Source organism: Mesorhizobium sp. WSM4829 (genome assembly GCF_055811475.1).
Genome location: NZ_JBVVQJ010000029.1, coordinates 1 through 85,307 on the forward strand (window position 1 = coordinate 1; position 85,307 = coordinate 85,307).

The following is an 85,307-nucleotide window of genomic DNA, read 5'->3' on the forward strand; positions in this document are numbered from 1 at the left end:
CTCGATTGGATCGACAACGGCAGTCTGGCCGCTGCTGTACCAGGTGTCGCCGAGGTCAAATTCTATGTTGAACCCAAGACGCCGATCGTCAGGAAAGGCGATTACCGAGATTCTATGGGATATGTAATCGCCGTGTCGCCCGACCGTGCTCAGACCAAGGCGATACTTCAACAAGCCGTCGAATTAATCAGTTGGTCGATCTCACCATTTCCGACCCTAGGCGAACACGGACAATCAGCAGCCTCTCACCTCTCCGCCCCAGCAGAGGTACCCCCCAGTAAAGGGTGATCGCCGCCGAAGCTTGGTGCAATTGAGAGCACGCGTGAGACGCACGTCGGTGATTATACTTTTGCCCTCCGCGGAGAATCCCGATCGGGCTGATTTTGGCTGAGCCGGAAATCCTGTTGATTGCCGTCTGCGGCACAAGGCGCGGCCGGCGACGATTTCGAGAACGTCGTCGACTGGGGCGAGGAGAATCCGGATTTTCCTACCACCACGGCATTATAACGCGCGCCGGCTGCGCATCCTTATGAACCGTCTTGATGCGGCCTTGTTCTCGGCTTGCTTCCGGTTTTGGGTGAGGGCGAGGCACCTCGATGCCCCGGCGCGTTGCCACCGAGGGCAAAACCTCGCGCGGCAGTCACGACCGCAGCCGTCGGCGCTAGCCTGGCAACAGTAGAAATCATGTTGTTTCAGCGCACTCAGAGGCATCGACATGCAGAGCAACGACGTGACGAGCCTGGGGGTCTCGCAGTATATCTGTTCAGTAGGCGAGCTGTACGCAACTCCGGTCTGGCCTGGTACCGGCGCACGCAATGCAGGATAACTGACTTGTTAACCTGGCGTCTCTGGAACATCACAACCCTCCGAAATTCGTCGAGACGCTCCCTACCACACCGCCGGTAATTAAACGATGCAACAGATCCTGCAAGTACATTTCACAGAATCTTTGCAACCGCAAATCGCTGACAATGGTACGTTAATCCCAAGGTCTGAGGGCGGGCGCGAATAAAGCGATCCCTGTAACGCTCAGCCGCCGCATAATACGAACGGAGAATCAACGTTAATGGCAAAAAGAGCGCTCATCATGATTGAAGGCCATGCGCGTACTGGTCTGCTATTCATCCAAGCGGCCCAGCGTCTTGATCTTCACCCAATTACCCTGTCGACTGATCCAGCTCGGTACGACTATCTTGCGGCGGAAAGCATTGAGACAATTCGTGTCGACACAGACAATGTCGATGCGCTGATCCACGAATGTTCCCGCCTGCGTGCGACCTATGACATTGCTGGCATTACGGCCGCCGAGGAGGAGGTCTATGCGACAGTTGGCAAGCTTTGCCGATTTTTCAATCTACCGGGACCGAACCCCGAATCGGTTGAACAATGTCTCGACAAATTCACTCAACGTGAGCTCCTCGCGAAGGCCGGCGTTCCAATGCCTGCTTATCGCTTGGCAGCGAATGCGGCGGATATAGAAAGCTCGGCCGCTGAGATCGGCCTGCCGGTGATTGTTAAGCCAGCCGTAGGCACCGGCAGCAGCGGTGTCAGATTGTGCCGTAACGCCGATGAGGTGGCCGAACACACGGCTGTTCTGTTGGGGGGGAAGCATATATGGCGGTCTTCGCCGAGGATACTGGTTGAAGAATTCGCACAAGGTCCATTCTATGGCGCTGATATAATGGGAACTGAGGTCATTGCGATTGCCGCCGCTGACTTCGGCGCCCCACCGCATTTTGTCTTTCGTGAGTGCATCCATCCGGCCCCGCTGACTGATGACGAGCATAAGCGTATCGCCGATATTTCACTGAACTGTTTGCGAGCTCTCGGCCTTCAATGGGGTCCAAAAATTATTCAATTCCGGTGGACGAAGTTTGGCCCAGTTGTCATTGAAGTCAATCCGCGTCTTCCGGGTGGGACCGATCCTCAACTGGTTCAGCTAGCTCACGGTGTCGATCTCATCACCGAACACATCAAGGTTGTCATCGGCGGCGAATGGGATTTGCGCAAAAGGCATTCGCACGCCGCGGCCGTGCGGTACCTAATTCCTGATCGCGATGGCATCCTCGATTGGATTGACGGCGGCGGTCGGGCGGCTGCTATATCAGGTGTTTCCGAGGTGAAGTTTTATGTTGACCCCAAGACGCTGATCGAGAGGAAGGGCGATCACCGAGACCGCATTGGACATGTCATCGCCGCTTCGCCGAACAGTGCCCACACCAAGGCAATACTTCAGCGTGCCGTCGACTTAATCGCTTGGTCGATCTCATCGTTTCCAACCCTTGGCGAACAAGGGCAATCAGCGCGCCCTCACCTCCCCGCACCAGCGGAGGTCGCGTGAATGACGCCGGCAGGAAAGCCGGCCGATCGCGGAGGCACTTGAGGAATGGATGCGGCCCGAGCGGGCCAAATTGTCTCGAAGCTCTCCGGTTGCTGAGCCATCGACTACATGCTGAAGCGCCGGGAGGTTCACGATCTTCCTGGTGGTAGCCGGATCTGTATGGTCGGGGCAACGATCCGCCCGAACTCGGCACGAGCGGCGCGTGCTCGGGCTTGCCACTTAGCAGATTTGCGGCGCGGCACGCCGTATCTTTAGAAATGGAGGTCAAAGTGACGACAGGATCCTCGAAAATTGCGCTCGTGACCGGCGGAAGCACGGGCATCGGCGCCGCCACCTGCCGGCTTCTCGGCCAACAGGGGTGGGCTCTAGGCGTCAACTATCGACGCGATCGAACACCGGCAAACCGTGTCGTAGCGGATATCGAGCGGGGCGGCGGCAGGGCCGTCGTCGTACATGGCGATGTCGCGAACGAGTCCGAGGTTGCGCGAATGTTCGGTACCCTGGACCGTGAGTTCGGGACACTGACCGCTCTCGTGAATTGCGCCGGCATCGTCGGCAAGCGGGGGCGCTTCATAGATTTAGACCCTGCCGGTGTTCGTCAAGTGATTGAAGTCAATCTCCTCGGGACGATGTACTGCTCGCTCGAGGCGATCCGACGCATGTCGACGCGGTGCGGCGGCCAGGGCGGTGCGATCGTCAACATCTCCTCTGGGCTGTCGAAGACCGGCGGTGCCCTATCGCCCGATCCGGTTTTCCTGCCTGATCCGGAGGGTAAAGCCTCGGGGGGGCGGGTGCCTTATTCGACTTCGAAGGGCGCCATCAACTCCTTCACCGTGGCACTCGCCCAGGAGGTCGCGCGCGAAGGTGTAAGAGTCAACACGGTAAGCCCAGGGGCGACACGAACCGAGCTTCCCGATCCCGTTCAGATTGCCGAGGCTGAAGCCACGATCCCGATCGGCCGGGCCGCCGACCCGCGGGAGATCGCCGAGGCGATCTCTTGGCTTCTGTCCGATAAGGCGAGCTACGTTGCTGGCGCCTATCTACGCGTTGGAGGTGGACGAATTGGATAGGATAGGATAGCGAGCCGCAGAGTAGGCTATTGACGAATGCGCTCGCCCCGTCGCCCCGGTGCGACACGGCATCGGCTGCGTCGACGGGGGTGGCAGCGCCATATAGAATCCAAGCGCTTCGTTTTCCTGGACGAGACCGGGGGCAGGACCGCCATGACCCGCAGATATGGCTGGAGTGTTCGTGGCCGGGCATGGTCGATGTAGCCCCATTGTCCGAAGACTTCTGCAAAATGCCGCGGTACACTCGGCGCCCCAGACCGCCGAGCCTTCTTCGCTGCGCCAGCGTCAGGTGCTGAGTCCGCCACAAGGACGTATTTGATCTCGACGAATTCGTCGATGCCGTGGAGGGACCCCTCGCGGCCCAGGCCGGATTCTTTGACGCCCCCGAAGGGCGCGACCTCGGTTCCGAGAATGGCGGAGTTGATGCCAACCGTGCCGCATTCCAGTTCCTCAGCGACACGAAAGGCGCGGCCGAGATCCTTCGTGTAGAAATAGCCGGCCAGCCCGAAGGGCGTGTCGTTGGCGAGCGCGACGACCTCCTCCTCGGACCGGAAGGAGTAGACTGGGCGACTGGGCCGAAGGTCTCCTCGTGCGAAACCAGCATCGTCGTGGTGACGCCCGACAGAACAGTCGGCTCATAGAAGCTGCGGGCCAGAGCATGGCGCATGCCACCGATAATTATCCTGGCGCCGTTGGCGACGGCGTCGGCGACGTGACGCTCGACCTAGACCTAGACCGCACGCTGATTGATGAGCGGCCCCTGCAAGCCGCCGACCTCGACGCCGTTGCCGACCTTGAGTTCGGCAACCCTGCCGGCGAACCTCTCGACGAAGGCGTCATGGATTCCTTCCTGCACGAAAAGCCGATTGGTGCAGACACATGTCTGGCCCATATTGCGGAATTTGGCCGTGATCGCGCCGGCTACCGCCGCCTCGAGATCAGCATCGTCGAAGACGATGAAAGGGGCATTACCGCCGAGTTCGAGCCCAACCTTCTTCACCGTCGAGGCCGCCTGCTACATCAGGAGCTTGCCGATCGGCGTCGAGCCGGTGAAGCTGATGAACCGCACCGCCGGATGCGAAGTCATTACCATGCCAATCGCGACCGCATCGCCTGTCACGACGTTGAGCGCGCCTCTGGGAAAGCCCGCCCGCTCGGCGAGCGCGACCAGCGCCAGTGCGGTCAGCGGCGTGTAAGGCGCGGGCTTGATCACAAAAGTGCAGCCCGCCGCCAGGCCTGGCGAGCATTTGCGCGTGATCATCGCAGCCGGGAAATTCCAGGGCGTGATCGCGGCGCAGACGCCGACCGGCTGCTTCTGCACGATGATGCGCGAGCCCGGGAACGGCAACGGAATGGTCTCGCTATAGATGCGCTTGGCCTCCTCGGCATAGGACTCGACGAAGGAGGCGGCATAGGCGACCTCTCCGCGCGCTCGTCCAGCGGCTTGCCCTGCTCGGCGGTCATGATCTGCGCTAGGTCTTCCTGGTTCGCCATGATCAGGTCGAACCATGTGCGCAGGATCTGCGAACGCTCCTTGGCGCCCCTCCGCGCCCATGGCTTGAACGCCCGGCTCGCGGCCTTGACCGCAGCCATCGTCTCGGCCTCGCCGAAGCGCGGCACCTTGGCCAGAACTTCCCCCGTCGCCAGTTGTCGACCGCGTCGATACCGTCCCCGACCCAGGCGCCGTCCACATAGCACTGGGCCTTCAGCAGCGAGGAATCGGACAGATTTATGGTCTTCTCGATCACGCTCATTGTAATTTTCTCCTATCGGTCGAGGCTGGTAGACGGAGGAAGTCATGGGGCGGATCATTGTCCTGGCTGCACATCACGCGGTCGCGAGTTCCTTCCCAACGAAATTCCGGGGACTGCTAGGGCCGGACTCGCCCAAACAGGCGTGCCGCGAAGTTCGGCTCAGGAACTTCGTCCTCCGGGAAGATCGGCCTGCGCTTCTGGAACGGCAGCAGGCCGGGCTGGAAATTCGAAATGCCGGGCGTGTCGACGACGATGCAGGGGCCGACCGAGGCGAAAGAAATCTTGAAATGATAGCCGGATTTGGTGACTACAATGTCATAGGCGGCCGGATCGACGCCTTGACTGCGGAAAGCGGCCGGATCTTGCGTGAAGCCTGGCAGGCTCGTCACGAGGACCGTCACATTGTCCCGGTGCAGCACGGCTGTCGCGCCGAGCACGCCGGGCTCGTTCGCGAGAAAAGGGCCGTCGTGAACAAAATCTCCGTCGCCCAGATGCTCGACGCGCCATTCGCCGTCTACGGGAGAGATACCCTTCGACAGCCTGCCACCGATCGGTCCTCGATAGACAGAACCGACACCGAGCCTGCCCGCCGCTGCGACCACTTCTGGATCTGTTAGCGGAATGAGAGCCCGGATAGTGTGCCAGCGCGAGAGCAGTTCACTGATGATGACGGTTCCATCTCCCACGGTACCTGCGAGCACGCGATCGCCCTGATCGCCCACGATGACCGGGCCCTGCAGACGTCCCGCCGCCACATCCGCGAGTACGTCCTCGAGAGGCACGAAATCCGGCTTGAAGGCGAACCGTCTCAGCCAAAGCTCATGTGCCAACCGGGCCGCGATCTCCGCGGCCACATCCGCCGCTCCATCAGTCGTCACCGTGATGCACTGGCCTCCGTCGGCAACGTCGACGAGCGTCGTCGTATTGTAAATCGAGATGTCCAGGACGGCCGGCTCCTGCGCCGAAACCTGGCGACGCAACCGGTGTACCTCACAGAGCGGCCCGCGCGCGGTTTCCATCTGGACGCCTACGATCATAGGTAGGCGCACAGCGGCCGTAATCGGTACAATCCTGCCTTCGAGCATCGCGAGCATGAGTTCAACGGCCTGTTCGCCCGCGAGAGGGTAGTCTGTGTGCGGGTTCTCCTTGCAGGCAACGATGATGTCGGCGTTCGCAAGCATTGCGTCGGTGACGTGGGCGTGCAGGTCGAGGCTGACGGCGATGACGACCCGCGGCCCGACGGCTTTCCGGATCGCGGCGATGAGATCGCCCTCAGGATCGTCCAGCGTTTCGGTCACCATGGCCCCGTGAAGGTCGAGATAGACACCCTCTGGCTCCGCCTCTCCAACTGCTGCGACAATGTCGTCACGCAGGCGCTCATAGACGGCATCGACGATCGGCCCGCCCGGCGGAGCCACCGCCGAGAGGCCGGGAAGGATGTCCGCTCCAGCTCGCCCGAGACGCCTGCAGGCACCGCCAAGCGAGGCGTTTGAGACCTGTGCCTTGGCCGTGAGCGCAGCTCCGCGAACAACGCAGAAGCTGGAAAGGGTCGTTTGGATCGCGCTGAAGCTATTGCCCTCGTGGAACAGGCTCGACACGAACACCCGGACCATTTCTTCTCCACTTGATGCACCAAACTGGCTCCATTATCGAACATTGAGGACTTACGTCAATAGATGTAACATCAAATTGCAAATCTGCCGTGTATCAACATAGAGGGGAGTCATGAGCAACAGGCCACGATCCGAACGCCGATGGTCCATTCGAGCACGCGTAGTCGGTGCGATTCTGCCGTTTGTTCTCCTCGCTCCGGCCATGGCACAGGGCAAAGGCAAGCTCGTCCTGGCGGGACCGGTGGCCAGTGCAGCAGATCCTGCCCACACCCGCCGCATCTGCGGCCGACCATTCGTGGAACGGCCTTCAACTACAACTTCTGCCTCTGCGAAACGGAACCGGGAGCGCGCAACGTTTCGACGCAGACGGGGGACGGCGAGGCCGACATGGTCTACTACAACGGCTATTCCGGCGAGATTGTACGTCGTCGCTGGTTACGAGTTCGCCGTAGTCGCCCGGCGACTACAACCTCCTTCTCACCGGCATAGGCGGCCGCCTTTATTAGGCGTACGGCCGCATCGGCCTGAGCATTCTGTAAGACCGAGGGAAGCAACGGAAGGACGCGCCTGCCCCCGGCGAAATGGCGACGTAGTCATGATGGCTTCCCTCTCTTTCTTGGTAGCCGCCACCTGTGGTCGCGACGACGACTTCCTGCGCGGCCGCGCTTCCCGCGATGAGCGGGAGAGCTAAGAGCGCGACCCTCGCCCAGAGGTTCCATGAGCCGGTTGCGCTGACGACGTCTTCATGGATGATCCCCTCGCTATGATTGTTTTCGTCGACTGCTCCGGCCGCGGTCAGGCCTTCCCCCGCGCCTGCAGGAGTTGGACGCCCCCATCAACGCGAGCGAGACAACGACGAGAACCGTCGAGACGGCGGCGATGACGGGCGTGAGATTGAAGTCGATGTCCTCGAACATCTTGCGCGTGATGGTCTTGCCCTCGACGCTAGAGATGAAGAAGGCGACGGTCGCCTCGTCGAAGGAGGAGAGGAAGGCGAAGACGCCGCCGGCCGCCACGCCGGGCAGGATGTTGGGCAGAACGGCCGAGAAGAACGCCCGTGCTGCACGGCTCGCCCCGCAATTGAGCGCCGCGAGTTCGAGCGCCGGGTCGAAGCGCTGCAGTGCCGCCGTCACCGTGATGACGACGTAGGGGAACGGCTAGCATGGTGTGGGCGATGAGGAAGCCGAAGAAGTTGCCGGTAAGGCGCAGCGGCGCAAAAATGAGATAGACGGCGATCGCAACGACGAGGTGCGGCACCACTATTGGGCCCAGGGTGAGCGCTTGGATCGCGGCCTTGTCGGGCAGCGCGCCGCGCACGAGCGCGATGCGGCGAGCGTGCCGACGAGGGTAAGCCACGGGATAGCCGAGCGGGAAGGTCGCGAGCGTGACGACGAACGCGACCTCGAGCGTGCGCCACAAGACATGCAAGTAGAGCGGTTCGGCGATGATGCGCTCGTAGTTGGCGAGGGTGAACGAGGGGCTCGCGAAGCTCGTCCAGAGAAGCCGGCCCGCTGGATAGAGAAAGGCAAGCACGAGCAGCAGGAGGAGGCGCAACGAGGAGAAGTGAGAGCACCGTCGAATAGGTCCGGCCAGAGTCTGATGCGAGTTAGCGGATCTCGCGCCGTCCGGTGGTCTAAGGAAAGGCGCCGCCCATGGCTCAGGCCTCCGCGGGAAAGAGGCGCACCGCCTTGCGCTCGGCGAGGAGGTCCTCGCCTTCCGGGCGGGGGCACCGGTTGCCGGCAGTTGCACGTAGAGCAGCTCCTCGGCACCTGGGATGCGGACAACCACGACGTGGAAGGAGCCGACGAAAATGGCGGCCTCCACCGTCGCCGGAATGGCGAAGGGGCTCCCCGCACGGCGCGAGTCTCAGGCGCTCCGGCCGTACGGCAATCTTGACCGGCTTGCCGGGGTCGAAGAGACCGGCCGAGCCATAGACGCTCTTGGCTGCGATGCGGACCTCGCCAGGGAGGCGCACCATGGCTCCTGCCGAATCCGAGCCGAGATACTCGCCGCGCAAAAAATTCATCTTGCCGATGAAGTCGGCGACGAAGGGCGCCTTCGGATCCTCGTACAGGTCAAAAGGGCTTCCGATTTGGGCCAGGCCGCCGCCGCTCATCACAGCCACGCGTGAGCGCCCCTCCTGTCGTGCATCACGTAGATGACGGTGACCCTGAGGCGCCTGCTACAGGGTCTTGATCTCGATCCGCATCTCGCCGCGCAGCTTCTTGTCGAGCGCGCCGTTCGAGGCGAACGAGGGCGAGGCCGAGCGGCTCGTCCATACGCAGCACCGGCGGCTCGAAAACAAGCGCTCGGGCTACTGCGACGCGTTGCTGCTGGCCGTCCGACAGTTCGCTCGGCAGGCGGGCGTCGCCTCCACACGCCGCTCGATCTCGCTGCGCTCCACCTTTCGCATCTTGAGCGGAAAGGCGATGTTCTGGGCGACCGTCATGTGCGGGAGAGCGCGTATTTCTGGAAGACCATGCCGATATCGCGCTTGTTGGCGGCACGTGCGTGGCGTCCCTCGCGCCTACCCGGATGAGTCCTGCGCTTGGAATTCGAAACCCGCGATCATCATGAGGAGCGTTGTCTTGCCGGAGCCGGAAGGCCCCAGGCGATACGAACTCGCCCTCGCGCGTGACGAGCGACACCCCGTCCACCGCGAGCAACTGCCCGTACGCCTTCGACACGCCCTCGATCGATACGGGACTGCCGGTCATGTTGCTTGCCTTTGCGTCCACTCTCGCCCCTCGGTTTGTTGGGCCGGCGGCCTGCCGGGCCACTGATCCGGCGTCGAGCATTCCACTCGCGATCCACCACTTTTTGAAATTTGATGTAACATTCGGATTGACCCAGAGCCCTTGTCAATCGGGCTTGCGAGGTTCATGGTCCAAGCCCGCGATTAGCACTTTGGTCTTTCATGCATCGGAACATCGTCCAAGCACCACTCGCGCCCCTCGACCGCCAGAGCAGCCTCGGCGAGCTCGCCTATGAGAGTCTGAAGGACACCATCATCCGCGGGCAGTGCGAACCGGGCACTAAGCTCACGGTGCGCTCAGTCGCGCAAGCGCTCCACGTCTCGACGACGCCGGCGCGCGATGCCATCAACCGGCTGATCGGCGAAGGTGCGCTCGTCAATCTCGGGCCGAAGACGGTCGTGGTGCCCGTGCTAACAATGGCCGTGCTTGACGAGGTCACCAAGATCCGCCTGGCCCTTGAAAGCCTCGCCGCTCAAGAGGCGACGCCACACGTTAGCGAGGACGACATCGCTTTTCTCGAGGACACGCAGGAGAAGCTCAACACGGCTCTCGACGAAAGGCGTTACATGGAGGTGCTGCGGCTCAACAAGGACTTCCACTTCCGCATCTACGACCGCTCGCAGATGCCGCGCCTCGTCGCGATGATCGAATCGCAGTGGCTCAGGATCGGTCCGTCTTTCAACGGTCTCTATCCCGAATTCGCCATCAAGCGACAAGGCGTGGCGAATCATCAGTGGGCCCTGCGCGGCCTCAAGGATCGTGATCCCGCGACGGTTCGCGCGGCCATCGAAAATGACCTACGCGACGGATACCGTCGGCTGAGCAATCTCGTGCACGCTCGCGGCGACTGAGCCGGCAATATTCCTCTCAATATTTTGTTGCATCAAATTACATTTTCTTCTATCGTGCCGACCTCCATAGCAAGAGGAGAGCCGTGTGTTCGAGCAAGCAGCATTGTCCCCCCATCCTCCCGTCGGGCCGCGTTCGGCCGAGGCCTTCGGCCGGGCGCGTGGTGTTTTCCCGGACGGCACGGCGCGGGTCACGATCGAGCGCGATCCCATTCCCCGCTACATGCATCACGGAGAGGGTGCATTTCTCGTCGACGTCGACGGGCGCCGCTTCCTCGACCTTAACGGCAACTTCACGACCCTCATCCACGGCCACGCCTTCCCGCCCGTGATCGAGGCTGTGACGCAACAGCTCAGGAGCGGAAGCTGCTTCGCAAACCCGACCGAGATCGAAATTGCACTCGCCGAGCTTCTCTGCGCCCGCATTCCACACCTTGACCGCATCCGCTTCGTCAATTCCGGTACCGAGGCGGTCATGTTCGCGATCAAGGCGGCGCGGGCGTTCACCGGGCGTCCCGCGATTGCCAAGATCGAGGGGGCCTATCACGGCGCCTATGACTGGGTAGAAGTCAGCCAGGCCGCGACGCCTCAGACGTGGGGCGATCCCGAACATCCCGCGTCCACTCTTTATTACCGCGGCATGCCGCAAGCCGTGCTCGATGACGTCGTGATCTTGCGCTTCAACGACGCTGAGGGTGCGCGCCGGCAGATCGCGGAACATGCAGCGCGCCTCGCAGCCGTCCTCGTCGATCCCATGCCTAGCCGCGGTGGACTCGCTTCGCCCTCGCCGGATTTCGTATCTACCATCCAAGAGTCGGCCCGTCGTCACGGTATCCTTGTTATTAGCGACGAGGTCCTCAATCTCCGACAGGGCTACGAAGGCGCCTCTGCGCGCTACGGACTCGCACCCGATCTCTTCGCACTCGGCAAGATCATCGGTGGCGGGCTCCCTATCGGGGCGATCGGCGGCCGCAGCGAGGTGATGGCAGTCTTCGATGCCGGATCAGGCCGTCCTGTTCTGCCACAGGGCGGTACCTTCTCGGCCAATCCGCTCTCGATGGCGGCCGGGCTCGCCGCGATGGAAGCCCTCGACAGCGCCGCTTTCGACCACCTCGAGCGGCTGGGCGATAGGCTGCGGGATGGGCTCAAACGCATCATCGCGCGGCACGGCGCCCCTCTGAGCGTCACAGGCGCCTCCTCCCTTTTCCGTATCCACCCGCGGCGCAGGCCGCCCCACGAGTTCCGCGAAGCCTTCCTCGGCCCGCGAGAGGACGCCGTGATGAAGGAGCTCACCCGCTTCTTCTCCGCGAACGGCATTGTCCTCCCCAACGCGGCCGCCGCCTGTCTCTCGACACCCATGGGCGATGACGACATCGCGCTCGTCGCAAACGTCTTCGATCGTTTCCTCGACGAGCGCACGGCGCTCCTCGATACGCTAAAGGGCGAGTGATCATGGGAGAGACTGTCGCAGAGGCGATTGCGCGTGCGTTGAAGCGCCACGGCATCGAGGTGATCTTTGGCCAAAGCCTGCCTTCCGCCGTCATCCTCGCTTGCGAGGCGATCGGCATCCGCCAGCTCGCCTACCGGCAGGAGAACATGGGCGGCGCCATGGCGGACGGGTTTGCCCGCGTCTCCGGCAGGATAGCCGTGGTCGCCGCCCAAAACGGACCTGCCGCTACGCTCCTTGTGCCGCCGCTCGCCGAGGCCCTCAAGGCGAGTGTGCCCATCGTTGCTCTCGTGCAGGAGGTCGAGCGGCCGCAGGTCGACCGCAACGCCTTCCAGGAGCTCGACCATTTCGGCCTCTTCTCGTCTTGCGCCAAATGGGTGCGCCGCATCATTACCGCTGACCGGGCAGATGATTATGTTGACCAGGCCTTCATCGCGGCCGGCAGCGGCCGGCCGGGGCCTGCGGTGCTCCTGCTTCCGGCCGACCTCCTGCGTGAGCCGGCCGTTGCGCCAAGACATATCCGACGCGCGAGCTTCGGCCATTGGCCGATCGACCGCACACGGCCGGAGGACGACGTTCTGTGCGAGGTGGCCGCGCTCATCGCCGGAGCCCGTGCGCCGGTCGTGGTCGCCGGCGGCGGCGCAACCTCGCCCATGGCCTCGGTGGCGCTAGCCCGCCTCCAGGAGACGGCACATCTGGCCGTCTTCACGACCAACATGGGCAAGGGTGCAGTCGACGAACTCCATCCCCTCTCGTGCGGGGTGCTCGGTTCGCTCACAGGTCCGCGCTCGCTCGGCCGGCGGACGAAGGCGATCCTCGACGAGGCCGACGTCGTCCTCCTCGTCGGCACGCGCACCAACCAAAACGGAACGGACAGTTGGCGCCAGATTATGGCGGGCGCACGCGTCATCCATATCGACGTCGACCCGACCGAGATCGGCCGCAACTACGAGGCGCTGCGCCTCGTGGGCGATGCGGCGGCGACGCTCGGCGCGCTATGCGAGGCCATCGAGCGCCTCGACCAGTCGCACCGCCGCACCGCGCGAGCGCACGCCGAAATGCGCATCGCGGCCGCCTGGGCCGCCTTTGAGGAGGACCGTGCGCCGCTCGCGGGTAGCACCAGGAGTCCCATCCGGCCCGAGCGCGTGATGCGGGAGCTGCAGATGCGCCTCGCTCCCGAAATGATCGTCGTGGCGGACGCGAGCTATTCGTCCATGTGGATCGTCGGTCAGTTGCGCTCGCAGCGCGCCGGCCAGCGCTTTGTCACGCCGCGTGGCCTCGCCGGCCTCGGCTGGGGCCTACCCCTTGCGATCGGGGCGAAGATCGCGCGGCCGGAGGCGCCGGTTGTGGCGGTCACGGGCGATGGCGGCTTCGCTCACAGCTGGGCGGAACTAGAGACGATGGTGCGCAGCCGCGTGCCCGTCGTCGTGATCGTCCTCAACAACGGCGTGCTCGGCTTCCAGAAGGATGCCGAGACCGTGAAGTTCGGGGCCTATACGAGCGCCTGCCATTTCGCTTCGGTTGACCACGCGGCGATCGCGCGGGCGTGCGGCTGCGGGGCGACAATAGTCAAGGCGCCGGGCGACATCGGGCCTGCTCTCGACGAGGCGCTCGCCTCAGGGCGACCTTGGCTTGTCGAGGTCATTGCCGATCCGGACGCCCACCCAGCGCTCTCTCTCTTCGACGGCACGCTTGACCGCGATGCCGCTCGCGACATGGAGTCCGTAGTGTGACGGAAGACAGCGAACCTGCGGGCATTGCGGGCGTCACCGGCGGAGCGACCGGGATCGGCTTTGCGACCGTCGCGCAGCTTATCGAGGCGGGCTGGCGCGTCGCCCTATTCAGCCAGACGAGAGAGCGGGTGGAGGCTGCCGCGGTCAAGCTCCGCGCCCGTTTCCCAGTTTGCAAGATCCATGCCGACACGGTCGATCTACGCGACCAAGATGGCCTCGGCCGCTTCTTCGCCAATGTCCGCGAGCGCTGGGGAGCAGTGTCCGCGCTCGTTTGCAATGCGGGCTACTCGCCGAAAGGTCCCGACGGTCAGCGACTTGCACTCAGCAACATTCCGCTTGCGCAATGGGATCACGTTATCCGGGTGAACCTCACGGGCGCCTTCCTCTGTTGCCGCGAGGTGCTGTCCGGCATGGCGGAAGCCCGGCAGGGCCGTATCGTCCTGATCGGCTCGCTCGCGACGCGTACGCAGCCGAAGATCGCTGGTGCGAGCTACGTCGCCTCGAAGAGCGCGCTCGCAGGGCTCGGCATCACCGCGAACACGATCTGCCCTGGTCGCATCCCAACCGAGATGACGGGACCGCCCGAGACGGCCGGCAACCGCGCTGCACTCGCGCGGATCCCGATCGAACGGCTCGGCAGGCCCGAAGACATCGCCCGCGTCGTCGAGTTCCTCGTCCGTCCGGACTCCGACTTCATCAATGGCGCCATCATCGACGTCAACGGCGGCGAGTTCATCCCCACCTGACAGGTCGGCCGGCGAGCACAGCTGTCCATGAGGAGAACGCGCATAGCAGCCCGTTCAAAGCAGCCGACGAGCGACCGACGTTCAGTCCGTATGTGCTCTGGTTCCGCCGCTCTGGCGGGCGACGCCGTACTGGGTTGCGCGCACCTCATAGAAGCCCTTCACGTGGTCGCCGTATTCTCTGTCTTCCACGTGCTTGAATCCGATCTTTCCCAGCGCGCGAATAGAGCGTTTGTTCTCTGGCCGAACTACCGCGACGACTCGCTCCAGATTGAGCTCTTTGAACGAAAAGCGCAGGATCACTCGGCCGACTTCCGGGCCGATCCCACGGCCGGCAACATGCCCGAACAGGCAAAGGCCGTACTCGACGTGCGTCGTATCCTCGAAATACCGTAGCCCCGCGCGGCCCGCGAACTCGCCCGGTTCCTTCGAATCCTTCAGGAAAACGCCGAAAAAGCCAAAGCCGTTCTGCCGCCAGTCCCGCATATACTGCTTCATCTTTTCTTGTGTGTTCTCGCACGATGGAGGCTCGCCGGAGAACAGCGATTCCACGACAAGATGATCGGTGTGAAGTCGATGAACGTCTTCGAAGTCCGAAATGGCTAAGGGACGAATTAAAAGACGCGATGTCTCAAGAACAAGCACGATCGTTCTCTAAAAGAAGAGTCATAATTAGTTGATCATCAATATTGCTATCTATGACAACGTTTCGACGTTTTTGGAATCATCGGTATGACCTGATTGAATAGTATTGTTTTACGCATAAAATGCTGTGACGGTCCCAATACTTGGCCTCTTGGCCAGTAATGATGCAAGTCATCACCTAGGCTGGCCCACACAAGCTTATTAACCGGTAGCAGACGACGTAGACCACTGCTGTGGATATGACACCAAGGAACAGGAGAGCGCTAAGAGCCTGAATAGTCGGGATGATCGTCCAAGGCTTCTCGAAGGCGAGGCTCACCGGCAGCGGCATGGGAGTGGCGCAGATTATGACCGCCGTTCCGTTCACGAGGCATTTCCTTCCCGCAGCCGGGTCCATAGCATGACTGGACAGAGCATAGCTTCGCAGACGCTCCCAGAGGGGTTAGGAGCGACGCCACGTTTCCGCTCGGCTGAAACGTGGATACTGCGGAATGGCCAAGAAGGCGGCCAGGCCAAAGAAGCCTACCAACAGACCGAAGATAGTCGCTTTTGATGACCACTCGCACCGGGAAATATAGCGAAGAGCACCGCGAAGGGAGGGGTTGTGGCGACCAGAACCGACATTTCGCTTACCGGCACGGTCATGGATGTCCAAGCCATCAGAAAGAGAGAGAACCTGGTCAAATAGCGCGATCTGAGTATAGCGGGTCCAAAAGCTGAGATTCAACCGGAAACTCGGAACTTCATGTGAAATCAGCAGAATTCCGTGGCGGGCTGCAAACTCCCACAAGAAACTTAGGTACGAGGAATCGACAGGTACGAGCCCCGCGTGGGACGCAAAGGAATCGATGACGACGCTCGCCAGCGTCTGCTTGTGCTGCGCCAGCACCCGCTCCATCGCAACGATGTCGTTGAACGGAATGACAACCACCTCGGCCAGGACTGACCCCGGGGTTCCAGTATTGTAGCCCTTCGTCTCCGTTTGCCCGTCGGCGGGAAGGAGATCGAAGCTAGCTTCCACATAGTCATAATTGCTGTGATGGGCGCCTTCGCACTTCGCCATCTTCTGGCGTCTGGTGATGGCGCACGCGGCTGTGATGGCCATCATCACTACCTCCGACCTGTATTGGTGACGCGTACCTGCTCGAAGAGGGGCACCCTTTCGCAAACGATCTCGGCGAGCGCAATCTCGCTCTCGGTGGGATTGGCGAAACTGAGCTTCCAGCCGATTTGCTCCATGAGCGCGGCATTCACATCGGGGTGGCCATAAGCTCGGATCAGGGCGATGAAATTGTTCTGGAAATCCAGATAGGAGTTCTCGTCGACGTCTGTTACTTACGCTCTCTTCCCCGGATGCCAGAAAGAAGTGCGCCTCATGGACACTGCTGCGCGGTTTGCCCCCGGGCGTTACCTTTTTTGAGCGCTCGTGCGCAAGGCGGGAGATGCTAAGTTGATCATAGCTGATCATGATCCGAACTCCGAAAATCCTTCGTGTCCGGGTGAGACTCCTTCGGCGGAACGCTCCGCCCGATAAGTCGTCCCGGGGAGCCGACCCGGGCGTAGCGTCAGCATCGGCGTCATTCTGGGCTTAGGCTGTGGTAAACACGGGTTGGTAGCTCTGAATCTTGCTGCAGAGCCGCTCCAGATCCGACAGGTTGTGGCTTGCGGTCAGGCAGATGCGTATGCCTGCGTGGCCGCGAGCGACCGTCGGAAAGAACGTGACGGATGTATAGAAGCCGTCATCCAGCAGGCGCTCTGCGAAATCGATGGCTGCGAATTCGTCGCCCACCTTGATCATACGAATTGGCAGAGAGGCGCCTCCCTGATCTGTCTTGATGAGCTCGTCGAAAAAGGCGATGCGCTCGACCAATTGACCTTGGCGAACCTTGAGCTCGCTCGTCCGGTGAATTTCCGCCGAGGCTATAGCGGCACCGACAGCTGCGACGTTGGGCGCAGCCGAGAAGGCATGCGGAATGGAGTAGCAACGAAATAGCTCTTCCTGATACGCCGTTCCAAGCATGAGCATGCCACCCGACGCGCCGAAGCCCTTGGCGAGGGACGCCGAGACGATCGTGCGCTCACCGAGCTCACGGGGCAATTGCGAGCGCGCAAAGCCTTCACCATTTTCGCCAAAGAGGGAAATTCCGTGCGCGTCGTCGATGTAAAGAAAAAGACCATACTTCTCCTGCAACTGGAGAAGCCCTTCGATCGGCGCGAAGCCGCCCATCGAATAGACGCCATCGCACACATACGCGACGATTGGATGCTTGCGGCAAATCTGCTCCAAAGCATCGAGGTCATTGTGAGGAATTGTCTTAACTAGGGTCTCCTCGGCCACGACTGGCTTATGAAAGGCGAGGGAGGCATGGGCCCGATGGTCGAACACCATGACAGGTCTTTGACCTTCCGTTAGATGTCCGGAGGCGATGATTGGCAATGCGCCCATATTGGCAATCATGACTGTCGAATAAGCAATAACGTGCGCCCCAAAGAGTTGGGAAAGTATCTCCTCAAGATTACCAATGAGCCCGAAATTCAGCCGCGTGCGTGCACATGACCAGTGGAGTGATCCGTATTCCTCTATTGCGGCAACCGCGCCGGCAATGATAGCCGGGTGATTGTCCAGGCCGAGGTAGCAACAGCGTACATAGTCGGCAACGGTATCGCCTTGTCGCTCGCCTCTCGTGAGCCTGACCGTCCTCCCCTCCATCGAGCGTCCGTAAACGGCCATGAGACCACGTTGGTGAGCCCGTTCGAAATGCATTCGCGTCCGATCAATGACCGAAGCGGTGTTGCGGAAACGACTGGCGCTCACAACGCTTGCTGCGGGTTCTACTGCAGACATCAGGACGTCCTTTCACAAGTAGACTTGTCTCTCAAAGGTCTCGTTGCGTTATAAAGAGTGTCATCACCACGTTCCACAGTAATACCACCAAACATGGCAATTATTATGTGAATTATTGTTAATATTTCTCAATTGATAATTTAATACTCATGGCTGCATGGTAATAATATCTCTTAAAAAAAGAGGCAGCCGGCCACGCAGCTCCGTCTCCGGAGGCCGACGGGACCCGGAGCGGAGCATCTCGCCGTCTGCGGTGATGATCGAACAGGCCCGCCGTTCCTAACCACGGCGACCCGTAGATTCGCCCAGCTTCGCGCTTAGCGAAAGGCGCGATCCCGGAGCGGATCTCCTGCGCGGGAGTCACACGCGTCCGGTAGACGATCCTCAGTCGCAGGAGTGGTGTCCCGGGATACCTGCTTGCACGGCGTCAAGGCGGCAAGGATCGCCACCTGGTGATCGCGTCGCAATCGCTGGGATCCTGCGAGCCCTTTTGGGCGCCTGCTCGACCGCCGTGCTGCCTCTCTCCGGTCGCTACGATGCCATTCAACGAAGTCGTTGGCGCGGCATTTGGCAGTGCCTCCTGGCGCGCAAAGGGGTTATGGCGCGCGGGCAAGAAGATCGATGGCCGCAAGCGCCAGATCGCGGCCCATATCGACGTGCGGCTTTCGATGTTCAACCTGACGCCGGCCGACATCGCGGGCGCACGGGCCAACTCGCCTGCGTCCGCAAGCGCTGGCCTGGGTCAAGCATCTTCGCCGACGCGGCGATCGGATCAAGCTCATGGCAAGGCCGCCTATCTCGACTTCGTCACCCAGATCAAAGACCCATCCGACTAACTAACAGCGCTTCCAATTCCTGCCGCGCCGCTGGGTGGTCGAACGCACCTTTGACTGGGTGCCAGATGGTGACGCCTCGTGCGCGACTACGAGCAGCGCATCGACGTCTCTCAGGCCATGATCCTCGCCGCCATTGGCGGAAACTGCTACAAAGAACCGCTCATCCGTCAGTTTCGAGACCGACTCTGAGAGCTAATTAATCAACGCGATTATTTTTGACACGCCGATGAAACGCCGTGTGGTTTCGAGTTTTCCCCGTTAAATTGTCTTTCGCGGTCAAACACATTCAAATATCGTACTAAATTCACGCGACGAAAAATATCATAATATGTACTCCGCATTGCCTATGTTGCGCTCGCATAACGGTGACGAAATACACGTTTAAGCTAAAATAACTTCGCCAATTGCAATCAGATGTTAGAGCTGTATCGATTCAGAGCTGCCTAGGGAGCCGCGCAGAGCCGTAGCCTTACACCCCGGCAGTTTCGTGCCCAGTGACAACATCCTGCAAACGACTGCGGAGGAGAGACTGTGGAAGGCCGGCGGATCAGAGATTTCGAGGAGACACCCACCCTTTCTCCAAGAGAAAAGGAGTGTATCATGTGGACAGCGAAAGGGAAAACATCCTGGGAAATCGGACAAATTTTAGGCATATCCGTAAACACTGTTAATTTCCACATAAAGAACGTGATGAGAAAACTGGATACTGGCAGCAGAACTACAGCATCTATAAAGGCGATAACACTTGGAATTATTGAGTTGTAATATCGGCACTGAACTGCCTGCGCGAGTGCCATGCCGAATCACGACCATGATGTTCACGGATAAGGCCCTCTTACTGATCGGCCACTTTAACATTGCGATAGGAGTTTTCTTGAACCTGCATCTGTCCGACCGGCGGGTGCACTAATTGGGCCGAGTTCGGAAAAGTCGAAGGCCGGCAGCGGTGCACTGCGCACCGACGCAGGTAGACGCAATATATCTGCTAAAAGGGGACGTTTGCCTCTCACGTCTGGGTTGCTTGTTCCTTTGCTCACCGACACCTCGCGCTGTGTTCGGCTGCGCTCCGTGAACAGTGGACCGCTGCGAGCTCGCAACTTTCAGGAAGATCCGGCATCAACAGCCTGTGGCTCGGTGTCGTGCCTATCTGGTCTGCGATCAAGCACTAAGAGCGACCCCTTCCAGATCACCCGCGCACAGGCAGTGACGCAACAGATAATTGGTAATTGCGTCGGCGACCGGCAGCATCTGAAGCGCCAAGCGCGTTTTATGACACTGTCGGTCGTTGGAAACCCGACGGCTGTGCCTGAAGGGACCTCCGCGTTGCGAACGGATGTGATACGTGTCAGCGGATGTCATCGTCCAACGTCAGGTCCACCAGACAACAAGATCTGGTCGCGCAAACCCAAAAAAGCTGTTCAGCACCAGCCGACGCTTTCCGTTACCTGATTGACCGGTGACCCCGTGAACGAAACCGCCATCGATCAGGGCGATATCCCCCGCCTTGAGCTGAAATTCGCGACAAGGAACGCGCTCGAGATAGGCTTCCGAATAAGGATAGCCAGTAGTCTCCACACCCTGCGCTATTCGGTTCGCAACTGTCGGCTTATGGCTCCAGAGCCTCAGATTGCCGCCTTCCTCGGGCATGCTGGGATAGAAGTTGAGTGCTGCGACAGTGTTGTGGGCCACCGAAGAAAGCTCATAGCCGTTCCCAGCACACAACACTTGAGCGACATCGTCATGGGGGTCCAATGAAAATGTGCCGCTGCCAGACCAGCTGATAGCACGACAAACATTGGCATGACCGTGTTCTGAACGGGCCAGTCGCAATTCAATGCCCTGCTTGTGAAGCTCGCGCTCCAACGCACTGAATATTGCTCGGACCGGGTCAACCAAATCCTTAAACAGGGCCTCCACGTACGGTCGCGCATTTTCGGCCTCTGCGAAATACGTGGCTGCGTCCTTCCTGTAGTGCGATGCGCCGACATATTGTCCGGGCACTCCATCTTTTCGCTTCTTGAGACCGGTGCTGCCACTGAAGTTGGCGGTGATCTCCTCGGCGACCTCAGTGCTGAAAGCTTGCTTCATGTGCAGAGCGGTGGTCTCACCTTTCATGACTGAGATGATGTCAGCAGTGCTGATGGAGCCGGTGCGTTCTCTGATAGAAACTGGAGAGATGGCCGGCGCCTGAGGTATCTGACTAGACATTGTCTTGCTCCTGTAGTGCGTGATCAAGAATGGCGATGCCACGATCGAGCTCGGCATCGGTGATGGTTATGGGCGGGAGAACTTTGATAACGTCGCGATCTGGCCCTGAGGATTCGATAAGCAGACCGTTTGCGAACGCGACATCGCGCACACGGCTCACAGCGGCCGATGAACGGCACTTGAGGCCGGCCATCAGACCGCGGCCGCGCTTCTGTTCAATGCACTTAGGAAACTTGGCGATTAGGCGGTCAAGGTGCGCTTGCAGCTTGACCGCTGTCCGCTCCACGCCAGCAGTAAACCGGACGTCCGTCCACAATTTGCACATCGCCCCTGCCGTCACGAAGGCGAAATTGTTGCCTCTGAAGGTCCCGCTATGTTCTCCGGGTTTCCATATGTCCAGGTCGGGTCTAATCAGAACGATGGACAACGGACTACCTGAACCGCTTAGGGACTTGGAAAGAGTCACTATATCAGGTTCGATTTTTGCGAACTCGAACGAGAAGAAATCACCGGTCCGACCCGATCCTGCCTGAATGTCGTCAACGATGAAAACAACGCCGTGCTTGCGGCAGATGCGCTGAATTTCTGTGAGCCAAGCTGCGGATGCGGTGTTCATGCCGCCTTCTGCCTGGATAGGCTCCAAAATGATTGCGGCAGGTTTTTCTATGCCGCTTCCCGGATCGCCCAAAACGCGGTCGATGTAACTGGCAGAATCGAAAGCCTGGTTTGCATAGCCGTCATAAGGCACACGGATCACATCGTGGCGTGCGACGCCTCCCAGCTCTCTCGTAGACGCCGAGCCCGACACCGCCAGAGAGCCAAGCGACATGCCGTGGTATGAGTTTGTGAAGGCCATGACACTCGAGCGACCGGTATATTTTCGCGCCAGGGCCAGTGCCGCTTCATTGGCGTTTGTGCCGGTCGGCCCAGGAAACTGTATCTTGTACGAAAGGCCTCTGGGCTTCAGGATCGATTCGACAAACGCTTCAATGAAGTCACGCTTTGCCGCCGTATACATGTCAAGCGACAGAAGAATGTTCTCACCGATCATATATTCTATTGCTGGGGCAATGATAGTGGGGTTGTTATGTCCGTAGTTAAGTGCGCCAGACCCCACAATGAAGTCGATATGAGGCTTACCGGACTCGTCCCAGATTGTCGCCCCGAGAGCTTTCGTAAATACTGTCGGAAACGACCGGCAATAACGACGAACGTTAGATTCATACGTGGCGAAAGCGTCGGTATTCATGATGAGTCCCTGATCTAGGCGAGCGTCAATGAGAGAGTGGGTTGACGCGATCTTGTCTAAGGTTTTCGGCTGAACGCCGAAACTACGGCATCTGGTAGTTGACGGATTTGCCGTGCAAGAACTCCCTCAAGTCGGCTCTGGTATCGATGCAGACCTCCACATGGGCTGGCCATCCCGGTTGACGCCGACGCCAATAAATCAGGGAATTCACTGGCCCAAAACGCCTGGGAACGAACCTGCTGGTCTTACGTCGTGGCGATGGTCTTGCAGCATCAAGCCGGTGGCTTACGGAAGATGCGCTTTGCTATCCCGGAAGGGGCAGGCATAGGGGTTTGCGGGCCGTTGACCTCATGCTGTCACAGGAGTGGCGACCATGATCTGTGCCCACGCAAACGCCCCCACGGCAGAGCGGATGCCCGAACAGAAGCGGTGGCTAGGACGACCAAAAAGGCCCGGGCCGACTGCTTCGGCACGGAACTGATCGAGAGTCTGCGCCAGGCAGTTGCGTGGAAATCCTAGCTGCCGCTGCACGCCATCCAAATCGACCCGACGTCGCCGGCGTCAAGTCGGTCCGCAAGATGGTAGATCAACTGGAGTTCAAGCGCCGGTTCCGCATTCCGGCTTCGACAATGGGGGTTCGAAACAGGGCCGGCGAACGCCGGACTTTGCGGCAGCTGCTTACCGTGTTCGAGCGGGAGCCGAGAGCTGTCTAGTGCGCGCGCCATCAGGCATCGCTGCTCGCACACCCGACGGCGCTTCCTGAACGCTGCCACGTTAGCTTATGGGAATTCCAGTTGGTTCATATCGCCCACAGGGCAGCATGGCGTAGCGCATCTGTCGCGCGTCATCCATTGCGGAAGGCGAAACCGTACCCGTTGATCGCAGGCGCGCCGCCGAGATGAGCGTAGAGGATCTTAGACCCCTCTGGAAAGAAGCCTCTCTGCACAAGGTCGATCATTCCGTGCATTGATTTGCCCTCATAGACGGGATCGGTAATTAGGCCCTCGAGCCGCGCGCACAGACGGATCGCCTCCTTGGTTTCCTCGGATGGAATGCCATAGCGCGGGTACGCGTAGTCCTCGATTAACATCACGTCAGCCTCGATGAGTTCCGTTCCGAGCTCGACGAGCAGCGCTGTACGTTGGGCTATGCCAAGCACCTGCGCCTTTGTCTTGGCGGGAGTCGCAGAGGCATCGACACCGATCACCTTGCGCTGTCGACCGTCCGCGGCGAACCCGACGATCATGCCGGCTTGCGTTGAACCGGTGACGGTGCAAACGACAATGTAGTCGAAGGCAAACCCAAGCTGTTTCTCTTGCGCACGCACCTCCTCGGCGAACCCCACATAACCAAGGCCGCCGTATTTGTGGACAGAAGCCCCGGCTGGTATCGCATAAGGTCTGCCGCCCCTTGCCTTGACATCATAGAGCGCTTTTTCCCAACTCTGGCGGATGCCGATGTCAAAGCCCTCGTCGACAAGGCGCACCTCTGCACCCATGATGCGGCTCAAGAGAATATTGCCGACCCGGTCGTAGACGGCATTGTCATGTGGAACCCAGCTCCCCTGAACCAGGAGGCATTTCATGCCGACCTTGGCGGCCACCGCTGCCACCATCCGGGTGTGGTTGGACTGCACGCCGCCGATGGTGACGAGCGTGTCGGCATCTGACGCGATCGCATCGGGGATGATGTATTCAAGCTTGCGCAGCTTGTTTCCGCCGAATGCGAGACCAGAGTTGCAGTCCTCGCGCTTGGCGTAGATTTCCACCTTGCCGCCCAGATGCTTGCCGAGCCGGTCGAGCTTCTCGACGGGGGTGGGTCCGAAGGTGAGCGGGTAGCGTGCGAACCGTTTCAGCATATTTTCTCCAGTGGTACGTGATTGCCCGGAAACTAGCGGTGCACGAGCGCTCCTAAGAGACGCGTTTGACTGTGATCCGGCACGTTCGGATGTTTCCAAAAGAGGCCGCTGTTAATGCTATCCGGCGCCTCGTTCGTGGTCGAGACGAAGCACCCGGGCGCTGTTGTGCTCCGAACGATAGCTATGGAGCGAAACCTGCTTCGATGCCGGTCATCACCAGAACGCGGTCGCATCCGATTGTCGCACGCGATGATCACCTCATACTGGTTGCCCCGAAGTTATAGGAACCTGTGCTTTAACTTGTCACGGCGCCTCAAGGGAGGAGCATTGCCATGCCGAGCATTAGATTGCGCTGGCGCACATCTGAAGATTCATTCCTCACCTCATCACTGTCTGATGACCGGAATTGAACTTTCTGGGAGCTAACGAAGAGCTCAGCTCTTTGCTCGCCGCGAACGCCGCTGGACCGCCAGATTAGAAATAGAAGGTTTGCAAAATAGGCCACCTGGAGAACCAGCCAAAAGGCCAGCGTCGTGAAGACGGCCAGACGGATGGAATCCGACGCAAAGTAAACCGTCACAGCGTTGCCGCACAGGACCATCCCGAGGAGCCGACAAAAGATGATTAAACGCAATGGCGTTCTCCTGATTTCTCTCGTCAATCATGCAGCTCAGGCCGAGATCTGGTCGCCCGCGACATGAGTCTGGCAGTTCTTTGGGCAGACACGGCCGCAGGCTCCGCAGCCAATGCATCGGCCAGCATAGTCCACCACCATGATCATCCGATTGAGCTCACCATCGAAGTCGTCGTCACCGTCGTCGCAGGCGCCGAGGATCTCACCCGCGTCATCTACGCCGTAAAGGTGCATAACCTCCCGCGAGCAGACCTTGAAACAGCGCCCGCAGCCGATGCAGATCTTGCCATCTATAGTCATCAGATATTCCGGCACCCATCTGGAGCCGTCGCGGGTGATGAATTCGCCCTTCATTGTAAATTCTTCATTTTCGCGAGCTCTCTCCTGGCACCATGCAACTCCGCATAAACGGCGTGCGCTTTCTCGGCCACTTCCTCTATCTCAGTCCATTTCACTGGAAGACCCTCGGCAAGGTCGCGCAAGTTCGTCTTAGCAATTGCTGCGCGCAGTTGAAGCTTTCGGACCTTTTTCACAATCTCATCCAAGTTTGACATAATCCTTCCTTGAAATCGGTCTTTTCACACTCGCACGACATGGCAATAGGCATAGCTGCAGTCGCGTCATCGACCAGTTTGGTTCCGGAATCCGCAGTTCCGGAAAGTCTCGAAGCCCAACCGGCGGACGCCCGACAGAACGAGCAACTGCCTGCCCGCGAAAATCACGCGCCCGAAGCCCAGAAACATTCACCTTGCGGGCACTTCATCAGGCCTGAGCAAACCATGCTGCGGTGAAAACGTAGAGCCTCCGTCACGTCCCGATCCGGATCGCACATGATTGGATCTTCCGCCGCAGTTCCTTGGTAACGGTAAAGCCGCCAAAAGCTCGGTCCCCGATTTAGCATCGGATAAGCCGTAGGAGGCATTGGTCAAACAGGGGCAAGACGCTCGCCGTCCTTGTTGACGGCGGGCCAGGCGCTCCGTGAGAGATTTCGTTTCCTCAATTCCAGTCCTCGTCCGCAACCGAGGATTTCTGCTTTCGGGTACGCCGGGTTCGGGCACACCTGCGCAACCGGCGGCTGGCGTGGGAGGCCCCATTCCACGCAATTGACGTCTTCGTGGCCGATCTCGAACACGTCCTGGACTGTGATGCCTTCCAAGACATGCCAAATTCGGCTCGAACTTCTCTTCCGCGCCGTATCCGCTTGTTGGTCACTAATGTCTGAGCCTTTACTTGCAGCAAACGATCCCCTGTCTGCTGCCTGGGCATACTTCCTGCGGGCGCGCCGCCGCAGAAAACTCGGGGATTGACCAGGGTTCAATTCCACGTGTTGTTCCTTTGTGATCTTTGCTCATGAGGCGGCTGCGCTTTGACTTTCCGGAGCCTTATTTTGCGGAACCACGCAAAGATCCGCGGAACAGGCGTTCTCACCCGTGTAGTTGGCCAAGGCTTGGAGCAAGGGGGTAAGGTAGTACTGTTTGATGTGGTCCGGCATTGGCTCCGGAAAATCGAGCGATTTCAGCGCGACGTCGATCAGCTCGATCGCGCGGACCTTGTTGCCACACTCGTAGTGGTACTGAGCGACCGGAACGTACCAAACGAATTTAAGGGGGCCGTCGCTTTGTGGGGAACTCAGTGCCAAGATCTGTTCAGACAGCTCCTTGCCCATTGCGAAGCGCTCAGCATGGGGAAGATGGGAGTTGTTCGTCGAGGGATCGAAGAGTTGTTTCAGGGCCATTACCATCCAGGACACGGCCTCAAACTTCTTGTCGATAGCGTCCTCGACCAATTGGCGCATAACTTGCAAGCCGGTCTCGATGTCGCGCAGCTTGTGAAGCAGAAGATCCGCCTGAGTATGCCGGAACCCGTAATTGTCTGGCACTAAGGCGAGGCCTCCTTCGACGGCAGAGAGAGCCGCCTTCCAATTCTCCGCCTGCAGCGCCGGCTGGAGCTTGGCGTAAGTCGGTTCGGTCAGCGCCAGCTCGCGCGCAGTGCGTTGGTTCCTATCGATCCGCCCCTTATCGGCCGCTTTCGCTTCATCGCTGCTGCGCCAGCTGCCGTCCATAACTTTGGGTAAAACGTCATCGAGTTCCGCCGGGTGTCCGATGAATGCGATGCGGCCGTCGCGATCCACCAGGAACGAGGCAGGACTTCCGAGAGAAGAACTCGCCCTCATCCAAAGCCTGTTCATTTCGCCTGTGTAATCGAACGCGATCCGATAATTTAGATTGGGGAACCTCTGAATCAGCCAAGCATCCAAGCTCGTCCGCGTCTCCTCCGCGGTCGGGCCCTCTTCGCTAGCTGCGACTCCGACGACCTCAAATCCGCTGGTTTGAAATTTTTCCTGTAGCTGCATCAGATGGGGCATCGCCGCCACACAAGGTCCGCATGCAGTCGCCCAAAACTCAACAAGGTACACCTTGCCGGGTTGAAAGTTCGTGAGGGGCTTGCCACGCAGCCAGCCGTCGACTTTGATCGGAGGAGCGGGGGATTCAATCCGCAACACCATGTTATTCTCCAAAGCTTTTCCCACACCCTTGTTGGCGTCTATGAGCAATCTGGCTCTACCCTCAGGAACGGAACACACCTGAGCCCATCACTCGTGTTGCTTATTCTCATGCGGGTCAGCTCACCCACCATCGCCGCACCTCAACTAGCAAAGGCCGTGCCAGCACGCCTGGCGCGCAGCAAATGCTTTATTGGCTTCAAAAGTCCAACAGGACCAACACGGCGATTGTTTCGAACCCGACATGTTTTCAGCCGGCTGTAAGCTTTTGGACACGCATCACTCATGCGTCAGTCGCTTTAGGACAGCGAAGACGTTAGCTGTATTGCCGACGGTAAGATTGGCCTCGCCTAGTGGAGCAGCAGCACTCGGCGCCCGGCTCGAAGAGCTGGTAACCCCACGACTGGCTCGCGCGTGCGACTGCCTGCCGGCCGGCTCATGGCTGACCTCTTCTCCTAGAGCCGGGTCATGAGGGGCCAAGCCATCGAATTCGAGCTGCCGCGGGTGCTGCGTAAGCTGTTTGCCAGACGTCACGCCGCATGCACGTCCCATATTTTTCGTGAGCGAGCTTGGGAAGGTTTCTGGTAGGTGGTACGCAGTTCAGGCATTCGCCTCTGCTCCCGCAGGAACGGTCAGCGCCCCGAGCCGGGTTCCGGGTTTCCTTGAACTAGTCACAATCACTTGCCTCACCCGATCCAAACACGACACGCATCGCGACGGGCGGGAGCCCGTCGCTTCACCGACCCATCCATGGGCGTCAAGACCACTGCGCAATTCGGAGTGAGCAACGTAACACGGCCTTTACCGCCGTAGCGCAGATGCACCCTCGCAGAATTATGCAGTGCGCCGGTTCAGTCACGAGACTTGGGAGAAGGCTTGGCCTTCGCTGCAGCGAAGCCAGAATCATTCCTTGGATGCCACCGCCAATGATCCGCGGTCGGCCGGTCATATCCCGCTGCCCATTTCTTCTGCTCCGGTGTCGGACCAGCTCTTTACAGAGTTAGGGCTGATGAAACTGGGATGCTCGGGGTTGGCGCGCGGCGCGCGCCCCAGAAGGCTGTCGAGGATGCGACGCGCTCGCCAGGCCAGCAGGCTTAGATTCGGATCAGCCAGCCCACGCTGTCCTAGGCTCGCGTTTTGTACGAAGATGCGTCTGTCACGCGGTCCGTCCCAGCACACCGAAAAATCTTCGCGAATAGCCAATTCGTTGTCGCTCTTTTCCAGCCGGTTCGCCATCGGTTCCAAGAAGCCTGGCACCGCGCTCTCGTAACCGGTGGCCAGGATGACGATCTCGGCCGTGACTTCTTCGACCTCCTCCATGCCGTGCTGCAGGGTGAGTCTGTGGCCCGCGCCGGCGTTGATGCAGTGCGAGACAGTGCAGCCCGGCCGCAGTGTGAGATCGCATCGGTTTGGCTCTAGAAACGCGTGGCGGTATAGCGCCTGATAGATCGCGCGCAACATGCTTTCCGAAATGCCGTCCGAAGCAAGCACGAAGCGCCGCAGGAACAGCTTGCGCTGCGGCTCTCTCATTGCCGAGAAACGATCCGAAAAGCAGGGCATGAACAACTCGTTTGTGAACGGGCTGTTGTCGATGGGCAGGTAGTTTTCGCGCTGCGAGACCCAGGTTATCGAGACAGGCCGCCGTTCTTTTGGCAGACCAACAAGGTGCAACAGCACCTCGGCTCCGGACTGTCCCCCGCCGACCACGCAGACATGCTTTTTGTGCACCTCAGGATGAATGTGCAGCAATTCAGATGAGTGGAACAGATTGCGTCCAGTCCAGCCCTGAAACTGCGGCGGAATATGCGCCTGCTTGCCAATGCCGACCACGACGTTTCTGGCGCCGAGAATCGCCTTATCGGTGCGCACCCGAAACTCGCCGTCAAAGCGGATTTCGCGCACCGTCTCGCCGCCGCGGACAAGCGGGTTCCTGTAGAAGGCCCAGTTCAGGTATTGCTCGAACTCAGCTCTGAGCACGGCTTCGAACTGTGCATTCAGGAAGTGGTACAGACGCCCGTTCTCATGCAGGTAGTTCACGAAAGTGTAGGCTGATCGCGGGTTTACCAGCGTGACCAAATCCTTGAAGTGGCTGACCTGGAGCTCCGAGAAATCGAATGCGCTGCCTGGGTGCCAGCGGAAGTCGACTTGCCGATCCAAGAACAGTGCCCCTTGCCCAATTTGCTCGTGCATCTGGCACGCAAGGCTCAAATTAGACGGCCCAGCCCCCACTCCAACGCAAGAGAGTTCCACTTGCCTTGCTCCTATAGGTGTTTCCCAATTAGGCGATGTTCACGGCGAATATCGGCCATGGCCATTGGGCTTACTGTCCATGCGGGCATTCTCGACCTCGGTGCTGCTGGATTTGCTAGAGTTTGATCGCGCTTTCGTATTGTCGGGTATGAAGCACCATGGATCCCGGCCAAGTGATGAGATCGACACTCATGTCCACGACTTGTGAGCGTGGACGGGATCGACGTATCTCCGCCCGCCTTGGATGATCGCGTCTCAGTCAGCGAGATGCTTTCCGACGTTATTCCGTGTTTTAATCGGGCGAAGTCGCCCGCCTCCACCATGATGCGCCGACCTTTGACCGACTTGGCTATCAGCGAGGGCGCGGTCTCGAATGCGGCGACAGCATTTTTCCCTGAGCCTGCTCATAGGAGGGCATCCGCTGATGTGTTCGGAAGATCCTCTGCATCAAACGTGCCAGAAGGAAACTTTCATGAAACAACGGTTAGCGGGTTTGTGATCCTGTCGGGTATCCGACAATGAGGGGGAAACCTTGCGCCGGTGGCCGATTTGCCGCGTCGCCGTCCTCTTGCCAGGAGCCGGTAGCTAATAGGGCAGCTCCGCATCGGAATTTTCTCTTAGGACGGCCAGCAACCCAGGTTCATAGACTGTGGCGCGGAAAAAGGCTCTTGCCACTCCTCGCGGCGGAAATCTGAAAAGACGCCTTCGGAAGCCGGGGGCCGCAGGAGGTCTCTCCCGTCTTGCGGAAGATGGAGACGAGATCCGGATTTTGAGACGCAGAATCCAGCTAAAGACGGTCACACAGCTATGTCGAGGCCGTGCCCCATCCTGCAGCACCACGAGCCTGACGGTGTTCGCGACTAGCGAGACGCATTCGGTCCGCAGCTTTGTCGAGGCTGCCTCCAGGCGGGTCGGGAAGGAGATATTCTGGGAAGGCGCGCAGGTGTTGACGAGTTGGGCCGCGAACGCAGGAATAACCAGGCGCTGATCCAAAATAGACAAACGTTGTTTCGGGCCAATCGAGGTTGACTGCTGATCGGTGATGCCTCCAAGGCGGCCATCAAGCTCGATTGGAGGCCGACGACTACTTTCGATGAGCTCGCCTCGTAAATGATCGAGGCCGACTCCCGCGCGTACGGGATCACGCTCGCGTGACGCGAAAAACGCAATGATTTCGCCGGGCAAGCAGCATTCGCCGGCCCGCCTCTCTCAGGCGGTCGGCCGGCACCCAGTCAGCACCCGGTCGTTTGGATCGGCAAATTCACACATCCTACAGAGCAGAAAACCATCCGCCCCGTTCATGCGATCGACGATTTCGCAAAAAACTGGGCTTTTAAAGAGATCGCCGTATTCGTCGCATAGAAGGTTGCCTAGTACGTGACGCCGCTCAAAATCCATGGAGCAGAGAGTAACCTCGCCGTTTGGAAGGAGAACATTCCGATACTGTCGTTCGTCCACGCATATCAGCGCTCCGACGACTGGCTGCCGTGGTTCTACAATCTTGGGATTTACGCTCCCACCCCTGCTGCTCACCGGTCGCGCGCGAACTAGGGCTTCGGCAGGGATAATGTCGGCGATATCGGGATGGGGCTCGCCCAAAACTACGAATCGAATTGATGGGATGTCGGCGTGGACGAGTTGACCAACCAAATCGCGATACTTGTCTCCGACAAGGCGGCTATTCATGTGGCCGCCATCATCAAAAACATGAACCACGAATACCCCCAACCGCAGCGCCTGCAAGCGTTGTAGATCCCGCCCCTTCATTCCCACAAGCGTCGTGAAAATCCTGATGCCGTGGCCTTTGGCGGAAGCGTGCTCGACCATTTCGGTGCAATCCGGATTGAGCCATGGCTCAGAATACCCGGCAAAACTAATGTCGACGGAGGTTGGTACGCGCGCCAGACAGCGCTTGAAATCTCCAAGACTAAGATGCTTCGTATCAGATACTTTTCTTTGCCGGTCAGCGAACTTGTCCTGCGGACAATATGAACATCCCACGATGCATCCTGTGGTCGTCGTTATCTCCAAAACTCTGCCGGCTGGGATAGCAGAGCGCAGTTCCGGTAAAATCATTTGCTACTGACTCCCACTCGTCTGGTCATGCATAACGTCCAGCATGGTGTCTTTGGCTTCATGACACCGACGGTCAATACGTTCCGAATGAACCCAGCCATCTCCGACTGGGCAGCAGTCAACGGCCGGCTTCCTCAATCTGCCGAGCGAACTATCAACGAACTTTGGGCACATCGGCGCGGCAGCGCGGCGCAACCGCAATGTCGCGCGTCAGCCATTGCCAAGGGTGTAGCAGTGACCGTTGAGCGGGCGCGCCGCCGAGATGGCGTAGCAGACCATCAATCGTCTCGCGCGTTCTCATGCGGTCAGCCCCCACTCAATGGTGCCGCATCTCCAGCAAAGGCCGTGCCAGCGCGGTTAGCCGCAGCAACTGCATGAGTAGGCTTCGAGAAACCTCTCGCCCAAGGCGGCCGGTTTTTTTGGACCAGACATGTTTTTTTGTCGCTGTCAGCTTTTGGACATGCCCTGCCGTTGGTTCCAGGATGCGCGCCTCAAACTTTCCACGACTGACCTCTCCGACCGCTGAAGATTGCGCGCTGATAGCGCACACCTGGCGCGTCGGCGCCTTGGTCGCACTGACCTATCGCGCGGCGGTGGACGACCGGATGCGCTTTGGAAAATCCAATACGGTCGGAGCCTACTTCGGGCTTACGCCCAAAATATCAATCCGGTGAAACCGATCGGGACGGTGGTGTAGCAAGGTCGGCGATACCATGGTGCGAACCGGGCGCTTTGAAGCGGCGCACATCATGCTCAAAGCGGGCAACCCGCTTCTCGAGCCTGAAAGACTGGGCGCTCTCCGTGGCGAAACGTCGGGCGCATGGAGCGCGCCAAGGTGGCCCTTGCCCGCTAGTTGGGCATCGTGCTCCATCGCATGTCGGTGGAAGCTACCGAATTCCGTTCAGCAAGGCTGCCAGTGATGGCATAGGAGATGAGGATTTGTGCGAGCCGAACGGCTCTCCTGAGGGTCCGCGTCGCCGGGACGAGAGCCTGGCAAAGTCGCGTGTAGTGCTGTGAATGCTTCGGCAAACCACGTGCTGTATTGCCCAGATAGATTGTGCTGCCGACCCAACGCGTCGATATTGTCGCGGCGAGCCTATCCTCGCTACGCAGCGCAAGTGTTAGACGCACACGCTCGTCGAGCGGGGACGATCTGCTCGCGCGTCCCCCTGATTACAGCCATGAAGGCGAGCGAACAATTGCAAGAGGCACAAGCTACCGGCGCCATCGATCGTAACGATTTGTCTTATTCGAGCTCGACTGGTGTGGCGTTCCAGTCGGGTGGGGTCTGCCTGAGAATGTTGCGAACGAAGAAGTCCAGGAGTTTGCGCTTAGTATAGATGCCTGGCGCGCCGTGATCGGCACCAGGCACATAGACCATGTCGAAATCTTTGCCCGCCTTGATGAGCCGGTCGGCAACCTGGAACGTGGAGGACGGGTCGACATTGTGGTCCATTTCGCCGACGACGAGCATCAGCCTACCCTGCAGCCTGTAAGCATTGTCGATGGCGGAGGATTGGGAATATTCAATGCCGACTGGCCACCCCATCCACTGTTCGTTCCACCAGATCTTGTCTATCCGGTTGTCGTAGCAGCCGCTGTTGGCGACCGCGACCTTATAGAATTCGGGATGGAAGAGCAGCGCGCCCACCGCGCTCTGGCCGCCTGCGGACCCGCCGAAAATGCCGACATTGGAGATATCGTACCACGGATACCTCGCGGCGGCCGCCTTGTGCCATAGGATGCGATCGGGAAAGCCTGCGTCATTCAGATTTTTCCAGGCAACGTCATGAAAGGCGCGCGAGCGGTTGTTGGTACCCATGCCATCGATCTGCACAACGACGAAGCCCAGCTGCGTGAGCGGCTCTGTCCGCCTTGAGAAGGATTTTGGGACAAAGGAGCCCTGGGGCCCGGCATAGATATTCTCCACCACCGGGTACTTCTTCTTCGGATCGAAATTGGCGGGCAGGTGGATGACGCCCCAGATGTCAGTCTTGCCGTCGCGCCCCTTGGCTTGGAAGCTGAGTGGAGGCTGCCAGCCGGCGGCGACGAGCTCGGAGATGTCGGCGGTCTCCACCTGCATGAGTTTGGCATTGTCGCCGGCGCGGTAGAGCATCATGCGCGGCGGTAGATCGATGCGTGACCAGAGATCGACGTAATAGCGGCCGTCAGGAGAGAACTCGATATGGTGATTGGCCGGCTCGGGCGTGAGCTCAGTCAGCCCCTTCCCGTCGAAGCCGATGCGGTAGCCATGGACGAAGTAGGGATCCTCCCCCGGGTTCATCCCGCTCGCCTCGAACCAGATCTGGCGCTTGACCGGATCGACATGGTTGACCCCCCGGACCACCCATTCACCGAAGGTGATCTGGTTCTTGAGCGCGCCCGTCTGGCCGTCGAACAGATACAGGTGCTCATGCCCATTGCGCTCGGACGCCCAGATGATCTCCTTCCCGTCGTCGACATCGTAACGAAAGACTTTCCCGGTACGGCGCTGGTTCATCACCAGCGGCCGGTAATCAACGAAGGTCGTGCTGGTCTCTTCGATCAGCGAGCGTGCGCGCCCTGTGCGGGCGTCTACCTCGACCAGCCGATAGAGCTGATGGCCGCGCTGGTTATATTCGAAAGTGAAGCCGCGACCGTCTGCCCACCATTGGAGAGCGGAAAGTTTGAAGGGGTTGGAGAACAGGGCGTTGTCGATCACGATCTGGCGGCGGGCGGCAATGTCGAACAGGACCGGCTGGGGCAGCGGAAGGACATCGCCCGGCTTGGGATAGACCATTGCCGAATATTCGCGCTGCAACTGGTCCGTCGACGAATCGAGGTAGTGGAGCTCCCGGTTGAAGCCGGGGCGAACGCGGTAAGCCGCGAGGTGGCGCGAGTCCGGCGACCAGCTCAGTGTCGAAAAGACGTAGTAATTGCCCTCGGATCCATCCCGGCTCAGCGCAACATCCTGCAATCCGTCCTTGCTGCGCAGGAAAACATTGTGGTTCTTGATATAGGCGATCCATTTGCCGTCGGGCGACGCGCTGCAGTTGTCGGGGTCGTTCTGCGCCGGCGGCGTGTATAGGTGGCCGAGCGGCCAAAGTTCCGGGTCGTCCAAATCCAATGTGGTGCTGGTACAGTCATAGCTTACAAGGTCGCAGCTCCACCAGGTGTCTTCAATCTGGAAGTCGAGCCTGCGACCATCCTCGGTCAGGTCGAAACGCTCGAAGGGAAGATCGTCGGCCTGATACCGCTTATGGCTCGCCCCGTTTAGCGCCGCCGCCAGACGGGCCTGATCGAAGGGCGGCCGCTTCACGCCCGTGGCGACATCGACCAGCATGAACTGGCGCTTGCCGTGGCTAGTCAGGCGGTAGACGAAGGCTTCACCCCCCGTCAGCCAGAAAGGCATTTCTGGGAGATTGACAGTGAGTCCGCTATAGCGGTCGTTTATGTTAAGTGCCCGCTCAAAATCGGCCGGCGCTGGCGGGGAATGTGCACCGTTCGAACCGTTGGGCAGCGTCTGAGTGGTTGCCGATCCCGATGCCCGCTGAACCAGTAGCCCGAGGGTCAAAGCGCCAATCTCGTCCATGTCTCTTACTTCTTTCGGTTTTCGGAATACGCATTTTGGATTTGGCTTCTCACGCCGGTCCGCAGCACCGCCGAGAGTCGCCTTGGAGGAGAGCCTCCAGGCGGGTGCAGCAGGGCCGCAGTCATCATCACAGGGAGTTCCTTGAGAACATCCAGGAACTGGTCGGGTGACCGATTCCAGAGTCGGCGTCCGCGCCAATAAGGGATCTTCGATGCCTACAATCAGGGAATTCTCAACGCCCGATCACACGTGACGATCACGGCCTCTTTCTTCTTCTGCATCTGGAAAGTCATGCTGTAGGACGCCGGATGTCGCGGCGGCAGAAATCATTGTGCACATGTCGACGCTCTCCGCATGAAGTCGGTCGACTTCCTGACGGGCAACATGCGTGCTCTAGGGAGTACCTGCCCTAAGGGGCTCCTTCATAACCGGAGCCCTTCTCGCGGAGAAGTCCTGATCGCTAACGTGCTCGAATGGGAGCCCCCAGCCAGCCAATCCTCGTCGACGAAAGACCCCTCCGTAATCCCGCCCGCACCGAGGAGGCCCTTGAGGAAAATGCCAGTCGGATTGTGGATGGCATTGAAGAATACTTCCTCCGAGTGCGCATCGAGATGGTCATAGGTGAGTCACGAGAGCAGCGACATGCCGCTGGAATCGTAAAGGTTCTTCGATGCTTCGCCGGTACTGTACCAGTAGCGTGAGTCCACCCTCGAACGAAAAGACTCAGGCCGCCCCGGCTACCGACGCAGACTCGGCGATCACCGGCACCTCGGCAGCGGTGGCGCCCGCCGTCAGGCCAAAAAGCGCCACCTATGTCAAAAACAGTCGCCGCATCTTACCGGCACATCGCATGCCGACGACCTACCTCGAGTCCGCGGCCGGTGGTATCGCGCCCCGGAATCGCACGTACTCCCGCGTATCAGGATGTCTCGGCACCATGCTGTCTCTCCTCTACTCATGCGTCTGCAGCTATTTGCGCATGTTCCGTGCCAAATCTGAAATTATTCGGTTTCAATAGGATAGCTGCAAACCGCCGTGGCCATACCCGACATTGTTAGACTGCAGAAAAGCGGAATGCGGGGGCGTGCCTTGCTGAGTGGCGTAAGTCGGCGGTGACGAAGCCGCTCGCGAGCGCGCCTCAACAGCGCTGAAGCGAGCGAGCGGCGTGTTGGTGGTCATCGATGCTCCCCGGCAGGGTCGGGTTGCTGATCTTCAACCTGAGTCGAAGGAGCCACCGATGAGACCACATGATGGACCAACGCTCCTCGTGGAGAAGACCCCTACGCTAAATTCGAGCTTTCTGAACGGCACTGCACGGCGGCTCTTCGTTCAGCTCAAGCGGCTCCGGCCAATTGCCGAATACGGGGTGGGCGGTCATGCATCTGTTCGAGCGGGAATGCTCGATGCAGCACCGTTCCACTGCGAGTCGCCTGGCGGCCATCTCCCTTCCCGGCCAACCGAACCGCTCCTGACTCCTCTGCTCGTAGCGATCCTGGCCTGCCGATCGAGGAAGCCCACCTCGCCGATCACCATCGTCTCCAGGCCTTCACCAGCTCGCACTCAAATTCCAACGCTCTCAGGTGCTCGCGGCCAGTTCGAGGCACATCCTATCCCATTTGCGCGGCAGTAGCGCTCAATCCTCTTCCGCACGAGCAACATATCGTCTCACCGCGAGGGCTTTGCGTTCGGTCCTGTCCAATGTCCGACAATATCGGATACGCAACGTAGCTGAGGCGAATTCATCACCTTGCGTTTGAACGGTTTTCACACTTGGCACGGTACATGCGCCGTGAGCAGACACGTCGCGGACCAAGGAGAAATCGTTCCATGATCACCTCGCCGAAAGCTGCCGCCGCGGGTCTCCCGGATCCAGCCAACGATGACGCTCAACTGAGGCCCGGCAACATGAAAACGGTTGCTCATCCGGCTCGGCGCCGCCCGCCCATCCACCTTCTCCCACCATGGGGTAGACTGAGACGCAGCGCCTTCAAAGTGAGGAACAATCACTTTGCCGCGAACCTTTCCTCCCGTTCTGCCACCACCGCCACCGTCGATGAAACTTCGGCCTGGCTGGCTGCGCAGGATAGTTGCGGCGGCCGCGCTCCATGATCCAAAACCGAAGCTTTGGGAATTCAGTTCCTGCCCCGCTTAGTTCCTATTTGTGTGTGCTATTCTGCCATGCGCCTAATGAGATTGTCCCACCTGCTGACCGCTCCTAACGTGGTTGTGATCAAAGCCAAGAGCTAGCAGTCAACAGGAGTGACCATCAAGAACATTATGAGCTTATCCATCCCTATGACCCAGAGGCTGTGGCGGCCTCCACGGAAAAGGCATTTCGCATGTCGCCAGAGGAACGGAAAGACCGTTGGAGCGCAATGAAGAACAGTCTCCACGGCCACGATATCCTATCGATGGTGCCACGGCTTCTCGCAAAGCTCTAGGCGGCGGACTTGCCAGCATGAGGCTGATCGCGACCAAGTGAATCAGGGCAGCATTCCGGCCTCGCCGAGGCGTGGTTAATGTGCTGTGGTAACCCCGATGGCGAAGACCGCAGACCAACTACCCAGGTCGGTTGTAGCCGATTGTGCTGGCACGGGAGCGACGAACTTGCGGCTGCGGCCCCTCGTCAAACTAGTTGAGCCGATCCGCAATAAGGGCTCTCGTCGCCGGGTCCGTCGGTGTCGAGCATTCGACTGTCATCGCTTCGCTGATCGAGACCCCGTGTATTGAATATGTCGACCCACCCGGTTGGCGACATCGCTGATGTGCTAAGCAGCATCGACCTACACCGCACGCCAGATCTCAAGACGTTAGCTTGAGCACATTCCATATTAAAACAAGAGGAAAAAGACATGGGTGAGCTCTCTTGCAGTCGGCAGGTTCCTTCAAACGAGCGGCCACGACTGATTGTCGAGGGCGCTCACGCCGCACGGCAACATCAAATGCTGGCATCCATTGACCTGAATTTACTGTTGTCTCTTGAGGCGCTGCTGGAGCACCGCAACGTCACGCATGCGGCTCGGCACGTGCGCTTGAGCCAACCGTCGATGAGCCGAGCATTGACAAGGCTGCGTGGCATTTTCAATGACGATCTTTTGGTTCGCGGCTCGAGCGGCATGGTCCCGACGCCGCAGGCCGAACGGTTGGCCCGAATGCTGCCGCCGGTGTTGGATGCGCTCCGCGGGATGGTGAACCGCCAGGGGGAATGGCGATCAAAGACGATAATGGCGATACCCGACCATCAAGCCCTGATCTTGCTGCCGCCTCTCCTACCCATGCTGCGCGAGCACGCGCCCAATCTCGACATCGTCACCGGCTCGTTTCTACGAATATTTAATACAATGAAGGCATGAACTGCATGGGCAAATGATCGATCAGATCGGGGTCAGGAAAACCAGAGTCAAGTTGAGAGCCCACGCAAGCTCGCTTTGCTGATTTGGACCTGATCCGCGCATCACCATACCGGCCCGCGGCACATGGAACGGCCGCAAATCAAGGCCTGACACATGCCCGCACTCGATCACATGTCCAATGCTTCAGGTTCCTCCTTGCAAAATGGCTGGCATCCACACAAGAACTTGACGCTCACAACTGCAGTTCGCGGCGGCGCTGTGGATCAACTACGCCCTTCAATTGTGTCGGCGGGCGCGTGGTCACGATGCAGTTCGCAACCGGGATGGCACATCGAAATTCGCCGCGTTTGGTGCGATGTAGGCTGCGGCCATCGCGACCAGTTCCTCTGCAGCCTTAAGATCAGCGCGATATTTTCAAGCGGTAGAGCAACTCGCCGACTTCGAAGCGCGTAGTGTCATAGACGTCGTGCCCGTCTCGTTCACGCCGAGATAGACACTTCCCGTCGTGTGGATGTCGAGCGCATGTCCGTCTACCCAACTGCCTCTAATCTGTCTCAAGCGTCCCGCATCGTTCTCCAACAGGTTGGCGATCAGATCGCGGCTGATCTCACGGCCAAAAGAAGCTCGACAGCTCACTGCGGGTGATCGGCTGGAAATAGGCGATCGTCATCAGCACCAGCGCCTCCGATTGCGACAGATCGCTGCTCTGTTCGCTCTCGCCTGACGCGACATGAATGGCATCGGCGTAGGCCGGCTACGGTGCTGCCAGCCGCCGGCGATCGCGACCAGATCGTAGGGCAGGCCGCGCAGCTCCTCGCGAATGTCGTCAATGAGCAGCTCGATGCCCCAATTCTTGCCGACGATGCGGGCGAGCGTCTCGCGGCCGACCGGCTCGCTCGCAGCAAAAATCATCGCTTCCACCCGGTGCATCCATTCGCGCCAGCGCGCCTCTGCCGGCAAGTGTTCCAGCTCGCGATCGAACAACTCTTCCTCCGCCGTCCGCCCTCTTCGTTTCGGGGGACGCGTCGCCTATCGCATGGCGCTTGGCCATCCTGACCGTATCAACCGGCTCGCCGTGCTCGACGTCCTGCCGACGGAGACAACGTGGGAGAGGCCGACGCGAGGCTCGTATTGGCATTCTGGCCATGGTCGCTGCTGGCGCAGCCCGAGCCGTTGCCCGAGCGCATCGTGTCCGCAGCCGCCGATGCCATCATTGATAATGCGCTCGGAGAATGGGGCTCGTCGCCCGACGCATTTTCCGCTGAAGTCCAAGCAGCCTATGTCGACGCCTTCGCGATCCCTACCACGTCCATGCAATCTGCGAGAAACATCGAGCGGCAGCGACAATCGACCGCGAGCACGACAGGGCGGATTGGGCCGGCGGCCGCCGGATTCCCCTGCTCGCCGTTTGGAGCGCCAACGGACCAATCGATACCTGGTATGCCGCAGAAGGCGGACCGATCGCGCTCTGGCGGGCCTGGGCGGATGACGTTCAAGGCAAGAAGCTTGAAGGCGGCCACTTTTTCCCGGAAGGGATTCCCGAACAGACGGCCGACGCTCTCGGCCGCTTCTTTAGCAATTAAAGCCGATAGGCAGAGGTGTCGAATTTGCTCATTGACACCATGCCTTTCCCGCAATTAGTCTCCGCGCCCATGAAGATGACACTCATTCTCGTAGTAGGAAAGCGCGTGGGCAAGGCGGTGTAACCGCCGGGCGAAAACCTCCCATGCGCTACACACAGGCTCCCTCGGGGGCCTTTTTATTGCCTGAAACAAGACTAAACGACCAGCAATCGCCGCAGGCGACAAGAACGGGACAGACCGATGAGCAACCGACAGGACGAAACCGGACGGCGTGAAATGACCGGCGCCGAAATGGTCGTGCAGGCGCTGAAGGACAATGGCGTCAAGCATCTCTTCGGCTATCCCGGCGGCGCGGTTCTCCCGATTTATGACGAGCTCTTTCAGCAAGACGACGTCCAACACATTCTGGTGCGCCACGAGCAGGGCGCCGGCCATGCCGCCGAGGGCTATGCACGCTCGACCGGCAAGGCCGGCGTGATGCTGGTGACGTCTGGGCCCGGGGCGACCAATGCGGTGACGCCGCTGCAGGACGCGCTGATGGATTCGATCCCGCTGGTCTGCATCACCGGTCAGGTTCCGACCTCGCTGATCGGCTCGGACGCGTTCCAGGAATGTGACACGATCGGCATCACGCGGCCCTGCACCAAGCACAACTGGCTGGTGAAGGACGTCAACGAACTGGCGGGCATCCTGCACGAGGCGTTTCATGTCGCCACGACCGGCCGGCCCGGGCCGGTGGTCGTCGACGTGCCGAAAGACGTTCAGTTCGCCAGGGGCATGTACACGCCGCCGCAGACGGCGCCGCGCACCAGCTACCAGCCCAAGGTCCAGGGCGACCTCGACAAGATCAAGGCCGCGGTGGCGCTGATGATGGAGGCCAAGAGCCCGGTCATCTATTCCGGCGGCGGCGTCATCAATTCGGGCGCGGAAGCGAGCCCCCTGCTGCGCGAACTGGTCGACCTGACCGGCTTTCCCATCACCTCGACCCTGATGGGTCTCGGCGCTTATCCGGCCAGCGGCAAGAACTGGCTTGGCATGCTCGGCATGCACGGCACCTACGAAGCCAATATGGCGATGCACGATTGCGACGTGATGATCTGCATCGGCGCGCGCTTCGACGACCGCATTACCGGGCGGCTGAACGCGTTCTCGCCAAACTCGAAAAAGATCCACATCGACATCGATCCGTCGTCGATCAACAAGAACGTCCGCGCCGACGTGCCGATCATCGGCGATGTCGGCCGCGTGCTGGAAGACATGGTGCGGCTGTGGCGCGCGACGGCAAGGGCCGACAAGAAGCCGCTCCATCCGTGGTGGGAGCAGATCGCCCGCTGGCGCGCCCGCGATTCATTGGCCTACACGCCCAACGACGAGGTGATCATGCCACAATATGCGGTGCAGCGGCTCTCCGAGCTGACCAAACATCTCGACACCTACATCACCACCGAGGTCGGCCAGCACCAGATGTGGGCTGCGCAGTATTTCCATTTCGAGAAGCCGAACCGCTGGATGACTTCAGGTGGGCTGGGTACGATGGGTTACGGCCTTCCGGCGGCTTTGGGCGTGCAGATCGCGCATCCGGACTCGCTGGTCATCGACATTGCCGGCGACGCGTCGGTGCAGATGACGATCCAGGAGATGAGTTGCGCGGTTCAGTTCGAAGCGCCGATAAAAATCTTCATCCTGAACAATCAGTATATGGGCATGGTGCGGCAGTGGCAGCAGCTGCTGCACGGCAACCGGCTGTCGCACTCCTACACCGAGGCGATGCCGGACTTCGTCAAGCTGGCGGAGGCCTATGGCGGCCACGGCATTGGCTGCGAAAAGCCCGGCGATCTCGACGACGCGATCAGGGAGATGATCTCGGTCAAGAAGCCGGTGATCTTCGACTGCCGCGTCGCCGCGCTGGCAAACTGCTTCCCGATGATCCCGTCCGGCAAGGCGCATAACGAGATGCTGCTGCCCGACGAGGCCACGAACGAGGTGGTTGCCAACGCGATCGACGCGAAGGGCAGGGAGCTGGTGTAAGTTGGCGGACGCGAGTCCTGCTCGCCGTCGTGCGCCGTCACTGGGATGTCGAGAATGGCCTGCACTGGCAGCTCGACGAGGTCTTCTGCGAGGACGACTGCCGGACCAGAAAGGATCACGGCCCCGAAAACCTCGCTTGGCGCTTCTGCCTTAATACCTTTCGAACGGACAGCAAAAAGGACACCATGCGTGGCAAAATGATGCGTGCAGGCTGGAACGATGCTTATCTCTTCCAACTCATGACTCAAATGCGGTAGCCCTGCCCCGTGTGGGGGGAGATTGGCCGTCATCGCTGCTTTCGCCAATCTCCAAGGCTGAAGTTTGGAGCCGCCAGTGAAGCTGCCGATCTCCCCTTGCGGGGAGATGGCCGGCATGCCAGAGGGGGGGCGCTGTCACGCCAGCGTTAGATCACGTTCAATTCCCTGAATGCCCGCCCTTCAGCGACTCGGCTGTACCCAAACGCCGAGCAGTCCACCGTGCGGTAGCCGCCATGCACGATCAGCTCGGTCAGCGCCTTGCCGACCGCCGGCGCCTGCTGCAGGCCGTGGCCGGAAAAACCGTTGGCGAAGAGAAAATTCTCCACCTGCGGATGCGGGCCGATCACCGCGTTCTGGTCGAGCGTGTTGTAGTCGTAGTGGCCGGCCCAGGCGCGCGTCGGCTTGATGGCTTCGAAGGCGGGAATGCGGGTCGCCAGCACCGGCCAGATCACCTCTTCGAACAGCGGCCAGTCGGGCTCGAAATCGTTGGGGTCGGCGGGGCCGTCGCCCTCTTCGGGTTCGGCCCCGCCGGTGATGTAGACCGAGCCTTCGGGTCGGACATAGATGCCTGAGGGATCGACCAGCATCGGCATGTCGTCATATTTCTCGCGCGCCTCGAAGATGAAGACATTGCGCTTGCGCGGTTCCACCGGCAGCACCAGTCCGGCCATTGCCGAAACATTGCCGGCATTCGGCCCGGCGGCGTTGACGACGATGCCGGCGTCGAGCCTTTCGCCATTGTCAAGGCTGACGCTGGTGACACGCTCGCCCTGCCGTTCGATGCCGGTCACATCGGCGGTGATGAAATCGATGTTTTTCTCGCGCAGCGCCTTGCGGAACAGCATCAGCATGGCATGCGCGTCGAACCAGCCCTCGCCCGTGCGGCCATAAGCGCCGGCGGTGATGCCGTCGGCCGACAGCCATGCAAACCGGCGGACGAGCGCCTCCGCATCTTCATGCACGATGTCGGTGCCCTCGGCCAACTGCGTCTCGTGGTTGGCCTTGAGGATCGGCAACCCGTTCTCGCCGGCAAGGATAAGATAGCCGCCTTCGCGAAAGCCGATATCGGCGTCGGCCCCGAATTCTTCCGTCAGCCGCCGGAACAGTTTTAGCGTGAACTGCGACAGCCGGATGTTTTCCGGAATCGAAAACTGCTGGCGGATCGAAGCACAGGACAGCGTCGTCGCCGCATGGGCGAACTGCGGGTCGCGCTCGACCAGCGCGATCGAGCCCGAAAATCCTTCCTCGCGCAGATAATAGGCGATCGAGGAGCCGACGATGGCTCCGCCGATGATGACGACGTCGTAGCGCACTTTTCGCTTCTCCAGTTCCAGAGCATGATCCCGAAAGACGGTTTTCGGATCAGGCTCCAATTCATGCAGCCGGCAGGAAGATCTCGAAGCGCGTGCCGCGCTCGGAGTCAACCAGGCGGATCGTGCCATCATGCGCTATCAGGAGGGCCAGCACGATGCCGAGGCCCATGCCGGTGCCGCCGCAATCGCGGCGCGTGGTGAAGAATGGCTCAAAGATGCGTGCCCGGTTGCTCGGCGAGATGAGGAGGGCAAAAGCCTGTCCTCGTTGGGCTCAAGGTCGGCAACATCGACAGCGGACGCCAAACCCACGCCAAGGGCGAGAAGGACGCGTGTGATGCTGTCGCGCAGCTTTTCCGGATGTTACGGCGGCTTCTAGCGGCTACCTCCACCACAGGATTTGGCTTTTTCAAACGGGCGCGGCTCGTTCTTCGAGGGGCTAACATGGGATGACATCTCACAAATGCGTTCGAAAACTTCCCATGCATGAGGCGTGCCGGAAAAGAAGTCTGCCCAAGCAATGAGTTCTCGAATTCCAGCTCGTCCGGAACCCGACATTGTCGGATAACCGACGATCTGGGCAGATGGATGCTCGCGGCAGTGATCCTTCCACACCGCAGGCCGGGCAGGGTCAGGTCAGGCATCCACGGGCTGGCCCTTCGCGGCAGCATGGTAGGCCAGATATTTTCACTGCGTCGAAATACGGTCGGCCACCTGTTTGGCATCATGCCAGGCGCCCCAGAAGAAGCTGGACCCTCTTTGCGACTGCCAAGGTAAACCCAGGCAATAGAGCCGGGCTGGCTCGAGACGCCACGGTGGTGCCTTGGCCGGCCCTTCTCGTCGAAGGCGTCGACCTTCAGCCAGCTGTAGTCGACAGCAAAGCCTGTCGCCCAGACGATCGCCGCTATCCCGGCCTCGGCCAGGTCGAGCTCGCGGACCGGATTGGTCACGCATTCCGGATCCTGGTCGACCCGACGGGCCGCGGGCTCTTCCGAGAGGTCGAGACGGTTGCGAGCAACATAGGCGTCGGCTTCATCCAGCAGCGACATCAAGCTTACGTCGCCGAGGGCAATGTTTTTCGCGAGATCGGGCGCGAAGCTCATCACGCCGTCCTGGTACTTGCTTGTCATACCGAGGAGCGTAAGCCCCTGCGCGGCCAGACGACCGAAGTCGATCGTCTCGCCGCCGCGCGCCGCTCACCGCGACCGTGACGTGTTCGGTGCCGGGTCCCGGGGTCTCGGCGTCCCACTTGCCGAGGACGCCCAGCCACCATTAGAAATCGCGCCCGCGATAGGCCCGCGGCGGGCGATCGTGACTGGGATCTGGAAAGGTCCGGTCGCGGCGACGATGCTGTTGGCTTCGATCACGCCGTCCGGCGTCTCGACGCGGAATCCGGGCCGCCCGACATTTCTTTGCCCGAGTTGACCTCCACGCCGTAGCGGATCGCGCATTGATTTGCTTTGCATAAGCGACAAAATAGTCGGCGACCTCCTCCTTTGGAGGCAAGTCATCGGGACCGGTCCCCGGAAACTCCATGCCCGGGAACCGGTCATACCAGGCCGGGCCATTGGCAACGAGGGAGTCCCACCGCTGCGAGCGCCAGCGTTCGGCAATGCGGCCGCGTTCAAGAATTAGATGAGGCACCCTGCACTTGCTCAGGTGCTCGCTCATAGCCACTCCCGCTTGGCCGCCGCCGACGACAAGCGTGTCCACTTTTCAAGAGTCATATCGTTCCTTTTCTTCCTGCCCAGGTGTCTGCGAATGCGGCGGCGGTCTGATTCTCGATTTACTGAATGGACCCAAATGCGCAAATTAGCATTTCCTGTGCCAAGGGTTAGCCTGTCCCTAATGTTCGGAGGGATTGCCGATGATGTGCAACGGACGGGATGTCCCGGATCAGCACCATTGGAGAAAAGTGATCGAACGGATGTCTGAATTTTTTGCCGTTCCCGCTCAGATCCTTTGTTCCTAACGTCGGCGTGCGTTGCCGACGCCGTTGTCTTCGGCGATCTCTACCCAAGAAGATCCCGTGGGGGGCCTTCGGGAAATTCGTCTCGGTCATTGGTTTGGTTGAAAGTAGGGGCCCTGTCGGGTGAGGAGGGGCACCGGCAGGCGCGCCGCGCCTAAGTCGACCCGGATGGCGACCTAACAGCGATGGAGGCTGTAGAGACGTCGACACGGCCGCACAGCAGCTGGCGCACACACGACCGAATTGATCCTATCCCGATCCCGCCTCTCTCACCCGCCTCCTCTTCGGGCTAAGGCTTGAGTTTGATGACCGGCTCCATCACTGCGAAGACCGCGTCGTCCGGTAGGTGGCACTTGATATTATGGCTACCGGCAGCATTCGGACGGGCGGAACCTCGCGCTCACAAATTTCTCTGGGAACCAGATGCTTGCGCGGACAGCGCGTCTGGAAGGGGCAGCCGCTCGGCGGATCCATCGCCGAGGAAATGTGGCTTTCGAGCACAATGTGTTTCTTGACCACACAGGTGTCGGCAATCGGGATCGCCGACAAAAGTGCATCGGTATAGGGGTGGTAGGGCGGCGACAATGTCTGCTCGACGATGTGGCCGAGATACGTGACCACCACACGGTTGGCGGTTTGGCATCTTGAATGTTCAGATGATTGGCCACCCGTGGGCCGCCGCAGTGCCATGCGCACTGCTCGGCGGGAAGGCGAAATGCAGGTGGGAACATTCATCGTGCAAATGAGAGCATAATGGCAATCGATTAGAGCGATGACTCGACGAGCGATATATGGAGGCGCTTCGTCGCGTGGTGGGCTGCAGTCTGTGAGAATTGAGATCAAAAAACTCATCCTACAGCTGAAACGATTTCTTAGCGGTCAACCAGCTTCCGAAGCCTTCGGCAACGAGCGTCACGATGTTAGCTTGGGTTCTAGTGGCATCGACCGGATCGCCGACTGCGGAGGCGACGACCAGTCTTTGACCCGGGAAAGCTATCACGGATCCTGCGGCGAGAAGGCATGGGACGAACTCTCCGCTGACAATGGCCGCGACGAACCGCGCATTTTCGGCAGGGACAATGACAAGCTCTGCGGATCCGGCGCAGATGTTCTCTACGCTGGAAGCAGCAAGGATTATCTGACCGCGCGCGTTGACACACGGCTCCAGGACCGGATGAGCGGCTTCGACCCGAGGTTCGGGTGGAAGGCGCACATCATCGTTCTCGTCGATATCGAACTAGATACCTTCATCTTTCATACGGTGGGGTTCTACAGAGACGGTTTTGGCCCGAACTCCGTTGACAACGCCGGCGTAGTGCCCGGCTATCCGGCGAGTTGGTTTTACAACAGCAAGCCACGTAGGGCCTTTGCCTCGGGCGCGCCGGATAGCGGCGCACCACTGCGCACCCCAACCATCCCGGCCGTGTCCGGAGACCAGACGCGTTTGCCCTCCGGCGAGATCATTATCTTTCCCTTTAAACGACCGTGATTCCGAAGCGTGACAATCGGTCTCGACACTAGACGAGCTCATCAAAGTCGTCTTTGGCTTCCAACCGTGCTTGGTGGCCGCCTTAGCAGCCCTCGCCAATCGGCAGGTCCACCTCGGCCTGGACCGAAATAGCCGCTTCTATTCAGATCAGCGCCTGTTTACTCGCGGCCTACCTCGTCAACGCCTTCCCCTTCCAGACGATCTCCCTCCCAACATGCCTGAAGGCAGCCTCGACAAAGCTGCGGATCGAATGCGTCCCGCGGTCGCGAGCACAATCGTCAGCTCGTGGTGCTGCAGGATGCGCCAGGAAAGCGAGCGGTTAAATTGAGTGGTGTACCCTGGGTATCAGAACTGGGAGGACTCCGTTCCACTTTCCGCATTGCGCATGACTGGAGAGATTTCCGGCGGGCGTCGTCTCCCGAGCAATGCTTTTCATGTTCAATGATTGTTTCGATGGAGCGCCTCTAAGGTATGAATGCAGGCATCACGGTAGAGCTTCGAACAGCATCGGTGCGGCTCCGGAACCGTCATCGAGCCAAAAACAGCGGCAATGTCGGCTTTTCAAAAATCCATCTGGTCACACCGCCGAAGAGCCGCTCACGCAGCCGACGGCTGCCATAGGCGCCCATGACTATCATGTCGGCAGAAATGTCGATTGCATGCTGCGCAAGCACCATAGCAGCCGGTTTGCCAGCACTTGGCAGTAGGTCAACCGACACCCGAGCACCGTGCCGAGTGAGATAGGCAGCGATGTCGGCTCCAGGCTCCGCGCCGTTCCCGTTGTAGTTCGTCTTCGGATCGACCAGTGCGACACGAACCTCCTCAGCAACGCATAGGAGACCCAGCGCTTCACGAACCGCACGGGACGCTTCGACACGCGAATCCCAGCCGACCAGGACGCGCCGTGGCCACAGGGTCACCTCACTGCCATTCGGCACAACGAGCACCGGCCTTCCCGTATCGAACAAGCAGCCGTTGACAACAGGAGGTCCGAGATTCTCGTCGTTGAGGAGCCCCGGTCCGATGACCGTAAGGTCGGCGCAGAGCGCGCGCTGTCGTGCCACTTCGCCGAGGCTTGCCGGATCGCAATAGTCGGTCTCAACGTCATAGGCTAGCGACATAGCTCTCAGCAGTTTCTGGATGTCTTTGGAGCGTTTTTCCAGTCTGGCCACGTCCTGTGTAAATCGGTCGATTTGTCGAAACCGGTCATTCAATCTGGCAATTGCCTGTCCACGTCCTCCAGGCCACTCGGGGGCACCATCTCCGATCGACGGATACGACATAAGGAGCATTGGAGGCGGTATAATCAGTACGGAAAGGTGCGCGCCGATTTCCGCACACAAGCCGGCGGCAGTTCTGACGTCCTGATCGGAATGGTCAGCGCCGGTCAAACAGAGTACGGTTCTAAAACCCATTTTCCTGCTTCTCCTGAGTATTCGTTTAGGGGCATTTCAGGTCGCAAGACCGGCTCACCGCGCGCGGGAGGGGAGTGGCACCACACCCAGCACTTGATTCAGTCGTCCGGCTTCTCGAGCGAATAGCCAGCCGACCTGACGGTGCGAATGACGCTGCCGGGCGAAGCCGTTTTCAGGGCTTTTCTGATCCGGCTGATATGGACATCGACGGTGCGTGCACCGACATGGATGTTGGGCGGCCAGGCCGCGCCGATAAGTTCGTCCCGGCTGAAGACCTTCCCGGGAGCTTCAATCATAAGCCGCAGCACGTTGAACTCGATGGGTCCGAGGTGGATGTCGTGGCCATTGCCGCGAACCCGGTGGGCGTCGAGCTTCATCTCGAGGCCGCCACAGGAGAGCCAGCCGCCGTTTTCAAGACCATTTGCGCCCCGCTTCGTGAGCGCCAGCCTCTCCCGTAGACAGTCGAGCAGCTTGGCCGGGGCGATCGGCCGCACAAAGCTCTCGTCAATGCCAGCCTTCAGGAGATCGAGGTGCTGGTTCTCGGCGCCGGGCGCGATCAGGGCAATAATCGGCAGCCGGCCGGTCCGGGGCTCGCGCTTGAGCCGGGCGCAGATTGCAGACCCGGTTATGCTCGCTGGCCCGCAGTCCAGCACCACGGCCTTGAATTCCCGTTCGTCGGCCAATGCAAGCGCTTCCTTGGCGCCGCCTGCCGGCTCACTGGCGAAGCCGTCCACCTCCAGTATGTGGCTCAGGAACAGATAGAACTCGGTATCATGCGAACAGATCAGGACAAGTGGCTTCATCGGCGCTACCTCAAGAGCCCCATCGGCCCGGACCGCGTCGGCTGCGCAGGCTGGCCATGGCGGCTGCTCAAGACTTGTCATGACCCCTTCGCTCGACACCTGCTCTCATCACGCGCGCGCTACCTCGGGATAGGTTTCGATGGCTGCGATTGCGTCGCCGACCAGTTTCGTGCCGGCCTCGGCGAGCTTGCGGAGGGTCTCGAAGCCGAACCGATGCACGTCGCGCAGGGTCTTGGACAGAACGACCAGACGCCCGGTGGTGAAAAGCACGCGCCCGAAGCCCTCATGGCTCATTTCGATCATCGGCGATGCCATCAGGCCGGAGCGCTCTTCGATCGCAAGGGCGACGGCAGTGTAAAACTTGTCGAGCCTCCACAGCACGTCCGGATCGGGATCGCCGATTATTGGAATCGTACGGCGCTGTTCCTTGCTGACGATGAAGTCGGCCAGCAACTCGGCGTCCGCTTTGCCTTCCCATGACCCGTGGGAGTCTTGAGCACGGATCAACCGCACGAGGCATTTGACGAACGGGCTGGCAAGGGCCGCCTCGTCCTCGTTGACAGCAGGGCTAACCGCGACTTCAAACATTTCGCTCTTTCCTCGTTTCAGTCCTCGTCCTCGAAGGACGGTTTCTCTCCGGCGACACCTGCCTCAGCCAGCACCTTGCGCAGCCAGGGCGGAGGACATGTCCTCAGCATCGTCTGCGTGCGCAACAGCACCTCTTGGATGGGTTGTGGCTGCGGCACCTTGATCGGATGGATCTTTGCCGAAACAAGCTTGGCTGCCGAAGGTCCGCCGATCGCCAGACAAAACAGGAGATGGCAGCCCTTCAGCGCTTCCACCTTCGGTGCGATGCGGTCATCCCCCTCGGTCCGATGTTTCCCCCTTTCGTCGGAGACGTCGTCGAAGGCCAAGGCTTCCAGGAGGTTCCATTCCTCGCGCGTAACATCGTAGATGACAAAGCGCTTGGCGGACCCGAAATGTGCATTGAGCTCCTTCATGTCCTGGGTTGCGATTGCCACGCGCAAAGCGCCTGCTTGCCGTTCACGCATCGGACCTTGAACCTCGTCAGTGACGAGTGAGAGGCGACGAACGGGGCCCACCTGGCGTTTCCCGCTTGCGGAATGGATCAAGTTCCTCAGGCGTCGGCGCATGCCGGTCGGCTTGGAACATGTTGGCAACCTCGAAAACCAGATCACGGGTCCCTTGATAGAGGATTGAGAGCTTGTGCTGGCTGCCGAGCCGGTCGAAGACGGGGAAGCCGACGCGCATGAGCGGAATGCCAAGACGTTGGGACGCCTGGCGTCCATGTGAATGGGTGACCAGAAGATCAGCGCCGCCGGCAAGCGTTTCCAAATCGCCGAGATCGCCGATCTGAATCGACTCCGTCGGAACCTTTTCCAGAATTTCCGACATATCGGTCGTCGTGACCGCCGCCGCGATTTTGGAGCCCATGCCCGTGAAGAAGGTTGCGAATTGATAGAGTTGGTCTGGTTCAGCAGCGATAGCAATTTTCTTGCCTCCGAAATGGAAATGTCCGTCGAGCAGCGCATCCTGCAATTGCGCCCGCCGGCGGCGCACACTGGCCGGCACAGACTCGCCAGAAATCGTGGACAGCAGGGAAACAAACTGATCGGCGTCCTTCAATCCGGTCAGTGACTCGAGCAGCACGTAAGGAACGCCGGTCACCTTGTGCAGCACCTCGGCCGGCCGGCGCATATGCTCGCCGATGGCAATGCAGTGCTCGGCCGTGCCGAGCTCGCGGATGTCCTCGACGCTCGTACCGCCATAGGTGGTCGGGACCCAGTGGTCAGGCACAGTACCATCAAGCGAGCCTGAGAGGTCCGGCAAAATCACCGGGTGCAGCCCAAAGCTTTCAACCATCTCGCGCAAATGCTCGATGTCAGCCACAGTGAGGTTCCAGCCGGGCAGGATTGCGATCTTGTTTGACTGGCGCGCCCGCTCGCCAGGCCGCGTAATGCCTTCGATCATCGCGGTGACAGCCTTGGCCCAGCCCTCTTCGAGGGCGCCGCTGAAATCCGGCGTGTTGGCCAGCACGATCTCAGTACCCGCGAGTTCTTCCGCCCGTTTCAGCCTGATGTCGGCGATGTTGCCTGCGGAATCTTCGCCACGGGTTTCCACCAGCGCCGTCGTGCAGACCCCGATCAGCTTTGGCTTCGTGCGAGTCTTGAGGTTGAGGATCGCCTCTTCCAGATTGTCTGACCCGCCGAGGATGGTTGTCACTTCATCCATTGCGGTGGTCTGTAGGGGAATCGTTTCCTTGAAATGCCGCACGAAGAGCACAAGCGCGAAGCTGGTGCAGCCCTGGGTGCCGTGGAATAGCGGCACTGCGCCGTCGATCCCTAGAAAGGCCAAGGCGGCACCCAGCGGCTGTGACGATTTCAGTGGATTGACCGAGGCTGATTTGGTCTGGGCAAGGATTCGGGTCATCAGATTTCCTCAACACTCGCCGAAATCGTCGGCGTCGTGCCGGCGAATTCCTGGGCAGAGTGCACCGTCGCGGTATCGTTCTTCGTCCTCGGCTGTTCGTCCTTCACACCAGGCTGGCAATCCCACGGGGCCCGGTCCCGCACCTGGCACCAGATCGGGTTGTGAATGGCGAGGTCGATCTGGCGTACGAGTTCCACCATGCCGTCGTAACCGGCGTAAGGGTGTTGGCGCTCCTGGTTGATGTCGAGCCAGGGCGTCTTGGCCTTGAGCGCGACGAATTGCGTGCGCCCACCCGACAGCATGATATCGGCCTTGCCTTCTGAGAGCATGGCGTAAAGGTCGCGCGCTGCCATCTGCTCGAACACGTGGTTGTCGTCCTTTAGGATCTGTTTGATGCGCTCCTTGTCTTCGACCGTGGATTTCTTGACCGAGGTGCCCACGATCTCCATGCCGATCTCCATCAGCGCATGGAGGACCGACCAGGACTTCACGCCACCCGTGTTGAGCAGCACGCGCTTGCCTTTGAGCCGCCGCCGGTAGGCCTTGAGCTTCTTCCATGCAACCGCCTCCTGCTCAGCAATCAGCGTCTCTGTGCGGTCGAGGATCTCCCGATCGGCGCCCTTCCTCACCAGCAGCTCAGCAATTTTGCGGAGGGCTTCCGAGGTGTCCGAGATCCCGTAGAAGGAGCCCTCGAAGAAAGGGATGTCCCAGCGCTTGTCCATCTTGCGGGCTAGATTGATGAGGGCCGTCGAGCACACCACCATAGCCGCCCGGGCGCGGTGCGCGGAAGCAACGTCGAGATAGCGCGCGTCGCCCGGAATGCAGGCGCGTACCCGGATCCCGAGCCGATCAAGGAGCGGCTTTATCAGCCAGAATTCGCCGGAAAGGTTGAATTCACCAAGGATGTTGATGTCGTACGGCCCGGCGTCGTCGGGTTCCACCGTGCCGATGACATGGTCGAGCAGCGCCTCGGCGGCGAGCTTGTTGCCGAGGTTCTTGGAGCCGGCCAATCCCGGCGCATTGATCGGAACCACGGCCAAGCCGAATTTTTCGGCGGCGCGTTTACAGACTGCCTCGATATCATCGCCGATGAGCGCCGTCACGCAGGTCGAATAGACAAAGACTGCCGGCGGCGCATACGCTTCCTTGATTTCGCGGATCGCCTTGAAGAGCTTCCGCTCGCCCTGCCCCATCACCACATCGAGTTCGGTAAGGTCGGTCGTGAAGCTTGTGCGCCACAAGGTTGGCCCAGACGAAGCAGCACCTCGGTTGTCCCAGGAATTGCCCTCGCAGGCGAGCGGCGCATGGACCAGGTGCGCAACGTCAGTGATCGGCTGCAGGACGATCTTGGCCCCGTCAAACGCGCAACCGCCCGCTGCCGCTCCTGGCGTCAGCGGCCTTGTGCAGCCCTCCTTGCGCGCCTTGGCGTCCTTTCCACGGTTCTTGTCGCAGGCAGGCTCGTCGAAAACGTCCTGGATCTTGGCACTGAGCGCGGTCATCGCGTTAAGCCCCAAAGCCAATTCGGCAACGAACCGCCTGGGCGAAAAGCCGGCCGTCTTTTAGCGGGTGAGGTCATAGGAATAGTCCGTCACGCCCGTCTGGCTCGTCTCGCGATCGAGCTTGTCGAAGATCTTGTCGAGGATCGTGGTCAGCACGCGTAATCCGCCCTGGTAGCCCATGAGCGCAAAGCGATGGTGGTGGTGCCGGTCGAATATCGGAAATGTCAGCCGGATCAGCGGCGTGCCGGTGTCGCGCTCCAGATACTTGCCATAGGAATTGCCGATCAGCAGGTCCACTGGCTCGGTGAAGAGCAGAGACCGCATAGCCCAAAGGTCCTTACCCGCCCAGACCTGAGCGTCCTTGCCGAAGGGCGAAGATGCAAGCAGTTTCTTCAACTCGGCTTCCCACGCCGAGGTGCCGTTGGTGGCGAGGCAATGTGTCGGCTCGCCGCCCGTTTCCATGACGAAGCGGGCTATGGCGTACACGAAGTCCGGGTCGCCGTAGATCGCGTATTTCTTGCCGTGCAGCCAGGACTGGCTGTCCGCCATGGCATCAATCAGTCGGCCGCGCTCCAGCCGGATTGCCTCGGGGATTTCCTTCCCGGAAAGCGCCGAGACCTTCATCAGCAATTCGTCAGTCGCCTGGACGCCGAGCGGATAATGGAAGGAAGCTGTGGCCTGCCCAACTTGCCCGCAATAGTCCAGCGTTTTTCGGGTGTTGTAGTGCTGCAGCGAAAGCGTTGCCTCAGCGTCGAGTGCCCCCCTCACCTCTTCGATCTTCGTGCCGCCGTCATACATGCGGTATTCCCCGTCCGATGGCGTGTCGAACTGGTCAGACGCGTCCTGGATGAAGGTGTAGGACACACCCATCACATCGAGCAGGCGTTTGAGTTCCCGGTTGTTGCCAACGCAGAAGCCGTCGAAGCCCGGAATGACGTTGATGGTTCCCTTGGCTTCCGTGCGCTGCTGGCCTTTCCAGAAGTGCTCCAGAATGCCCTTCAGCATGCCGTCATAGCCGTCGACATGGCTACCAACGAAGGCGGGCGTGTGGGCAAAGGGCACATCAAAGTCGCGCGGGACCGAATTTTCCTCTTTGGCGTTCTCAATGAAGCTGTGCAGGTCGTCGCCTATGACCTCCGCCATACATGTCGTCGACACTGCGATCATCTTGGGATCGTAAAGCTGGTAGGTGTTGGCGAGCCCGTCGACCAGGTTCTTCAGGCCGCCGAACACTGCCGCGTCCTCGGTCATCGAGGAGGAAACCGCCGAAGCAGGTTCCTTGAAATGGCGCGACAGGTGCGAGCGGTAATAGGCCACGCAGCCTTGGCTGCCGTGGACGAAGGACATGGTCCGCTCGAAGCCCGCGGCCGCGAACACCGCGCCGAGCGGCTGGCAGGCCTTGGCGGGATTTATTACCAGCGCTTCCCGGGCGAGGTTCTTTTCGCGGTATTCCCAGGTCTTGGTAAATTCGCCTTGATCGGTAACGATCTGATCCGGGTGCGGACATTCGAAATTCAGCTTCTTCTCGGCGAGCATTTGCCTGTATTCCGGCTCGCGGAACAGGGGAGCGTGGTCGAGTATCTTTTCGGCCGACTGCGGCATTGGTATTCCTCTTTTTAATCTGGCCGCGCATTCGGCAGCTCAGATAGATCGAGACGTTTCCGGTAATCCCGAGGCTCACAAGCTCGCGGGGTTCATGGTCTCTCTGGGGAGACTAGGCCAGGACAGGGCGTCTATTCGGCAGCTATCGCCCGCCCACTGGGCGGGCGTTCTTTCCAAGGGGCCTGGTAGAGATCCCAGACCGGATTGTTGATGGCAAGATCCACGTCACGCGCGAAAATGGCAAAGCCGTCATAGCCGTGATAAGGTCCCGAATAGTCCCAGGAGTGCATCTGACGGAACGGAATACCCATCTTCTGCACCGGGTATTTTTCCTTGATGCCAGAGCCCACGAGGTTGGGTCGAACTCCCTCGATGAACTTCTCCAACTCGTAGCCGGTAACGTCGTCATAGATCAGCGTGCCGTTCTTTACGTAATGACCGGTGCGCTGATAGTCATCGTTGTGGCCGAACTCGTAGCCAGTGCCGACGATCACCATGCCGAGGTCCTCGTAAGCTGTGATGACGTGGCGGGGGCGCAGGCCACCGACGTATAGCATGACGGTATTGCCTTCGAGACGCGGCCGGTACTTGGAGATGACGGCGTCAACAAGCGGTCTGTACTTGGCGATCACCTTCTCGGTTTTCTCCTCGATTTCCGGCCCGAAATGCTTGGCTATGCTGCGCAGAGAGGTCTCGATCTGGGACGGTCCGAAGAAATTGTACTCCATCCAGGCGACGCCATACTTTTCCTCCATATGCCGGCAGATGTAGTTCATCGAGCGGTAGCAGTGGATGAGATTGAGCTTGGCCTTTGGCGCGCGCTCAATCTCGGCCAGTGTTGCGTCGCCCGACCAGTTGCCGACCACGCGCAATCCTATCTCCTCAAGCAAGATGCGCGAGGCCCAGGCGTCGCCGCCAATATTGTAGTCTCCGATGACGTTAACATCGTAAGCACCGGCCTCGAACTCGACGTCCTTCTTGTCGAAGACCCAGTCGCGGATCGCGTCATTGGCGATGTGGTGGCCGAGTGATTGCGAGACGCCGCGGAAGCCCTCGCAGCGCACCGGCACGATAGTCTTTTCGTACTCCTTGGCTTTCTTGCGAGAAACTGCCTCGGTGTCATCACCAATGAGACCGATCGGGCATTCGGATTGCACGGTGATGCCGTTGTTCAGCGGAAACAGCACCTCAATCTCGTCGATGATCTGTTCCAGTTTTTTGTCACCGCCGAAGACAATGTCTTTCTCCTGGAAATCGGAGGTGAACTGCATTGTCCCGAACGTGTCGATGCCCGTTGTGCCCACATAGTAATTGCGTCGCTGTGACCAGGAATATTGGCCGCAACCGACGGGGCCATGTGAGATATGGACCATATCCTTGACTGGGCCCCAGACCACGCCCTTTGAGCCGGCATAGGCGCAGCCGCGGATTGTCATGACCCCGGGGATGGACTTGATGTTCGATTTGACGTCGCATTCGGAAAGGATCTCACTTTCCCCGCCAGCCTCATCCCCGCTCTTTGCGATGCTCAGGTGTTTTTTGCGGCGCTTCGCCGCCTTGTCGGGATATTGCGATAGCACCTCCTCGATAAGCTTCGCATGGAGAGCACCATCATTCTCGTATTCCAGGCTCATGGGACCCCTTTCAAGGTGTCTGATGACGCGTCACCGATGAAGCGCCGTTCTTTGCAAGGCGCCCCAACCCGAGAGGCGACCAATATCGGTCGTTACTGGGCGGCCGCCTTGGCCGCTTCCTTGGCCTGAAGCTCGGCAAGCATCTGCTCGTCGGTCTTCATGATGCCGAAGTCGAGCAGCATGTCCTCGAGCTCCTCCATGGTTATCGGCGTCGGGATGGTGCCCTGGCCAGAATTGGCATGGATCTTCTCGGCCAGCGCGCGATACTCTCCGGCCTGCTTGGAATCCGGCGCATACTGGATAACTGACATCTTCCTGAGCTCGGCGTGCTGGACGATGTTGTCGCGCGGCACGAAATGGATGAGCTTGGAGTTGAGCCTGGAAGCCAGGGCTTCAGCGAGGTCGAGCTCACGGTCGGTTTGACGTTCGTTGCAGATCAGGCCTCCGAGCCGCACGCCCCCCGAATGGGCATATTTCAGGATGCCCTTGGCGATGTTGTTGGCCGCATAGAGCGCCATCATCTCCCCGGACATAACGATGTAGATTTCCTGCGCCTTGCCCTCGCGTATCGGCATCGCGAAACCGCCGCAAACCACGTCGCCGAGCACGTCGTAGGAGACATAGTCGACATCGTCATAGGCGCCGTTCTCTTCGAGGAAGTTGATTGATGTGATGACGCCTCGGCCGGCGCAGCCAACGCCCGGCTCCGGGCCGCCGGACTCCACGCACTTGATGCCTCTGTAGCCAATCTTGAGCACGTCCTGCAGCTCGAGATCTTCCACCGAACCTTCCTGTGCCGCAAGATGCAGGACAGTATCCTGAGCCTTCGAGTTCAGGATAAGGCGGGTGGAGTCGGCTTTGGGGTCGCAGCCGACGATGAGGATTCTCTGCCCAAGGTCGACAAGGGCGGCGAGCGTGTTTTGGGAGGTGGTGGACTTGCCGATGCCGCCCTTTCCGTAAAAGGCGATCTGACGCAGACCTGACATTATAGATTTCCTTCCTTCGTTCCATCCGTCGCGGCTGGCCGCAATATGAATGCCGATGGGCAGCTCTTGCCGCCTCACACCGAAAGGGTCTCAAGACTCGTGCCAAGTAGCTTGCTGATAACCAAAAAGGTATTTTTTCGTTTGTGCCCCGCGAGTTAGCTTGAGCTCCAACAAGTGTTTGCTGCCAGCGAATTGTCGGAATAAGCCCTGTAGCGGACCCGACAATGCCCGACACAAGGCGTCAGCTTCGAGACCGACACTGGAAGAACTCGGGCCTTCGAGCTAGAGCCGACCTTTGGCTGCATACAGGCGGCGGCAAAGCGACCGGCTTGCGCGCCTCCCGCCGCGGGACATCAGACGTGCGTGCTCGGTAGCTGGTTGCGCATGGCTGGTTCGAGACTGGCCCCGCGAAGTCGGCATGGAACATGCCTGATGCGACGACTGCCGACGATCACATCCTCGTCCGGCTCGGAGAACCGGCACTGATATTGCACGCGGCGCTGTCACAACATGTCGGGCAGCGATGAACATTCCTTTCGTGCGACGCCGCCGGCAACGGCGTGCTCCTGGCATGAATGCGGGTCGCTGCTGCGAACCCATGTTGCAGTTGCACCCAAGCTGGCGAGCTTATTCATGACCGAATCCGTGACAGGCTTCATGGAGACTTTTCTGCACGGCCCAGAAAAGCCGGATCAACGATCTCGTCCCGCATGGGGCGCGGTCATATCGCTTGCCCTGGGCACCTTCGGGTTGGTGGCGGCAGAGCTTTTGCCTGCCAGCGTGCTGACGCCGCTCGCGCATGATCTGCATGTCACAGAGGGTGCGGCTGGACAGACGATGACAGCGACGGCGATTGCTGCGGCGATCTCTGCGCCGACGATCGCCTTCATAACAAAGCGCCTGGACCGCAGGATCGTCCTGTGGGCGATGATGCTGCTTCAGATTCTGTCCAACGTTCTGGCGGGTGTCGCGTGGTCGCTGCCGGTTTTCCTAGCGGCACGCGTCGTGCTCGGCATTGCGCTTGGAGGCTTCTGGTCGATTTCGGCATCGCTGGCGATTCGGCTGGTTCCAAATCACCTCCTGCCGCGCGCCCTATCAATCATCCTCACCGGCGTTTCGGTCGCTATCGTTTGCGCGCCTCCAGTCGGCGCCTATGTAGGCGACATCTGGGGATGGCGAGCCACCTTTATGATCGCCGCAGCCGTCAATGGCGTTACATTGCTGGTGCAACTCGTAACCATTCCGACGTTGCCGCCGGTTGAAATGGCTGGACTCCGCGGTCTGCTGAATGTGATCAAGAAGCCAACTATCAGGGTCGCGCTTTTGGTCGTACTGCTGGTCGCTTCTGGGCACTTCGCCAGCTTCACCTATGTCCGGGCCTACCTCGAGGAGATTCCCGCCCTCCGAATCGAGACGATCTCATTGCTGTTGCTCGTTTCCGGCGTATGCGGCTTCTTCGGCAATTTAGCCGGCGCATTCCTGGCGAAACACAGCCTCAAGGCAGTCGCGGCGCTGCCGCCCCTGCTCATGGCGATAGCCGCTGTCTCATTGCTGATGCCTGGAGCATCGGCCTCCGCCTCGGCCATTGCGGTTGCTGTATGGAGCTTTGGCTTCGGTGCGGTGCCGGTGGGGGTACAGACTTGGATGGTGCTGCGCGCCGTTCCCGAGCAGGCCGAAAGCGCCGGTGTGCTGATGACATCAACGTTCCAGATTGCCATCGCAGCCGGCGCGATCTTCGGCGGTTTGCTTGTGAACAATGTTGGCGTCGCCAGTGTGTTTGCCTACAGCGCGGTTGCCACGTTCCTCGCAGCCCTCACGGTGTTCCTATTCGGCCCGAAACGCATAACCTAACCAACCTCTGACGGGAAAGACCTTCAGCTCAGCGCTCGCGATGCAGCCGCACCAGCCGCGCGGCGCGATCCCGCCCACGACTACTTTGTCGGTTCAGGCCTTCGTCTCGCCTAGATATGACCTGGGTCGCGGCTACCACCCGATGGGGCCTGGACCAGTGCCGGGCGCCTCGCCTCGCCGGTTTCACCGTTCGCGGCTACAGGAAGTGCATCAGCGTTCGCCCGGGCGGAGTTGGTCAGGTTACGCAGCCCGGGCGAGCGCGGGTCGCGCTAGGCAGCTGATGGATGACCAGGTGCCGTTCTTGAGGCGTAGCCTCGTCGATGTCCTGAGATTGCAAGGTGTCAGCGCTAGGGCTTCACCGTCGCGGATAACTATGTCCGACAGCCTCATGGCATGGACTCTTCCCACTGGCGGAGCCGACGAGCTTGGGAGATAGGGCGTAATCTGCTCTTCAATCATCGTTTGAAGGTCAGGCATCGTATGTTCAGCAACCGCGAGCTAGCGAGACGTCAAATCATCTCTTGCCACGCCGACGTTAGGGCGCAGCCGAGGGTCTCGCTCGAATTGCGGACGTCCCACCGAAAGATCATCGACCGCAATTTGCGTGCCCGGGTGGCGCTCCGTTTGCGTTGCGCCCCTTCCCGCTAACCAGCGGCGGCTTGGCGACGTTTCGGTCGGCCTTGCGACAATTCTAGTTCCGTTTCCGACACAGAGGTTTCGATGGACGCGCACGGCGAAGCCAGTTGGAACGCCAAGCATGTCATGATCGTGGCCGAGCCAAATTCGATCCTCATCGACTCGGGATCATGGCGATTGCCGAAGAGCGGCCGCCATGAATTGCTGTCACAGGCGTGCGTTCGCGTCAGTCATGCCTCTGCCAACACCGCTACTAGGAGCGCACTGTGCCCCCTCGCTGCGGTGGTGCCCGCGGCTGCGCCGTGGGCATGGGCATGCGCTGTGTGGTGTTTGCCAGCCGGCGGAAGCGCAAATATCCGCGCTACACACCGACGGCTATGGCGCGCATCCCGCGTGGCGAAAGACGTCGTCCGAAAGGGGAGTGCAGAAGCAGCTCATTGCAAATGGCATGTCTCTTGCTGCTCGTGCTCAGAGCCCATTGAACACGATGAAAGCGGATACCGAACCATGGCTGGCACGCGAAGCTCTAAACGATCGGCGAAGGCGGCGGTGGTTGTCCTCGCTGAAGACTGCGCATCGCCCGGTTTGGAGATCCGAACATCTGGAGCCGGGCCGTTCCCATAGACCAGAAGGGGGAAAGAATCGGGAGCCGCGTAGGCATTGTCTCGCGCCCTGGCCTGGCAGCACCCCAGCGCGGCAATCCGATAGCCTCAGTAAAATCCAGTGCGCCAGTTTCTTCAAAAGGAGCAAGTTGATGACCGGTCAAAAGAAGGTCCCATTCGTCACGTTTCTGACGCGTGTTCGCGATGATTCAATCCAGGGGCCAAATCCGTACCGTTGGGAAGAAAAAACATCCGACGACTACTTTGCCGGCAAACGCGTCATCCTGTTCTCCCTGCCTGGCGCTTTCACCCCGACCTGCTCGACCTACCAACTGCCCAATTTCGAAGATCTCTACGAGGATTTCAAGAAAGAAGGAGTTGACGCGATCTACTGCCTCTCGGTCAACGATGCCTTTGTCATGAACGCATGGGGAAAGTCCTTGGGGCTGCAGAAGGTCGAGCTGATCCCGGACGGGTCTGGCGAGTTCACGCGCAAAATGGGCATGCTGGTTGCCAAGGACAATCTGGGCTTCGGTATGCGCTCGTGGCGCTACGCGGCTCTGCTTAATAATGGCGTGGTGGAGCAGTGGTTTGAGGAGGAAGGTTTCTCCGACAACTGCGAGACCGACCCCTATGGCGTCTCATCCCCGCAGAACGTCCTTCAATCATTGAAGGACGCTGCGTGACCTGGTGCACATCGACCATGCGCAACTGCGTTTTGGACGACACTGTGTGCAGAGCGCAAAGCTCTGGAGGCGCGCGGCCCGTGAGGTCGTTCAAACGTGACGCGGCTTAGAAGCGTCGACCTGTGAGAGATCTAATTAGCCACCGCCAAGAGCTTCTTTGACAGGAATACCGAACCGACCATGAAATCGTCCTTCAGCCTACTTCAGAAACAGTCTCTTGCGGCATCGCCTCAACTCATCGAGTCGATTCGCCTGTTGCAGCTGACGCATGCCGAACTGCATCAGTTCGTGGACCAGGAGCTCGAGAAAAATCCGCTTCTGGAGCATGCGCCAAACGACGAAGGGTGGTCTGGCGAGGTTGAAGGACCGAACTGGGCAAGGTCCCCGGACCTGCCCAGGCAAGGGAAATCCCAGCTCAGCACGACGAACACCACGCCGGGCGAGCGTCCTGCCTACGAGGAGTTTGTCGCCTTAGCGGAAACGTTGCACGACCATGTCGCTCGTCAGATCTCCCTCACCGCCTTCACACCGCACGAGCGGCTGATTGCTCATCAGCTTGCCGGGCATCTGGATGACACTGGCTATCTTCGGGTAAGTCCTTCGGACTTGGCTGACACCCTAAACGTCGGGCTGGCCCATGTGGAACGGGTGCTGGGCGTCTTGCAGCACCTCGATCCACCGGGAATTTTCGCACGATCGCTCAGCGAATGTCTCGAGATACAGTTGCGCGAGCGAAACCGGTTCGACCCGGCGATGGCGGTTTTGGTTGCCAACCTTGAGATGCTTGCGCGACGCGATTTTCAGACATTGAAGCAGCGTTGCGGCGTCGATGAAGAAGATCTTCTCGACATGTTGCAGGAAATCCGTGCGCTTGACCCCAAGCCTGGAAACAGATTCCAGTCGGGAACGCCGGAATGCGTGATACCGGACGTATGGGTCCTGCGCTCGCCAGGAGGTGGATGGCAGATCGAACTTGATCCGAACACGCTGCCCAAGGTGCTGATCAACCAAAGCTATGTCGCGGAGGTTTCCTGCCGAGCCGCCAAAAAATCGAAAGACATGACATTTCTCAATGAATGCTTGCAAAACGCGAACTGGTTGATCCGCAGCCTCGATCAGCGCGCCAAGACGATCCTTAAGGTTGCCACCGAAATCGTGCGCCAACAGGATGCCTTTCTGGAATATGGCGTCGCCCACCTACGGCCCCTCAATCTCAGGACGGTCGCTGACGCGATCAACATGCATGAGTCGACTGTAAGCCGGGTGACCTCGAACAAGTACATGGTTACCCCACGCGGCGTGTTCGAACTCAAGTATTTCTTCACTGTCGCGATCGCCTCCTGTGAAGGCGGTGACGCGCACTCCGCCGAAGCTGTCCGCCATCGGATCAAAGCGATGGTCGCCGAAGAATCGCTTGATAACATGCTTTCTGACGATGACATCGCTGACCGGCTCAAGGAATGCGGCATAGATCTCGCTCGCCGCACGGTCACCAAATATCGCGAGGCGATGAACATCCCCTCCTCCATACAGCGGCGCCGGGAAAAGCGCTTGTGGCGGGACGGCGATCAAGGCCTCAAGGCCTCGTGACCAAAAGCGGCCCCTAAATCAAATGTGACGCGTTCTTCACATTTGCCCTCCTCCGGGCCGAAGCAACCGTCGAAATCGCTACATTCCCGGCAATTGGGCGCAGTGCATAGCAAAAACCCTTCGGCCTCACAGAGTTTGCGGTAAAAGTACTTCTTCCATTTCATGTTTTGGGTATTGCCGGCTGCAAGCATCGGGAAATGGGTGGCAAGCAGGCGGTTGAGCTCGGCCCGATTGAGAAGACCAAGATCCTGCCACAGATGGTCATCGCGCATGGCGCGCCGGGCGACGATCTTAGCGAAGCGCGCGCTCGCCGGGTCGCTCGGCCGGGCATGCGCCAGCAGAAGGCCGCGCAGAAGTTCTTCCTCCATGCCCCGCTCAGGATCGCTGACGTCTTCCAAGGCTAAGGCCGCCATAGCGGTTGCGGACAAACCCAGGGGCAGGACCTCGCGCAGCTCGGCAAGGGACAGCCCTGTTGACTCCGTCGCTGTCGCTTCGCCAGCCTCGACCTCCTTGAGCGCACACGAGAGAACGCAGGCAAGAACATGCTCGTCGAACCCCCTCTCCGGCTCGATGCTGGTGGGCCATTGGCCGGCGCCGACACATGCGTCTTTCTGTGCGGACATGGTCCCGTTCTCCTGGTTTGTTTTCGCGATGCAGCGGCCCTGCCGAGAGCACATGGGTCCGACTACGGGCACGCGCCGGCGCGGGCTCAACCCCAATACAGCGGGCCGCGGGTCGACCGCATGACCAAGCTGGCCTTCGAAGTCACCGCGCTAAACCATGACCCATAGCGTTGTTGATGGGGGGATGATCCGGTCTCCCCCAGTTCGGTCTGGCAGCATTGTCCCTGGTCGAAATCTCTCAACTGGGTCCGTAACGCGATTGGACAGTTTCAGGATCGATGAGGGGCTCTGCCAAGCTCCAGCAAATCGATACCAGCGGCGTCCTCGGTGCGCTCACGGTTTCAGACCAGAGCGTTGCCGCTCTCACGCGGGGGTTCCTACCGGCCCATCTTTCCCTTGCAGGTGGCGCGGTGGCGTTGGAAGTTTCACAGTCCGTAGTCATACTGATGCGGTCCCAAGGTTGTGATGGCACTGTCATGAGAAGCAATGCGGCGCTCCCCGAGCGCATAGACAGGATCGTCCGGATACGGTGCTCCAATCGGCTGTCGCGGGCCGAAGCGTTCTGCCTCCAGGACCAAGGATGGGATCTGCTCCTCCAGCCAGTCATAGACAACGGTCCGTTCGGCAATCCGCCACTCCCCTTCCCGCTTTTGAAACAGATCGCAGTAGCGCCCGCATAGAAACATCTGACGCACTTCTCCGTCTTTGTCCGGTCCGCGTTGCAGCGCGGTGAAATAGCTCTCGACTGCGGCCTCTGCCGGGTTGATGAATTCGACAAGGATGTTCGTGATCTGATGGATGTTGCGCGGTCCGGTCTTGAAGACGCCGAGCGCAAACCGGATGAAGCCCTCTGCCGAGCCGCAATAGGCCCCGTGATTGTCATGTGCATCTGGCCAGTAGGCGCTGCGCAGTGCCGCTTCATCGGCACGGTCTATCCCGCGGCAATACCGATAGAGGCAGTCGCGGATCGCCTCGCGGTCGAGCAGTTCGACGATTTTCGCTTGGCCCGTCGGGTCTGCCGCAAATTCGGTGGTTCCGACGTGTTCCGGGACCTCTGTCTTCGGTTTGAGGGTGGCCTCCGAAGCGATTCGCGCAGCGGGTGGATCGTCGATTTCCAGCGCAAGTTCGGGGCAGGATCGCACCCCATCCGACGCAAGCAGTTGCTCCGCGTCCGCAACCTCGATGTCACCGGGGAGGATGTAACCCGCCTCATCCAGCTTGAAGACTGCCGGCGCTCGCGCCGCGCATTGCGCATGCCCCTGACATCTGGCTTGGTGAACGATGATGCGCAAGGCGACCTCCAACGTCTGTGCCCCAGCTCAGGCCGGGCTAGGTTTAGCCCCACTCCAGGATCAGATTTTCAATCCCGAACAGTTGGCCGCCGTGGGTGATGGGTGCTGTTCCCTCCTTGATCCGAAAGGGCGGCAGGCGCGCCAGCCACTCCTCCAGGCCAATGACAATTTCCCGGCGCGCGAGATGTGAACCAAGGCACCGGTGGGGACCATAGCCAAAGGCGGCGTGGCGGATGCCTTCTCGGGTCAGATCGACCGTGTTGGGAGATTCGAATTCCGCCGGGTCACGATTTGCAATCATCGTGGCGCAGGAAACGAAGTCCCCCTTGCGGATCGGCGCGCCTTCGAAGTCGATATCTTTCCGTGCGACGCGGATCAAATGAACGGTCGGAAAGGCACGCAGCAGTTCTTCGGCTGCGCGCACGATCCGGTCCGGTTCTTTTCGGAGCAATTCCTGATCTTCCAGTTTTCGCGCGAGATAGGCCAAGTCAAAGCCTATGGCTGTAGCGACCGTGTCGAGCCCCGCCACCAAAACGAGCACGCCAATGCCACGGACCTCCTGGTCTGTCAGCCCGCGGCCCTCGACCTGCGCCTGCACAATGAAGCTCATGAAATCGTCGACGGGCTTGTTGCGGCGCATCGCCGCCAGCTCGTCTATGAACGCTACAATCGTCCGAGCCGCCGCCGGCCGTCTGACATCATCGCCATGGAGCAGATCTTTCGCCCAGGCAACAAACGTCTCAAGACGGTGCTCCGGCAGTCCGATGAAGCGAAGGAAGATGCTGACCGCGAAAGGAAAGGCGAAATCCTTCATGACATCGCAGCTTGTTCCCGACGAGGCGATCCTCGTGATAAGCGCTATCGCTCGCTCGCGGATGGCGGGCTCCAGTTCCGTTACACGCTTCGGCGAAAAGAGCGGATTGAGCAATGAGCGAAAGACTGCATGGGAAGGGGGATCGAGTTCGAGCGGGATCGTCGGCCAGTCTTCGCCCAGTGCAGATGCGAAGACGTTGCGATGACTGGAAAAGTTTTCGGTCTCCTGCAGCACCCGGCGCTGATCTGCGGCGCGAGTGATGACCCAAGCACCCTGCCCGGTACGCGTGTTCCAGGGCGAATAAAAGATTCGCGGTCCGGCATGCACGCAAGCGATTGCTGCGTGGGGGTCGCCGTTGGGCGCCGGAGACATGCCTGGCGAGGAAAAAAGGCTGAAGTCGCCCACCATTTCCGGCGGGACATGATCTGGAACCGGGTTGGTCGCCATTTGGTTCTCCTGCGTTCAGGCGTTTACGCTCGGTTGAGATCGCAAGGCTGTTCGTCACCGCTGAGCTCCGCGCGCACTGCCGACATCGCCTCCGATGACAACGTCGAGCAAATTGCGTGCCGAATAAGCGCACCATTGGCGCTGCTCATATCTCCGTTGTAGCTGCCCTTCTGAGGCTAACCTTGGTACGAATTTCGACATTCATGACTGTTCCAGACACGACAAGGTTTTGCAGAAAAGAATGCTAGCGAGGAGCCGAGTGAAGAGGCTAAGTATCGAACGAGGTCACCTGCGAGAGAGGGTGTAGCTCGGCGGTAGCGAAGCCGCTCGCGAGCGCGCCCTCCACGAGCGCTGTAGCGAGCGAGCGGCTTTGCGGTCGTCATCGATACTTCGTCGGTAAGGTCGGGTTGCTGACCCAACTAATTCGAAGGACGATCGATGACCGACGGCATGGTGAACCTGCGCGCTCGTGGAGAAGGCTCCGGATCCCGATCTCTTGCGCGAGATGATTTGTATGCGGTCGAGCGCCTGAGCGAGTCGGAGACGGGGCCGCGATCGGCCGCGCCTATGGCAAGAAGAGGGCCCCACGTCCGCCGGCGCCGAGGCCATCAGGGCGCCCGCAAATAGCTCACTGCGGAGATCGGCAGCCCCAATTCTTCTGCGTCAGGATCACATCGGCCTGACGATGGCGATCGCCTCGTGGGGGTATCTGCTGGTAGCCGGAGAAATCCTCGACCGCACTGGTCGCATCGGCAACCTGGCCGTTGACTGCTGTGTTGCTGCTCTTGGCAAGAATCTAGCCGCGCTGAGCCGAGAGCGCGAACAGGATGCGCTAAGCGTTCCTTGATAATGCGGGCTGCTTTGGGGCGTGTTCAGCTTTGCATCCGTCTCGGACGTTACCTTTTCGAGCTTGGCATGAGACGCCGAGGGCTCTTGCCGGCGAAGGATCATTCGAGATGCCTTTGTGGAGGCCGTCCTCTGGAATCTTGACGGAGGGACCAATCGACTTCACTTCGAGCAATTCCTCCCGCCCGCTTTGCCGTACATCTGGGATGTTGGACAATTGACCGACAACACACCCGTCCGGGCAGCTGACGCATTTGCCTGCATTGAGTAGCTTTACCGCGGAGTTCAGGTGTGGCTCATCGCAACGGGAGCAATGATGGCGATCCTCGCCAAGCGCGGTGGCCCTCGGGAATGGCGCCTCCGATCGAGGTGATCCTCGGCGGGCCGCAAAAGGCAGCTGTGCCCTCGTTGGCCTCGGCAGGCAAAGCGGTGGTCAGCAAAATCCAGAGTAGCGGCGCATGCCGAGCGAAACGGGAATCGATATGCATCGGCCTCACCTCAAGCGGCGGTTGAACGGGGAATGCGCGGCAGGTTCTCGGCCAGTAGCCGCCAGTCGTGGCGCTCGGGTTCGCCTTCCTTGCGCGTCCCGAAGAACTGGACGATCATCTTGCCATTGGCGCCATAGGCTTCGAGTGACGTGACGTGACCGTCCCTGGTCGGCTTGCGCACGGCCCAAACCTCACGGATGTGGTGGGCCCTGAGATGCAGGTGGAAAGTCTCGTCGAGCACATTGATGCAAGGCCCGATCTGCTTGACCGACTTGATAGGGCCGGAATGAATCTGGATGCAGCCACGATTGCCGACGAAGCACATGATCGGCATCTCGTCCTCGGCCGCACGATGGAACATGGCGCCAACGGCAGCATTGTCGAGCAGCCAGGCGTAATCCTGGCCGACCATGCGCACCGCCTGGCGGCGGCTGAGGTTCAGGGCCTTCAGCATGCCGAAGAACTGGTGCACGTCGGTCAGCCGACTCCAGTGCTCCCGCAGGTCATCGACTGTAGCGGCTTGGTCCGCAATCTTTGCGAGGTTTTCGGCTGACCTCCCCTCAACCGACACGATCGGCTCCTGGTTCGAGGATTGGAGCTCGTCTGTCAGTTTTTGATAGGCATAGAGGTTGGAGGACGACCTCAGATGCACCTTGTGCACTGCCTCGCCTGCGGCGTCGAAGAATTGCAGGCTGCGGTGGATCTCCCCGCCATCGCGTGTCTCGACCGCAAAGCCGTGCGCCCACACGTTCGCGAAGATGCGCAAATCAATGTCCTTGCCGAGCACTATGGCGTGACGCTTTCCGGTGAACACCTTATCGTAGATGCCTATCTTCTCATGCACGGCACTGGCATTGCGGGTCAGCGCCATCACCTCGCCGACCGCCTCGAGACCGGTCAGCATATCATTAACGCGTGGCTGGATGCGCACCGTGCCAAAACCGCAATGTGCCGCGGAAAGCTCCGCTTCCGAAATGCCCAATTGGGCGGCGAGATCGTGGTCGCGGATTTTGGGGCTGTCTTCGCGTGCCCGCCGGATTCTCTCCGGCGACGGTTTCTCGTGCTGGTGCATGTCTTCACCCCTGCTTGCGCATACTGTCGGTAGGGCGTCTTCGCCCTCGCCAAAAAAGAGCTCAAAAGTCGTGCCAATTTCTCGAAGCGTCTCGGAAGCCCGGCTTACGAGCCAGTTCAGAGGGAACTCGAGCCCACCCCCCTGTGGCGGTCTCGACAAATCCGACAATGCTGTCGGTTGCCCAACGCCTTCGCGGCAACAGCCGAACCAGAATCGTGGCCGCGTTGGCGATGTCGCACTGTCCGGAAACGGTTTTTCCCATTGGCACGGTCCATGCACGGTGATGCCCAAACCGTCACGCACTGAGGAGAAACGAGCAATGATTACGCTCACCGACAAGGCCGTTGCCGCCGTTAAAACCGCTCTTTCCGCCGCTAGTGAGCCGGCAGAAGGCTTTCGTATCAAGGTCGAGGCCGGCGGCTGCTCCGGCTTCAAATACTCGATGGGCCTGGAGAGCGTCCCGCGCGAGGGCGACGCGATCATCGAGACAGATGGGATCAAGGTGTTCGTAGACGCCGGCACCCAGCCGCATGTAGCCGGCATGGCCGTCGACTTCGTCACGGGTCTCGAAACCTCCGGCTTTGTCTTCGACAATCCGAATGCGAGCGGGAAGTGCTCCTGCGGCAAGTCCTGTAGTTGATTGCCGAAGAAGGAGAGAGTGCGCCTGAGGTGAGCTTGTCGGTGCGATGGCGGCCCAATCTGCGCCAATTTGTGGGGCACCTGCACCGCTTCTGGATCGTCTCCGCCAGCAACGGCATGCGCAAGGCTCGATGCGACCGGGTTTGCGCCTCCCTTCCACTCCATTGAGGACCACAGCCCATGAAAGTTGTCTATCTCGACAACAACGCAACGACACGGGTCGATCCTGAAGTCTTTGAAGCGATGTTGCCGTTGCTTACGGATCAATTCGGCAACCCTTCGTCGGCGCACGGTTTTGGCGCCCTTGCCGGTGCCGCGTTGAGAAACGCGCGGCGCCAGCTGCAGGCGCTGATCGGCGCGGAGTTCGACGACGAGATCACCTTCACTTCGGGTGGAACGGAAAGCGACAATGCTGCCATTCTTTCGGCGCTCCAGGTGATGCCTGACCGAACAGAGATTGTGACTTCCGCCGTCGAACATCCGGCCGTTCTGACGCTCTGCGCGCATCTCGAGGAGACGCGCCGCGTCAAGGTGCACAGGATCCCGGTGGATTGCCAGGGCCGGCTCGACGTTGACGCTTACCGGGCTGCTCTCAGCCCAAACGTGGCAATCGTCTCGATCATGTGGGCCAACAACGAGACTGGTACGATCTTCCCTGTCGCCAAGCTCGCCGAATTGGCCAAGGAAGTCGGCGCCCTTTTCCACACTGATGCCGTGCAGGCAGTCGGCAAGTTCCCGATCGACCTGAAATCAACCGCCATCGACATGCTGTCGCTCTCCAGTCATAAATTTCATGGACCAAAAGGGGCCGGCGCACTTTTCGTCAAGCGCGGCGTGCCGTTCCAGTCCCTGATCAAGGGGGGTCACCAAGAGAGCGACCGGCGCGCGGGCACCGAAAACACGCCCGGCATAGTCGGGCTCGGCATGGCCGCCGAACTCGCCTTGAAATTCATGGATGACGAGACCACGCGGATAAAGTGGCTCCGCGACCGGCTGGAGAACCGGCTTGTCCAGCGTGTCCCAAACAGCTTCGTCAACGGCGATCCCCTGGAGCGTTTGCAGAACACCACAAATATCGCCTTCGAAGGTATTGAAGGCCCTGGAATCCTGCATCTCCTCGACCGCGCGGGTATCGTTTGTTCCTCCGGGTCCGCCTGTACATCGGGCTGTGCGGAGCCAAGCCACGTCCTGAGGGCGATGAAAATGCCACATGGGGCGGTCCGCTTCTCTTTCGCGCGTGACAACGGACAAGAAGAGGTAGACCGGGTGCTAGAGGTCTTGCCTTCAATTGTGGAGAAGCTGCGCGACGCCCACAGTTCCGGGTCGAATATACGGAGCGCCGAAGGCCTTCAATGCGTACTAGGTCTCAGCGGCAGATGAACCGGCGTCCATTCATGAGCGGTCGGGTCTTTCTCAAGGATACTACCCTGCGCGAGGGCGAGCAGGCATCCGGCGTTGCCTTGACGGTGGCGGAAAGTTTGCGATCGAGATCGACGCAATTTGCTCCGTGGTCGCACGGAGTGTTCCGGTGCGGTTCACGGCAGGGCGCCGGATGACCTCACGGGATTTCCATGCATCAGTCGAGAGCGGCGTCCGTGCCCTCAATCTGTCGTTGCCTGCATCCGATTTCCAGCTTGCCACGAAGCTGGGGCTAGTCCGGGAAGGAGCGCTAAAGCTCATCGAGCATATGGTCGGGCGCGCGGCCGCCAGCGGCTTTTTCCTCGCCCTGGGCTCTGAGGATGCTTCGCATACCAACCAGGACTATCTCGCCCGCCTTATTAAGACGGCGGCGCGCGCCGGCGAAAGCCGCGTCAGCTTGGCCGATAGTGTCAGCGCCCTCGATCCCTTTTCGACCTTCGAGCTTGTCACCCCGCTCGCAGCGAAGTCTCCCGTCGACCTCGAATTCCATGCCATAACGTTTTCGGCCTCGCTACCGCCAACACGGTGGCGCGATCCACGCCGGCGCGCGCCATGCCTCGGTCGTCCTTGGAGTCGGCGAGCGCGCGGGCAATGCGCACGCGAAGAGGTGGCCGCCGCGATGGCTGTCCTTCAGGAGGCAGATATCGAAGTCGGCTTCACCGCATTGCCCCCCTTGGCGGCCGAGGAGACGTCGGTCGGGGGCCAGGTCGAGGGCCAATTCGGAGACAGTCGAGCCCATCCCGCTCGGGCCCTGCGGGCCGTTGCGTTAGCCCACCTCGCTCGCTTCCAAGCGGGGCCGGCTGCCTCCATGGAGGTCGACCAGTTGCACCGCGCGCGACATCCGGGCAGTTGTGACGACGAGGCGATTGCCGCGCTGGCTCAGCGCATTCGTTCATCAGCCCGCGGCTTTCGGGGCTGCATGTCGAATGTGCGACCAACGCACCAGAAACCCACCGTTTCCGACAAAGGGAGAACGCAATGAGTTGTTCCGCTGACAGCAGTTCCATCGACGTCACCAACATCCTCACGCGACTGAAAGGCCTGTCGTCCGCGGAGGAGTTCTTCGCTGTCCTTGGCGTCTCGTATGATCCGAAGGTGCTCAATGTCTCACGGCTGCATATCCTCAAGCGTGTGGGCCAATACCTTGCCGAGGAAGATTTCTCCGGTCTGCCCGACCAGGTGATCGCCGCGCGCATGCGCGCCATGCTGGAACGCGCCTACGAGGAGTTCGCGCTTTCCTCGCCGCTCACGCACCGGGTTTTCAAGGTGCTCAAAGATCACAATCCGAACAAACCTCACACGCCAGGCCGCACATTCGTTCCGTTCGACTCCGTCCTGAAGCGGTTCGGCGAATAAACGCTACATAGTTGCGACGCGACAATGTCGACAAGCCAACAATTCGGGCACCGAAACCGGGGGGCCTCAGAAATGATCAATGGAATTTAAAAGGAAAGACGCTCGCAAAACACTTGGCACGGATGATGCAAACAAGAACTCGCACCGCCAGCTCGCCTCGGGATAACAGCATAGAGAACGCCAATGCACATTGTCGTCAGCATCAAGCAGGTGCCGGACTCGGCACAGATACGGGTCCATCCGGTGACGAACACCATCATGCGTCAGGGTGTGCCGACCATCATCAACCCTTACGACTTGTTCGCCCTGGAAGAAGCACTCAGGCTACGCGACGCTTATGGTGGGGAGGTCACAGTGCTCACTATGGGTCCACCCATGGCAGAGGACTGCCTGCGCAAGGCGCTCGGCTACGGCGCCGATCGCGCGGTGCTTTTGACCGACCGCTATTTTGCCGGTTCTGACACGCTGGCCACCTCCTTTGCTCTTTCCCAGGCAATCGCGAAGATCGGCGAGACGTTCGGCACACCGGACGTGGTCTTCACGGGCAAACAGACGATCGACGGCGACACCGCCCAAGTCGGGCCCGGCATCGCCAAGCGTCTCGATCTCCTTCAACTCACCTATGTCGCGAAAATCGCCTCCATTGATCTTGCTGCAGGCGAGATCACGGTCGAGCGCCGTTGCGAGGGCGGCACCCAGAAGCTGAAGAGCAGGCTGCCTTGCCTCATCACCATGCTGGAAGGCACAAACGAGATGCGCCGGGGCTCGCTCGAAGACGCGCTTTGCGCCGCGCGCAGCCAGATTGTGAAATGGAGTGCGGCCGAGGCCGGCATTGAAGACCTCACCAAATGCGGCTTGCGTGGCTCGCCGACGGTCGTCAAACGCGTTTTCGCCCCTAGCGCCCGTTCGGAAAAGGCGGAGCAAATTGAGACCGCCGAAAAGACGCTGCGCGATACCGCAGACGAACTGATTGGTGCAATCTTCACCCGCCAGCCGGCGCTGGAACCGGAACTCGCCTTCGAGGGCGCGTGACGGCAAGGAGCAGACCATATGTCGAGCACGAACTCAGACACCCCTCGCCAGCCCCCCGGCCGTGCCGGGATGAAGAAGGAGCTTCCTGAGCGTTTCAGGGACTATCGGCATGTCTGGGTTTTCATCGAGCTCGAACGTGGCCAGGTCCACCCGGTATCTTTCGAACTGCTTGGCGAGGGCCGCAAGCTGGCGGACAAACTTGGCGTCCAGCTCGCGGGCGCTGTGCTCGGCCCCCCGGGAGAAGCCACCCAGAACGCAGTCGCCGAGGCCTTCGCCTATGGCGCCGACCTCGTCTACTTCGTTGAGGCGCCGGTGCTCGCCGACTATCGGAATGAGCCTTTCACCAAGGCGATGACAGATCTGGTTGCTACTTACAAACCCGAGATCCTGCTTCTCGGTGCAACCACGCTCGGCAGGGATCTCGCCGGTTCCGTCGCAACCACCCTGCTGACAGGGCTAACGGCCGACTGCACCGAACTTGACGTGGATGCTGACGGCTCGCTCGCCGCGACTCGCCCGACTTTTGGCGGTTCGTTGCTATGCACGATCTACACGCTCAATTACAGGCCGCAGATGGCGACGGTGCGACCGAGGGTCATGCCGATGCCCCAGCGGGCCGACAGAGCGATCGGGCGTGTCATCCCGCACAAGCTGTCGCTAGCCGAGGATGAAATCGTCACCAAGGTGCTAGGATTCCTTCCGGACGGCCAGTCGGGTATCGCCAATCTCGCCTATGCGGATGTGGTGGTTGCGGGAGGGCTCGGTCTCGGCGGAGCGGAGAACCTGCAGCTTGTGAAGAGTCTCGCGCGAGTGATAGGCGCCGAATTCGGCTGTTCGCGGCCGCTGGTCCAAAAGGGCTGGATGTCGGCCGATCGGCAGATCGGCCAAACAGGCAAGACAATCCGGCCGAAGCTTTACATAGCGGCCGGTATTTCCGGCGCCATCCAGCACCGCGTTGGAGTTGAGGGAGCCGATCTCATCGTGGCCATAAACACCGACCCGAACGCGCCGATTTTCGATTTCGCTCACCTCGGGATCGTCACCGATGCGGTCCGTTTCCTGCCCGCGCTGACCGAGGCCTTCACCCGGCGGCTATCACCGCACAGTCGCGACAAGCTTGCGAGCTAAGGGAGATGGAAATGATCAACGAAGAGTTCGACGCCATTGTCATCGGGGCCGGCATGTCCGGGAACGCAGCTGCTTACACCATGGCAAGCGACGGCTTGAAGGTACTCCAGTTGGAGCGAGGTGAATATCCGGGCTCCAAGAACGTCCAGGGCGCCATCATGTACGCGAACATGCTGGAGAAGATCGTCCCGGATTTCCGGGATGATGCACCGCTCGAGCGGCATCTGGTTGAACAGCGGCTCTGGGTGATGGACGACACCTCCCACACCGGGATTCACTATCGGTCGGACGACTTCAACGAGGTGAAGCCCAACCGCTATACGATCATTCGTGCCCAGTTCGATAAATGGTTTTCGCGCAGGGTGCGCGAGGCCGGCGCGACGGTTCTGTGCGAGACGACGGTGACGGAACTCGTCCGTGACGCCAAGGGCAAGGTGATCGGCGTCCGCACGGATCGGGCCGGCGGAGCGATCTACGCGGACGTGGTTGTTCTTGCAGAAGGTGTCTGCGGACTGCTTGGCACGCGGGGCGGTCTTCGCAAGATGCTGAAGCCGGAAGCGGTGGCGCTCGCAGTAAAGGAGATGCATTTCCTGCCCGAAGAGGTCATTGAGCAGCGGTTCGGGGTCAAAGGGAGTGAAGGCTGCGTGATCGAGGCAGTCGGCACGATATCCCACGGCATGGCCGGGCTCGGGTTCCTCTACACCAACAAGGAATCGATCTCACTGGGCATCGGCTGCCTCGTATCGGATTTCGCCGCGAAGATGGAGAGCCCTTACGCCCTTCTCGACGCGCTAAAAAACCATCCTTCGATCCGGCCGTTGATCGCCGGTTCGGAGGTGAAAGAATACGCGGCGCATCTCATTCCCGAAGGTGGCTACAAGGCTATTCCGCAGCTCTTTGGCGACGGTTGGGTCGTGGTCGGCGATGCCGCGCAATTAAACAACGCCGTTCACCGCGAGGGTTCGAACCTCGCCATGACCTCCGGTCGCATTGCGGCTGAGGCTATCATCCAGGTGAAGAGACGCAACGATCCAATGACCAAACGGAACCTCGCCCTTTACAAGACGATGCTGGATAACTCCTTCGTAGTCAAAGACCTGCGGAAATACAAAGACATGCCAGCTTTACTCCACACTAACGCCGGCAATTTCTTCACGAGCTACCCGCGGTTGATGTCGCAAGCCGCGCAAAATTTCATGCGTGTCGACGGCACGCCAAAGATCGAAAAGGAAAAGGCCACCACGGCAGCCTTCATCAAGGCGCGCTCGCGGTTGGGGCTGGTTAGCGACGCGATCCGCCTGGCATTGGCGTGGCGGTGAGGCACTGACGACATGACGAACCCAGGGACAGAATTACGTGTCGAAGACAAGCTTTACCAGAACCGCTATCTGGTGGACTCCGGCCGTCCGCATATAAAGGTGCGACCGCACAAGCAACCAAGCGCGAATCTGCTCGCGCTGACACGCGTCTGTCCAGCGAAATGCTATGAGTTGAACGACAAAGGTCAAGTTGAAATCACCGCCGATGGCTGTATGGAGTGCGGCACCTGCCGCGTTTTGTGCGAGGCCAGCGGCGAGATCGAATGGAATTATCCGCGTGGTGGCTTCGGCGTCCTCTTCAAGTTCGGATGATCGGCTTTGGCACCGTTTCGGCGGGTGTGCACCTGTGTACTCCCGAACTCGCGACAAAGCGCAATCTTGCCGGCACCATCTCGCCAAATTGCGGAGCGAATGAACTTCCTGAACTGATGAAAAGGCGCTTGGGAGGAGCACCCTGGACCACAACCGCTGAGGTGTTTCCATGGCTCACATACGGCCGGATGATCGGGTCAACGGAGTAGGACCTCGAGACACCTTCCGCAAACCCGCCAGTGATGGGATGTTCGAAGCAGATGACTGGCTCAAGGGAATCTACGAGGTGTCGAAGGCGCTGACGGCTCCCGCCCGGCTGGAGGTTACGCTGGCCAATGTCGCGAACACTCTCCCGTCGTTTGTGCAAATGCGTCATGGAGCAATCTTTGTCCTGGACTCTGAAGGTGAGCCGGAGATCGCCGCGAGTGCCGGCAGCGGCCCATCAAGCACTCACCCCATCATACCAAAGGCGGCAATAGATCAAATCGTCGCTACGGGCACGCGGCTCGTCATCGCGGACCTCAGCACGTCCGAGTTGTTTCAGGCCGAGCCTCAAACACGTCCTGGTGTCAGTTCCCTCCCGATGGCCTTTATCGGCGTCCCGGTTAAGGCTGAGGACAGGATCCTTGGGACGTTGTCGATCGTAAGAGACAGCGTACACGGGTCCCGCTACGATGAGGACATCTGCTTCCTGACGATGGTGGCCAACCTCGTAGGCCGCACTATTCGCCTCCATCGCGGCTTGACTAGGGATCGTGAGCGGCGCGCCGATGAGAGCTGGACAGCGGAGAATTCGTCCGATGAGGACCGGACCGACCCCGTCCCGCATGCACCCGTCAAGATGGATGGGATCATCGGGGAGAGCCTCGCACTCAAGCAGGTGCTCGAAACCGTCTCCATTGTAGCAAGGACGAATTCCACCGTGCTCCTGAGGGGCGAGAGCGGCACCGGCAAGGAGTTTTTCGCGCAAGCCATACATAGGCTCTCGCGCCGGCGGAGGAAGTCTTTCGTCAAGTTGAACTGCGCCGCACTGTCGGAAAGCGTTCTGGAGTCGGAGCTGTTCGGACATGAAAAAGGCGCCTTCAGGGCAATTTCCCAGCGCGCCGGCCGTTTTGAATTGGCAAACGGGGGAACGCTGCTACTCGACGAAATCGGCGAGATTTCACCTGCATTCCAAGCCAAGCTGTTACGTGTCTTGCAGGAAGGCGAACTGGAGCGTGTTGGCGGTACCAAGACGCTGCAGGTCGACGTGCGACTTATATGCGCCACCAACAGGGATCTCGAGTCGGCTGTCGTAAGCGGGGAGTTCAGGGCCGACCTTTATTATCGCATCAATGTGGTGCCAATCATCCTGCCTCCGCTCCGAGAGCGACCGGGGGATATCCCTCGCCTTGCGAACGCCTTCCTCGAACGATTCAACAAGGAGAACCATCTCGAACTCGCCTTTGCGCCGTCGGCGCTCGAGTTTATCTCGCAATGCTACTTCCCTGGAAATGTCCGCGAATTGGAGAACTGCGTGCAAAGGACGGCCACGCTAGCGCGTTCAAGGACAATCGCTCCATCAGATTTTGCCTGCAACAATAACCAATGCCTATCTTGGCTCCTCTGGAAAAGAGCTGATCATTCGCACAGCGGCAATACCGGCAACCAGCGCTTTCGAAGCAATATAATGCCCGCCGGATTGCCGATGCCGGCCGGGCGCTTCGGCGCCCCGCAGGATAACGTGCGACCCCATACTGCCGACCCTGCAAACGATCCCGCTCTCCCTGCAATAGGCCCGCGCCTGACGGAACGCGACCGGCTGATCGGCGCGATGGAGAAGGTCGGCTGGGTTCAGGCCAAGGCCGCCCGTGTCCTCGGTGTTACGCCGCGACAGGTCGGATATGCTTTGCGCCGACACGGGATCGAGGTGAAGAAATTCTAGCGTTCTCATGAGGTGGAGAACGAGAACACTGCGCCAGCTACGCGAAATGTGTCGGAGCCCGGGCCAAAGCTGCGCGAGTGTGTGATGCTGTCACCCCTTCATCACCCGCCCTTGCCGACGTCTTGCCGATCGCAGAAAGGAGTCACCCCACTCTCCTGAATCGGAACCATGCAGACCCAAGTGAGCAGTGGCAACTTCACCGCGGACGAGCTCGCCGTCGCCGAGACCGACATCCTCGTCGGAAGACCGGTCGGGAGTTGTGCCGAGGGCGATCACGGCCGAGCGGTCGACGCGGGATTTCTATCTTGAACTGATGTCCGGCCGGGTCGTCTTCCTCACCTTCTAACATAGTCCTGTTAGAAGTCCGACAAAGCTATGTCGGAGCAACTCCATGATATCCGACGCGCAAAGCCAATTCGTGAACTAGCGCCACCTTTTCAGTTGGCATTGCTCTTGCGCTTCGAACCGCGACGTTAACCCGTAACGGAGCCGTTCAATGGCCGCACCGGCGATTTCAGTTGAGAGCCTGACCGGCGCGAGGGTCTCCGACCAGTTGCTGGTGAGCGCCAAGTCGGGTGGCTGTGCATCTTCCTCCTGCGGATCGTCGACAAGGCCGGACGATGTGGACCCGGCCATCTGGGACAAGATCAAGGATCACCCGTGCTTTTCAGAAGAGGCGCACCACTATTTCGCGCGCATGCACGTCGCCGTCGCGCCGGCCTGCAATGTCCAGTGCAACTACTGCAATCGCAAATATGATTGCGCCAACGAAAGCCGGCCCGGGGTTGTCTCGGAAAAGCTGACGCCCGATCAGGCAGTACGCAAGGTGATCGCGGTCGCCAATGAAGTGCCGCAGCTTTCCGTGCTTGGGATCGCCGGACCGGGCGATGCCTGCTACGACTGGGAGAAGACGAAGGCGACGTTCGAACGCGTCGTCAGGGAAATCCCCGACGTCAAGCTTTGCGTCTCTACGAATGGGCTCGCGCTGCCCGACCACGTCGACGAGCTTGCCGACATGAATGTCGACCACGTGACGATCACGATCAACATGGTCGATCCGGAAATCGGCGCAAAAATCTATCCCTGGATTTTTTACGATCACCGCCGCTATTGCGGCATAGAAGCCGCCAGAATTCTGCACGAGCGGCAGATGCTGGGATTGGAGATGCTCAGCGCACGCGGCATCCTCACCAAAATCAATTCGGTGATGATCCCCGGAGTGAATGACCAGCACCTGATTGAGGTGAATAAGTGGGTCAACCAGCGCGGCGCGTTCCTGCACAACGTCATGCCTCTGATTTCGGACCCGGCGCACGGCACGCACTACGGATTGACCGGGCAGCGCGGCCCAAATGCAATGGAGATGAAGGCTCTTCAGGATCGTCTTGAAGGCGGCGCCAAGTTGATGCGCCACTGCCGGCAGTGCCGGGCAGATGCCGTCGGCCTGCTGGGCGAGGATCGTGGCCAGGAATTCACGCTCGGCCACATCCCCGGTGAGCTCACCTACGATGCCAGCAAACGCGAAGCCTATCGGGAGCTGGTCGCGGACGAGCGCCGTGATCACCTCGCGGCTAGGAGCGAAGCGATCGGAATGGTCAAGACTGCGAGCTCCGGCAAGTCCCTCCTCGTCGCGGTGGCAACTAAGGGCGGCGGCCGCGTCAACGAACACTTCGGCCATGCCAAGGAATTCCAGGTGTATGAAGCCTCGGCGCGGGGGATCAAGTTTGTCGGGCACCGCAAGGTTGAGCAGTATTGCCTCGGGGGTTGGGGCGAGAAGGCCACTCTCGACGGGGTCATCGCTGCGCTGGAAGGCGTAGACGTAGTGCTTTGCGTCAAAATTGGAGATTGCCCCAAGGATCAGCTCGCGGCCGCCGGTATCCGAGCAACCGACGCTTACGGCCATGACTACATCGAAACGGCAATCAGCTCGATTTACGCCGCCGAGTCCGGCGTCCAGGCACTCGCCGCGACGGCCTGAACCCGTCTCATTTACTCGAATCAGGAGTCAAAATGGCTTTCAAGATCATCGCATCCCAATGCACACAATGCGGCGCCTGCGAATTCGAATGCCCGTCGGGTGCGATCAAGTTCAAAGGCGAGAGCTACGTGGTCGAGCTGCAGAAATGCACCGAATGCGAGGGAGCTTTCGACACGCAGCAATGTGCTTCGGTGTGTCCTGTGCCGAAGACCTGCGTTCCTGCCTGAGTCCACTGGCTACCCACACAACTGGCTGCCCCGGGGAATGCCTGCGCGCCTCATCAATGACACTAGCCTCAGAGAACCAAGGAACCGCCATGCGGCCCGCACGCGAACAGGAGGTCGAAATCCGCAGACCCCCCCAATTTCAGCCGGGAGAGCGGGTCCGTGCCACTCGGCACATTAAGAATGACGGCACCTATCCTGGCAGGGAGATCGGCGAAAATCTCGTGCGCAAGGGCGAAGAGGGTTATGTGCGCGACATTGGCACGTTTCTACAGCAGTTCTTCATCTACGCGGTCGAATGGATCGACCGTGGGACGGTCGTCGGCATGCGAGCGCGTGAATTGACGAGCCTCGACAAAGCCGACGCTACCTGCAGTGCCGAAGAAAACGCCAATAAAGGAACGGCCGCATGAAAGTAATGATCCGCAGGACCGAGGCCGGGTTGTCGGCGTATGTCCCCAAAAAGGATCTCGAGGAGCCGATTATCAAGTTCGAGAACCAGGACCTGTGGGGCGGGGTCGTAACGCTCAGGAACGGCTGGCGGCTCCTCCTTCCCGATCTTCCGCCGCATACGCGTCTGCCGATCACCGTCGAGGCAAGGAAGCTTTCCGACGGGGACTGATGCCGCCCGTCAATGAGAGGCGTCAAGAGGAAACGAGCATGAACACGATCCCGACCTCGGGCCACCTAGTCGTCGTCCGGGACAGTTTTGCCCGAAAGCTGCTTGAGCTGGCCAGACGAGCGTTAGTCTCCGATCAGGTGATCCCATATCTCGGTCCGGGTCTCCTCCGGCTCAGCTCTGCTGAGCCGCCTGTGCCGTGTACCCCCGAAGCCGTTGCCGAGGCACTCAACACGCGGGCGCCAGCCCCCTCGAAGATCCGCACCAATATGTGGTCGGTCGCGCAGTTCATTGAACAGCGCCGGCATCGCCGCACACTTCAAGCTTGGATGACTGATATATTTGCGGGGCCGGCGGCGCCGAGCATCCTCCACGCCTGGCTCGCAAAACTCCCGCTCTCCCTCATCATCGACAGCTGGTACGAAGGCGCCATGCGCGCGGCGCTGGCAGAGGCCGGCCGAACCGACGTCGTCGAGATACAAGGCGTTACGCGGGCGAACGAAGTTGGCGACATTTGGACCAGAACTTACGACTTGTCGGGAAGGGAACTCGAGGCTGGAGCAGCGACGAAGACGGTTCTCTATGCGCCACATGGCAGTATTAGGCCGGCCGCAAATTTCCTCATCGCCGATTCCGACTATGTCGAAGCCCTGACTGAAATCGATATCCAGACGCCTATCCCTGACGTGGTCAAGGAACGACGCGTCGACCGGGGTTTTTTCTTCGTCGGCTGCCGCTTCAATGATCAGATGCTGCGCACTTACGCCAGGCAGATCATGAAGCGCTCAGAAGGCCCTCGTTACGCGATAATGGACGGGCAAACGCTGACCAGAAACGAAGCCCGTTTCCTTGCGGCGAGCGGAATCACGGTGATCGACATGCCAGCGAGCGAAGCCGTGGCGCAACTCGCCGGCTCAGCATGTTGAGCCGATGGTGGCCAGGATCAACTTGGAGGGACGTCTTTGATGTGAGTCGACCGGCTCGCTTCCGAAGGCGGAAAATTCAGTCGGGGGCACTCGGTGGGCAGTGATGCTGTTGGCACGACCTCTCTCAAATCGTCCGCGCATGTAAAAGCGGCCGGGTGGGGCCGGGGCTTGAGCACGCTACTGCGCATTACGCGCATGAATTTGAGGCACCCGTGGCAGGTCGCGTTAGCTATCGGTTCGACGATGGTAGCCGTAATCCTGCAGTTGCTCATTCCCCAGCTTCTCGGCCGGGCTGTCGACCAGACCCAAGTAGCCATCGGGGGCGGTGTCACGGTGACGGCTGCAGAACAAGCCCTCTGGACTCCTGCTCTCCTGCTGCTCGGCGCGAGTACGCTACGCGGCCTCTTTACTATGGCGCAAAACTACTTTGCCGAAGCCGTCGGGCACCACGTCGCGTACGAACTGCGGCTTGCTTGTTACGACAAGGTCCAGCGCCTGAGCTTTTCCTTTCATGACCGGGTGCATTCAGGCGACCTGATCACCCTCGGCATCCTCGATCTCCACGGCGTGCGGATGTATTTTTCCACCGCCCTGGTCAGGTTCTTTCTGCTCACCATGCTGATCGGGATAGGCGCCTGCATGATGATCTCAACCGACCCGGTGCTCGGTTTGATCGCGCTGAGCTTCGTGCCTTTCGTAGCCTGGCGATCGTCGGTCACCCAGCTTAAGCTACGCGCCATCTGGCTCGACCTGCAGGAGCGGCTTTCCGTCCTGGGCCGCGTGATGGAAGAAAATCTCGCGGGCATCCGCGTTGTCCGGGCGTCTTCGGCACAGGCTCACGAGATGGCGAAGTTCGACATCGCCTCGACAAACGCGCTCGAACTCGCGCACGAGCAGGTTGACGTGTACGTGCCCAACACGTCGGCAATGACCCTCGCCTTCTTTGTCGCCATGGGGTTGGTCCTCTGGGTCGGTTGCGACAAACTCATCGCCGGCCAGATCAGCGTTGGAACGCTCACGACGTTCCTGACGTTCATGACGATCCTGCAAATGCCCGTCCGCCAGATCGGACTGATGGTCAACGGCTTTGCCCGCGCTTACACTTGCGGTTCGCGCCTCTTCAGTCTGCTCGACCAGGACATCACGATCGGGGATGCTTCCGGTGCAAGACCGCTCGAGATCGGTGAAGGAACTCTGCGCTTCGACAATGTCTCGTTTGCATATCCCGGCACCGGAAACCGCGTCATTCTAAAGAAAATTACCTTCTGCGCCCGTAGGGGCGAGACGATCGCGATCGTGGGTCCGCCGGGTTCTGGCAAGTCGACAATTGCTCACCTGATCCCCCGCTTTTACGACGTCACTGGTGGCACCATCATGCTTGACGGGCAGGACATCCGCGGGGTCACCCTCGCATCGCTTCGCAAGGCGGTCGCGGTCGTACAGCAGGATGCATTCCTGTTCACAACCACGATCGAGAACAACATCGCTTATGGCGACCCCTGGGCGAAGGAACAGCCGATCGAGCGCGCTAGCGAATCCGCGCAGTTGCACAATTACATTCTCGGCCTCCCCGCTGGCTACAAGACGGTCGTCGGCGAACGTGGCGCCTCTCTCTCGGGCGGCCAGCGTCAGCGTCTCACCATAGCTCGCACGATGATGTTGCGCCCATCAATCGTCGTTTTCGACGACTCAACGGCCGCGATCGACGCCGCCACAGAGCAGCGCATCCGCGCGGCGATACGGCGTTTCGCCAAGGATAGGGTGACGATCATCATCGCCCACCGGCTGAGTTCACTCAAGCACGCCGACCGGATTCTGTTTGTCGACAACGGTGAGATCGTGGAACGCGGCACCCATCAAGAGCTTTTGGCCAAGCGAGGACGCTATAAGGCGCTTTATGACCTTCAGTTGCGCCCGGGAGATGACATTGCGACCACGTTTGGAGGCGCGCCCTGATGGCCAAGCGGCACGCCAACGAACTCGAAATCGAACCGAATGATAGCGGTAGACGCCCTCCGCGCGCGGTCGTCGGGTCCCATCGCATCGAGGAGGAGATCTTTGGCCGGGCTTTCGACAAGAACATCATTCGCCGCATATGGGCCTTCGTTCGTCCCTACCGAGCCATGGCGGTCGTCTCGCTTGCCGCATTGCTGATTTTCACTGGCACGCAGCTTCTCATCCCGCTGATCATCCGCTATGCGATCGACCACGCCATAACCCCGGCAGGCGCTGATGCCTCCGTCCTGCTTGAGGCCGCCGTCGCGTTTGCGCTTGCCATTCTGGTTAATTTCGGCGCCGCCTACGCGCAAGAAACCGTGGTAGGGAAAATGGCCGAGAACGTCCTCTTCGACATCCGCCACGCCATGTTTGCCCATCTGCAGAAGGTATCGCTCTCCTTCATGGACAAGACCGAGGTAGGACGCCTGATGTCTCGCCTTCAGGGCGACGTCAACTCTATCCACGAATTTCTCGAAAACTCGATCTACTCCGTAGGCGACATTGCGCTTCTCTTCGGCATCATCTTCGTAATGCTGTCGGTCAACTTCAGCCTCGGCTTTCTGACGCTCTCGGTCTTGCCGGCCCTGTTGATTATCCGCATCGTGTGGCTGCCGCGTGCCCGCGATGCCTTCATGGCTGCGCAAGAGACCAATTCAGTCGTCAACGGCGCATTGGCCGAAGCGATTCAAGGCGTGCGCACCGTCCAGTGCATGGACCGCCAGTACGTAAACTTGGTATTGTATGACGACAAGGCACATGCCGACCTCAGGACTCACCTGACCGCTGCCAGGTATGCACAGGTCATGGTCCCGATCGTCGATGGCCTCACCGGCCTCGCCATGGCTGTCGTCATTGTGGTCGGCGGCTCCATGATCATGAATGGCCGCGTCGATGTGGGCGTATTGGTTGCCTACATATTCTATATCCAACGCTTCTTTGACCCAATTCGCTCACTTACTCTGCAATATTCCATCATGCAGCGCGCAATGGCCTCCGGCAAGCGCCTGACCGATGTGCTCGACGTCAGGATCGAGATCCAGGACAAACCGGATGCCAGGATCCTTACGCCCGAAATGGACGGCTCGGTCGAGTTCAGGAGCGTCACGTTCGGGTACGATCCCAAACAGCCGGTGCTGAAAAACGTCTCTTTCCGGGTCAATCCCGGCGAGACGGTCGCCTTGGTCGGGCCAACCGGCTCTGGTAAATCGAGCGCGATGGCCCTCGTCCACCGCTTCTATGATGTTCAGCAAGGCCAAGTGCTGGTTGGCGGACATGATGTGCGCGATCTCACCCAGGAATCGCTCGGCACTCAGATCGCTATGGTGCTGCAGGAGCCGTTTCTGTTCACCGGGACGGTTTTCGAGAGTATCCGCTACCACAAGACAGAAGCCACGCGGGAGAAGGTGATCGAGGCCGCCAAGGTGGTCGGCGCCCACGACTTCATCATGAGACTTCCCGACAGGTATGAAACCCAACTCGGCGAACGCGGCGGCAACCTTTCTCTCGGTGAGCGCCAGCTTGTCAGTTTCGCCCGCGCCCTCGTCGCCGACGCCAAGATCCTTGTTCTTGACGAGGCCACCGCCAGCATCGACAGCTACACGGAAATGGTGATCCAGAAGTCTCTCAGAAAACTGCTTGAAGGCCGGACTGCGCTTGTCATCGCTCACCGTCTCGCCACAATCCGTGGTGCCGATCGCATCATCGTGCTTCAGAACGGCCAAGTTATTGAGACCGGCAACCATGAAAAACTGATGGCTATGGGCGAGCTCTATTCCAAACTCTACAATCTGAACTACTCGTCATTCGACGACATTCCCGAAGAGGAAGCCGATCCGACCGCACAAGCCGCCTCTCGTACCTGATGCTCCTTGCGAGCCGTATCTGACCGTCCACTCGTCCAGGGGCAGCGGCGAAAGCGCGGACGCGATTGCGCTAAATCCCGGACGGCCATGGGAACCTGATCATCGCCCGCCAGACCGATCCCACGACATAATGCACACCTCGCTATGTTATTGAAAAAGCTGGATCTGCTGATCCTGTGATTGTGATAATGGACTGTGTCCGCTCCTGCCGGAATGGTGCTGGATATCGAGTTGCTCGATATCTTCATGACGGATGATCCAGGGC

General features: G+C 60.0%; 61 protein-coding genes and 10 pseudogenes. 34 read left to right on the forward strand and 37 right to left on the reverse strand.

Going from position 1 to position 85,307, the window contains the following annotated elements; all coding sequences use genetic code 11:
* The 3 genes and pseudogenes from AC0L17_RS24200 to AC0L17_RS24210 form a co-directional block, all read left to right on the forward strand.
* A pseudogene (locus AC0L17_RS24200) lies at nucleotides 1–288 on the forward strand (ATP-grasp domain-containing protein); the annotation flags it as partial.
* 778 nt (nucleotides 289–1,066) lie between these two features.
* Nucleotides 1,067–2,341 carry an ATP-grasp domain-containing protein gene (locus AC0L17_RS24205; RefSeq protein WP_473517658.1) on the forward strand — a complete coding sequence of 425 codons (1,275 nt, stop codon included), beginning with the start codon at nucleotides 1,067–1,069 and terminating at the stop codon, nucleotides 2,339–2,341.
* Between the two features lie 269 nt (nucleotides 2,342–2,610).
* Complete coding sequence (locus AC0L17_RS24210) at nucleotides 2,611–3,411, forward strand: SDR family oxidoreductase (protein ID WP_473517659.1); 801 nt, start codon at nucleotides 2,611–2,613, stop codon at nucleotides 3,409–3,411.
* 299 nt (nucleotides 3,412–3,710) lie between these two features.
* Here AC0L17_RS24210 and AC0L17_RS24215 read toward each other — a convergent pair.
* The 3 genes and pseudogenes from AC0L17_RS24215 to AC0L17_RS24225 all read right to left on the reverse strand — a co-directional run.
* Nucleotides 3,711–5,165: pseudogene (locus AC0L17_RS24215) on the reverse strand (NAD-dependent succinate-semialdehyde dehydrogenase); the annotation flags it as partial.
* 116 nt (nucleotides 5,166–5,281) lie between these two features.
* Nucleotides 5,282–6,778 (reverse strand): M81 family metallopeptidase, encoded by a 1,497-nt coding sequence (locus AC0L17_RS24220; protein WP_473517660.1) that lies wholly within the window; start codon nucleotides 6,776–6,778, stop codon nucleotides 5,282–5,284.
* Nucleotides 6,779–7,539: 761 nt separating this feature from the next.
* Nucleotides 7,540–8,371, reverse strand: a pseudogene (locus AC0L17_RS24225) (ABC transporter permease).
* Nucleotides 8,372–8,588: 217 nt separating this feature from the next.
* Between AC0L17_RS24225 and AC0L17_RS24230 the strand changes: the two are divergent.
* On the forward strand, nucleotides 8,589–8,909 hold the full coding sequence (locus AC0L17_RS24230) for a hypothetical protein (protein ID WP_473517661.1): 321 nt from the start codon (nucleotides 8,589–8,591) through the stop codon (nucleotides 8,907–8,909).
* A gap of 19 nt (nucleotides 8,910–8,928) precedes the next feature.
* On the opposite strand, the gene AC0L17_RS24235 is transcribed toward AC0L17_RS24230, so the two are convergent.
* Entirely contained in the window at nucleotides 8,929–9,576 is a 648-nt protein-coding gene (locus AC0L17_RS24235; protein WP_473517662.1) for an ATP-binding cassette domain-containing protein, read from the reverse strand.
* Between the two features lie 119 nt (nucleotides 9,577–9,695).
* On the opposite strand from AC0L17_RS24235, the gene AC0L17_RS24240 reads away from it, so the two are divergent.
* The 4 genes from AC0L17_RS24240 to AC0L17_RS24255 all read left to right on the forward strand — a co-directional run bounded on the left by AC0L17_RS24240 (nucleotide 9,696) and on the right by AC0L17_RS24255 (nucleotide 14,308).
* Entirely contained in the window at nucleotides 9,696–10,385 is a 690-nt protein-coding gene (locus AC0L17_RS24240; protein ID WP_473517663.1) for a GntR family transcriptional regulator, read from the forward strand.
* Between the two features lie 85 nt (nucleotides 10,386–10,470).
* Nucleotides 10,471–11,832 carry an aspartate aminotransferase family protein gene (locus AC0L17_RS24245; RefSeq protein ID WP_473517664.1) on the forward strand — a complete coding sequence of 454 codons (1,362 nt, stop codon included), beginning with the start codon at nucleotides 10,471–10,473 and terminating at the stop codon, nucleotides 11,830–11,832.
* A gap of 2 nt (nucleotides 11,833–11,834) precedes the next feature.
* The gene (locus AC0L17_RS24250) at nucleotides 11,835–13,562 is read left to right on the forward strand and encodes an acetolactate synthase catalytic subunit (RefSeq protein WP_473517665.1); all 1,728 of its coding nucleotides are present in this window, start codon (nucleotides 11,835–11,837) and stop codon (nucleotides 13,560–13,562) included.
* The gene (locus AC0L17_RS24255) at nucleotides 13,559–14,308 is read left to right on the forward strand and encodes an SDR family NAD(P)-dependent oxidoreductase (RefSeq protein WP_473517666.1); all 750 of its coding nucleotides are present in this window, start codon (nucleotides 13,559–13,561) and stop codon (nucleotides 14,306–14,308) included. Before AC0L17_RS24250 ends, AC0L17_RS24255 begins: the two co-directional genes overlap by 4 nt.
* A gap of 81 nt (nucleotides 14,309–14,389) precedes the next feature.
* On the opposite strand, the gene AC0L17_RS24260 is transcribed toward AC0L17_RS24255, so the two are convergent.
* The 3 genes from AC0L17_RS24260 to AC0L17_RS24270 all read right to left on the reverse strand — a co-directional run bounded on the left by AC0L17_RS24260 (nucleotide 14,390) and on the right by AC0L17_RS24270 (nucleotide 17,795).
* Entirely contained in the window at nucleotides 14,390–14,950 is a 561-nt protein-coding gene (locus AC0L17_RS24260) for a GNAT family N-acetyltransferase (RefSeq protein WP_473517667.1), read from the reverse strand.
* Between the two features lie 442 nt (nucleotides 14,951–15,392).
* Nucleotides 15,393–16,058 (reverse strand): hypothetical protein, encoded by a 666-nt coding sequence (locus AC0L17_RS24265; RefSeq protein WP_473517668.1) that lies wholly within the window; start codon nucleotides 16,056–16,058, stop codon nucleotides 15,393–15,395.
* 480 nt (nucleotides 16,059–16,538) lie between these two features.
* A complete protein-coding gene (locus tag AC0L17_RS24270) occupies nucleotides 16,539–17,795 on the reverse strand; it encodes an aminotransferase class I/II-fold pyridoxal phosphate-dependent enzyme (RefSeq protein WP_473517669.1) in 1,257 nt (418 codons plus the stop codon).
* A 605-nt stretch (nucleotides 17,796–18,400) separates the two neighbouring features.
* On the opposite strand from AC0L17_RS24270, the pseudogene AC0L17_RS24275 reads away from it, so the two are divergent.
* Together AC0L17_RS24275 and AC0L17_RS24280 are read left to right on the forward strand one after the other, a co-directional pair.
* Nucleotides 18,401–18,831: pseudogene (locus tag AC0L17_RS24275) on the forward strand (transposase family protein); the annotation flags it as partial.
* Between the two features lie 331 nt (nucleotides 18,832–19,162).
* On the forward strand, nucleotides 19,163–19,396 hold the full coding sequence (locus AC0L17_RS24280; RefSeq protein WP_473517670.1) for a helix-turn-helix transcriptional regulator: 234 nt from the start codon (nucleotides 19,163–19,165) through the stop codon (nucleotides 19,394–19,396).
* Nucleotides 19,397–19,999: 603 nt separating this feature from the next.
* Here AC0L17_RS24280 and AC0L17_RS24285 read toward each other — a convergent pair.
* The 9 genes from AC0L17_RS24285 to AC0L17_RS24325 form a co-directional block, all read right to left on the reverse strand.
* Complete coding sequence (locus AC0L17_RS24285; protein WP_473517671.1) at nucleotides 20,000–20,839, reverse strand: 2OG-Fe(II)-dependent halogenase WelO5 family protein; 840 nt, start codon at nucleotides 20,837–20,839, stop codon at nucleotides 20,000–20,002.
* Nucleotides 20,832–22,088: a diaminobutyrate--2-oxoglutarate transaminase gene (ectB, locus tag AC0L17_RS24290; RefSeq protein ID WP_473517672.1), complete on the reverse strand. Its 1,257-nt coding sequence runs from the start codon at nucleotides 22,086–22,088 to the stop codon at nucleotides 20,832–20,834. Before ectB ends, AC0L17_RS24285 begins: the two co-directional genes overlap by 8 nt.
* 844 nt (nucleotides 22,089–22,932) lie before the next feature.
* Nucleotides 22,933–23,946 (reverse strand): 1-aminocyclopropane-1-carboxylate deaminase, encoded by a 1,014-nt coding sequence (locus tag AC0L17_RS24295; protein ID WP_473517673.1) that lies wholly within the window; start codon nucleotides 23,944–23,946, stop codon nucleotides 22,933–22,935.
* Between the two features lie 313 nt (nucleotides 23,947–24,259).
* On the reverse strand, nucleotides 24,260–24,580 hold the full coding sequence (locus AC0L17_RS24300) for an exopolysaccharide production repressor protein (RefSeq protein WP_473517674.1): 321 nt from the start codon (nucleotides 24,578–24,580) through the stop codon (nucleotides 24,260–24,262).
* A gap of 36 nt (nucleotides 24,581–24,616) precedes the next feature.
* On the reverse strand, nucleotides 24,617–24,934 hold the full coding sequence (gene fdxB / locus AC0L17_RS24305; protein WP_473517675.1) for a ferredoxin III, nif-specific: 318 nt from the start codon (nucleotides 24,932–24,934) through the stop codon (nucleotides 24,617–24,619).
* Nucleotides 24,931–25,134, reverse strand: coding sequence for a CCE_0567 family metalloprotein (locus tag AC0L17_RS24310; protein WP_473517676.1), 204 nt, complete (start codon nucleotides 25,132–25,134; stop codon nucleotides 24,931–24,933). The genes fdxB and AC0L17_RS24310 overlap by 4 nt, the downstream gene beginning before the upstream one ends.
* Nucleotides 25,135–25,928: 794 nt before the next feature.
* Nucleotides 25,929–27,086 carry a TlpA disulfide reductase family protein gene (locus AC0L17_RS24315; RefSeq protein ID WP_473517677.1) on the reverse strand — a complete coding sequence of 386 codons (1,158 nt, stop codon included), beginning with the start codon at nucleotides 27,084–27,086 and terminating at the stop codon, nucleotides 25,929–25,931.
* Nucleotides 27,087–28,028: 942 nt separating this feature from the next.
* Nucleotides 28,029–29,273, reverse strand: coding sequence for a lysine N(6)-hydroxylase/L-ornithine N(5)-oxygenase family protein (locus tag AC0L17_RS24320; protein ID WP_473517678.1), 1,245 nt, complete (start codon nucleotides 29,271–29,273; stop codon nucleotides 28,029–28,031).
* Between the two features lie 1,269 nt (nucleotides 29,274–30,542).
* Nucleotides 30,543–31,409, reverse strand: a complete 867-nt coding sequence (locus AC0L17_RS24325; RefSeq protein WP_473517679.1) for a radical SAM/SPASM domain-containing protein — start codon at nucleotides 31,407–31,409, stop codon at nucleotides 30,543–30,545.
* Nucleotides 31,410–31,966: 557 nt separating this feature from the next.
* On the opposite strand from AC0L17_RS24325, the pseudogene AC0L17_RS24330 reads away from it, so the two are divergent.
* Nucleotides 31,967–32,259 (forward strand): annotated as a pseudogene (locus tag AC0L17_RS24330) (transposase); the annotation flags it as partial.
* A 396-nt stretch (nucleotides 32,260–32,655) separates the two neighbouring features.
* Here AC0L17_RS24330 and AC0L17_RS24335 read toward each other — a convergent pair.
* On the reverse strand, nucleotides 32,656–34,980 hold the full coding sequence (locus AC0L17_RS24335; protein WP_473517701.1) for a S9 family peptidase: 2,325 nt from the start codon (nucleotides 34,978–34,980) through the stop codon (nucleotides 32,656–32,658).
* Nucleotides 34,981–37,922: 2,942 nt separating this feature from the next.
* On the opposite strand from AC0L17_RS24335, the pseudogene AC0L17_RS24340 reads away from it, so the two are divergent.
* Nucleotides 37,923–38,300, forward strand: a pseudogene (locus AC0L17_RS24340) (LysR family transcriptional regulator); the annotation flags it as partial.
* Nucleotides 38,301–39,002: 702 nt separating this feature from the next.
* Here AC0L17_RS24340 and AC0L17_RS24345 read toward each other — a convergent pair.
* A complete protein-coding gene (locus tag AC0L17_RS24345) occupies nucleotides 39,003–39,317 on the reverse strand; it encodes an SMC-Scp complex subunit ScpB (protein ID WP_348626653.1) in 315 nt (104 codons plus the stop codon).
* Between the two features lie 293 nt (nucleotides 39,318–39,610).
* Nucleotides 39,611–39,970: a hypothetical protein gene (locus AC0L17_RS24350; protein ID WP_156768484.1), complete on the reverse strand. Its 360-nt coding sequence runs from the start codon at nucleotides 39,968–39,970 to the stop codon at nucleotides 39,611–39,613.
* A 186-nt stretch (nucleotides 39,971–40,156) separates the two neighbouring features.
* On the opposite strand from AC0L17_RS24350, the gene AC0L17_RS24355 reads away from it, so the two are divergent.
* The gene (locus AC0L17_RS24355) at nucleotides 40,157–41,944 is read left to right on the forward strand and encodes an acetolactate synthase 3 large subunit (protein WP_473480568.1); all 1,788 of its coding nucleotides are present in this window, start codon (nucleotides 40,157–40,159) and stop codon (nucleotides 41,942–41,944) included.
* A 403-nt stretch (nucleotides 41,945–42,347) separates the two neighbouring features.
* Here AC0L17_RS24355 and AC0L17_RS24360 read toward each other — a convergent pair whose 3' ends face one another.
* The 4 genes and pseudogenes from AC0L17_RS24360 to AC0L17_RS24375 form a co-directional block, all read right to left on the reverse strand.
* Entirely contained in the window at nucleotides 42,348–43,514 is a 1,167-nt protein-coding gene (locus AC0L17_RS24360; protein WP_473517680.1) for an NAD(P)/FAD-dependent oxidoreductase, read from the reverse strand.
* A 61-nt stretch (nucleotides 43,515–43,575) separates the two neighbouring features.
* A pseudogene (locus AC0L17_RS24365) lies at nucleotides 43,576–43,755 on the reverse strand (ATP-binding protein); the annotation flags it as partial.
* A 443-nt stretch (nucleotides 43,756–44,198) separates the two neighbouring features.
* A pseudogene (locus AC0L17_RS24370) lies at nucleotides 44,199–45,182 on the reverse strand (NAD(P)/FAD-dependent oxidoreductase).
* 587 nt (nucleotides 45,183–45,769) lie between these two features.
* Nucleotides 45,770–46,113, reverse strand: a pseudogene (locus tag AC0L17_RS24375) (oligopeptide/dipeptide ABC transporter ATP-binding protein); the annotation flags it as partial.
* Between the two features lie 193 nt (nucleotides 46,114–46,306).
* Between AC0L17_RS24375 and AC0L17_RS24380 the strand changes: the two are divergent.
* Nucleotides 46,307–46,969 (forward strand): hypothetical protein, encoded by a 663-nt coding sequence (locus tag AC0L17_RS24380; protein ID WP_473480573.1) that lies wholly within the window; start codon nucleotides 46,307–46,309, stop codon nucleotides 46,967–46,969.
* A 527-nt stretch (nucleotides 46,970–47,496) separates the two neighbouring features.
* Here AC0L17_RS24380 and AC0L17_RS24385 read toward each other — a convergent pair.
* The 9 genes from AC0L17_RS24385 to nifH form a co-directional block, all read right to left on the reverse strand.
* Nucleotides 47,497–48,384, reverse strand: a complete 888-nt coding sequence (locus tag AC0L17_RS24385; RefSeq protein ID WP_473517681.1) for a universal stress protein — start codon at nucleotides 48,382–48,384, stop codon at nucleotides 47,497–47,499.
* A 98-nt stretch (nucleotides 48,385–48,482) separates the two neighbouring features.
* A complete protein-coding gene (locus AC0L17_RS24390) occupies nucleotides 48,483–49,187 on the reverse strand; it encodes a response regulator transcription factor (RefSeq protein WP_065010719.1) in 705 nt (234 codons plus the stop codon).
* A gap of 108 nt (nucleotides 49,188–49,295) precedes the next feature.
* Nucleotides 49,296–49,775: a NifX-associated nitrogen fixation protein gene (locus AC0L17_RS24395; RefSeq protein ID WP_473517682.1), complete on the reverse strand. Its 480-nt coding sequence runs from the start codon at nucleotides 49,773–49,775 to the stop codon at nucleotides 49,296–49,298.
* A gap of 17 nt (nucleotides 49,776–49,792) precedes the next feature.
* Nucleotides 49,793–50,290 (reverse strand): nitrogen fixation protein NifX, encoded by a 498-nt coding sequence (nifX, locus tag AC0L17_RS24400; protein ID WP_163603092.1) that lies wholly within the window; start codon nucleotides 50,288–50,290, stop codon nucleotides 49,793–49,795.
* Complete coding sequence (gene nifN, locus AC0L17_RS24405; protein WP_473517683.1) at nucleotides 50,256–51,638, reverse strand: nitrogenase iron-molybdenum cofactor biosynthesis protein NifN; 1,383 nt, start codon at nucleotides 51,636–51,638, stop codon at nucleotides 50,256–50,258. Before nifN ends, nifX begins: the two co-directional genes overlap by 35 nt.
* Nucleotides 51,638–53,137 (reverse strand): nitrogenase iron-molybdenum cofactor biosynthesis protein NifE, encoded by a 1,500-nt coding sequence (gene nifE / locus AC0L17_RS24410; protein ID WP_473517684.1) that lies wholly within the window; start codon nucleotides 53,135–53,137, stop codon nucleotides 51,638–51,640. The genes nifN and nifE overlap by 1 nt, the downstream gene beginning before the upstream one ends.
* A 60-nt stretch (nucleotides 53,138–53,197) precedes the next feature.
* Nucleotides 53,198–54,739, reverse strand: a complete 1,542-nt coding sequence (nifK, locus tag AC0L17_RS24415) for a nitrogenase molybdenum-iron protein subunit beta (protein ID WP_473517685.1) — start codon at nucleotides 54,737–54,739, stop codon at nucleotides 53,198–53,200.
* Nucleotides 54,740–54,870: 131 nt separating this feature from the next.
* Nucleotides 54,871–56,373, reverse strand: coding sequence for a nitrogenase molybdenum-iron protein alpha chain (nifD, locus tag AC0L17_RS24420; protein ID WP_473517686.1), 1,503 nt, complete (start codon nucleotides 56,371–56,373; stop codon nucleotides 54,871–54,873).
* 92 nt (nucleotides 56,374–56,465) lie between these two features.
* Nucleotides 56,466–57,359: a nitrogenase iron protein gene (gene nifH / locus AC0L17_RS24425; protein ID WP_065010720.1), complete on the reverse strand. Its 894-nt coding sequence runs from the start codon at nucleotides 57,357–57,359 to the stop codon at nucleotides 56,466–56,468.
* Nucleotides 57,360–57,992: 633 nt separating this feature from the next.
* Here nifH and AC0L17_RS24430 point away from each other — a divergent pair.
* The 3 genes from AC0L17_RS24430 to rpoN all read left to right on the forward strand — a co-directional run bounded on the left by AC0L17_RS24430 (nucleotide 57,993) and on the right by rpoN (nucleotide 62,724).
* A complete protein-coding gene (locus tag AC0L17_RS24430) occupies nucleotides 57,993–59,210 on the forward strand; it encodes an MFS transporter (protein WP_473517702.1) in 1,218 nt (405 codons plus the stop codon).
* 1,390 nt (nucleotides 59,211–60,600) lie between these two features.
* Complete coding sequence (locus tag AC0L17_RS24435; protein WP_065010713.1) at nucleotides 60,601–61,134, forward strand: peroxiredoxin; 534 nt, start codon at nucleotides 60,601–60,603, stop codon at nucleotides 61,132–61,134.
* A 180-nt stretch (nucleotides 61,135–61,314) separates the two neighbouring features.
* Nucleotides 61,315–62,724, forward strand: coding sequence for an RNA polymerase factor sigma-54 (rpoN, locus tag AC0L17_RS24440; protein ID WP_473480587.1), 1,410 nt, complete (start codon nucleotides 61,315–61,317; stop codon nucleotides 62,722–62,724).
* On the opposite strand, the gene AC0L17_RS24445 is transcribed toward rpoN, so the two are convergent.
* The 5 genes and pseudogenes from AC0L17_RS24445 to AC0L17_RS24465 all read right to left on the reverse strand — a co-directional run bounded on the left by AC0L17_RS24445 (nucleotide 62,703) and on the right by AC0L17_RS24465 (nucleotide 68,306).
* Entirely contained in the window at nucleotides 62,703–63,347 is a 645-nt protein-coding gene (locus AC0L17_RS24445; protein WP_473517687.1) for a nitrogen fixation protein NifQ, read from the reverse strand. The genes rpoN and AC0L17_RS24445 overlap by 22 nt on opposite strands.
* A gap of 425 nt (nucleotides 63,348–63,772) precedes the next feature.
* Nucleotides 63,773–64,342 carry a nuclear transport factor 2 family protein gene (locus AC0L17_RS24450; protein WP_473517703.1) on the reverse strand — a complete coding sequence of 190 codons (570 nt, stop codon included), beginning with the start codon at nucleotides 64,340–64,342 and terminating at the stop codon, nucleotides 63,773–63,775.
* A gap of 126 nt (nucleotides 64,343–64,468) precedes the next feature.
* Nucleotides 64,469–64,651, reverse strand: a pseudogene (locus AC0L17_RS24455) (ferredoxin); the annotation flags it as partial.
* 31 nt (nucleotides 64,652–64,682) lie between these two features.
* Nucleotides 64,683–65,900, reverse strand: a complete 1,218-nt coding sequence (locus tag AC0L17_RS24460; RefSeq protein ID WP_473480592.1) for a cytochrome P450 — start codon at nucleotides 65,898–65,900, stop codon at nucleotides 64,683–64,685.
* Between the two features lie 1,344 nt (nucleotides 65,901–67,244).
* Nucleotides 67,245–68,306, reverse strand: a complete 1,062-nt coding sequence (locus AC0L17_RS24465; protein ID WP_473517688.1) for a hemin-degrading factor — start codon at nucleotides 68,304–68,306, stop codon at nucleotides 67,245–67,247.
* A gap of 319 nt (nucleotides 68,307–68,625) precedes the next feature.
* Between AC0L17_RS24465 and AC0L17_RS24470 the strand changes: the two genes are divergently transcribed.
* The 17 genes from AC0L17_RS24470 to AC0L17_RS24550 all read left to right on the forward strand — a co-directional run bounded on the left by AC0L17_RS24470 (nucleotide 68,626) and on the right by AC0L17_RS24550 (nucleotide 85,042).
* Nucleotides 68,626–68,946, forward strand: a complete 321-nt coding sequence (locus AC0L17_RS24470; protein ID WP_473517689.1) for a HesB/IscA family protein — start codon at nucleotides 68,626–68,628, stop codon at nucleotides 68,944–68,946.
* A 179-nt stretch (nucleotides 68,947–69,125) separates the two neighbouring features.
* On the forward strand, nucleotides 69,126–70,325 hold the full coding sequence (gene nifS, locus AC0L17_RS24475) for a cysteine desulfurase NifS (RefSeq protein ID WP_473517690.1): 1,200 nt from the start codon (nucleotides 69,126–69,128) through the stop codon (nucleotides 70,323–70,325).
* 172 nt (nucleotides 70,326–70,497) lie between these two features.
* Nucleotides 70,498–71,346, forward strand: coding sequence for a beta/alpha barrel domain-containing protein (locus AC0L17_RS24480; protein WP_473517691.1), 849 nt, complete (start codon nucleotides 70,498–70,500; stop codon nucleotides 71,344–71,346).
* The gene (gene nifW, locus AC0L17_RS24485; RefSeq protein ID WP_473480599.1) at nucleotides 71,343–71,720 is read left to right on the forward strand and encodes a nitrogenase stabilizing/protective protein NifW; all 378 of its coding nucleotides are present in this window, start codon (nucleotides 71,343–71,345) and stop codon (nucleotides 71,718–71,720) included. Before AC0L17_RS24480 ends, nifW begins: the two co-directional genes overlap by 4 nt.
* A 183-nt stretch (nucleotides 71,721–71,903) precedes the next feature.
* Nucleotides 71,904–72,752, forward strand: coding sequence for an electron transfer flavoprotein subunit beta/FixA family protein (locus AC0L17_RS24490; protein WP_473517692.1), 849 nt, complete (start codon nucleotides 71,904–71,906; stop codon nucleotides 72,750–72,752).
* 18 nt (nucleotides 72,753–72,770) lie between these two features.
* A complete protein-coding gene (locus AC0L17_RS24495; RefSeq protein ID WP_473517693.1) occupies nucleotides 72,771–73,880 on the forward strand; it encodes an electron transfer flavoprotein subunit alpha/FixB family protein in 1,110 nt (369 codons plus the stop codon).
* A gap of 11 nt (nucleotides 73,881–73,891) precedes the next feature.
* Nucleotides 73,892–75,199, forward strand: a complete 1,308-nt coding sequence (locus AC0L17_RS24500; protein WP_473517694.1) for an FAD-binding protein — start codon at nucleotides 73,892–73,894, stop codon at nucleotides 75,197–75,199.
* A gap of 12 nt (nucleotides 75,200–75,211) precedes the next feature.
* Nucleotides 75,212–75,511, forward strand: coding sequence for a ferredoxin family protein (locus AC0L17_RS24505; RefSeq protein ID WP_473457739.1), 300 nt, complete (start codon nucleotides 75,212–75,214; stop codon nucleotides 75,509–75,511).
* Between the two features lie 247 nt (nucleotides 75,512–75,758).
* Nucleotides 75,759–77,435, forward strand: coding sequence for a nif-specific transcriptional activator NifA (gene nifA / locus AC0L17_RS24510; RefSeq protein ID WP_473517695.1), 1,677 nt, complete (start codon nucleotides 75,759–75,761; stop codon nucleotides 77,433–77,435).
* Between the two features lie 180 nt (nucleotides 77,436–77,615).
* Nucleotides 77,616–77,744: a hypothetical protein gene (locus AC0L17_RS24515; protein ID WP_280952227.1), complete on the forward strand. Its 129-nt coding sequence runs from the start codon at nucleotides 77,616–77,618 to the stop codon at nucleotides 77,742–77,744.
* A 187-nt stretch (nucleotides 77,745–77,931) separates the two neighbouring features.
* Entirely contained in the window at nucleotides 77,932–79,413 is a 1,482-nt protein-coding gene (gene nifB / locus AC0L17_RS24520; RefSeq protein WP_473517696.1) for a nitrogenase cofactor biosynthesis protein NifB, read from the forward strand.
* Nucleotides 79,414–79,445: 32 nt separating this feature from the next.
* The gene (locus AC0L17_RS24525; protein ID WP_008878193.1) at nucleotides 79,446–79,640 is read left to right on the forward strand and encodes a 4Fe-4S dicluster domain-containing protein; all 195 of its coding nucleotides are present in this window, start codon (nucleotides 79,446–79,448) and stop codon (nucleotides 79,638–79,640) included.
* Nucleotides 79,641–79,729: 89 nt separating this feature from the next.
* On the forward strand, nucleotides 79,730–80,050 hold the full coding sequence (locus AC0L17_RS24530) for a nitrogen fixation protein NifZ (protein WP_473517697.1): 321 nt from the start codon (nucleotides 79,730–79,732) through the stop codon (nucleotides 80,048–80,050).
* Nucleotides 80,047–80,259: a putative nitrogen fixation protein NifT gene (gene nifT / locus AC0L17_RS24535; RefSeq protein WP_040594248.1), complete on the forward strand. Its 213-nt coding sequence runs from the start codon at nucleotides 80,047–80,049 to the stop codon at nucleotides 80,257–80,259. Before AC0L17_RS24530 ends, nifT begins: the two co-directional genes overlap by 4 nt.
* A 38-nt stretch (nucleotides 80,260–80,297) precedes the next feature.
* Entirely contained in the window at nucleotides 80,298–81,182 is an 885-nt protein-coding gene (locus AC0L17_RS24540; protein ID WP_473517698.1) for an SIR2 family NAD-dependent protein deacylase, read from the forward strand.
* 93 nt (nucleotides 81,183–81,275) lie between these two features.
* A complete protein-coding gene (locus AC0L17_RS24545; protein WP_473517699.1) occupies nucleotides 81,276–83,138 on the forward strand; it encodes an ABC transporter ATP-binding protein in 1,863 nt (620 codons plus the stop codon).
* Complete coding sequence (locus tag AC0L17_RS24550) at nucleotides 83,138–85,042, forward strand: ABC transporter ATP-binding protein (RefSeq protein ID WP_473517700.1); 1,905 nt, start codon at nucleotides 83,138–83,140, stop codon at nucleotides 85,040–85,042. The genes AC0L17_RS24545 and AC0L17_RS24550 overlap by 1 nt, the downstream gene beginning before the upstream one ends.
* Nucleotides 85,043–85,307 lie beyond the last annotated feature (265 nt).

Bases quoted from the DNA above. Each gene is read 5' to 3' on its own strand.
- AC0L17_RS24205 (WP_473517658.1), top strand. From the start codon at position 1,067: ATGGCAAAAAGAGCGCTCATCATGATTGAAGGCCATGCGCGTACTGGT.
- AC0L17_RS24220 (WP_473517660.1), bottom strand. From the start codon at position 6,778: ATGGTCCGGGTGTTCGTGTCGAGCCTGTTCCACGAGGGCAATAGCTTC.
- AC0L17_RS24230 (WP_473517661.1), top strand. From the start codon at position 8,589: ATGGCGGCCTCCACCGTCGCCGGAATGGCGAAGGGGCTCCCCGCACGG.
- AC0L17_RS24235 (WP_473517662.1), bottom strand. From the start codon at position 9,576: ATGCTCGACGCCGGATCAGTGGCCCGGCAGGCCGCCGGCCCAACAAAC.
- AC0L17_RS24240 (WP_473517663.1), top strand. From the start codon at position 9,696: ATGCATCGGAACATCGTCCAAGCACCACTCGCGCCCCTCGACCGCCAG.
- AC0L17_RS24250 (WP_473517665.1), top strand. From the start codon at position 11,835: ATGGGAGAGACTGTCGCAGAGGCGATTGCGCGTGCGTTGAAGCGCCAC.
- AC0L17_RS24265 (WP_473517668.1), bottom strand. From the start codon at position 16,058: ATGATGGCCATCACAGCCGCGTGCGCCATCACCAGACGCCAGAAGATG.
- AC0L17_RS24270 (WP_473517669.1), bottom strand. From the start codon at position 17,795: ATGTCTGCAGTAGAACCCGCAGCAAGCGTTGTGAGCGCCAGTCGTTTC.
- AC0L17_RS24285 (WP_473517671.1), bottom strand. From the start codon at position 20,839: ATGTCTAGTCAGATACCTCAGGCGCCGGCCATCTCTCCAGTTTCTATC.
- ectB (WP_473517672.1), bottom strand. From the start codon at position 22,088: ATGAATACCGACGCTTTCGCCACGTATGAATCTAACGTTCGTCGTTAT.
- AC0L17_RS24295 (WP_473517673.1), bottom strand. From the start codon at position 23,946: ATGCTGAAACGGTTCGCACGCTACCCGCTCACCTTCGGACCCACCCCC.
- fdxB (WP_473517675.1), bottom strand. From the start codon at position 24,934: ATGAAGGGCGAATTCATCACCCGCGACGGCTCCAGATGGGTGCCGGAA.
- AC0L17_RS24310 (WP_473517676.1), bottom strand. From the start codon at position 25,134: ATGTCAAACTTGGATGAGATTGTGAAAAAGGTCCGAAAGCTTCAACTG.
- AC0L17_RS24315 (WP_473517677.1), bottom strand. From the start codon at position 27,086: ATGGTGTTGCGGATTGAATCCCCCGCTCCTCCGATCAAAGTCGACGGC.
- AC0L17_RS24320 (WP_473517678.1), bottom strand. From the start codon at position 29,273: ATGCACGAGCAAATTGGGCAAGGGGCACTGTTCTTGGATCGGCAAGTC.
- AC0L17_RS24325 (WP_473517679.1), bottom strand. From the start codon at position 31,409: ATGATTTTACCGGAACTGCGCTCTGCTATCCCAGCCGGCAGAGTTTTG.
- AC0L17_RS24335 (WP_473517701.1), bottom strand. From the start codon at position 34,980: ATGGACGAGATTGGCGCTTTGACCCTCGGGCTACTGGTTCAGCGGGCA.
- AC0L17_RS24355 (WP_473480568.1), top strand. From the start codon at position 40,157: ATGAGCAACCGACAGGACGAAACCGGACGGCGTGAAATGACCGGCGCC.
- AC0L17_RS24385 (WP_473517681.1), bottom strand. From the start codon at position 48,384: ATGGGTTTTAGAACCGTACTCTGTTTGACCGGCGCTGACCATTCCGAT.
- AC0L17_RS24390 (WP_065010719.1), bottom strand. From the start codon at position 49,187: ATGAAGCCACTTGTCCTGATCTGTTCGCATGATACCGAGTTCTATCTG.
- AC0L17_RS24395 (WP_473517682.1), bottom strand. From the start codon at position 49,775: ATGTTTGAAGTCGCGGTTAGCCCTGCTGTCAACGAGGACGAGGCGGCC.
- nifN (WP_473517683.1), bottom strand. From the start codon at position 51,638: ATGACCCGAATCCTTGCCCAGACCAAATCAGCCTCGGTCAATCCACTG.
- nifE (WP_473517684.1), bottom strand. From the start codon at position 53,137: ATGACCGCGCTCAGTGCCAAGATCCAGGACGTTTTCGACGAGCCTGCC.
- nifK (WP_473517685.1), bottom strand. From the start codon at position 54,739: ATGCCGCAGTCGGCCGAAAAGATACTCGACCACGCTCCCCTGTTCCGC.
- nifD (WP_473517686.1), bottom strand. From the start codon at position 56,373: ATGAGCCTGGAATACGAGAATGATGGTGCTCTCCATGCGAAGCTTATC.
- nifH (WP_065010720.1), bottom strand. From the start codon at position 57,359: ATGTCAGGTCTGCGTCAGATCGCCTTTTACGGAAAGGGCGGCATCGGC.
- AC0L17_RS24430 (WP_473517702.1), top strand. From the start codon at position 57,993: ATGACCGAATCCGTGACAGGCTTCATGGAGACTTTTCTGCACGGCCCA.
- AC0L17_RS24435 (WP_065010713.1), top strand. From the start codon at position 60,601: ATGACCGGTCAAAAGAAGGTCCCATTCGTCACGTTTCTGACGCGTGTT.
- rpoN (WP_473480587.1), top strand. From the start codon at position 61,315: ATGAAATCGTCCTTCAGCCTACTTCAGAAACAGTCTCTTGCGGCATCG.
- AC0L17_RS24445 (WP_473517687.1), bottom strand. From the start codon at position 63,347: ATGTCCGCACAGAAAGACGCATGTGTCGGCGCCGGCCAATGGCCCACC.
- AC0L17_RS24460 (WP_473480592.1), bottom strand. From the start codon at position 65,900: ATGGCGACCAACCCGGTTCCAGATCATGTCCCGCCGGAAATGGTGGGC.
- AC0L17_RS24465 (WP_473517688.1), bottom strand. From the start codon at position 68,306: ATGCACCAGCACGAGAAACCGTCGCCGGAGAGAATCCGGCGGGCACGC.
- AC0L17_RS24470 (WP_473517689.1), top strand. From the start codon at position 68,626: ATGATTACGCTCACCGACAAGGCCGTTGCCGCCGTTAAAACCGCTCTT.
- nifS (WP_473517690.1), top strand. From the start codon at position 69,126: ATGAAAGTTGTCTATCTCGACAACAACGCAACGACACGGGTCGATCCT.
- AC0L17_RS24480 (WP_473517691.1), top strand. From the start codon at position 70,498: ATGACCTCACGGGATTTCCATGCATCAGTCGAGAGCGGCGTCCGTGCC.
- nifW (WP_473480599.1), top strand. From the start codon at position 71,343: ATGAGTTGTTCCGCTGACAGCAGTTCCATCGACGTCACCAACATCCTC.
- AC0L17_RS24490 (WP_473517692.1), top strand. From the start codon at position 71,904: ATGCACATTGTCGTCAGCATCAAGCAGGTGCCGGACTCGGCACAGATA.
- AC0L17_RS24495 (WP_473517693.1), top strand. From the start codon at position 72,771: ATGTCGAGCACGAACTCAGACACCCCTCGCCAGCCCCCCGGCCGTGCC.
- AC0L17_RS24500 (WP_473517694.1), top strand. From the start codon at position 73,892: ATGATCAACGAAGAGTTCGACGCCATTGTCATCGGGGCCGGCATGTCC.
- AC0L17_RS24505 (WP_473457739.1), top strand. From the start codon at position 75,212: ATGACGAACCCAGGGACAGAATTACGTGTCGAAGACAAGCTTTACCAG.
- nifA (WP_473517695.1), top strand. From the start codon at position 75,759: ATGTTCGAAGCAGATGACTGGCTCAAGGGAATCTACGAGGTGTCGAAG.
- nifB (WP_473517696.1), top strand. From the start codon at position 77,932: ATGGCCGCACCGGCGATTTCAGTTGAGAGCCTGACCGGCGCGAGGGTC.
- AC0L17_RS24525 (WP_008878193.1), top strand. From the start codon at position 79,446: ATGGCTTTCAAGATCATCGCATCCCAATGCACACAATGCGGCGCCTGC.
- AC0L17_RS24530 (WP_473517697.1), top strand. From the start codon at position 79,730: ATGCGGCCCGCACGCGAACAGGAGGTCGAAATCCGCAGACCCCCCCAA.
- nifT (WP_040594248.1), top strand. From the start codon at position 80,047: ATGAAAGTAATGATCCGCAGGACCGAGGCCGGGTTGTCGGCGTATGTC.
- AC0L17_RS24540 (WP_473517698.1), top strand. From the start codon at position 80,298: ATGAACACGATCCCGACCTCGGGCCACCTAGTCGTCGTCCGGGACAGT.
- AC0L17_RS24550 (WP_473517700.1), top strand. From the start codon at position 83,138: ATGGCCAAGCGGCACGCCAACGAACTCGAAATCGAACCGAATGATAGC.